The 112,443-nt window shown below is 64.1% G+C and carries 113 protein-coding genes and 1 tRNA gene; 56 read left to right on the forward strand and 58 right to left on the reverse strand.

Annotated elements, in window-relative coordinates:
- Positions 1–308: 308 nt before the first annotated feature.
- Genes BMY84_RS20195 through BMY84_RS20205 form a run of 3 tightly spaced genes read right to left on the reverse strand, consistent with a single transcriptional unit; the run spans position 309 to position 3,479 of the window.
- Positions 309–944, reverse strand: a complete 636-nt coding sequence (locus tag BMY84_RS20195) for a hypothetical protein (RefSeq protein WP_143075107.1) — start codon at positions 942–944, stop codon at positions 309–311.
- Entirely contained in the window at positions 919–2,100 is a 1,182-nt protein-coding gene (locus BMY84_RS20200) for a helix-turn-helix domain-containing protein (RefSeq protein WP_093086091.1), read from the reverse strand. Before BMY84_RS20200 ends, BMY84_RS20195 begins: the two co-directional genes overlap by 26 nt.
- Entirely contained in the window at positions 2,088–3,479 is a 1,392-nt protein-coding gene (locus BMY84_RS20205; RefSeq protein WP_093086093.1) for a 7-cyano-7-deazaguanine synthase, read from the reverse strand. Before BMY84_RS20205 ends, BMY84_RS20200 begins: the two co-directional genes overlap by 13 nt.
- Positions 3,480–3,586: 107 nt before the next feature.
- Between BMY84_RS20205 and BMY84_RS29370 the strand changes: the two genes are divergently transcribed.
- Positions 3,587–3,790: a hypothetical protein gene (locus tag BMY84_RS29370; RefSeq protein ID WP_143075108.1), complete on the forward strand. Its 204-nt coding sequence runs from the start codon at positions 3,587–3,589 to the stop codon at positions 3,788–3,790.
- Positions 3,791–4,546: 756 nt separating this feature from the next.
- Here the strand turns inward: BMY84_RS29370 and BMY84_RS20215 are convergent.
- Positions 4,547–5,506, reverse strand: coding sequence for a 2-hydroxyacid dehydrogenase (locus BMY84_RS20215; protein ID WP_093086096.1), 960 nt, complete (start codon positions 5,504–5,506; stop codon positions 4,547–4,549).
- A gap of 66 nt (positions 5,507–5,572) precedes the next feature.
- On the opposite strand from BMY84_RS20215, the gene BMY84_RS20220 reads away from it, so the two are divergent.
- Positions 5,573–6,709: a homoserine O-acetyltransferase MetX gene (locus BMY84_RS20220; RefSeq protein ID WP_093086097.1), complete on the forward strand. Its 1,137-nt coding sequence runs from the start codon at positions 5,573–5,575 to the stop codon at positions 6,707–6,709.
- Positions 6,706–7,299: a methionine biosynthesis protein MetW gene (metW, locus tag BMY84_RS20225; RefSeq protein ID WP_093016978.1), complete on the forward strand. Its 594-nt coding sequence runs from the start codon at positions 6,706–6,708 to the stop codon at positions 7,297–7,299. The genes BMY84_RS20220 and metW overlap by 4 nt, the downstream gene beginning before the upstream one ends.
- Before the next feature lie 97 nt (positions 7,300–7,396).
- Here metW and BMY84_RS20230 read toward each other — a convergent pair whose 3' ends face one another.
- From BMY84_RS20230 to BMY84_RS20255, 6 genes are all read right to left on the reverse strand, one after another.
- On the reverse strand, positions 7,397–8,794 hold the full coding sequence (locus BMY84_RS20230) for a UdgX family uracil-DNA binding protein (RefSeq protein ID WP_093086099.1): 1,398 nt from the start codon (positions 8,792–8,794) through the stop codon (positions 7,397–7,399).
- A gap of 168 nt (positions 8,795–8,962) precedes the next feature.
- Positions 8,963–9,433, reverse strand: a complete 471-nt coding sequence (locus BMY84_RS20235) for a hemerythrin domain-containing protein (protein WP_093086100.1) — start codon at positions 9,431–9,433, stop codon at positions 8,963–8,965.
- Between the two features lie 74 nt (positions 9,434–9,507).
- On the reverse strand, positions 9,508–9,858 hold the full coding sequence (locus tag BMY84_RS20240) for a hypothetical protein (RefSeq protein ID WP_093086102.1): 351 nt from the start codon (positions 9,856–9,858) through the stop codon (positions 9,508–9,510).
- A gap of 73 nt (positions 9,859–9,931) precedes the next feature.
- Positions 9,932–11,176: a putative DNA modification/repair radical SAM protein gene (locus BMY84_RS20245; protein ID WP_093086103.1), complete on the reverse strand. Its 1,245-nt coding sequence runs from the start codon at positions 11,174–11,176 to the stop codon at positions 9,932–9,934.
- A gap of 79 nt (positions 11,177–11,255) precedes the next feature.
- Positions 11,256–11,654: a hypothetical protein gene (locus BMY84_RS20250; protein WP_093086105.1), complete on the reverse strand. Its 399-nt coding sequence runs from the start codon at positions 11,652–11,654 to the stop codon at positions 11,256–11,258.
- A gap of 92 nt (positions 11,655–11,746) precedes the next feature.
- Positions 11,747–13,612 (reverse strand): CHASE3 domain-containing protein, encoded by a 1,866-nt coding sequence (locus tag BMY84_RS20255; RefSeq protein WP_093086107.1) that lies wholly within the window; start codon positions 13,610–13,612, stop codon positions 11,747–11,749.
- Between the two features lie 212 nt (positions 13,613–13,824).
- Between BMY84_RS20255 and BMY84_RS20260 the strand changes: the two genes are divergently transcribed.
- Both BMY84_RS20260 and BMY84_RS20265 read left to right on the forward strand, forming a co-directional pair.
- Complete coding sequence (locus BMY84_RS20260; protein WP_093086108.1) at positions 13,825–14,964, forward strand: FAD-dependent oxidoreductase; 1,140 nt, start codon at positions 13,825–13,827, stop codon at positions 14,962–14,964.
- A 48-nt stretch (positions 14,965–15,012) separates the two neighbouring features.
- Positions 15,013–18,588 (forward strand): hydantoinase B/oxoprolinase family protein, encoded by a 3,576-nt coding sequence (locus tag BMY84_RS20265; RefSeq protein WP_093086110.1) that lies wholly within the window; start codon positions 15,013–15,015, stop codon positions 18,586–18,588.
- 127 nt (positions 18,589–18,715) lie between these two features.
- Here the strand turns inward: BMY84_RS20265 and BMY84_RS20270 are convergent, their stop codons facing one another.
- Positions 18,716–19,474 (reverse strand): class II aldolase/adducin family protein, encoded by a 759-nt coding sequence (locus tag BMY84_RS20270; protein WP_093086111.1) that lies wholly within the window; start codon positions 19,472–19,474, stop codon positions 18,716–18,718.
- Between the two features lie 226 nt (positions 19,475–19,700).
- Here BMY84_RS20270 and rpsU point away from each other — a divergent pair, with 226 nt between their 5' ends.
- Positions 19,701–19,907: a 30S ribosomal protein S21 gene (gene rpsU, locus BMY84_RS20275; RefSeq protein ID WP_056686590.1), complete on the forward strand. Its 207-nt coding sequence runs from the start codon at positions 19,701–19,703 to the stop codon at positions 19,905–19,907.
- A gap of 69 nt (positions 19,908–19,976) precedes the next feature.
- Positions 19,977–20,537 (forward strand): FKBP-type peptidyl-prolyl cis-trans isomerase, encoded by a 561-nt coding sequence (locus BMY84_RS20280; RefSeq protein WP_093086112.1) that lies wholly within the window; start codon positions 19,977–19,979, stop codon positions 20,535–20,537.
- An 80-nt stretch (positions 20,538–20,617) separates the two neighbouring features.
- Here BMY84_RS20280 and BMY84_RS20285 read toward each other — a convergent pair whose 3' ends face one another.
- The 7 genes from BMY84_RS20285 to pyrE form a co-directional block, all read right to left on the reverse strand.
- Positions 20,618–20,956 carry a hypothetical protein gene (locus BMY84_RS20285; protein ID WP_093086114.1) on the reverse strand — a complete coding sequence of 113 codons (339 nt, stop codon included), beginning with the start codon at positions 20,954–20,956 and terminating at the stop codon, positions 20,618–20,620.
- Positions 20,957–21,269: 313 nt separating this feature from the next.
- On the reverse strand, positions 21,270–22,349 hold the full coding sequence (locus tag BMY84_RS20290; protein ID WP_093086116.1) for an AI-2E family transporter: 1,080 nt from the start codon (positions 22,347–22,349) through the stop codon (positions 21,270–21,272).
- A 21-nt stretch (positions 22,350–22,370) separates the two neighbouring features.
- Complete coding sequence (gene lepB, locus BMY84_RS20295) at positions 22,371–23,252, reverse strand: signal peptidase I (protein WP_093086283.1); 882 nt, start codon at positions 23,250–23,252, stop codon at positions 22,371–22,373.
- Positions 23,253–23,299: 47 nt separating this feature from the next.
- The gene (gene acpS / locus BMY84_RS20300; protein WP_093086118.1) at positions 23,300–23,701 is read right to left on the reverse strand and encodes a holo-ACP synthase; all 402 of its coding nucleotides are present in this window, start codon (positions 23,699–23,701) and stop codon (positions 23,300–23,302) included.
- On the reverse strand, positions 23,698–23,961 hold the full coding sequence (locus BMY84_RS20305; protein ID WP_093086119.1) for a hypothetical protein: 264 nt from the start codon (positions 23,959–23,961) through the stop codon (positions 23,698–23,700). Before BMY84_RS20305 ends, acpS begins: the two co-directional genes overlap by 4 nt.
- A complete protein-coding gene (locus tag BMY84_RS20310; protein WP_093086121.1) occupies positions 23,958–24,686 on the reverse strand; it encodes a pyridoxine 5'-phosphate synthase in 729 nt (242 codons plus the stop codon). The genes BMY84_RS20305 and BMY84_RS20310 overlap by 4 nt, the downstream gene beginning before the upstream one ends.
- Positions 24,687–24,688: 2 nt before the next feature.
- Complete coding sequence (pyrE, locus tag BMY84_RS20315) at positions 24,689–25,270, reverse strand: orotate phosphoribosyltransferase (protein ID WP_093086123.1); 582 nt, start codon at positions 25,268–25,270, stop codon at positions 24,689–24,691.
- Positions 25,271–25,558: 288 nt separating this feature from the next.
- Between pyrE and coxB the strand changes: the two genes are divergently transcribed.
- From coxB to BMY84_RS20360, 10 genes are all read left to right on the forward strand, one after another.
- A complete protein-coding gene (gene coxB, locus BMY84_RS20320; protein ID WP_093086124.1) occupies positions 25,559–26,566 on the forward strand; it encodes a cytochrome c oxidase subunit II in 1,008 nt (335 codons plus the stop codon).
- A gap of 17 nt (positions 26,567–26,583) precedes the next feature.
- Complete coding sequence (gene ctaD, locus BMY84_RS20325; protein WP_093086126.1) at positions 26,584–28,251, forward strand: cytochrome c oxidase subunit I; 1,668 nt, start codon at positions 26,584–26,586, stop codon at positions 28,249–28,251.
- A 129-nt stretch (positions 28,252–28,380) separates the two neighbouring features.
- Positions 28,381–29,301: a heme o synthase gene (locus BMY84_RS20330; protein WP_093086127.1), complete on the forward strand. Its 921-nt coding sequence runs from the start codon at positions 28,381–28,383 to the stop codon at positions 29,299–29,301.
- Positions 29,298–29,435 carry a hypothetical protein gene (locus BMY84_RS29875; RefSeq protein WP_177185027.1) on the forward strand — a complete coding sequence of 46 codons (138 nt, stop codon included), beginning with the start codon at positions 29,298–29,300 and terminating at the stop codon, positions 29,433–29,435. Before BMY84_RS20330 ends, BMY84_RS29875 begins: the two co-directional genes overlap by 4 nt.
- On the forward strand, positions 29,435–30,010 hold the full coding sequence (locus BMY84_RS20335) for a cytochrome c oxidase assembly protein (RefSeq protein ID WP_093086129.1): 576 nt from the start codon (positions 29,435–29,437) through the stop codon (positions 30,008–30,010). The genes BMY84_RS29875 and BMY84_RS20335 overlap by 1 nt, the downstream gene beginning before the upstream one ends.
- Positions 30,011–30,045: 35 nt before the next feature.
- Positions 30,046–30,876, forward strand: coding sequence for a cytochrome c oxidase subunit 3 (locus tag BMY84_RS20340; RefSeq protein ID WP_093086130.1), 831 nt, complete (start codon positions 30,046–30,048; stop codon positions 30,874–30,876).
- Positions 30,877–31,067: 191 nt separating this feature from the next.
- A complete protein-coding gene (locus BMY84_RS20345; RefSeq protein WP_093086132.1) occupies positions 31,068–31,715 on the forward strand; it encodes an SURF1 family protein in 648 nt (215 codons plus the stop codon).
- Positions 31,716–31,759: 44 nt separating this feature from the next.
- Entirely contained in the window at positions 31,760–33,160 is a 1,401-nt protein-coding gene (thrC, locus tag BMY84_RS20350; protein WP_093086133.1) for a threonine synthase, read from the forward strand.
- Positions 33,161–33,165: 5 nt separating this feature from the next.
- The gene (locus BMY84_RS20355) at positions 33,166–34,035 is read left to right on the forward strand and encodes a class I SAM-dependent methyltransferase (protein WP_093086135.1); all 870 of its coding nucleotides are present in this window, start codon (positions 33,166–33,168) and stop codon (positions 34,033–34,035) included.
- 188 nt (positions 34,036–34,223) lie between these two features.
- A complete protein-coding gene (locus BMY84_RS20360; RefSeq protein WP_177204102.1) occupies positions 34,224–36,101 on the forward strand; it encodes a diguanylate cyclase in 1,878 nt (625 codons plus the stop codon).
- Here BMY84_RS20360 and BMY84_RS20365 read toward each other — a convergent pair.
- From BMY84_RS20365 to rnd, 3 genes are all read right to left on the reverse strand, one after another.
- A complete protein-coding gene (locus tag BMY84_RS20365) occupies positions 36,083–36,466 on the reverse strand; it encodes a nuclear transport factor 2 family protein (protein ID WP_093086136.1) in 384 nt (127 codons plus the stop codon). The two genes, BMY84_RS20360 and BMY84_RS20365, sit on opposite strands and share 19 nt — an antisense overlap.
- Positions 36,467–36,565: 99 nt before the next feature.
- On the reverse strand, positions 36,566–36,868 hold the full coding sequence (locus BMY84_RS20370; protein WP_177204103.1) for an I78 family peptidase inhibitor: 303 nt from the start codon (positions 36,866–36,868) through the stop codon (positions 36,566–36,568).
- Between the two features lie 11 nt (positions 36,869–36,879).
- Entirely contained in the window at positions 36,880–38,046 is a 1,167-nt protein-coding gene (gene rnd / locus BMY84_RS20375) for a ribonuclease D (protein WP_093086287.1), read from the reverse strand.
- Positions 38,047–38,174: 128 nt separating this feature from the next.
- Between rnd and aspS the strand changes: the two genes are divergently transcribed.
- From aspS to BMY84_RS20405, 6 genes are all read left to right on the forward strand, one after another.
- Positions 38,175–39,971, forward strand: coding sequence for an aspartate--tRNA ligase (gene aspS, locus BMY84_RS20380; RefSeq protein WP_093086138.1), 1,797 nt, complete (start codon positions 38,175–38,177; stop codon positions 39,969–39,971).
- A gap of 115 nt (positions 39,972–40,086) precedes the next feature.
- Positions 40,087–40,461, forward strand: a complete 375-nt coding sequence (locus BMY84_RS20385) for a hypothetical protein (protein WP_093086139.1) — start codon at positions 40,087–40,089, stop codon at positions 40,459–40,461.
- On the forward strand, positions 40,458–40,841 hold the full coding sequence (locus BMY84_RS20390; protein ID WP_093086141.1) for a type II toxin-antitoxin system VapC family toxin: 384 nt from the start codon (positions 40,458–40,460) through the stop codon (positions 40,839–40,841). The genes BMY84_RS20385 and BMY84_RS20390 overlap by 4 nt, the downstream gene beginning before the upstream one ends.
- A 1-nt stretch (position 40,842) precedes the next feature.
- A complete protein-coding gene (locus BMY84_RS20395; RefSeq protein ID WP_093086142.1) occupies positions 40,843–41,625 on the forward strand; it encodes a polyphosphate kinase 2 family protein in 783 nt (260 codons plus the stop codon).
- 72 nt (positions 41,626–41,697) lie between these two features.
- The gene (locus BMY84_RS20400) at positions 41,698–43,017 is read left to right on the forward strand and encodes a methyl-accepting chemotaxis protein (RefSeq protein ID WP_093086144.1); all 1,320 of its coding nucleotides are present in this window, start codon (positions 41,698–41,700) and stop codon (positions 43,015–43,017) included.
- A 77-nt stretch (positions 43,018–43,094) separates the two neighbouring features.
- The gene (locus tag BMY84_RS20405) at positions 43,095–43,280 is read left to right on the forward strand and encodes a hypothetical protein (RefSeq protein ID WP_093018497.1); all 186 of its coding nucleotides are present in this window, start codon (positions 43,095–43,097) and stop codon (positions 43,278–43,280) included.
- Between the two features lie 2 nt (positions 43,281–43,282).
- Here the strand turns inward: BMY84_RS20405 and bla are convergent, their stop codons facing one another.
- Entirely contained in the window at positions 43,283–44,125 is an 843-nt protein-coding gene (gene bla, locus BMY84_RS20410; RefSeq protein WP_256215331.1) for a subclass B3 metallo-beta-lactamase, read from the reverse strand.
- Positions 44,126–44,274: 149 nt separating this feature from the next.
- On the opposite strand from bla, the gene BMY84_RS20415 reads away from it, so the two are divergent.
- Complete coding sequence (locus BMY84_RS20415) at positions 44,275–45,147, forward strand: LysR family transcriptional regulator (protein ID WP_093086147.1); 873 nt, start codon at positions 44,275–44,277, stop codon at positions 45,145–45,147.
- Here the strand turns inward: BMY84_RS20415 and greB are convergent.
- Both greB and BMY84_RS20425 read right to left on the reverse strand, forming a co-directional pair.
- Positions 45,135–45,620 carry a transcription elongation factor GreB gene (gene greB, locus BMY84_RS20420; protein ID WP_093086148.1) on the reverse strand — a complete coding sequence of 162 codons (486 nt, stop codon included), beginning with the start codon at positions 45,618–45,620 and terminating at the stop codon, positions 45,135–45,137. The two genes, BMY84_RS20415 and greB, sit on opposite strands and share 13 nt — an antisense overlap.
- 230 nt (positions 45,621–45,850) lie before the next feature.
- A complete protein-coding gene (locus BMY84_RS20425; RefSeq protein ID WP_093086150.1) occupies positions 45,851–47,938 on the reverse strand; it encodes a lytic transglycosylase domain-containing protein in 2,088 nt (695 codons plus the stop codon).
- 99 nt (positions 47,939–48,037) lie between these two features.
- Here BMY84_RS20425 and dapA point away from each other — a divergent pair, with 99 nt between their 5' ends.
- The 7 genes from dapA to BMY84_RS20460 all read left to right on the forward strand — a co-directional run bounded on the left by dapA (position 48,038) and on the right by BMY84_RS20460 (position 55,711).
- Positions 48,038–48,916, forward strand: a complete 879-nt coding sequence (gene dapA, locus BMY84_RS20430; RefSeq protein WP_093086289.1) for a 4-hydroxy-tetrahydrodipicolinate synthase — start codon at positions 48,038–48,040, stop codon at positions 48,914–48,916.
- 115 nt (positions 48,917–49,031) lie between these two features.
- Positions 49,032–49,514 carry an SsrA-binding protein SmpB gene (gene smpB / locus BMY84_RS20435; protein ID WP_093018507.1) on the forward strand — a complete coding sequence of 161 codons (483 nt, stop codon included), beginning with the start codon at positions 49,032–49,034 and terminating at the stop codon, positions 49,512–49,514.
- Positions 49,515–49,518: 4 nt separating this feature from the next.
- Positions 49,519–50,124, forward strand: coding sequence for a DUF2062 domain-containing protein (locus tag BMY84_RS20440; protein WP_093086151.1), 606 nt, complete (start codon positions 49,519–49,521; stop codon positions 50,122–50,124).
- A 30-nt stretch (positions 50,125–50,154) separates the two neighbouring features.
- Positions 50,155–52,572, forward strand: a complete 2,418-nt coding sequence (locus BMY84_RS20445; protein WP_177204104.1) for a hybrid sensor histidine kinase/response regulator — start codon at positions 50,155–50,157, stop codon at positions 52,570–52,572.
- A gap of 86 nt (positions 52,573–52,658) precedes the next feature.
- Positions 52,659–53,015 carry a response regulator gene (locus BMY84_RS20450; protein ID WP_093018511.1) on the forward strand — a complete coding sequence of 119 codons (357 nt, stop codon included), beginning with the start codon at positions 52,659–52,661 and terminating at the stop codon, positions 53,013–53,015.
- Between the two features lie 235 nt (positions 53,016–53,250).
- Positions 53,251–54,324, forward strand: a complete 1,074-nt coding sequence (recA, locus tag BMY84_RS20455) for a recombinase RecA (protein ID WP_093086153.1) — start codon at positions 53,251–53,253, stop codon at positions 54,322–54,324.
- A 607-nt stretch (positions 54,325–54,931) separates the two neighbouring features.
- Complete coding sequence (locus BMY84_RS20460; protein WP_093086154.1) at positions 54,932–55,711, forward strand: transglutaminase-like domain-containing protein; 780 nt, start codon at positions 54,932–54,934, stop codon at positions 55,709–55,711.
- Here BMY84_RS20460 and BMY84_RS20465 read toward each other — a convergent pair.
- From BMY84_RS20465 to BMY84_RS20475, 3 genes are all read right to left on the reverse strand, one after another.
- Positions 55,706–56,701 (reverse strand): SMP-30/gluconolactonase/LRE family protein, encoded by a 996-nt coding sequence (locus BMY84_RS20465; RefSeq protein ID WP_093086156.1) that lies wholly within the window; start codon positions 56,699–56,701, stop codon positions 55,706–55,708. The genes BMY84_RS20460 and BMY84_RS20465 overlap by 6 nt on opposite strands.
- A complete protein-coding gene (locus BMY84_RS20470; protein WP_093086157.1) occupies positions 56,698–57,795 on the reverse strand; it encodes a Gfo/Idh/MocA family protein in 1,098 nt (365 codons plus the stop codon). The genes BMY84_RS20465 and BMY84_RS20470 overlap by 4 nt, the downstream gene beginning before the upstream one ends.
- Positions 57,796–57,944: 149 nt before the next feature.
- On the reverse strand, positions 57,945–58,226 hold the full coding sequence (locus BMY84_RS20475) for a helix-turn-helix domain-containing protein (RefSeq protein WP_093086159.1): 282 nt from the start codon (positions 58,224–58,226) through the stop codon (positions 57,945–57,947).
- Positions 58,227–58,520: 294 nt separating this feature from the next.
- On the opposite strand from BMY84_RS20475, the gene BMY84_RS20480 reads away from it, so the two are divergent.
- The 5 genes from BMY84_RS20480 (at position 58,521) to BMY84_RS29375 (ending at position 62,097) form a co-directional block, all read left to right on the forward strand.
- Complete coding sequence (locus BMY84_RS20480) at positions 58,521–59,867, forward strand: GntT/GntP/DsdX family permease (RefSeq protein WP_093086160.1); 1,347 nt, start codon at positions 58,521–58,523, stop codon at positions 59,865–59,867.
- 42 nt (positions 59,868–59,909) lie between these two features.
- Entirely contained in the window at positions 59,910–60,587 is a 678-nt protein-coding gene (locus BMY84_RS20485) for a FadR/GntR family transcriptional regulator (RefSeq protein WP_093086162.1), read from the forward strand.
- A 407-nt stretch (positions 60,588–60,994) separates the two neighbouring features.
- Positions 60,995–61,189 carry a hypothetical protein gene (locus BMY84_RS20490; protein WP_093086163.1) on the forward strand — a complete coding sequence of 65 codons (195 nt, stop codon included), beginning with the start codon at positions 60,995–60,997 and terminating at the stop codon, positions 61,187–61,189.
- A 7-nt stretch (positions 61,190–61,196) separates the two neighbouring features.
- Positions 61,197–61,547: a transposase gene (locus BMY84_RS20495; RefSeq protein WP_093086165.1), complete on the forward strand. Its 351-nt coding sequence runs from the start codon at positions 61,197–61,199 to the stop codon at positions 61,545–61,547.
- 226 nt (positions 61,548–61,773) lie between these two features.
- Entirely contained in the window at positions 61,774–62,097 is a 324-nt protein-coding gene (locus BMY84_RS29375; RefSeq protein WP_143075109.1) for a hypothetical protein, read from the forward strand.
- Positions 62,098–62,252: 155 nt separating this feature from the next.
- Here the strand turns inward: BMY84_RS29375 and BMY84_RS20500 are convergent, their stop codons facing one another.
- The 13 genes from BMY84_RS20500 to araD1 form a co-directional block, all read right to left on the reverse strand.
- Positions 62,253–62,786 carry a cytochrome C gene (locus BMY84_RS20500; RefSeq protein WP_093086166.1) on the reverse strand — a complete coding sequence of 178 codons (534 nt, stop codon included), beginning with the start codon at positions 62,784–62,786 and terminating at the stop codon, positions 62,253–62,255.
- 155 nt (positions 62,787–62,941) lie between these two features.
- Positions 62,942–63,487 carry a methylamine dehydrogenase light chain gene (locus BMY84_RS20505; RefSeq protein ID WP_093019154.1) on the reverse strand — a complete coding sequence of 182 codons (546 nt, stop codon included), beginning with the start codon at positions 63,485–63,487 and terminating at the stop codon, positions 62,942–62,944.
- Between the two features lie 23 nt (positions 63,488–63,510).
- Entirely contained in the window at positions 63,511–64,113 is a 603-nt protein-coding gene (locus tag BMY84_RS20510; protein WP_093086168.1) for a methylamine utilization protein MauD, read from the reverse strand.
- Between the two features lies 1 nt (position 64,114).
- Entirely contained in the window at positions 64,115–64,657 is a 543-nt protein-coding gene (locus BMY84_RS20515; protein ID WP_256215339.1) for a MauE/DoxX family redox-associated membrane protein, read from the reverse strand.
- Between the two features lie 2 nt (positions 64,658–64,659).
- Entirely contained in the window at positions 64,660–65,835 is a 1,176-nt protein-coding gene (locus BMY84_RS20520) for an amine dehydrogenase large subunit (RefSeq protein ID WP_093086169.1), read from the reverse strand.
- A 267-nt stretch (positions 65,836–66,102) separates the two neighbouring features.
- The gene (locus BMY84_RS20525) at positions 66,103–66,774 is read right to left on the reverse strand and encodes a TetR/AcrR family transcriptional regulator (RefSeq protein WP_093086171.1); all 672 of its coding nucleotides are present in this window, start codon (positions 66,772–66,774) and stop codon (positions 66,103–66,105) included.
- Positions 66,775–66,862: 88 nt separating this feature from the next.
- Positions 66,863–68,905 carry an MGH1-like glycoside hydrolase domain-containing protein gene (locus tag BMY84_RS20530; RefSeq protein ID WP_093086172.1) on the reverse strand — a complete coding sequence of 681 codons (2,043 nt, stop codon included), beginning with the start codon at positions 68,903–68,905 and terminating at the stop codon, positions 66,863–66,865.
- 115 nt (positions 68,906–69,020) lie between these two features.
- Positions 69,021–71,921, reverse strand: coding sequence for a TonB-dependent receptor (locus BMY84_RS20535; protein WP_093086174.1), 2,901 nt, complete (start codon positions 71,919–71,921; stop codon positions 69,021–69,023).
- Between the two features lie 250 nt (positions 71,922–72,171).
- Positions 72,172–73,599 (reverse strand): glycoside hydrolase family 43 protein, encoded by a 1,428-nt coding sequence (locus tag BMY84_RS20540; RefSeq protein ID WP_093086293.1) that lies wholly within the window; start codon positions 73,597–73,599, stop codon positions 72,172–72,174.
- A gap of 47 nt (positions 73,600–73,646) precedes the next feature.
- Entirely contained in the window at positions 73,647–74,678 is a 1,032-nt protein-coding gene (locus BMY84_RS20545) for an arabinan endo-1,5-alpha-L-arabinosidase (RefSeq protein WP_093086175.1), read from the reverse strand.
- Positions 74,679–74,754: 76 nt separating this feature from the next.
- Complete coding sequence (locus BMY84_RS20550; protein WP_093086177.1) at positions 74,755–76,323, reverse strand: alpha-N-arabinofuranosidase; 1,569 nt, start codon at positions 76,321–76,323, stop codon at positions 74,755–74,757.
- A 47-nt stretch (positions 76,324–76,370) separates the two neighbouring features.
- Positions 76,371–77,297, reverse strand: coding sequence for a Gfo/Idh/MocA family protein (locus BMY84_RS20555; RefSeq protein ID WP_093086178.1), 927 nt, complete (start codon positions 77,295–77,297; stop codon positions 76,371–76,373).
- 5 nt (positions 77,298–77,302) lie between these two features.
- The gene (araD1, locus tag BMY84_RS20560) at positions 77,303–78,295 is read right to left on the reverse strand and encodes an AraD1 family protein (RefSeq protein ID WP_093086180.1); all 993 of its coding nucleotides are present in this window, start codon (positions 78,293–78,295) and stop codon (positions 77,303–77,305) included.
- A gap of 205 nt (positions 78,296–78,500) precedes the next feature.
- On the opposite strand from araD1, the gene BMY84_RS20565 reads away from it, so the two are divergent.
- Together BMY84_RS20565 and BMY84_RS20570 are read left to right on the forward strand one after the other, a co-directional pair.
- Positions 78,501–79,265, forward strand: a complete 765-nt coding sequence (locus BMY84_RS20565) for a FadR/GntR family transcriptional regulator (RefSeq protein ID WP_177204105.1) — start codon at positions 78,501–78,503, stop codon at positions 79,263–79,265.
- Between the two features lie 137 nt (positions 79,266–79,402).
- Positions 79,403–79,822: a hypothetical protein gene (locus tag BMY84_RS20570; protein WP_143075110.1), complete on the forward strand. Its 420-nt coding sequence runs from the start codon at positions 79,403–79,405 to the stop codon at positions 79,820–79,822.
- 68 nt (positions 79,823–79,890) lie between these two features.
- Here the strand turns inward: BMY84_RS20570 and BMY84_RS20575 are convergent, their stop codons facing one another.
- Both BMY84_RS20575 and BMY84_RS20580 read right to left on the reverse strand, forming a co-directional pair.
- Complete coding sequence (locus BMY84_RS20575; RefSeq protein WP_256215333.1) at positions 79,891–80,259, reverse strand: gamma-glutamylcyclotransferase family protein; 369 nt, start codon at positions 80,257–80,259, stop codon at positions 79,891–79,893.
- Positions 80,260–80,370: 111 nt separating this feature from the next.
- Positions 80,371–81,678 (reverse strand): sugar MFS transporter, encoded by a 1,308-nt coding sequence (locus tag BMY84_RS20580; protein WP_093086184.1) that lies wholly within the window; start codon positions 81,676–81,678, stop codon positions 80,371–80,373.
- A gap of 125 nt (positions 81,679–81,803) precedes the next feature.
- On the opposite strand from BMY84_RS20580, the gene BMY84_RS20585 reads away from it, so the two are divergent.
- Positions 81,804–82,949: an aldose epimerase family protein gene (locus tag BMY84_RS20585; protein ID WP_093086186.1), complete on the forward strand. Its 1,146-nt coding sequence runs from the start codon at positions 81,804–81,806 to the stop codon at positions 82,947–82,949.
- On the forward strand, positions 82,949–83,806 hold the full coding sequence (locus BMY84_RS20590) for an SMP-30/gluconolactonase/LRE family protein (RefSeq protein WP_093086187.1): 858 nt from the start codon (positions 82,949–82,951) through the stop codon (positions 83,804–83,806). The genes BMY84_RS20585 and BMY84_RS20590 overlap by 1 nt, the downstream gene beginning before the upstream one ends.
- A 235-nt stretch (positions 83,807–84,041) precedes the next feature.
- Here BMY84_RS20590 and BMY84_RS20595 read toward each other — a convergent pair whose 3' ends face one another.
- Positions 84,042–84,965, reverse strand: a complete 924-nt coding sequence (locus BMY84_RS20595; RefSeq protein ID WP_093086296.1) for an ROK family protein — start codon at positions 84,963–84,965, stop codon at positions 84,042–84,044.
- Between the two features lie 139 nt (positions 84,966–85,104).
- Between BMY84_RS20595 and BMY84_RS20600 the strand changes: the two genes are divergently transcribed.
- The gene (locus tag BMY84_RS20600) at positions 85,105–85,380 is read left to right on the forward strand and encodes a hypothetical protein (RefSeq protein WP_218146995.1); all 276 of its coding nucleotides are present in this window, start codon (positions 85,105–85,107) and stop codon (positions 85,378–85,380) included.
- Positions 85,381–85,389: 9 nt separating this feature from the next.
- Here the strand turns inward: BMY84_RS20600 and BMY84_RS29880 are convergent, their stop codons facing one another.
- The 3 genes from BMY84_RS29880 to BMY84_RS20610 form a co-directional block, all read right to left on the reverse strand.
- The gene (locus BMY84_RS29880; RefSeq protein WP_177185130.1) at positions 85,390–85,542 is read right to left on the reverse strand and encodes a hypothetical protein; all 153 of its coding nucleotides are present in this window, start codon (positions 85,540–85,542) and stop codon (positions 85,390–85,392) included.
- Positions 85,543–85,560: 18 nt separating this feature from the next.
- Entirely contained in the window at positions 85,561–86,277 is a 717-nt protein-coding gene (locus BMY84_RS20605) for a hypothetical protein (protein WP_093086298.1), read from the reverse strand.
- 130 nt (positions 86,278–86,407) lie between these two features.
- Positions 86,408–87,619, reverse strand: coding sequence for a toxic anion resistance protein (locus tag BMY84_RS20610; protein WP_093086191.1), 1,212 nt, complete (start codon positions 87,617–87,619; stop codon positions 86,408–86,410).
- A 153-nt stretch (positions 87,620–87,772) separates the two neighbouring features.
- On the opposite strand from BMY84_RS20610, the gene BMY84_RS20615 reads away from it, so the two are divergent.
- Together BMY84_RS20615 and BMY84_RS20620 are read left to right on the forward strand one after the other, a co-directional pair.
- On the forward strand, positions 87,773–88,093 hold the full coding sequence (locus BMY84_RS20615) for a DUF485 domain-containing protein (RefSeq protein WP_093086192.1): 321 nt from the start codon (positions 87,773–87,775) through the stop codon (positions 88,091–88,093).
- The gene (locus BMY84_RS20620; RefSeq protein ID WP_093086194.1) at positions 88,090–89,781 is read left to right on the forward strand and encodes a cation acetate symporter; all 1,692 of its coding nucleotides are present in this window, start codon (positions 88,090–88,092) and stop codon (positions 89,779–89,781) included. Before BMY84_RS20615 ends, BMY84_RS20620 begins: the two co-directional genes overlap by 4 nt.
- 32 nt (positions 89,782–89,813) lie before the next feature.
- Here the strand turns inward: BMY84_RS20620 and BMY84_RS20625 are convergent, their stop codons facing one another.
- On the reverse strand, positions 89,814–91,364 hold the full coding sequence (locus tag BMY84_RS20625) for a S10 family peptidase (RefSeq protein WP_093086195.1): 1,551 nt from the start codon (positions 91,362–91,364) through the stop codon (positions 89,814–89,816).
- A 291-nt stretch (positions 91,365–91,655) separates the two neighbouring features.
- On the reverse strand, positions 91,656–92,891 hold the full coding sequence (locus tag BMY84_RS20630; RefSeq protein WP_093086197.1) for an aminotransferase class V-fold PLP-dependent enzyme: 1,236 nt from the start codon (positions 92,889–92,891) through the stop codon (positions 91,656–91,658).
- 161 nt (positions 92,892–93,052) lie between these two features.
- Between BMY84_RS20630 and typA the strand changes: the two genes are divergently transcribed.
- The 7 genes from typA to BMY84_RS20660 all read left to right on the forward strand — a co-directional run bounded on the left by typA (position 93,053) and on the right by BMY84_RS20660 (position 98,747).
- Positions 93,053–94,870, forward strand: a complete 1,818-nt coding sequence (typA, locus tag BMY84_RS20635) for a translational GTPase TypA (RefSeq protein ID WP_093020869.1) — start codon at positions 93,053–93,055, stop codon at positions 94,868–94,870.
- A gap of 143 nt (positions 94,871–95,013) precedes the next feature.
- Entirely contained in the window at positions 95,014–95,184 is a 171-nt protein-coding gene (locus BMY84_RS29885; RefSeq protein ID WP_177204106.1) for a hypothetical protein, read from the forward strand.
- Positions 95,185–95,291: 107 nt separating this feature from the next.
- Positions 95,292–96,629, forward strand: coding sequence for an LLM class flavin-dependent oxidoreductase (locus tag BMY84_RS20640; RefSeq protein WP_093086198.1), 1,338 nt, complete (start codon positions 95,292–95,294; stop codon positions 96,627–96,629).
- Between the two features lie 276 nt (positions 96,630–96,905).
- Positions 96,906–97,397: a helix-turn-helix domain-containing protein gene (locus BMY84_RS20645; RefSeq protein ID WP_093086200.1), complete on the forward strand. Its 492-nt coding sequence runs from the start codon at positions 96,906–96,908 to the stop codon at positions 97,395–97,397.
- Between the two features lie 67 nt (positions 97,398–97,464).
- The gene (locus BMY84_RS20650; protein ID WP_093086201.1) at positions 97,465–97,812 is read left to right on the forward strand and encodes a hypothetical protein; all 348 of its coding nucleotides are present in this window, start codon (positions 97,465–97,467) and stop codon (positions 97,810–97,812) included.
- 64 nt (positions 97,813–97,876) lie between these two features.
- Entirely contained in the window at positions 97,877–98,296 is a 420-nt protein-coding gene (locus tag BMY84_RS20655; RefSeq protein ID WP_093086203.1) for a hypothetical protein, read from the forward strand.
- Entirely contained in the window at positions 98,274–98,747 is a 474-nt protein-coding gene (locus tag BMY84_RS20660; protein WP_093086204.1) for a MarR family transcriptional regulator, read from the forward strand. The genes BMY84_RS20655 and BMY84_RS20660 overlap by 23 nt, the downstream gene beginning before the upstream one ends.
- A gap of 4 nt (positions 98,748–98,751) precedes the next feature.
- Here the strand turns inward: BMY84_RS20660 and BMY84_RS20665 are convergent, their stop codons facing one another.
- Genes BMY84_RS20665 through BMY84_RS20675 form a run of 3 tightly spaced genes read right to left on the reverse strand, consistent with a single transcriptional unit; the run spans position 98,752 to position 101,749 of the window.
- On the reverse strand, positions 98,752–100,074 hold the full coding sequence (locus BMY84_RS20665) for an ATP-binding protein (protein WP_256215334.1): 1,323 nt from the start codon (positions 100,072–100,074) through the stop codon (positions 98,752–98,754).
- Positions 100,071–100,838 (reverse strand): response regulator, encoded by a 768-nt coding sequence (locus BMY84_RS20670; RefSeq protein ID WP_256215335.1) that lies wholly within the window; start codon positions 100,836–100,838, stop codon positions 100,071–100,073. The genes BMY84_RS20665 and BMY84_RS20670 overlap by 4 nt, the downstream gene beginning before the upstream one ends.
- A gap of 14 nt (positions 100,839–100,852) precedes the next feature.
- On the reverse strand, positions 100,853–101,749 hold the full coding sequence (locus tag BMY84_RS20675; protein ID WP_093086206.1) for an intradiol ring-cleavage dioxygenase: 897 nt from the start codon (positions 101,747–101,749) through the stop codon (positions 100,853–100,855).
- A gap of 181 nt (positions 101,750–101,930) precedes the next feature.
- On the opposite strand from BMY84_RS20675, the gene BMY84_RS20680 reads away from it, so the two are divergent.
- From BMY84_RS20680 to BMY84_RS20695, 4 genes are all read left to right on the forward strand, one after another.
- Complete coding sequence (locus BMY84_RS20680; protein ID WP_093086207.1) at positions 101,931–103,244, forward strand: NupC/NupG family nucleoside CNT transporter; 1,314 nt, start codon at positions 101,931–101,933, stop codon at positions 103,242–103,244.
- A gap of 83 nt (positions 103,245–103,327) precedes the next feature.
- On the forward strand, positions 103,328–104,443 hold the full coding sequence (locus tag BMY84_RS20685) for a DUF1176 domain-containing protein (RefSeq protein ID WP_093086209.1): 1,116 nt from the start codon (positions 103,328–103,330) through the stop codon (positions 104,441–104,443).
- Positions 104,444–104,708: 265 nt separating this feature from the next.
- Positions 104,709–105,416 (forward strand): HAD family hydrolase, encoded by a 708-nt coding sequence (locus tag BMY84_RS20690; protein WP_093086210.1) that lies wholly within the window; start codon positions 104,709–104,711, stop codon positions 105,414–105,416.
- Positions 105,417–105,610: 194 nt separating this feature from the next.
- The gene (locus BMY84_RS20695; RefSeq protein WP_093086212.1) at positions 105,611–106,051 is read left to right on the forward strand and encodes a hypothetical protein; all 441 of its coding nucleotides are present in this window, start codon (positions 105,611–105,613) and stop codon (positions 106,049–106,051) included.
- A 28-nt stretch (positions 106,052–106,079) separates the two neighbouring features.
- On the opposite strand, the gene egtD is transcribed toward BMY84_RS20695, so the two are convergent.
- The 6 genes from egtD to gluQRS all read right to left on the reverse strand — a co-directional run bounded on the left by egtD (position 106,080) and on the right by gluQRS (position 111,280).
- Positions 106,080–107,039, reverse strand: coding sequence for an L-histidine N(alpha)-methyltransferase (egtD, locus tag BMY84_RS20700; protein ID WP_093086213.1), 960 nt, complete (start codon positions 107,037–107,039; stop codon positions 106,080–106,082).
- Positions 107,040–107,044: 5 nt separating this feature from the next.
- On the reverse strand, positions 107,045–108,313 hold the full coding sequence (gene egtB / locus BMY84_RS20705; protein WP_093086215.1) for an ergothioneine biosynthesis protein EgtB: 1,269 nt from the start codon (positions 108,311–108,313) through the stop codon (positions 107,045–107,047).
- 84 nt (positions 108,314–108,397) lie between these two features.
- Complete coding sequence (locus BMY84_RS20710) at positions 108,398–109,252, reverse strand: GGDEF domain-containing protein (RefSeq protein ID WP_093086216.1); 855 nt, start codon at positions 109,250–109,252, stop codon at positions 108,398–108,400.
- A gap of 143 nt (positions 109,253–109,395) precedes the next feature.
- The gene (locus tag BMY84_RS20715) at positions 109,396–109,965 is read right to left on the reverse strand and encodes a cob(I)yrinic acid a,c-diamide adenosyltransferase (protein WP_093086218.1); all 570 of its coding nucleotides are present in this window, start codon (positions 109,963–109,965) and stop codon (positions 109,396–109,398) included.
- 129 nt (positions 109,966–110,094) lie between these two features.
- Positions 110,095–110,331, reverse strand: a complete 237-nt coding sequence (locus tag BMY84_RS20720; protein WP_093086219.1) for a twin transmembrane helix small protein — start codon at positions 110,329–110,331, stop codon at positions 110,095–110,097.
- 10 nt (positions 110,332–110,341) lie between these two features.
- Positions 110,342–111,280 (reverse strand): tRNA glutamyl-Q(34) synthetase GluQRS, encoded by a 939-nt coding sequence (gene gluQRS / locus BMY84_RS20725; protein WP_093086221.1) that lies wholly within the window; start codon positions 111,278–111,280, stop codon positions 110,342–110,344.
- A gap of 95 nt (positions 111,281–111,375) precedes the next feature.
- Between gluQRS and BMY84_RS20730 the strand changes: the two genes are divergently transcribed.
- Positions 111,376–111,942 (forward strand): HNH endonuclease, encoded by a 567-nt coding sequence (locus BMY84_RS20730; protein ID WP_093086222.1) that lies wholly within the window; start codon positions 111,376–111,378, stop codon positions 111,940–111,942.
- Entirely contained in the window at positions 111,939–112,226 is a 288-nt protein-coding gene (locus BMY84_RS20735; protein ID WP_256215336.1) for a hypothetical protein, read from the forward strand. The genes BMY84_RS20730 and BMY84_RS20735 overlap by 4 nt, the downstream gene beginning before the upstream one ends.
- A gap of 64 nt (positions 112,227–112,290) precedes the next feature.
- Here the strand turns inward: BMY84_RS20735 and BMY84_RS20740 are convergent.
- A tRNA-Ser gene (locus BMY84_RS20740) sits at positions 112,291–112,381 on the reverse strand.
- Positions 112,382–112,443: the final 62 nt, after the last annotated feature.

Below are 112,443 nucleotides of genomic sequence, written 5' to 3' on the forward strand. Positions count from 1 at the left end.
CCGTCCTTAGTATCGGTGCAAACACCGGCGCTTGCACCAGTGCCATGTCAAAATATCAGCCGATCACCGCAAGGCGGCCCTCACCGGAGCAATACATTTCAGCGTCACTTGTCCTGTAGATGCCCGCATATGGGAATGGGAACGCAGGGTGAACATTTCAAGATGCCGAGCCGCTTTGGGGCACCGCAAACTGGTGGAAATCGATCAGTGCTGGTCTGCGGCGGCTAGCCACATCGACGGCGCGGGAAAGGGCCAAGAACGACGAGAAGGACCATGAAAGCACGCTGACAGGTAGGCGGCTGCTAACCCTAGCCGATCATCGTCTCCGAGCCGCTCGGCCTTCGCCAATTGGCGGGCAAGCTCAGGCAGATTTCCCTTCGTTCTGGTCCCAACAATCGACTTACCTCTGGCAAATGCTGATCAGGCACTCTCATGCGCGCGAGCGAGAGCGCGTTGAAAAGCGCGTCGGCCACCTCATCCTCGCCTAACGCCATCCGCACCGGCGCCGACAGCAACAGGTCGGCAGTGCTCATCACTTTGAGTGTCGGATAACTAAGTTCGCAAAGGTTGGTCGCCTTTCTCTCGTCGATCAGCGCCACTGAGTGCGATCCCATAGCGAAGGCTATCGTCGCCGCTTCACCATCGTCCAGCGTCTGGCTTACGGGCCCAGCGACGAGGCTGAGGAAGACCTCCTCCTCCGCCGGGCCTAACGCGACCTCGTTGACCAGCCCCATCTCGATGAGTTCGGCAACGACCGATGCCGTCCGCCGCCCTTTTGCTCGTCCGGCATCGAGTTCACCCCGCGCCGTCGCCGTGATGAGGTGTGGTGCCGGTGATGCTCGGAGGATTTTCTCCGCGCGTCCGGTCGCGACGAGATTGACCCAAATGCTGGCGTCGCCGACCAGCGATGCGGCATCGTCAAGCCAGGAGCCAAGGGGACTCATCGCCGACCGCTCCTTCCGCATCGAACTCATCGATCATCTCTCGAGCCTCGACCCGATCGATGTGCAGAAGGCGCGCGAGTTGGCCCTCGCTGAGCAGGCCTCGCCGCCATGCTTCGCTCGCCAGTAAGCTCATGCGCATCGAGACCGGACGCGCCGCGTCACTTTTGACAGCGTCGGCCGGAAGCGCCTCACCCAAAACCTCGCGAGCTTGCTCGTCGGTGATGCCACCATGATCCGCGAACCAATCCCAGGTTCCTGCCTTGGTGAGACCAAGTTCCTCGAGACGTCGGACCATAGCCTCGCGGGAAACGCCGAACGCATGTGCAAGGATGATGATGTGCCGCCGGGTCAGTCGTGCCGCGCCGGCAGTAATATCCTGAAAGCGGGCCGCCACCGCTCTTGCGGGCGTCAGGAGGCAACGGGCGAAGGCGTTCGCATAGCGTTCCTCCCGTGTTGCTTCAGGCGAGTCACTGTAGAGCGCGTCGGGCGCTCGACGGGTCGAAATGAAATGCCCAGTCTCGTGCGCTGCGGTCTGAGCTCGCCGATCGCGCGGATGCGCGGCATTGAGAAGAATGCAGGCACCTGCTTCCTCGTCGAACGCATAGAGGCCCGATACCCGGGCTGGCAGCTGTCGAACGAAGAGCCTCGCGCCAAGTTGGACCTCCAACAGGCTCATCATGTCATGGATAGGGGCCATCCCAAGACCAAGCCATTGCCGGAGTTCGGCCGCGTCCTGCTCGGCCTGGGCTACGACATTCCCCGGCAGCAAGGGCCGCTCAGGCGGGTCATTGCGGGCCCGCTTGATGCCCAGCAGATTTTCAAGCTCCAGTTCCGCTTGCACTAAGCTGTTGAGCAACGCGACCGCATCCTCGACATCCTTGTCGACTTCGCCTGCCCGGCGAAAGCGCGGACGCAGATCCACCTTCACGCCGTCCTGGCGCAGAAGGACATTCAGCGACACACGGTATAGCGCTGCGAGCGTTTGCAGTTCGTCGATCCGCGCGCGACGCTGGCCTTGTTCAATCGCCACCAAGGTGGTGCGCGCCACATTGAGCGCCTGCGCTGCCGCCGCCTGAGTGAGCTTGGCGTTCTCCCGCGCCTCGCGCAGAAGCTCCCCGAGCGCCTCGGGGGTAAGGCTGCCGGTCACTGCGGCCATGGCGACACCCGAGCAAGCTGTGAGACAAACGAATTTGGACCCAGGTTGGACTGGAAGCGGAGCCATTCCTCGCGATGTCGGGTCAAGAGGTCATGCATCTTTCGCTCCGCATCCACAGGTTCGATCGACAAAGCCTGAGCGGTCTCTCGGGCGACGCGGTCGACAGTGCGGCGGTGGATCTCGGATCCTGCCAACGCGGCAAGATGATCCAGGTGAAGCACGCCGGCGATAGCATGCTCCTCGAGCGCTTTCGTCATGAGGGTAAAGCCGTGCACTGTTCCGGAGGCTATGTCCGGCGCCGAGAGATTCTCCCAGATATAGTTGGATGCGGGTTCGTCGACGCCGGCTGCGTGCATGCTAAGGCGACGAAGCATGCACGCTGCGCAAATTCCGCACTGTCGTCGTTGATGGGCAAAGCTTACCTGTCGCGAATTCTGCCAACAGGAGCGGGTGCTCGACCAATTCGGTGGCGATGGCAACGCGCTTGCGGCTTTCACGGTCTCGCCTTTGGTCGACCAGATTCTCGGATACTCGTACCGAATCTGCTTGCCGGTCAGGGCCATGAGGAGAGCTTCCACACGCCGGGTGAAGGCCGGGTGGACACGGTAATCCGGGTAAGCCTGTCCCAGTGTTGCGAGAATCGGGCCGAGGGCGCCTTGGCCACTCTCGGTAACGACGATGCGTTTCACATTTGCGAGGCAGGCCGCAACGCCGGTGATCACAGCGAATTTGAAGCCGCGTGATCGAGCAGTGGATTCGACCCGCTGCCGCGCCTCCAGCTTGACCTGATAAGGCACTGACATGAAGCGCCGTTCCCTGGGGTCGCGAGACCGACTGTCCGCGCCCTTGGTGCCAAGCCGTACCCGGACGAGACCTCCGTCTTCTTCGAAATCGACCAGCGAAGCGACGGCGCGCGAATCGATGCCGTCACTGTACGGCATGATGATTCGATCCCGTACGTCGAAGCCCAAGGTCCCCTGACCGACCTGAGCAATCTCCCGCTCGCGCTGACTGAACGAAACCGCCCATGCATCGCCAGTAAGAAAAGTCAGCGCTTCTTCCAGAGCAAGGGCGACGGCCTCGTTTTCCCATCGGGACAGATCATGCACGGCAACCCGCAGATCGAAGGACCGCGCCCATCCCCATCGCGGGCGGCGGACGCTGAGATCGCAATATTCCACGGCACCTGCGATCACCATCAGATCGACAAGCTCGGGGTGCCAACCGGTGTAGAAATAGGTCTCAAGGCCCGCTGTTGAGAGGTTAATCGCGGTTCCGAGAAGGGCGCGCGCAGCACCATCGCGAACGTCGCCACCGGGTTCGACAGCATCGACGAGGATCGGATCCTCACGACGCGCATGATAAGTCCGGGCGGTCATAGCGGTACTCCTGCATCAAGATCGCGCGATGAGACACGGTCTCTGCGGGGCAGGGGGTTGCCGGTTTTCAGAAGCGCTCGGGTAAGCCCCGTAAAATCGATCTGGCCATGCGCGGTCTCAACTCTGCCGCGGACGAATTGAGCGCTCCGAAGGCTATCGTCACGCCGGACATGTTCCTCAACCTGGCGGTAATTGCAGAGCACGCGGTCGGCGAGAGCGTCATGGGCGGCCTGCTCGACGGCCGATGGCCCAGTCTGGCCTGCGCGAACAGCGTCCATTGCGGCGCGCACGAAAGTGGACTCCATGGGTGAACTGCAGCTCCGCTGAAGAGCACCGAGGTCGGCTACAGTTTGATCAGAGAATAGGGACTGTTGTCCGGAGGCTTCGACGATCGCTCGAACCTGACTGACGAAAAGGGGCCGCACTTCGCTTCGCCAGTCGGCATGCGACGCTCGGGTGACGCTATCGACCACCTCTTCGGGCGAATAGGCCTCCTTGTATGCGCATTTGGCCGCATGCCGCCAACGCGGCTTCATAGGCAGTGACTTGTATGGACCGTCGCTCATGAGACGCCTCCCGCACTCCATCTGATGCCGAGTTCTGACATTGTCAACACGTTATGGAAAGAAAGCTGACATCTGTGGAGTTGGCTAGGCAGTTTGGCTTTGCTGGGTCGCTGGTGCAGAGAAGGCCCTGACGGTACTGTTCGAGTCAGGGTGACGGTATCAAGGAGAAGCTCGGCGCAAGACAACTCGCTTTAACAGTCGGACTTCGCCCGAGGCGGCCTAGCGATAGGCAGCGATAGATGCTAATCCCCGCTCGGCTAATTTTATAACGTAAATTCAGTGGCTTATGGATGTGACGGTATTACTGACGGTATCGCAGAGTCTGAAAATTTATTTTCTGTGGCAACTCAACATGTTACCACGCTTCCGAACAATCGAGTGGGAGTGAGGCTGGTCGCGCCAGCGATAATGCCGAACCGTGCCTCTGCTGTCAGCGGAGCAAGCTGATCCATTTGCGCGCCTGTGTTCAGGGCAGGCGCGCATAGATAGTCCGGGGGGCCGTCACACCACAGGCGTCAGCAGCGGCTCGCCCGCGAAATGCGCATCCAGATTGGCGAGGACCAGATCGGCCATCGCCTTGCGGGTATGGACGGTGGCGCTGCCCTGATGGGGTTGCAGCACGACATGGTCCATCGTTAGCAGCGCCTGCGGCACATGCGGTTCGTTCACGAACACGTCCAGACCCGCGCCGGCGATACGCCGTTCCGCCAGCGCCGCGACCAGCGCATCCTCGTCGATCACCCGGCCCCGGCTGATATTGACGATCACGCCGTCCGGCCCCAGCGCGTCGAGCATGGCCGCATCGACCAGCTTCGCAGCCTCCGGCCCGCCCGATGTCGCGACGATGATGACATCGCTCTGCCGGGCGAAGTCCAGTCCGTCGGCAACATAGCGGTAGGGCGCATCTGCCGCCTCCCGCCGGTTGTGATAGATTATCTCTCCCGCCACCGGTTCCAGCCGTTTGGCGATGGCGCGGCCGATCCGCCCCAGCCCCAATATGCCGATGCGCGATCCCGTGACCCGGCCGGACAGAGCGGGCTTCACGCCCCGCGTCCAGTCGCCCGCGCGCACCATCCGGTCGTTGGCGGCGATATTGCGCACCGTGGCATAGAGCAGGCCGACGGCAAGGTCGGCGACATCGTCTGTCAGTACGTCGGGCGTGTTGGTGACGCGGATGCCCTTCGCGCGGGCATGGTCGACATCGACCTTGTCATAGCCGACCGAAAACAGGCCGATCATCTCCAGCTGCGGCAGCGCGTCCATGATCGTAGCGGGCGCGCCGACCGACCCGAAGCTGACGAGCGCGCGGGCGCTGCGCACATCGGCGGGCAGGGTGGACAGGTCGGCGTCGGCCGCCACGGCATGCACGGTGAAGCGGCGTTCCAGTTCCTGCGTCAGATAGGGGTTAAGCGGGCCATAGGCGACGATCGGGGGGAGTGGGTTTTCGGTCATCCGGCCCATCTAGGGATTGCGCCGCCACTGTGCCAGATTGACAGCGCCCCGTCCCGGTCCTAGCCCCGCTCGACTATGGCCAGCGTCCCCATCAGCGAAGACAACCGCTTCGGCCTGCGTCGGCAGGCCCGCCTTGCCGGTCCCCTGCGTCTGTCGAGCGGCGCGCAGCTTGGTCCGGTCGACATCGCCTATGAAACCTATGGGCAGATGAATGCGGACAAATCCAACGTCATCCTGATCTGCCATGCGCTGACCGGCGACCAATATGTGGCGTCGGACCATCCCGTTACCGGCAAGCCCGGCTGGTGGTGGCGGCTGGTGGGCGAAGGCAAGCCGGTCGATCCCGCGCGCCATTTCATCGTCTGCTCCAACGTCATCGGCAGTTGCATGGGGTCGTCCGGCCCGGCCAGCCTTGATCCCGCGACGGGCGATCCGCATGCGATGCGCTTCCCGGTGCTGACCATTGCCGACATGGTGCGGGCGCAGGCGCTGCTGCTTGATCATCTGGGCGTCGATCGCCTGTCGGCCGTCATCGGTGGATCGATGGGCGGGATGCAGGCGCTGACCTGGCCCACCCTGTTCCCTGATCGTGTCGAAAGCTGCGTCGTCATCGCATCGACCGCCCGCCACAGCGCGCAGAATATCGCCTTCCACGAAGTCGGGCGGCAGGCGATCATGGCCGATCCCAACTGGCGCGGCGGCGACTATTATGCCGATGGGCAGGCGCCGATGGCGGGGCTGGCCGTGGCGCGCATGGCGGCGCATATCACCTATCTGTCCGAAGCGGGTCTGACCGAGAAATTCGGGCGGCGACTTCAGGGGCGTGACGCCAAGACTTTCGGCTTCGACGCGGATTTCCAGGTGGAGAGCTATCTGCGCCATCAGGGGCTGAGCTTCGTAGAGCGGTTCGACGCCAACTCCTATCTCTACATCACCCGCGCGATGGACTATTATGACATTGCGGAGGATCATGGCGGATCGCTGGCCAAGGCGTTCACCGCCACCAGCGCACGCTTCTGTCTGGTCAGCTTCGACACTGACTGGCTTTATCCCACGGCGGAATCGCGGATCATCGTCCATGCGCTCAACGCATCGGGCGCGCAGGCCAGCTTCGTGGAACTCTCCAGCCCCTTCGGCCATGACGCCTTCCTGCTCGAATGCCCGGAATTGAACCGGGTGGTCGACGGATTTCTGCGGGGTGGACGGGCATGAGCGAGACTTTGCGCCCCGACCTCGCCCTGATCGCGCGGACCGTGCGGCAGGGCGCGCGCGTATTGGATGTCGGCTGCGGCGACGGTGCGCTGATGGCGGCGATGCGCGACAGCAGTCAGGTGGATGCGCGCGGGCTGGAGCTTGATGGCTCCAACGTCGCGGCGGCGGTGGGGCGTGGCCTGTCGGTAGTACAGGGCGACGCCGACACTGATCTTACTTATTATCCCGACGCCAGCTTCGACTATGCGATCTTGAGCCAGACGCTCCAGACGACCCGTCGCCCCGACAAGGTGGTCGAGGAGTTGCTGCGCATCGGGCGGCAGGCCTTCGTCTCCTTCCCCAATTTCGCCCATTGGCGCGGGCGGCTGTCGCTGATGTGGGGCGGACGGATGCCGGTGACGCGGCTGTTGCCCGACACCTGGTATGACACGCTGAACATCCATCATGTGACGGTGGACGATTTCCGTGCGCTGGTGAAGGAACGGGGCTGGACGATCGATGGCCAGTGGTTCCTGAAGGGCGACAAGGAAACCACCCATGCGAACGCCAATCTGTTCGCCGAACATGCGGTGTTCCTGCTGCGGAAGTAACGGGCCTGCATAATAGAGAATCATCATTGCGAGCGCAGCGAAGCAATCCATCGGCGCGCCAGTGGATTGCTTCGCTGCGCTCGCAATGACGAAAATGTCAGGCCAGCGCGGTCAGTCGCTTGCCCACCATTTGCAACTCCGCCACGAAGCGCGCCTGCTCCTCTGCCCGCCGGGCCGCGTCGGGCAAGCGCAGCAAATAGCTGGGATGCACCGTGACCCATCCTTCCGCGCCGTCCGCCAGCGGGATCGGCATGCCGCGCGTCGCTCCGATCGTCACCGCCTTGCCCAGCATCGCCCGCGCCGCACTGGCGCCCAGCGCGACGATCAGGCGCGGGCGGACAAGCGCGATCTCCTGGCTTAGCCACCAGCGGCAAGCCTCTATCTCGCCCGCATCGGGTGACTGGTGCAGTCGGCGCTTGCCCTGTCGTTCGAATTTGAAATGCTTGACCGCATTGGTGACATAGGCGCGCGACCGGTCGACCCCGGCCTGCGCCAGCGCCGCGTCGAACAATTGCCCGGCCGGGCCGACAAAGGGGCGCCCGGCCAGATCCTCCTGATCGCCCGGCTGTTCGCCGATGAAGAGGATCGGCGCGTCGAGCGGGCCTTCGCCGAATACGGTCTGCGTCGCTGGCCCATGCAGCGGGCAGCGGGTGCAGCCCATGGCGCCTTCGCGCAGGGCCGCCCATGCGGTGGCAATGTCATCCGGCCGCCGGGGCGCGACCGAGGTCGTGGCGATCATCGCCGCTTCGCGCGCCTGTGCCCCGGCGATCAGATCGGGGATCAGCGCCGCTTCGGGCAGGTTGCGCCAATATTTTTTCGGCATTTCGGACAGCATCGCCCCGGTCTTCAGCCGCGCCGGGTTGAAGATGGCGGCATAATAGCCCTTCCACAGCGCCTCGACCGGATCGCCATCGGGCGCGTCGGATCGCTGCGCGCCCGGCCCTTCGTTCAGCGTTGCGCCATCCCAGTGGATGCTGAGGTCGGGCGTCAGGATCGACCAGCGCATCGAAGCGAAGCGACGCAGGAAGAAGCCCGCATTGGCCCGGACGATATGATGCTCCGGTTCGAACCAGGCCACGAAGCGCGTGTCATCGCCCTCCGCCACCTCGCGGAAGCGCACAAAGGCGCGCATCTTGTGGATATCGCGCCGCACCGCCTTGGCCAGCGCATCGATCCGGCGCAGCAGCGGATCGGCCCGGTCCTCCATCAGGCCGGGCTGATCGCGCAGCCGCCACAGCAGCGCATAGAGCAAGGCAAAGCGTTCAGGATCGCGATGCAGGATCGTTGTCTGCGCCAGATCGACAAAGGCGCGCGGCACGGAGAAGGCGGCCCGCTCCGGTTCGGGCGGCAAGGGATCATGGCCGAACAGGTCGGCCGGCGCATCGCCGACCTGCCAGACCACGTCCGCCGGATCGACGCCCACGACCGCCAGCCGCCGCGCCGCCGCGCGCCAGCCGTCGAAATCGTCCGGCGCGCTCAGTGCGATACAATACATATTATGGCATGCCGTTCGTCCTGAGTAGCCCCTTCGACTGCCTGCCAAGGCAGGCGCTCAGGACAGGCATTGAGCTTGTCGAAATGGCGTATCGAAGGATCGGTGCTTCGATATGAGGCTTCGACAAGCTCAGCCTCTACTCAGCACGAACGGAAAAAGAATAGCATTTCACTCCGCCGCCTGCGCCCGCTCCAGTTCGGCCGGCTTGCGCTTGGCGAACAGCTTGCCCAGCTTCTCTTCTTCCGCCGCGCTCAGATCCTTCGCGGCGTCCGGGAACATCTCTTCCTCTTCCTCCTCGATATGGTGGAGGTAGCGCTTCTTCATCTTGTCGAACTCGCGGCGCCAGGCTTCGCCGTTGAACTTCAATTCGCTCAACTCTTCCAGATAATCGTCGATTTCCTTGTGCTCCGACACACTGTGCTGCGCATCCTCGCGCAGGTCGGGGCGGGACAGCATGGTGGCGTAGAGCGTCTCTTCCTCGGCGGCGGCATGGGCGCTCACCTCCACCTTGAACTGCTCGAACAGCTTTTCCAGCCGCGCCTCGTCCTTCTCCCGATCCGCTTCCGCCATCTTGGCGAAGAGCTGGCGGTGGGCGTCGTGATCCTGCTTCAGACGGTCGAAAATCGTTGCATTGGCCATGGGGGAACCTCCTCGTTCGAGGAAGGACAACGTGGCAAAATGGAATTGGGTCCGGCGCGCGCGCCGAAGTCAGTTCAGCCGAACAGGAAGCGGTAGATGATCGCCACCGGCACCCACAGCAGCGCGCCGACCAGGCTGGCGCCCCATAGCTGCACCACATCACGGCGGAAGCGCAGGGCCATGCCGCTGTCCGACAGGCCGCCCTGTTCCAGCATGTGCCAGCGACGTTCCAGCCCGCGCGCGGCCACGGCATAGCCGCCGATCGCGATGATGATGCCCAGATGCAGGACCAGCGATCCGCCCATCTTGGCGACGATGCCGATCTGGAGCAGGCAGAAGACGACGAGCGCGGCGGCAAGATGGCTGCTGATCCGCTTGGCAAAGCTCTTGCGCGGTTGCGTCCTGCTGCCCAGTGCCGTCGCCAAAACCCGAACTCCCTATGTGACCCGTAAGCCACGATTTCACGATCGCTCCCATGGATCAACCCAAAAATGGCGCTTATGCGAAGAGATCGAGCTGTTTTGCCGGCGGCGCCAGCCGCGCGCGCAAATCCGCCCGGTCGGTCAGCACCAGCGGGCGCCAGTCGGCCGCGATCAGGAACGGGCGCAATTTGCGGATCGAGGTGGTCAGTCGCGCGACATCCTCCAGCCGCAACCGGCGCTGGCGACGGCTCATCAGGATGCGGTCGACCGCCTTCACCCCCAGTCCCGGCACCCGCAACAGCGCCTCGCGCGGGGCACGATTCACGTCCACCGGAAAGATCGCCCGATGGTTGAGCGCCCAGGCCAGCTTGGGGTCGATATCCAGCGGCAGGCATCCGGTCGCCTGATCGGTCGCCGCCGCAATCTCCCCCGCTTCATAGCCATAGAAGCGCATCATCCAGTCCGACTGATAAAGCCGGTGCTCGCGCATCAGCGGCGGGCGCTTCAGCGGCAGCACCGCGCTGGGCGAAGGGATGGGGGAAAAGGCGCTATAATAGACGCGGCGCAGCCGGTGCCGGTCATAGAGGCTGCTGGCCCGCGCGATGATCGCCCGGTCGTCGGCCGCGTCCGCACCCACGATCATTTGCGTCGACTGGCCGGCCGGGGCGAAGCGCGGCGCGCTCTTATATTTGCGCCTTGCGTCCTGCCCGTCCTCCATCTCGGTGCGCAGATGCCGCATCGCCCCCTCGATCCGGCCGCCATCCTTCTCGGGCGCCAGCCGCTTGAGGCCGCTTTCGGTCGGTAGTTCGACATTGATCGACAGCCGGTCGGCATGCAGCCCTGCCAGCCGCAGCAGTTCCGGGTCGGCATCGGGAATGGTCTTGAGGTGGATATAGCCGCGAAAATCATGGTCCTGCCGCAGCGACCGGGCGACCTCGACCATTTGTTCCATCGTATAATCGGACGAGCGGATGATGCCGGAGGAGAGGAACAGCCCCTCGATATAATTGCGCCGATAGAAATTGAGCGTGAGGTCGACCACCTCCTGCGCGGTGAAGCGCGCGCGGCGCACGTCGCTCGACCGGCGGTTGATGCAATAATGGCAGTCGAAGATGCAGCTGTTGGTCAGCAAAATCTTGAGTAGCGATATGCAGCGGCCATCGGGCGCATAGGCATGGCAAATCCCCATCCCCTCGGTCGACCCGATCCCCTTGCCCCCGCGACTGTCCCGCTTCGCCGTGCCCGACGACGCGCAGGACGCATCATATTTGGCCGCGTCTGCCAGGATTTCGAGTTTCTGCCGGATGGAAAGCTGCACCATATGTTCCTGATATGTTCAGGATGGCAGCTTGTCCATGATCTGGATCAGGACTGCACCAAGGGGCAGGGGTGGGAGGCGATCATTTCGATACGCGGACGCTTTGCAATTTCTCGACAAACACTGTCCGCGTGGAATCACCGAGATAGCGTTTTTGGCGAGGAAACAGGCTGACACGCCCGATCAGTTGAACGGTGAACGTCCCCCAGGGTGGCTCTGCCTTTCGCCAGCCAGAGGCTTGCCTTGCTCTCACATCTAATTGTTTACATTCATTATCGGCACATTTAACAGAAGCGCCGTCTTCGCCCCGGAGAAGGTTTCCTGACGCATCCCGGCATTGCTCAAATCGGCTATTCTCGAAATTCGTAAACCATGTGCAGGTCATCGTGCGACGCTTGCCGAAAACCTCGTCATCAACCGTGACCTCGTCGGTCCCGACGGGCGTCGCTGATGCCAGCGCAAAAATAACGAATTGCCACATTTGCTCTTCATATCGCCCATTATCTGGCCTGCAATCACCCGATCATGATGGCGAGAAAGGCAGTTGGAAATGCCGGCTCACCGAGGCTCCCTTTACGCCACCCCATCCCCGTCCAGCACCTGCCGCACCTTGATCGCCAGCTGGTCGAAGGTGAAAGGCTTGGCGAGGAAGGCGACGCCGGGGTCCAGCATGCCGTTATGGACGATTGCGTTGCGGGTATAGCCGGTGGTGTACAGCACTTTCAGCCCCGGCCGCTCCGCGCTCGCCCGGTCCGCCAGAATGCGGCCGTTGATGCCGGGCATCACGATGTCGGTGAACAGCATGTCGATGCGCGGCTGGATCGTCAGCATCTCCAGCGCCTGCTCGCCGTCGGACGCCTGCACCACGGTATAGCCCAGCTCGCGCAATGAATCGACCGACATGTGGCGCACCCGGTCCTCATCCTCGACCACCAGGATGATTTCCTCGCCCTGTGCGCGGGGCAGGCTGTCGGCGGCGGGCGCGGCATAGCCCTGCGCGGCGTCCGGTCCATAATGGCGCGGCAGGTAGATTTTGATGATCGTGCCTTCGCCCGGCTCGGAATAGATTTTCACATGGCCGCGCGATTGCTTGACGAAGCCGAACACCTGGCTGAGGCCCAGCCCCGTCCCCTTGCCCACGCCCTTGGTGGTGAAGAAGGGATCGAAGGCGCGCTCCACCACGTCCGGCGGCATGCCGGTGCCGGTGTCGGCGACCGACACCAATATATATTGGCCCGGCGTCACTTCGTCATGATTGGCGGCATAGGCGTCGTCCAGATGCGCGTTCGCCGTCTCGATCGTCAGCCGCCCGCCGCCCGGCATGGCGTCGCGCGCATTGACGCACAGGTTCAGGATTGCGCTTTCCAGCTGGTTGGGGTCGATGCTGGCGCGCCACAGGCCGCCGGCCAGCACGGATTCCACGCGCATATCCTCGCCTATGGTCCGGCGCAGCAGTTCGGACATGCCACCGACCAGCTTGTTGACGTCGGTCGGCTGCGGATCGAGTGGCTGTTGACGCGAAAAGGCGAGCAGACGGGACGTCAGTTGCGCGGCGCGCTGCGCGCCTTCGGTCGCATTGTCGATGCCCTTCATCACGCGGGGATCGCCATCCTCGCCCAGCCGCCGCCGCGCCATGTCGAGCGATCCGATGACGATCGCCAGCATATTGTTGAAATCATGCGCGATGCCGCCGGTCAGCTGGCCGATGGATTCCATCTTTTGCACCTGGCGCAACTGGGCCTGCGCGGCCTCGCGCTCCTCGACTTCGCCGATCAGCCTGGCATGGGCAGCGCTCAGCGCCTCGCGGCTTTCCACCGCCTCGCTCATCCGCCGCTGGGCATTGCGCAGCGCCATCAGCCCCAGGATGATGACCAGCGCGGCGCTCAGCGCCAGCCCGGCCGTGACCATGATGCTCATCCGGTTCGCCGCGATGGACCGGTCGCGTAGCAACTGTTCCTCGCGCGTCTTCATATGGGCGACATGGGCGCGGATGCGCGCGGTCATGGCCAGACCGGGGAGGAAGGCCTGTTCGGGCAGCGAGCGGCCTTCACGGCGACGCTCGATCGCGGCCTGGAGCATGTCGACCCGTTGCTCGATCATCGCACCCAGTGCGTCGACCGCTTTCATCTGGTCGGCATTGTCATGCACTTCGCTGCGCAGGCTGCCCCATTCATCGCGCCAATGCGTCCGGAAATCCTGATAGGGTTCCAGGAAATCCTCACGCTTGGTCAGGATGAAGCCGCGCTGGCTGCTTTCCGCCGCCAGCGCCCGCGCCAGCAGCATCGACAACCGGTTTTCGACCCGCAACGTATGGTTGACCCAGGCGATTTCCGCCTGCTGCCCCCGATAAAGCCAGAAGGTGCCGCTCACCGCCGTCACGACGACGATCAGGGCCAGCAGCAGGATGACGATGGATCGTTCGGGGCGCAGGGCAGGCATGGCGTACCTCATGTTGCATTCACCATCACAGGGCAAGCTCTGCTGCGCTGTGCCGGTGCGCATTTGTCCTTTGCCTTCTGGCGGTTGGACGGCGCAGCTTCGTTGGGCTTTGGAATCTGTTTGGAAATGCGCCTCCGGTGCGGCAACAAAAATGCGCTCTTTCGCGCATTTTTCAAACAGACCCTTAAAACGGATCACAGGGAGGGCGGAACATGGACAGAAGGGCATTTCTGGGCACGGCGCTGGGCGGCGCGGGCATGGTCGGGCTGGCATCGGCGGCCCGCGGCGCCTTCGATCCGCTGGCCGGGCTGGAGCCGGTGCGCGCTACGCCCGACCGCATTTTCCGCACCACCGTCTGCCTGCGTCCCTTCCGCGCCGCCGGCCCCCGGATCGAGGTGGAGCAGGTCGGCCGCAAGCGTGTGATCCATAATTATGGCCATGGCGGCAGCGGCTGGTCCTTGAGCTGGGGGTCGGCGGAGCGGGCCGTCGCGCTGGCGCTGGCCGATGGCGTGCGCGACGTCGCGGTGATCGGCGCGGGCGCGCTCGGCCTCACCGCCGCGCTCACCGCCCAGCGCGCGGGCGCGAAAGTCACCATCTATACCAAAGAGCAATTCCCCTTCGTCCGCTCCGCCCGCGCCACCGGCACCTGGTCGCCCGACAGCCGCGTGGCGATGGAGGGCGCGGTCGACGCCGGCTTCGCCGACCGGTGGGAGGGGATGGCCCGCACCTCCTTCACCTATTTCCAGTCTATGCTCGGCATGGCCGGCGATCCGGTCGAATGGACCGATCGCTACATGCTGTCCGACACCGCCGATGCTCAGCGTCATCCGCCCTCGATCAGCGGAAAGCCCGGCTTCCTGCGCCTCGAATCCCGTCTGGCCGACATCACGCCGCGCAGCGTCGACCTGCCCCCCGGCAGTCATCCCTTCCGCCCGGCCTTCGCCCGGCGCAGTTCTTCGCTGACCTTCAACGTCGCCGACCTGATGCGCCATCTGACCAGCGATTTCCTGCTCGCGGGCGGCCATATCCTCCCAATGGAATTTCATGCCCCCGGCGACGTCACCCGGCTGAAGCAATCCTCGATCATCCATTGCACCGGCTATGGCGCCCGCACCCTGTGGCGCGACGAAAGTATCGTGCCGGTGCGCGGCCAGATCGCCTGGCTGATCCCGCAGCCCGGCGTCACCTATGGCGTCTATTATCAGGGCCTGTCGATGCTGGCCCGGCGCGACGGCATCGTCGTGCAGCCGACGGGGCAGGACGAATGGTTCGGATATGGCGACGCCAATGAGGAAGCCGATCGTGCATCCGCCGAAGCCGCAGTCCGGCAACTCGCAACCTTCTGGGCATAAGCCAAAGCGCCTTGCTATCCGGTGGGCGTGCCGCCATCACGCCTGCCCATGACATGGCAATTCTGGATCGACCGCGGCGGCACCTTTACCGATGTGGTGGCGCGCGCACCCGACGGCACCCTCCGCACCGCCAAATTGCTGTCGAGCGACCCCGAACGCTATGCAGATGCGGCGGTGGAGGCGGTGCGGCGGCTGAGCGGGGCGGGTGACGGGCCGATTCCGCCCTGTTCGCTGCGCATCGGCACCACCATCGCCACCAATGCGTTGCTGGAGCGCAAGGGCGAGTCCGTCCTGCTGGCGATCACCCGCGGCTTTCGCGATGCGATCCGCATCGGCACGCAGGAACGGCCGGATCTGTTCGCCCGCGCCATCCATCTGCCCGATCCGCTCCACGCCGATGTGATCGAGATCGAAGAGCGGCTGATGGCCGATGGCACGATCCGCACCGCACTGGACGAGGATAAAGCCCGCGCCGCACTACAATCCGCCTATGATCAGGGCCTGCGCGCCGTCGCGATCGTGCTGATGCACGGCTATCTCTATCCCGCCCATGAACAGCGGCTGGCGCAGATCGCCGCAGACATCGGCTTCACCCAGATCAGCGCCAGCCATGATGTCGCCCCGCTGATCAAGCTGGTCGGGCGCGGCGATACCACGCTGGCCGACGCCTATCTCTCCCCCGTGCTGCGCGCCTATGTCGACGGCCTGCACGATGCGCTGGGGCAGGGCGCCGACATGCTGTTCATGCAGTCGAGTGGCGGCCTGACCGATGGCGGGCTGTTCCGGGGCAAGGATGCCGTCCTCTCCGGCCCGGCCGGTGGCATTGTCGGCCTGGCTCGCACGGCGCAGCAGGCCGGCTTCACCGAAGTCATCGGCTTCGACATGGGCGGCACTTCGACCGACGTGTCGCACTATGCCGGCGCCTATGAGCGCGACAATGAAGCCAAGGTCGCGGGCGTGCGCCTGCGCGCGCCGATGATGCGCATTCACACGATCGCGGCGGGCGGCGGCTCCATCTGCTCCTTTGTTGATGGCCGCTTCCGCGTCGGCCCGGAATCGGCCGGCGCGGTGCCCGGCCCCGCCTGCTACCGGCGCGGCGGGCCGCTCACCATCACCGACTGCAATGTCATGCTGGGCAAGATTCAGCCCGATGTCTTCCCCAGCCTGTTCGGCCCCAATGGTGACCAGCCGCTCGACCGCGCCGCCGTGGAATCCCGCTTTGCGGATATCTGCGCGCAGGTGAAGGACGAAACCGGTCGCGACCTGACCGCGCGCGCAGCAGCGCAGGGCTTCATCGCCGTCGCCGTCGCCAGCATGGCCAATGCCATCAAGCGCATCTCGGTCGCGCGCGGCCATGATGTGGCGCGCTATACGCTGGCCAGCTTCGGCGGGGCAGGGGGGCAACATGCCTGTCTGGTTGCTGACGCGCTGGGCATGGACCGGGTGATGATCCACCCGCTGGGCGGCGTGTTGTCCGCCTATGGCATGGGTCTGGCCGATCGCCGCGCCGTGCGCGAACGCACCCTGGCCCTGCCGCTGGACGAAGCGAGCGCGCTGGCCAACGCCATTGCCACGCTCGCCGCCGATGCCCGCGCCGACCTGCCACAGGCCGATCGCATCGAAACCTTGCTGCGCTTGCGCTATGACGGCACGGACAGCCTGTTCGACGTACCGCTGGGCGATGCGGATGCCATGCGCGCCGATTTCCTGGCTCAGCATCGCGCCCGCTTCGGCTTCGAAGGGCAGGGGCGCATCCTCATCGACATGGCCCGCGTCGAAGCGATCGCCTCCACGGCCGAGGATATGGGCAATATCGTCGCCATAGCCGAACAGGCCGCCCCGCCACTGGCGCAGGTCGACTATGCCGGGACGCAAGCGCCGGTCCATGATCGTGCCGGCCTGTCCCTCGACAGCGTCATCGATGGCCCTGCGCTCATCATCGATCCCGTCTCCACCACGGCGGTCGAACCGGGCTGGCGCGCGCGGCTCGACCCGATCGGCAATCTCCTCCTCACCCGCCACACGCCCCGGCCGAAACCGCAAAGCGACGACGCCACCGCCGTCGATCCGGTCCGGCTGGAGGTGATGGGCGGCCTGTTCATGGCCATTGCCGAGGAGATGGGCGCCGCGCTCCAGCATAGCGCTTCCTCCGTCAATATCCGCGAACGCCTCGATTTCTCCTGCGCACTGTTCGACGTGCAGGGCAATCTAGTCGCCAATGCGCCGCATATGCCGGTACATCTGGGCAGCATGGGCGAAAGCATCCGCGCCATATTGCGCCGCCGTGGCCCCGGCGCGGACGGTACGCCGATCGACGGGCGCGGCATGCTGCCCGGCGACGTCTATGCCCTGAACGCCCCCTATGATGGCGGCACGCATCTGCCCGACGTCACCGTGGTCATGCCGGTCTTCGTCGATGGCGACACGCCCCGCTTCTATGTCGCTGCGCGCGGCCATCATGCCGATATCGGCGGCATCACCCCCGGCTCCATGCCGCCCGGCAGCCAGTCGGTGGAGGAGGAAGGCATTCTTCTCGATAACCTCCTCGTCGTGGATCAGGGCGATTTCCGCGAAGCGGCGATCCGCACCCTGCTGGCGTCCGGCCCGTTCCCCGCGCGCAATATTGACCAGAATATCGCCGATCTCTCCGCCCAGATCGCCGCCTGTGCGAAGGGCGCCAGCGAACTGCGCCGCATCAGTGATAATTACGGTATCGAAACGATATCCGCCTATATGGGCCATGTGCAGGATCAGGCCGAAGCTGCCGTCCGCCGCCTGATCGGTAAGCTGGACGATGGTCGTTTCAGCTATGCGATGGATAATGGCGCAACTGTCCATGTCGCCGTCTCGATCGACCGGGAAGCGCGCGCCGCGACCATCGACTTCGCGGGCACGTCGGCGCAACTGCCCGGCAATTTCAACGCTCCCGCCTCGATCGTGCGCGCCGCCGTCCTCTATGTCGTGCGCACCCTGATCGATGAGGCGGTGCCGATGAATGACGGGTGCCTCAAGCCCATCGACATCATCGTCCCCGAAGGCTCGATGCTGCGCCCCCGCCATCCCGCCGCCGTCGTCGCGGGCAATGTCGAAACCAGCCAGGTCGTCACCGACGCCCTGTTCGGCGCTCTGGGCGTCATGGCCGGGGCGCAGGGGACGATGAACAATTTCACCTTCGGCAATGCCCGCCACCAATATTATGAGACGATCGCGGGCGGATCGGGCGCCGGTCCCGATTATGACGGTGCCGATGTGGTCCAGACGCACATGACCAACAGCCGCCTGACAGATCCCGAAATCCTCGAAACCCGGTTCCCCGTGCTGCTGGAGGAATTTGCGATTCGCCCCGGTTCAGGCGGGCAGGGCGCGCATCATGGCGGCAATGGCGGCCTGCGCCGGATTCGCTTCCTGGAGGATATGACCGCCGGCATCCTCTCCAACCGCCGCACCGTGCCGCCCTTTGGCCTGGCGGGCGGCCATCCCGGCGATGTCGGCCGCAACCGGGTGGAACGTGCCGACGGCACGATCGAACCGCTCGGCCCCACTGCCACCGCCCAATTGCAGGCCGGCGACGCCTTCATCATCGAAACGCCGGGCGGCGGGGGATTTGGCCGGACAAAATTATAACCGTTCGTCCTGAGTAGCCATTGAGCGAAGTCGAAATGGCGTATCGAAGGACATATGCTTCGATACGGGCCTTCGACAAGCTCAGTCCCTACTCAGCACGAACGGTTACATGGTGGCCCGCCGCGCCCTAATCCCGCCAGCTTGGATCGACCCTGTCAATCACCCGCAGCATCGCCTGAAAATCCGGCACGCCCGGCCCGACCGGCAATTGCACCCCGGCCAGATCGCGCTGATGCACCGCGATCACTTCGGGAGGGATATCCACCGGCGTCCCCGCCGCCCCTGCCGCCACCTGAATCTCGCAGGCCCGCTGGAGCAGCCATTGCTTCAGAAAGGCCTCGGGCAGGGTAGGGGCCATCACCAGCGTTCCGTGGTTGCGCAATATCATCGCCCGCTGGTCCCCCAGATGGGCGATCAGCCGTTCGCCCTCGTCGGCCCGAATCGTGACGCCCTCAAAATCATGATAGGCGATTCGCCCGATGAAGGCGGCGGCATAGAAGCTGATCGGCCGCAGCCCTTCGGCACAAGCGCTCACCGCCATGCCCGCCGTCGTATGGGTATGGATGATGCAATGGGCATCAGGCAGGTGCCGGTGGAACACGCTATGCTGCGTAAAACCGGCGCGATTGACCGGATAGGGGCTGCCGTCCAGCACCTGCCCATCGATATCGATCTTCACCAGATTGGATGCGCGCACCTCCCCATAGCTCAGGCCAAAGGGATTGATCAGGAAGGCGCTATCCTCACCGGGAACGCGCAGGGTGATGTGGTTGTAGATCAGTTCCGACCAGCCCATATGGTCGAAAATCCGGTAACAGGCGGCCAGTTGCTGGCGCGCTTCCCATTCGGCGGGCGACACATCGGGGCCTTTTATGGCGGTGGCCATGGCGATCCTCCTCCTGTTTTTATGCCGCCACTATCCGCTGATCCGCCCGGAATGTCGAGATATGGTCCTTTTGGGTTGAATTCCCATGCCCCTGCTGGTAGGGCGCCGCCCACATGGCGTGGGGTGACCCGCGACGACTCACTGGCTTTGCTATTCGGTCGGCCCGTCGGGATGGACAGACAAGTCCCGGCGAACCGCCCGTTTTCGATTGGAGATTGACGGACTTATGCAGATCATCGTTCGCGACAATAATGTCGACCAGGCTCTTCGCGCGCTCAAGAAGAAGCTGCAGCGTGAAGGCGTTTATCGCGAAATGAAGCTGCGTCGTCACTACGAAAAGCCGTCGGAAAAGCGCGCCCGTGAAAAGGCTGCCGCTGTCCGTCGCGCCCGCAAGATGGAACGCAAGCGCGCAGAGCGCGACGGCGCGAAGTAAGCGCCGTCCGGGGCGCACCCGCGCCCCGTTTTCCAGCTTGTCCTGCCCTTAATTGCGAGCTTAACGCCCATGTCCACCACGGCTGTTCCCCTTCGCCCTATTGCCAAGGGGTCGCTGACGCGGCTCTGGATCGGCGTTGCCGCCGTCGCTCTGGCGGCGGGTGGTCTTGCCTGGGCGGGGCAGCAGGGCGTGGACGCTTCGCCGGCCGCTTTCCTGAGCCAGAATGCCCATGCGGACGGTGTCGTGACCACCGAATCGGGCCTTCAGTTCAAGGTTCTTTCGGAAGGTACGGGCGCCAGCCCGACTCCGGCCGATGTGGCGCTGGTTGGCTATAAGGGCGCTCTGCTAGACGGCACCGTGTTCGACGAGAATCCGCAGGCCGCCATGCCGATCGACGGCGTGGTGCCGGGCTTCTCCGAAGGCCTGCAAAAGATGAAGAAGGGCGGCAAGTACCGCCTCTGGATTCCGCCGCAGCTTGGCTATGGCGATCAGGCCGCCGGCCCGATCCCGGCCGGTTCTGTGCTGGTGTTCGACGTCACGCTGCATGACTATAAGTCGAAGGCGGAACTGATGCAGATCCAGCAGCAGATGCAGCAGCAAGGTGCCATGCCGCCACAGGGTGGCCACTAAGCCGCGCAGCTAAATCAGATCAGCCAGCCAGTCTGATCAGGAGAAGGGGCCGTTTCCGGCCCCTTTTTCTTTGCCTGTTTTCAGGCATGTCCCTGACAGACCGAATCATCTACCGCCGGGCTGGCGCCAAAGGCCAAAGCATCGGCGCTGCCGACCCGCTCTTCGCCCGCAAACAGCTTGTCGAGCCGCGCCTTGATGTCGCGCCGATATTCGGCATTGGCGACCGATCGCGGCGCCGACACTTCGATATCGCAGGCGATGGCATTCTTGATCCGCTCGATCGCCGCTTCGTCCAGCACGCCCGCGCGCCGCAATTCCAGGCACATTTGCAACATGCCCACTGCCGTCGCCTGCGCCCGCATACCCACATTGGTCAGGTCAAAATGCAGCTTCTTCTGCTTGTCGAGGTGAATCGTCATCCTTCGCGTCCTTCTTGTCATCCTCTGCCTGTATAAAGAAGCGCAGAAGTGGCCGGAATGATCCAGCGCAAAAGCGGATAACTGTCCTACGCGCGCGCATTGGCCTAGACGCAGGGTATGCGCACAACGGGTTGTTGGTCATAAAATATCGCGAACGGGACAGGAAATTTCACGATTCACGGGAAATATGCGAAGTTAAGCGTCGTCAGGTGAAGCGAGGCCGCACACCACCTCCGTTCGGTTCGAGCGTGTCGAGAACCGTTGCGCGAGACGTCTCGACAGGCTCGAAGAGAACGGGTTTGACGAACAGACCCTAAGCGATTGTCTCCGAACCGCCCTTCGCCCGTCCCTTCAGCGCCTTGGACCGCTCTTCCAGATAGACCTTGATCATCGCCACGATCGGATCGGCCAGGAACAGGCCCATCAGGCCGAACAGCGCGCCGAACAATATCTGCGCCGCCAGCACCAGCGCCGGGGCCAGATCGGTGGCGCGCTTGGCCACCATCGGTACGATCAGATAGCCGTCGATCACCTGCACCGCCATATAGACGCCAAAGGCATAGAGGCCCGTGTCGGTCCCGCCGGAAAAGCCGACCAGGATGATCAGCGCCCCCGATATGATCGATCCGATATTGGGCAGGAAGGCGAACAGGCCCGTGAGGATGCCCAGAAGCCCCGCCATCGGTACGCCGCCGGCCCACAGCAACAGCCATGTGCCCACGCCCTCCACCGCCATGCCGATCAGCCGGCCGAACATCAGCCGGCGCAGCGTCCAGCCCATCTTGTCGGCGATGGCATAGAAATGGGCGCGCTTGTCCATCGGCAGCATCCAGGCGACGCCGCGTTCATACAGCTTCGGTTCGATCGCGATGAAGATCGCCAGTACCAGCATCATGACGCCGCTCGTCACGGCGCCGACGGCCGTGCCGACCGCCGCCGTCACCCGGCCCATGCTGCTCATCGCCTGACTGGCCAGACTCTTGAGGTCGTCGGGCGTGGTGCTGATGCCCAGTTGCTGCATCCACCCGCCGATCCGCGCGACCTGTGATTCCACGATGGTCCGCATTGCCTGCGCCTGCGCCGCCAGGCTCGATCCGGTCAGGTAGAAAGTATAGGCCATGAAGGCGACCGCGCCCAGCAGCACGATGGTCAGCCGCCACCCGCGCGAGATCGGCAGCACCCGGCCCAGCAGCCGGGCCCCGCCATCCATCATCGTCGCCAGTACCAGCGCGCCCATGATCAGCATCAGCGGCTGCGCCAGCAGCACGACGAGGGCAATGGCGACGGCCAGCGCGCACCACACGCCCGCGCGCTGCAACTCATGGCTGACTAAAGGACTGCGAACTTCGCTGGGGCCGGGTTCCTCGACATGCTGCCTGTTCGTGTCGCTCAAAAGCCGGTGCCCCTTCGTCGGTTATTTCGCTGCTGGAACGCTCTCCGGCCGCAGGCTGTTCCCCGCCCGCCCGCTACGGAAGGCATGAATCCAGGTCAGCGGATTCCAGGTCGAATCGCCATCCAGGCTGAAGGTGATGAATTCCGCCCGGCCGCCGATCGCCTCGAACGGCACCGGTCCGCCCAGGCCATTTTCCTCCAGCGGCGCGCGGCTGTCCGCGCTGTTGTCGCGATTGTCACCCATCAGGAAGAGATGATTTTGCGGCACCCGCACCGGCCCATACCAGTCGAGCGCGCTCGGCCCCATGTCGATCGTGACATAGGTCTTGCCATTGGGCAGGATTTCCTGCCGCACCGGCAGTTCGCAATATTCCTTGCCATCCTTGCCCGTTACCAGCGCGCCGGGGAATTGCAGCGGCGGGCAGGGGGCATTGCCGTCCACCGGGATGCGCAGGGGCTTGAGCGCCTTCTGCGGCACCGCCACGCCGTTCAGGATCACCTGACCGCCGCGCACCTCGATAATGTCGCCGGGCAGGCCGATCACCCGTTTGATATAATCCTCGCGCCGGTTCTGTGGGGACACGATCACGATGTCGCCACGCTCAGGCAGGTGGCCCAAAATGCGCCCCTTCATGAAGGGCAGGGGGTGGAAGCTGGGCGAGACATAGGACCAGCCATAGGGGAATTTGCTCACCACCAGACGGTCGCCGGTCAGCAGCACTGGCATCATCGATTCGGACGGGATGTAGAAGGGCTTGGCGACGAAGCTGTGGAACGCCAGCACCGCCAGGATCAACAGGGTGATGCTCTTCACCTCCTGCAACCAGTTGACCGGGGCCTTCGTCTCCGCCGGGGGCGGGGCGCCCTGAATGGTCTGGTCTTCTGGCAGGTCGATGGCCGTCACGGGCGGGCTTTCCTTGGGGGCGTCGGGATCGGTGATCGGGTTGGTCATTACAGGGGAAGGGCTTCGATGATGACGAAGGCCTGCGCCCATGGATGATCGTCGGTGAGCGTCAGATGAATGACGGGTTTATGACCCGCCGGCACCATCGATTCCAGCCGCTTGAGCGCCCCCCCGGTCAGCGCCAGCGTGGGCGCGCCCGATGGCGCATTGACGACGCCGATATCCTTCATGAACACGCCTGCCTTGAAGCCGGTGCCCACCGCCTTGGAAAAGGCCTCCTTGGCGGCAAAGCGCTTGGCCAGCGTGCCCGCCTTGGTGAAGGGGCGTCGCTCGGCCTTGGCCTGCTCCACTGGCGTAAAGACGCGCTGCACAAAACGTTCGCCAAAGCGATCGAGCGAATTCTGGATACGCTCGATATTGCATAGGTCGGAACCGAGACCGATGATCATGCGAAAATCCAAACGGCGCAGATATCAACGATGCCTAGGGTTATTAACACGACATTCGCTTGCCCAACCAATGCGCTGCGCTTTCGTTCTTGGGCAAATGCCAGCCCTGCCGTCTGCCAGATCGCTGGCAATAAAAAGGTGCCTGACATGGCCATAATGAAGCCGACCACTACACCGATAGCTAAATAAGCCAGGACAGCCCAATGAACCGAAAACAGTATCCAAAACAGCATCGGTTGAGCGGTCCGGGCGAGGCTCACCGCGCCAGATCCATCTGCCGCCGCATCTCCCGGATGCTCGCTTCCAGCCCGCCGAAGATCGCCTCACCGATCAGGAAATGGCCGATATTGAGTTCGGCGATCTGCGGGATGGCGGCGATCGGCGCGACATTGTCGAAGGTCAGGCCATGGCCGGCATGCGGCTCGATGCCATTTTTGGCCGCCAGCGCGGCGGCGTCGGCGATGCGGCGCAGTTCGACCGCGCGGGCCTCGCCGGTCAGGTGCGCATAGGCGCCGGTATGAAATTCCACCACCGGCGCGCCCAGCCGAATCGCCGCGTCGATCTGCGCGGCGTCGGCCTCGATGAACAGGCTGACGCGAATGCCGCTTTCGTTCAGCGCCGCCACGATCGGTTGCAGCGTCGCAAACTGTCCGGCGGCGTCCAGCCCGCCTTCGGTGGTGCGCTCCTCGCGCTTTTCCGGCACGATGCAGGCGGCGTGCGGCCTGTGGCGCAGGGCGATGTCCAGCATCTCCTGCGTTGCCGCCATCTCCAGATTGAGCGGCACGTCCAGCGCCGCCATCAGCATGGCGATATCGGCGTCACGGATATGACGGCGATCCTCGCGCAGATGCGCGGTGATGCCGTCCGCCCCGGCCTTCACCGCCAGCAGGGCGGCCTTGACCGGGTCGGGATGTTCGCCCCCCCGCGCGTTGCGGATGGTCGCCACATGGTCGATATTCACGCCAAGGCGAAGGGGCATGGTCATCGTTACTGCTTCCGGCTGCCGGGCTTGATCGCGGGGACCGCCGCCAGTTCGGGCGGGACGGCGTCTTCGTCATAGACCGGGAAGTTGATCGATACGAGCGGGTAGAAGGGCACGCCCAGATCGACCTCGCCGGCCGACCGGTCGACCAGCGCCGCTTCGGCGATAACGATGCCGCCTTCCTTCTCGACCGATTCGATCGCCTGACGCGACGACAGGCCGGTGGTCACGACGTCCTCGACCATCAGCACCTTCTGCCCCGGCGTGATGGTGAAGCCGCGACGCAGCTCGAAAAAGCCCTCCGGCCGTTCCAGGAACACCGCGTCCTTGTCCAGCGCGCGGCCGATTTCATGGCCGATGATCAGGCCGCCCATGGCGGGCGACACGACCAGGTCGATTTCCTGGCGCAATTCGCGGGGCAGCTTCTGCACGGTGGCGCGGGCCAGCTTGCCGGCGCGTTCCGCATTCATCAGGACGCGGGCACATTGCAGATAATTGGCGCTGCGGCGGCCCGACGACAGGATGAAATGTCCTTCGAGCAGCGCCCCCGCCGCCCGGAATTCCGCCAATACTTCCTCGTCGTTCATGCCGTCCACTATCCATGTCGGGCGACCCGACGCTACTGCGTCCGGTCCGCCATTCCGTCAGCATGACCGGCCCTTCGGCCTGCCATGATCGCGCCCCTGTGCGCTCTGCCTGCCGAATAGGCGGCCAAGGGAAGCGTTGCAACAGCGAAGAAAATCTGCTCCCTCATGCTTGAGGCAGGGGAAAAGCCTGCTTATAAGCCGCGGAAGAACCGAAACGGGCGAGGACCATAGCGCATAAAGTGCGTCTTCGTTGCAGCGGCGCCAAGGGGTTAGGGGTACGAAGACGCTATGAAAACGGTGAAATCGCTCGTTCTCGCCGGGTTGTTGGCCTTGATGCCCGCACTCGCATTGAATGGATCGGCACTCGCACAGGACAATAGTGTCGCTGCCGCACCCGCAGCGGACAATGCCGCCGCACCGGCCGAATCGGCCTCCAACGCGACCGCACCAACAGCCCAAGCAGCGCCCGCCGCGCCCAAGGTCGCCGCGCCGCCGCGCATGAAGCCGACGGAAGGTATCGGTATGCCGATGCCGGGCGAAATCACCCTGCAAAAACAGTTCAGCCCCACCGGCCACACTGCGCGCTGGCTGCACGACGTGCTGCTGCTGCCGCTGATCACCGTCATTTCCGTCTTCGTGCTGATCCTGATGCTCTATGTGATGTGGCGCTATCGCCGCAGCGCCAATCCGGTGCCGTCCAAGACATCGCACAACACGCTGATCGAAGTGATCTGGACGGTTTTGCCGGTCGTGATCCTGCTGATCGTCGCCGTGCCGTCCATCGGCCTGCTGGCCGACCAGTATAAGCCCGCGCCCAAGGATGCGCTGACCGTCAAGGTGACGGGCTATCAATGGTATTGGGGCTATGAATATCCGGACAATGCGATCCCGGAATATGTGTCCAACCTGCTGCCCGAAGACAAGGCGAAGGCCAATGGCGAGCCCTATCTGCTGGCGCCCGACAATCGTCTGGTGCTGCCGGCCGGTCGCCCGGTCAAGCTGATCATCACCGGCGCCGACGTGATCCACGCCTTCGCCGTGCCTTCGCTGTGGCTCAAGATGGACGCCGTTCCCGGCCGCCTCAATGAAAAGAGCGTCTTCATCGAAAAGCCGGGCGTCTATTACGGCCAATGTTCCGAACTGTGCGGCGCGCGCCACGGCTTCATGCCGATCGCGATCGAGGCGCTGCCGCCCGAACAGTTCGACCAGTGGGTGCTGTCGCAGGGCGGTAGCCTCAAGGGCGCAGCGGAAAAGACGGCACAAGCCGCTCCCGCCGCGACCGAGAAGAAAATCTGATCAGGGGTAGGAACGTCATGACCACCATCACCGCGGATCATCACGGCGATCATGCCCATGATCATCATGATGCCGATCACAAGCCGGCCTTCTTCCAGCGCTGGTTCATGTCCACCAATCACAAGGACATCGGCACCCTCTACCTGATCTTCGCGATCGTCGCCGGTATCATCGGCGGTGGCATTTCGGGCCTGATGCGCGCCGAACTGGCGCATCCGGGCATCCAGTATCTGCACACTTGGGCGATGATGATGGACGGGCCGGAGGCGACTCTGGATCAGGCCTATCATCTGTGGAACGTGCTGATCACCGCCCACGGCCTGATCATGGTCTTCTTCATGGTCATGCCCGCGATGATCGGCGGCTTTGGTAACTGGTTTGTGCCGATCATGATCGGCGCGCCGGACATGGCCTTTCCGCGGATGAACAATGTCAGCTTCTGGCTGCTCATCCCCGCCTTCGCGCTGCTGCTGGGCAGCACCTTCTTCCCCGGCGGCACCGGCAATGGCGCGGGCACCGGCTGGACGGTCTATGCCCCGCTCTCGACCAGCGGATCGGCCGGTCCCGCCGTCGATATGGCGATCCTGTCGCTGCACATTGCGGGCGCTTCGTCGATCCTCGGCGCGATCAACTTCATCACCACCATCCTGAACATGCGTGCGCCGGGCATGACCCTGCACAAGATGCCGCTGTTCGTCTGGTCGGTGCTGGTCACCGCCTTCCTGCTGCTGCTCGCGCTGCCGGTTCTGGCCGCCGCGATCACCATGCTGCTGACCGACCGCAATTTCGGCACCACCTTCTATGATGCCGCCGGCGGTGGCGATCCCGAGCTCTACCAGCATCTCTTCTGGTTCTTCGGCCATCCCGAAGTCTATATCATGATCCTGCCGGGCTTCGGCATCGTCAGCCAGATCATCTCGACCTTCAGCCGCAAGCCGGTGTTCGGCTATCTCGGCATGGCCTATGCCATGGTCGCGATCGGCGTGGTCGGCTTCGTCGTGTGGGCGCACCACATGTTCACCACCGGCATGTCGGTGAATGTGAAGATGTATTTCACCGCCGCGACGATGGTCATCGCCGTCCCCACGGGCATCAAGATCTTCTCGTGGATCGCGACCATCTGGGGTGGGTCGATCAGCTTCAAGACGCCGATGATGTGGGCGCTGGGCTTCATCTTCCTGTTCACCGTGGGCGGCGTCACCGGCGTCGTGCTGGCCAATGGCGGCGTGGACGACGTGCTGCACGACACCTATTATGTCGTCGCCCACTTCCACTATGTCCTCTCGCTGGGCGCGGTGTTCGGCCTGTTCGCGGGCTTCTATTACTGGTTCCCGAAAATGTCGGGGAAGATGTATAACGAGTTCCTCGGCCACCTGCATTTCTGGGTGTTCTTCATCGGCGTGAACCTGCTGTTCTTCCCGATGCATTTCCTGGGCCTGTCGGGCATGCCGCGTCGCTACCCCGATTATCCGGCGGCGTTCGAACATTGGAACTGGGTCGCGACCATGGGCTATATGGTCATGGCCAGCGGCATGGTGATCTTCTTCATCAACCTGATCTGGTCGCTCGCGGCCGGCAGGAAGGCGGAAGCCAATCCCTGGGGTGAAGGTGCCACCACGCTGGAATGGACCCTGTCCAGCCCGCCGCCCTTCCACCAGTTCGAAACGCTGCCCGTCGTCGACTGATAAGGATAGAGCGCCCGGTTCCGGCCGGGCGCACCCGCGCAAAAGCGGGCGGACGGGGGTAGGACCGTCTGTCCATTTGCCGGAATCGGCCCATGCCTGTAAGGGGCGCGGCCGATGCAAGAGGAGTTTATGGCCAGTACGCCGATCATGTCCGGGGTGGAAACGCCCATGATGCCCGCCCATTGGCGCGATTTCGTCGCGCTGACCAAGCCGCGCGTCATGACTTTGGTCGTGTTCACCGGCCTGTGCGGCCTGCTCGCCGCGCCAGGCCATATCCATCCCGTCCTCGCCTTCACCGCCATCCTGTGCATCGCGCTGGGCGCCGGGGCCGCCGCCACGCTCAACCAGTGGTGGGAAGCCGATATCGATGCGAAGATGAAGCGCACCGCCAATCGTCCGCTGCCCGCCGGCCGCATGGACCGGCAGGCGGCGCTCCATTTCGGCGTCGGCCTGTCCTTCTTCTCGGTCATCCTGATGGGGGTCGCGACCAACTGGTTCGCGGCGGGCGTGCTGCTCGTCTCGATCCTCTTCTACGTCTTCATCTACACTATCTGGCTCAAGCCCCGGACGGCGCAGAATATCGTCATCGGCGGCGCGGCCGGCGCCTTCCCGCCGATCATCGGCTGGGCGGCGGTGACGGGCGATGTCGGCGCGCTGCCGGTCGCCTTGTTCATGCTGACCTTCTTCTGGACGCCGCCGCATTTCTGGGCGCTGGCCCTGTTCGTGCGCCCGGACTATGCCGCCGCTGGCATCCCGATGCTGCCGGTGGTCGCCGGTGAACGCGCGACCCGCCGCCAGATCTGGTTCTACACCGCGATCATGGCCGCCGCCGCGCTGGCCCCGGTGCTGCTGCGCCTGACCGGCATCGTCTATGGCAGCGTAGCGCTCGCCGGAACGGCTGTCTTCGTGGCGCTCGCCTTCCAGGTCTATCGCAGCCGGGAAACCGACCCCGCCCGCATGAAGCCGGAACGGCGCCTGTTCAAATATTCGATCCTCTATCTCTTCCTCTTGTTCGGGGCAGTGGTCGTCGACCGCTGGCTGCTGGCATGAAGCCGGAGGATCAGGACCAGATTCGCGCCCGGCAAAAGTCGCGCTCGATCGTCACCGGCCTGTTGCTGGGCTTCCTCGCCATCCTCTTCTTCGCCATCACCCTGGCCAAGATCGGCGCGAGCCACGCGATCTGATGGCCTCGCTCCCGCCTTCGCCCTTTGACCGTGACCGGCGCAATCGCCGGACGCTGGTGGCGACGGCGGTGGTGGGCCTGTCCATGCTGGGCCTCGGCTTCGCGTCGGTCCCGCTCTATCGCATCTTCTGCGAACAGACCGGCTTTGGCGGCACCACCAGCCGCGCCGCCGATGACAAGGCGGCGCGCGCCGTCATCGGCCGCACCATGTCGATTCGCTTCGATTCCAATGTCCAGCCGGGCATGCCGTGGAAATTCTACCCCGAACATCCGACCGATACGGTCACGGTGGGGGCGAAGGACATGGCGATCTTCATCGCGAAGAATATGTCGGATCGCCCCGTCACCGGCACCGCCAGCTTCAACGTCACCCCGACCCAGGCCGGTGGCTATTTCACGAAGATCCAGTGCTTCTGCTTCACCCAGCAGACGCTGCAACCGGGCGAGGAGGTGCGGATGCCCGTCCTCTATTATATCGACCCGAAAATCCTCGATGATCCCGACAACAGGGACACGCAACAGATTACGCTGAGCTATACCTTCTATCCTGTTGAGCAGGGCAAGAAGGCAAGCTAAGGAAAAGAGAAGAACAGGAGCAGGGAAAAGCGGTCATGGCAGGCGCAAAGAATCACGATTATCACATCCTTCCGCCCAGCATCTGGCCGCTGTTCGGCTCCATGTCCGCTCTGGTCATGGCGTTCGGCGCGATCATGTGGATGCATCCCGATGCGATGCCCGCCGGTGGCGGCGCGGTTTTCCTGATCGGCCTTGGCGGCGTGCTGTTCACCTTCTTCAGCTGGTGGGGCAATGTGATTGCCGAAGCCCATGCCGGCGATCATACGCCGGTGGTGCAATTGCACCTGCGCTACGGCATGATCCTGTTCATCGCTTCGGAAGTGATGTTCTTCGTCGGCTGGTTCTGGGCCTTTTTCGACTTCTCCCTCTTCCCCAGCGCGCTCGCACCGATCGAGGGGATGTTCCCGTCCAAGGGGATAGAGGTGATGAATGCGTTTGAGCTGCCCTTGCTCAACACGTTGATCCTGCTCTGCTCGGGCACCACCGTCACCTGGGCGCATCATGCGCTGATCCACGGCGACCGCGATGGCCTGATCAAGGGACTGTGGTGCACCATCATCCTGGGCGCACTGTTCAGCAGCATCCAGGCTTATGAATATGCCCATGCGCCCTTCGCATTCGGCGGCAGCCCCTATAGCTCGGCCTTCTACATGGCGACCGGCTTCCACGGCTTCCACGTTCTGGTCGGCACCATCTTTCTGATCGTCAACCTCGTCCGCGCCTATAAGGGCCACTTCACCCCGCGCCAGCATTTCGGCTTCGAAGCGGCGGCCTGGTACTGGCATTTCGTCGACGTGGTGTGGCTGTTCCTCTTCGTCGCCATCTATGTCTGGGGCGGCTGGGGCGCCCCGGTCCATGGCGGCTGAGGCTCTGGCCCTCGCATGATGTTCGGAGCGGCCGGGGCGAACACTCCGGCCGTTTTCTTTTGGGTTAATGCGTAGCCCTGTTAAGATCGGAAAAGCCGTTCGTGCTGAGTAGGGGCTGAGCGCCTGCCTTGGAAGGCAGTCGAAGGGGCTACTCAGGACGAACGGGAAATTACTGGAACCAAGGACCGGCCATGACCGATCAGCCCGCCAAAGCCCGCATCCCCCTGATCCCGACGATCCTCGTCGCGCTGGCGGTGCTGACCATGATCGGCCTTGGCGTCTGGCAGTTGCAGCGCCGCGCGGAAAAGGCGCAGGCGCTGGCTCTCGCCGCCGCCAATCCCACTCGGCCAGCCGTCGCCTTCCCGAAACTGCCGCCGGTCGACCCGGCGATCCTGTTCCGCCCGTCCTCGGTCCATTGTCTGAACGTCGTCGAATGGCAGGTGGAGGCCGGCCGCGCCGCCGATGGATCGACCGGCTATCGCCATATCGCCCATTGCGCGACCGGGGCGGAGGGGCCGGGCGTGCTGGTGGCGATCGGCGTCGGCCAGAAACCGGATGACAAGCCCGGCTGGACCGGGGGGCAGGTGGAAGGCTGGATCAGTCAGGAGCCGGACCATCGCGCCCTGTTCACCCGCATCGATGGGAAGGCGCCGCCACTCCGCCCTATGCTGATCGCCCGCACCGCGCCCGCCGGCCTCAAACCCGTTGCGCCACCGGTCGCGGACGACCTGCCCAACAATCATCTGGCCTATGCCGTGCAATGGTTCCTGTTCGCCGGAATCGCCATCATCATCTATATTCTGGCCCTGCGCTGGCGGAACGCCCCCAAACCCGCCTAAACGCTTGCTCCGGCGCGCGTGGATCGCTACCGCGCTTTCCCATTATGCAATATCAGAGCACCAGGGGGAGCGCGCCCGCGCTCGGTTTTGAGGATGTGACGCTGGCCGGTCTGGCGTCCGATGGCGGCCTGTATCTGCCGACGAGCTGGCCGGCCTTCACGCCCGACCAGATCAGCGGTCTTGCCGGCCTCTCCTATGTCGAAACCGCCGTCCGGGTGATGAGCCCCTTCGTCGCCGGTTCGCTGACCGAAGAGGAATTGCGCGAACTCTGCACCGCCGCCTATGGCCGCTTCAGCCATCAGGCCGTGACCCCGCTGGTTCAGCTCGATCATCAGCATTGGGTGATGGAACTGTTCCATGGCCCGACGCTGGCGTTCAAGGATGTTGCGCTCCAACTGCTCGGCCAGTTGTTCGAACGTTTCCTCTCGCGCCGTGACGATCATCTGACCATCGTCGGCGCCACCTCCGGCGACACCGGCTCCGCCGCGATCGATGCCGTCGCGGGCCGGGCGAAGATCGACATCTTCATGCTCCATCCCGAAGGCCGCGTGTCCGACGTGCAGCGCCGCCAGATGACCACCGTGCTGGCGCCCAACGTCTATAACATCGCCATCGACGGCAGCTTTGACGATGCGCAGGCGCTGGTGAAGGCGATGTTCAACGACGCCGACTTCAAGAGTCGCTTCAACCTCTCGGCCGTGAACAGCATCAACTGGGCGCGGCTGATGGCGCAGGTCGTCTATTATTTCTACGCCGCCGTGCGCCTTGGCGCGCCGCATCGCGAAGTCGCCTTCTCGGTTCCGACCGGCAATTTCGGCGACGTGTTCGCCGGCTATGTCGCCGCGCAGATGGGCCTGCCGGTCGCGAAGCTGATCGTCGCGACCAACGTCAACGACATCCTGCACCGCGCACTGGCCGAGGGCGACTATAGCCAGGGTCGGGTGGTGGCGACCGCGACCCCCAGCATGGACATTCAGGTCAGCTCCAATTTCGAACGGCTGCTGTTCGCTGCCGGCGGCCGCGATGGTCTGGTGCTCGCCGAACAGATGCGCGGCTTCGAAGCCAGCAAGGCGATGCGCCTCACCAACGCCCAGAGGGAAGGCGCGGCGCGCCTCTTCTCCTCCTCGCGCGTCGATGCCGATGGCATGACCATGGCGATGCGCTGGGCCTATGATGCGGCCGGTCAGATCATCGACCCGCACAGCGCGATCGGTCTGGCCGCTGCCCGCACCGCCGGCGTGGATGCCGCCATCCCCGTCGTCACGCTGGCGACCGCCCATGCCGCCAAATTCCCCGACGCGGTCGAGCGCGCCACCGGCACCCGTCCGCCGCTGCCTTCGCGCGTGGGCGACCTGTTCTCGCGTGAGGAAAGCTATGCCAAGCTGCCCGGCACGTTCGAGGCGGTCACCGCCTATGTCGCCGAACGCGCGACCCCCCGCGGCTAAGCCCTTTGGAACTCAAGACCCTCATCGGCGAACCCTGGTCGGATTACGGCCTGCTTGATTCGGGCGACGGACGAAAGCTGGAGCGCTATGGCCGCTTCCGCTTCATCCGCCCCGAACCGCAGGCGATGTGGAAGCCGGCGACGACCGACTGGAAGGCCGACGGCGAATTCATCCCCGGATCGGACGAGGATGGCGGCGGCCGCTGGTATTATGACAAGCCGGTCCCGGCCGAAGGCTGGCCGCTGCACTGGAAGGAAGTGACCTTCCAGTCGAATTGCACGCCCTTCCGCCATCTGGGTTTCTTCCCCGACATGGCGCCGATCTGGGACGAACTGCGCGCCAGCTATGCCGACAAGCCGGACGCAGAGGTGATGAACCTGTTCGGCTATACCGGCGTCGGCACGCTGGCCCTGTCGGCCGGTGGCGCGCGCATGGTCCATGTCGATGCATCGAAGAAATCGGTGGCGCAGGCCCGTGCAAACGCCGCACTCTCCGGCATGGAAGACAAGCCCGTCCGCTGGATCGTGGAGGACGCCGCCAAGTTCGTCGCCCGCGAAGTGCGCCGCAACCGCCGCTATGACGGCATATTGCTCGATCCGCCCAAATATGGTCGCGGCCCCGATGGTGAAGTCTGGCGCCTGGAGGAGGATCTCCCCGGCCTGATCGCCAATTGCCGCGCGCTGCTGGACGCCGACAGCCGTTTCCTGTTCCTGACCGTCTATGCCGTGCGCATGTCGGCGCTGGCGATCGGCGAATTGCTGCGTCAGGCCTTTGCCGACCTGCCCGGCACGGTCGATGCGGGTGAACTGGCCGTGCGGGAAGAGGCGCGCGGCATCGCGCTGCCCACCGCCATCTGGGCACGCTGGCGCCGCTAGAGCATTTTGAAGTCATCTGGAACAGATGACGGCTCGCAAAATGCGGAAAACAAAAGACTCCTGGAGCATGATGCGGCTCAATCCAAGCGCATCATGCTCCAGGCCTGCGATGCGGCGAGCCGTGCCGCATCTTCCTTTATTCACAGTGACGTGACTGATATTGTTGCGACTCACAATCAGGGTCGCCCATGTTCTCGTCTCTCACCGCCAGGATCGCCACTTTCGGCCTGCTGGTCATGCTGGCCCTGCTGGCGCTTATCTGGATGCTGGTCGATGCGTCGATCCAGACCCGCGACAGCTTCCGCTGGGTCACGCATTCGGCGCAGGTGATCGAGACGATGGACGACGCCTTCGCCGCTTTGCGCGAAGCCGAATCGGGTCAGCGTGGTTTCGTCCTCACCCGTAACGCCAGTTTCGCGGACTCCGTCGATGCCCGTATCAGGGACGCGCATCAGGCTGTCGGCCAGGTCGTTACCCTGACGGCCGACAATCCCGCCCAGAATGCGCGCGCCCGCGAAGTCGGGACGCTGGTCGAACGGCGCATCGCCATGCTGCGCGGCACGATCGATCAGGCCCGACGGGGCGATTTCGATCAGGCGCGGGCCGTGATCGCCAGCGGCGGCGGCCGCGACCTGATGGCCATGGTGTCGCTGCGGGTCGACAGTTTCCTGATCGAGGAACGGGCGCTGCGCACCAGCCGGATCGAGGCTGCGGACCATCGCCTCGCCTGGGTCCGCAAGCTGGCGCTCGTCGGTGGCCCGCTGCTCGCGCTGCTGATCCTCTCCATCTCCCTGCTCTTCATCTGGGGCATCCGCCGACCCGCCGGTCTCATCCGTCAGGCGATGACCGCGCTGGGGCAGGGGGAGCGGGACGTGCGCGTCACCGAACCGATGGGATCGCGCGAGTTTGAAGAGCTGGCGGACGGCTATAACGCCATGGCCGACCAGCTACAGGCCGCCATCGCCGATCAGGGACGCAGCGAGCGGGAACTCAAGGCCGCCCATGCCGAACTGATGAACAACAGCGATACGCTGCGGGAACGGGGTGAGGTGATCGAACTGCTGGGCGGCATGGCGCACCGCATGCAGGCCGCCCGCACGGACGAGGAACTGGCGCAGGTGATCGGCGTGTTCGTGCCGCGCGTGCTGCCCGGCATTCCCGGTGGCCTTTATGCCCATAATAACAGCCGCAATCTGCTGATCCCGATTGCGGGATGGAGCGGCTATGTCCCGCGCGCAGAGGGCTTCGCGCCGGACCAGTGCTGGGCCTTGCGTCGCGGGCAGAGCCATTTCGTCGCCGAGCCGGGCGGCGACATTGTTTGCGCCCATGTCGAGTCCGACACCATCTATCATTGCGAGCCTTTGCTGGCCGGTGGTGAAGTGATCGGCACTCTCTATCTTCAGGGCGTAGTCGGCGAAGAACATCGCTTCCGCCTGACCGTGATGGCGGAAAATATCAGCTCCGCGCTGGTCAACCACCGCCTCCAGCGCGGCCTTCGCGAACAGACGATCCGCGATCCGCTGACCGGCCTGTTCAACCGCCGCTATATGGAGGAGGCGCTGGCGATCGAGATCGCCCGCTCGCGCCGGTCCGGCATCCCGCTCAGTGTGGTCATGTGCGACGTCGATCATTTCAAGCGGTTCAACGATGAATTCGGCCATGATGCCGGGGACAGCGTGCTTCAGTCGGTGGCCAGCGAAATGCGCAGCCGTTTCCGCGATGGCGACATCGTCTGCCGCTATGGTGGGGAAGAATTCACCATCATCGCGCCCGGCACCACCGCGCAGGCGCTGTCGGCGCGGGTCGAACTGCTCCGCAAGAGCATCAGCGAAATCGTGCTGAAACAGGGAGGACGCGCGCTGGGATCGACCAGCATGTCCTTCGGCATCGCGACCTGGGCGGAACCCATGGCGCGAGACGGATCGACCCTGTTGCAGGCCGCCGACGCCGCGCTCTATCGCGCCAAGCGGGGCGGCCGCAATCGCATCATCCTCGACATGCCGGTTGTCGATGACGGCGGTGACAGCGATTCGAAGCCGGCCCCGGCTCAGGCAAGCGTCAGGTAAATTTCCGCCTCGATCACCCAGTCGCCGCCGCTATCGCGCCACTTCGCGCTATAATCGCCCGACGCCTGCACCACGCCATCGACGGCGCCCTGCCAGCGGCCATGTTCCATGGCGATCGGCTCGACGGGCGACACGATGATCCGGTCGGGCGTGCGGGTGTAGATCATCCGCGCCTTCGCCGCGAACTCGCGCTTCCAGGCCATCAACTGCGCTTTTCGCCCGCTGATCACCGCGCTGTCCGTGCCCGTCACCATTACGACGTTCATGGCCAGCAGCGGCCCGATCGCGTTCAGGTCAGCCTCAGCCAAGGCGCGATTGAAGGTCGCACGCGCCATGCGAATGGCCAGATCGGCGGCAGCGGTCATAATCAAAATCCAGGTGCCGTTCGTTTCGAGCGCAGTCGAGAAACGAGAAGGATGCGCTATCCGCTTCTCGACAGGCTCGAAGCGAACGGAGGGGAAGAATTACCCGCACCGCGCGGACGTAACCACCATAGCCTCATCATAGCTGACGGTCAGCCGGTCGGGACGGAAATCCATCGTCATCGCCATGCCCGGTGCGCCCCAGCGCAGCGTCTTGGCGCCCGAAGCCTGGAGCAGTTCCGCGCCCAGTTCCGCGCTCGCCTTCTGCCCGACGAACCGGTCCAGCCCGTCATTGCGGCAAGGCCCCTCGGAGGATGCGGCGGGCGGCGTCTCCGGTCCCTGACCATTGGCCCCCGCACAGGCGGCGAGCGGCAGCGCCATCAACCCCACAAACGCCATCCGCATCTCGCATCTCCTCATTCGGTGCGCGTCATCTTCAACCGGCCATTCTTGACCGCAAAGGCCATGCGGCCCTCGACCAGATCAACCGCGTCCCGGCCAAATTGTTCATAACGCCAGCCCTGCAGGATCGAGAGGCCCTCCCGCACGCCCGCCGCCAGCGCATCGATATCGTCCGTCCGCGCGATCAGCCGCGCCGCGACATTGATGTCGCGCGAGCGAATCTTGAGCAGCAGCTTCAGCAAATCCGCCACCAGCGCGCCGTCCTTGCCCAGACCCGGCCGCTTGGGATCGCGCTCAGGCATCTCGTCCTTGCCCAGCGGCTGATGCTTGGCCAGCGCGTTCATCAGCCGCGCGCCGATATCATTGCTCCGCCATGTCGCGCTCAACCCGCGTACCTTGCCCAGATCCTCCTGCGTGCGCGGCGGATGGCTGGCGATATCGGCCAGCGTCTCATCCTTCACGATGCGCCCGCGGGGCAGATTCTTGTCCTGCGCCTCGATCTCGCGCCATGCCGCCAGCGCCTTCAGCCGACCCAAAACGTCGGACTTCTTGCTGGCGATGCGCACGCGCTGCCATGCCTGCGACGGATCATTTTCATAATGGCTGGGATCGCTGATCCGCTCCATTTCCTGATCCAGCCAGTCGCCGCGCCCGGTCTTGCGCAATTCTTCCAGCATCTTGGGGAAGATCTGGATGAGGTAGGTGACGTCGCCGATCGCATAGTCGATCTGTCGCTTGTCCAGCGGCCGCCGCGCCCAGTCGGTAAAGCGCGCGCCCTTGTCCAGCTGCACGCCCATCCACGCATCGACCAGATTGCCATAACCGATCTGCTCGCCCAGCCCCAGCGCCATGGCCGCAATCTGCGTGTCGAACATCGGATGCGGCGTCTTGCCGGTCAGGTTGTGGACAATCTCGATATCCTGCCCGCCGGCATGGAAGACCTTGAGCACATCCTCATTATTGACCAGCAGGTCCAGCAGCGGCTTCATGTCCAGCCCCTGCGCCTTCGGGTCGATCGCCGCGGCTTCGTGCGGGTCTGCAACCTGCACCAGGCACAGTTCGGGCCAATAGCTATTTTCCCGCATGAATTCGGTATCGACGGCGATGTACGGGGATTTCGCAATGCGGGCGCAGAAATCGGCAAGGGTCTTGCTGTCGGTAATCAGCGGATGAATTTGCATATGGTCTTCGATCTTATTATGGGCTGGCCCGTCGCTCACGGGCTCGTCAATGCTTGACAGGACCGGGCATAGCGACGCTGCAACAGTTTGTCATTTCCGTAAAACGAATCTGAAAGATACAAAACGCCATGCACGCCTATCGCACTCACACCTGCGGCGCCCTGACCCTAGCCGATGTGGGGGGCGAAGTCGGCAATCAGGTCCGCGTATCGGGCTGGGTGCATCGCAAGCGCGATCATGGCGGCGTTCTCTTCGTCGATCTGCGCGATCATTATGGCATCACCCAGATCGTCGCGAAGGCGGACAGCGATCCGCTCCGTGCGCTGGAAAGCCTGCGCCTTGAATCGGTCGTGACTATCGAGGGCGCGGTCGTCGCCCGCGCCGCCGAAGCGATCAACCCCCGCATGGCCACCGGCGAAATCGAAGTCGTAGCCGACGTCGTGACGGTGCTTTCCATCGCCGCCGAACTGCCGCTGCCGGTGGCGGGCGAGCAGGACTATCCCGAAGATATCCGCCTGCGCTATCGCTTCCTCGATCTGCGTCGCGAAACGCTGCACGCCAACATCGTCACCCGCACGAAGATCATCCGCGACATGCGCCGCCGCATGGAAGATGTCGGCTTCACCGAATATTCGACGCCGATCCTGACCGCGTCCTCGCCCGAAGGCGCGCGCGACTTCCTCGTCCCCTCGCGTATCCATGCCGGCAAATTCTACGCCCTGCCGCAGGCGCCCCAGCAATATAAGCAGTTGCTGATGGTTGCCGGCTTCGACCGCTATTTCCAGATCGCGCCCTGCTTCCGCGACGAAGATCCGCGCGCCGATCGTCTGCCGGGCGAATTCTACCAGCTTGACCTCGAAATGAGCTTCGTCACGCAGGAAGATGTCTGGAACACGATGGAGCCGGTCATCGCCCAGGTGTTCGAGGAGTTTGCCGAGGGCAAGCCCGTGACCCCGGCGGGCAGCTTCCCGCGCATCCCGCACGCCGAAGCCATGCTGAAGTATGGCAGCGACAAGCCCGATCTGCGCAACCCGATCTTGATTCAGGATGTGACGGAGCATTTCGTCGGCTCGGGCTTCGGCATCTTCGCTTCGCTGGTCGAAAGCGGCAGCGTGATCCGCGCTATCCCCGCGCCGGGCGCTGGCGCTGGCAGCCGCAAATTCTTCGACGAGATGAACGTATGGGCGCGCGGCGAAGGCTATTCGGGCCTTGGTTATATCAACATCAAGGATGGTGTGCCCGGCGGCCCCATCGCCAAGAATCATGGCGAGGAAGCGACCGCCAAGCTGATCGAAGCGCTGGGCCTTGGCCCCAATGACGGCGTCTTCTTCGCCGCCGGCAAGGAATCGCAGGCGGCCAAGCTCGCCGGCCTCGCCCGTATTCGTGTGGGCGAACAGCTGAACCTGATCGACAAGGATCGGTTCGAACTCTGCTGGATCGTGGACTTCCCCTTCTACGAATATGATGAGGATTCGAAGTCGATCGACTTCGCCCACAATCCCTTCTCCATGCCGCAGGGTGGTCTGGACGCGCTGAACAATCAGGATCCGCTGACGATCAACGCCTATCAATATGACATGGTCTGCAACGGCTTTGAAATCGCATCGGGTTCGATCCGCAACCAGTCGCCCGAACTGATGGTCAAGGCGTTCGAGAAGGTCGGCCTGTCGCAGCAGGATGTGGAGGAGCGCTTCGGTGGCCTCTACCGCGCCTTCCAGTACGGCGCCCCGCCGCATGGCGGCATGGCGGCTGGCGTCGACCGCATCGTGATGCTGTTGTGCGGCGCGCAGAATCTGCGCGAAATCACGCTGTTCCCGATGAACCAGCGCGCCGAAGACCTGCTGATGGGCGCCCCCAGCGCCGCCGAATTCAAGCAGCTGCGCGAACTCCATGTCCGCGTCGTGGAGCCGCAGACGAAGGGCTGATCCGTTCCAACAGCAAATCAAAAAGGGGCGCGGGACCATGGTCCCGCGCCCCTTTTTACATCCGTTTCGGACTGATCCTTTCCACCATCCTGTGAAACTGTGGTACACAGGATGCATGAAGAACGTCACCATCGCCCTGGACGACGACACCCATCGCAAGGCGCGCATTCGCGCTGCCGAACTGGGTACGTCGCTGTCGGCGCTGGTGCGGGATTATCTCAATGGCCTCGCCAACGGCGCCGATCCGCAGGAGGTGTGTGACATGTCCATGCCCTATGCGGCGCCTCCGCCCGACCAGAAACCGGACGGCCCGCCATGGTTGATCGACGGCAAATGGGTCTACACCCGCGACGGCAAGCCGCGCCAGCCGGGTGCCTTGCGGGACATGTGGATCGCTGATGATTTCAACGAAACGCCCCAATGGCTGCTCGATGCTTTTGAGGGCAAGGACAATGACCTGCCCTGGCCAGAGCCGCCGCCCAAGACATGAGACTGCTGCTGGATACCCATGTCCTGATCTGGTGGTTGCGGGACGATCCCAGACTTGGGGCTAAGGCCCGGCGTATCATCGCCGATCCACGGGTACGGGTCATGGCCAGTATCGCGTCGCCATGGGAAATGTCGGTGAAGTGCCGCATCGGCAAACTGACTGAACGTGGCGCCGACATGCTGGAATGGCTGGATGGGCAGGGTGTCGCAACCCTGCCCATTCGCGCTGCCGATCTGCATGCACTGGAAGCTTTGCCACTATTGCATCGCGACCCGTTCGATCATCTCCTCATCGCGCAGGCGCAGGTTGAAGATGCCCGCATCATGACCGATGATGGCCTGATCCTGCGCTATGGCGTCCCCTGTATCGGAGTGTCCTGACATGACCATCGACCTTGCCGACTATGAACAGGGCGCGAAATATAAGGGCGATTATGAGGCGGACCTTGTCGCCCTCCAGCATCGCCTCGCCAAGATACAGGTCGCCCATATCCTCCACGGCCGGCGCAGCGTCATCCTGCTGGAAGGGTGGGACGCGGCGGGGAAGGGCGGCATCATCAAGCGACTGAGCGCCGACTGGGACCCGCGCTACTATCAGGTCCATCCCATATCCGCCCCGACGCAGGAGGAGCGCGACCATCATTTCCTCTGGCGTTTCTGGACCCGTCTGCCCGCCAGCCGCAACATCGCCATCTTCGACCGTAGCTGGTATGGCCGCGTGCTGGTGGAGCGGGTCGAGGGCTTTTGCAGCAAGGCCGACTGGAAGCGCGGCTATGACGAGATCAACGCCTTCGAAGCGCAACTGGCGCAGGCCGGCACGAATTTCGTGAAGCTGTTCGTCCACATCACCCAGAAAGTGCAGGACGAACAGCTCGCCCAGCGGCTCGATACCCCGTGGAAGCGATGGAAGACCGGCGCCGACGATTATCGCAACCGCGCCCGCCGCGACGATTATCTCGACGCCATGCACGCCATGTTCAAAAAGACCGACAGCAAGATCGCGCCCTGGCAGGTGATCGACAATAACAACCGCAAAGCCGGCCGGATCGCCGCGCTGACCTATGTCGCCGATCGGCTGGAAAAGCTGGTGCCCATGGATTTCCCCGAAGCCGACCCCGCCGTGGTCAGTCTGGCGCGGGAGGCATTCGGATATAAAGCGAAGTAAATCAGTTACTTGTCATAAAAGTGTCATGAAATTCTAACGCGGCATTTACCATTCAGGCGTTAGGTCGGCGTCATGTCCCCACGCCGACCCGCCCTGTCCGCTCTGTCCGATCCTCCTTTGGCCGATCCTCCTCTGGCCGATCGCTCGCCCATCGTTCGCCTCGGCCAGCCGCTCAGCGAAGCGGTCGACTGGTTCCAGCACGATTCCGCGCTGCGCCTGCTGCCGGTACTGGATGCGGTCGATCACCCGGTCGGCGCCATCTACGAACGCGACATGCGCCGCATCCTGTTCAACCCCTTTGGCCATGCTCTGCTGCGCAATCCCAGCTTTGGCGGTCGGCTGGACGATCATGTCCGGCCCTGCGCCCATGTCGATCAGGCGACCGACATAGAGGCGCTGGTCGACCTGTTCGCCGGGCAGGGGGCGGGCTGCGAAGGGCTGATCGTCACCACGCAGGGTCGCTATGCCGGGGTGCTGGGCGGCACGTTGCTGCTGCGCCTCACGGCCGAGCGGGATGCGCGCGTGGCGCTGGCGCGGGCCGAACGGGCCGATCGCATCACCCGCCAGAGCGCCGATTTCCGGCAGGATATCGCCAGCATGATCGCCGACATGGCCACCATGGCCGATCGCTTGGCAGGCCTCGCCAGCCAGTCGGCCGAGCGCGCCGCCGGCGACAGTGCGGATTCCGCCGCCATGGCCGTCGCCGCCGCCCAGACCGCCGAACGGCTGGCGCAACTGGCGGCTGGTGGGGTGGATCTCAGCCAGCTTTTCCAGTCGATGGAGGCCGAAGCGCAGGATGCCGGCGCCACCATCGCCGAGGCCGCCGCCCACAGCCGGTCCGGCATGCTGCGCAGCGATGCCCTGCGGGTCGAGGCGGACGGTATCGGCGAAGTCGTCGCCCTGATCGATGATATCGCCCGCGCCACCGCCATGCTCGCCCTCAACGCCGGGATAGAGGCCGCGCGCGCCGGAGAAGCCGGGCAGGGCTTTGCCGTGGTCGCCCGCGAAGTCCAGTCGCTCGCCCAGCAGACACGCGAAGCCGCCGCCGGCATAGCGGGCCGGATCGATCATATCCGCGCCACCATTGCCGACGTCGCATCCGGCCACGCCCATATGGACGCCACCATGACCCGCGCCGATCGCCTGTCCGCCGCCGTTTTCGAAGCGGTCGCCCGGCAAAGCGCCTTCAGCCGCGCCATAGCCGACAGCGTGGCGGAGGCCGGCGCCTCCAGCGCCCATATCCGCGCGGGCGCCCGCCAGATCAGCGACAATGCTCAGGCCAGCGTCCTCGCTGCACGGGGCATGCGCGACGTGGCCGACAGACTCGCGGACGAAGCCCACCGGCTGGAACAGCGCGCCGGCGGCTTCATTGCGGCCATGCACGCCGCCTGAACATTTCGCCGCAACTCTCCTCTGGCGTCCGCGCCGGAAAGCGCTAGCATGGTCGCCCATAAAAAGGAGAGGACGCCATGCTCGTGATGTTCGTCGGCACCGATCGCACCCAGACTGCGGTCAACCCTGCGCAAGTCACTTTCGTCACCCAGGTCAGCGACGGCACCCGCATCCGCTTTGGTGAGGGGCGCAGCGTCACCGTGACCGAACCGATCGCCGCCGTGCTGGAAGGTCTCAATCAGGCCCTCCGCCCGCACGAATAGGTTCACTCCGCCAGCTTCTTCCCCAGCGCCGCGTCCGCCCGCCCGGCGTAGCGGCGGCAGGCATTGGGGTCGATAAAGGGATTGGGCGTGCGCGCCTTCATCAGGCGCGCCACCCGCCCGGCATCGCCATCCAGCGGATGCGATGCGATCAGCATGTCGCACCGCATCGCCTTCACCTTGGCAAAGCTGCCGCGAAAGGCGTCGACAAAGCGCCGATGCGCCGGATCGGCAAAGCGCCAGCCCTCCACCGCGATCGGGTTGAGGCTGGCGGCGAAGACGATCGTCCGGCAATCCTTCCCCTCACAGCTTTGCCAGCTCCAGCTCATGCTGCCCAGCGTATGGCCCGGCGTCGCATGGGCGGTGATGGCCGTGTCGCCCAGCCGGATAACCTCCCCGTCACGCGCCACGCGCAGTTTTGTGACGCCCGGAAAGCGCTCCAGCCAGGCCGCCTGCGGATCGTCCTGATCACCACCGCCCTGACGCAGCACGGTGGTGGCGGGGCCGCTGGCGATCACCGTTGCGCCGCTGTCCCGCGCGAGCGCGGCTATCCCCCCGGCATGGTCGAAATGCGGCTCGGTGCTCAGGATCAGCTTCACCTGTCGGATCGAAAAGCCCAGCGCCCGCATCTTCGCCTCGATATCGCTCACCGCCTGCGGCACCGCGCCGTCGATCAGGATCAGCCCCGCGCTGGTGCGGATCAGCGCGACATTCAGCCCGCCAAAGCCGACCAGATAGGTCCGGCCATGCAAGCGCACCGGCGGCTGCGGCGCCAGCCAGCGCTTGGCATAGTCGGGCGCGATCGGCCGGGTCAGCGGGTCGTCCGCTTTGCCCGCTCCCATCATCATTATCCCAGCCAGACTAATAGCCAGTAGCCCCATCTTTTGCATCTTTTCGCCTCCATTCCCTTATGAAGGCCAGATTGCCGCCCAAGCTGCTCCGCCACAAAGCATCATTTCTCGACAGAGCCATGAGGTCAGCTTATGCTTTCTGGCTCATGGATCGCGCTCAACTGCCTCTCAACGCCCTGCGCGCCTTTGAAGCAGCGGCCCGCCATCTCAACTTCACCAAGGCGGCGATCGAACTCTGCGTCAGTCAGGGCGCGGTCAGCCAGCAGGTCGCGCAACTGGAGGCGCGGCTTGGCGCGCCGCTCTTCCGCCGCCTGCCGCGTGGCCTGATGCTGACGGATGAAGGCCGTGCGCTGTTGCCGGTCATGGGCGACGCGCTCGACCGGATCGGCGCCATGCTCAGCCGGATCGAGGGTGGCCGCCCCCGCGAAATCCTGAACCTGGGGGTCGTCGGCACCTTTGCGGGCGGCTGGCTGCTCGACCGGCTGGACGATTTCGCCCGCGCCTGCCCGCATGTCGATCTGCGCATCATGACCAACAATAATCGCGTCGATCTGGCGGGGGAGGGGCTCGACCTTGCCATCCGCTTCGGCGACGGCGCCTGGCACGGCACCCATGCGGAGCCGATCCTGCGCGCGCCACTCGCCCCGCTCTGCACGCCGGACTTGGCGGCGCGCATGCCCGATCCTGCCGCACTCGCCCGCGAGACCCTGCTGCGCTCCTACCGCGCCGATGAATGGCCTCGCTGGTTCACCGCCGCCGGCGCGCCATGCCCACCCCTGCGCGGGCCGCTGTTCGACAGCTCGATCCTGATGGTGCAGGCGGCGCTGCGTGGCCTTGGCGTCGCGCTCGCACCGCCCGCCTTGTTCGACCATGAACTGCGCACCGGCCAGCTGGTCCGGCCCTTCGCCGCCTCGATCGACCTGGGCGGCTACTGGCTCACCCGCCTCATGTCCCGTCCCGACAGCCCGGCCATGGCGGACTTTCGGGGCTGGCTGCGCCAAACGGTTCAGACCGGATAGACGATGTCCATCACTTCATATTCCTTCTCGCCCGCCGGCAGTCGGACGCGGCGCAGATCGCCCAGCGCCGCGCCGCGCAGCGCGCGCGCCATCGGCGATCCCCAGCCGATCCGCCCGGCATCCACATCCGTTTCGTCATTGCCCACGATCGTCACGGTGCGGTGGTTGTCATCCTCGTCGGCGATGGTGACGGTGGCGCCGAAATAGACCTTGCCCTTGTCGGGCTGCTGCCGGGGGTCAACGACCTTGGCGTCCTTCATCTTCTTCGACAGGCGCTTCAACTGCCCGTCAATCTCGCGCATTCGCTTGCGCCCATAAAGATAGTCGCCATTTTCGCTGCGATCGCCATTGCCCGCCGCCCAGCTCACCACCTCGACAATGGCCGGCCGTTCCACGCCCAGCAACTGGTCATATTCGGCCCGCAGCTTCGCGAACCCTTCGGGGGAGATATAATTGGGATAGGGCGTGGTCATGCCGCTGCCTTATCCTGTGTCGGGGATGTTGCGCAATTTGGTTCGCGCAGAGGCGCAGAGGACGCCGAGCTATAAATATTCGCGCGGAGGCGCGGAGATTTTCTGGAGCGGCCTGCGGCCGAAAGCCTGCCGCGTAACGGCCCTCAAATCTCTCTGCGCCCTCTGCGCCTCTGCGCGCAAAAAATAATTAGGACCAGCCTGCCGACCGACGCCCTCCGCGTGAACCAGAATCACCCCGGCGTCTGCTTCCCCAGATACCGACTCAACACCGCGCTGGTCCCCCGGAACTTCGCCCGCTCCGGGTTCATCGCCTCATAGACGACGGCATTTTCCAGCACCCGCTGCACATAGTTGCGCGTCTCGAAAATCGGGATCTGCTCGATCCAGCGCAGCATGTCCGCGCCGGGCAGACGGGGGTCGCCATTGGCGCGCACCCATTTGTTCACATTGCCCGGCCCGGCATTATAGGCCGCCACCGCCAGTGGATAGCTGCCGCCATAATAGTCCAGCATCCGCTGGAAATAGGCCGATCCCAGCATGATATTATAGCTCGGCTCGTTCAGCGATCCGGGATTATAGCCCATGCCCAGCTTGCCCGCCTGCTCGCGCGCGGTGCCGGGCATCAGCTGCATCAGCCCGCGCGCACCCGCATGCGACACGATCTGCTTGTCGAACTGGCTTTCCTGCCGGGCGATGGCGTGGACCATGGTCCAGTTATATTGCGCTTCGGATGGCACCGGCACGCGCGGGAAGGCGCTCTGGCCATAGCCGGTCAGGCCGCTCGAAACGGCGCGGCGCCCCACCATCACGCCCATGTCGGGGCGGCCGATCTTCTGCGCCAGTTCGGCCGCCAGATAATGGTCGGTATCGCTGTCAGCATTGTTGGCGATGGCGCGGGCGAATTTGCTCTGATCCTCCCAATAGCCCATCTGCCCCAGCGCCGCGACCGCGCGGACCACCGACCGGCTGTCGAAAGCGGCGCGCTCTGCGGCGGAGATCGGCACCGGCCGCTCGACCGTGGCGGGGGCGGGGATCGGCCGACCCAGCCGCTCCAGCGCCAGTTGCCCGTAAAACTGGTCGGGATAGACGCCCGCCTGACTGAAATAGCTGTTCGCGCTGGCTGCATCCCCGGCCTGCAATGCGGCACGGCCGGCCCAATAATAGCCCTTCGACCGGGTCTGGGGCGATTTGGCCGCATCGGCATAGCGGCGGAACATCGTCACAGCGTCGGTCGGGCGATTGAGATTATAGAAGGCGGTGCTGCCCGCCAGCCAGGCCAGACTCGTATAATCGTCGCGCACGCCGATCGGCTGATCGCTCATCTGCACGCCGGGCGCGACCGCATCGTCGATCTTGCTGGCGATGCCATAGGCAAAGCTCCACTGGCTGTCATTCGCGGCGGCCCGCGCCTGATTCAGCAGCACTTCATAGAATTTCTCGGCATTGCTCGGCCGGTAGGTCACGGCATTGCGGTTCGCCAGATATTGCCGCGCCGCGACCCAGTTGCCGCTGTCGCGCAGCCACACCGCCTTGTCGGCGACGAAACCGGCGTCGCTCGCGCCGGTCGCCTCGGCCGCCTGCATCAGCATCGGCGCGTCGGGCGATTTCCGGCGGAAGGCGATCCGCGCCTCGAACGCGGCCCGCCGCGCCGGGCTGACATAGGCGATCATCCGGGTCGCGCCGGTCGTGTCATTGCCCCACAGCAGCGCATCGGCGCGCAGGTCATGATCGGCCGGCGTCAGGCTCGATCCGAACAGTGACAGCAATCGCGCTTCGTCCGCGGGGGACAGCGATCCGCCGATCCAGGCATTGCGCGCGGCCACTCGCGCCTCGTCCATCCGGCCCATCTGCATCAGCGCCACCGCGTTGCGGGCATGGCCGGTCGCCGTGCGCGCCGGGAATCGGGCGAAGAAGGTCGTGACCTGCACCGGATCGAAACTGTCGGGATTGATGCCGGTTTCGGCCAGCCGCCGCATCCGGTCCTCCCCCGGCCAGCCGGGATTGGCGATCATGAAGCTGGCATAGGTGGAAAAGCCGAGGGCATCGCTCGATTGCAGTGCGCGCCACTGGCTGATCGTGCCCGCGATGCTGCCATCCTGCGCCACGCCGATCCGGCTCTGCACCTGTTGCCAGGGGCTGGGATGGGCGTCCTGCCCTGGGAGCTGCTGCACCACCGGCCCCTGCGCCGGATATTCGGGCGGCAGCGGCTGCACGACTTCGGTCTGCGCGCCTGCACCGGCGGTCATGAGCAATAGGGCAATAATCGGCATGCGGATGATGTAACTTTCGACATGGGTTGAGGCGCGCATGCTGGACATTATCCCCATTGCATCCTTATCAGGCCCTGAATGACGCGCTATAGCGCCCCGCTGATTTGATCATGCCCCGGCCGCCCGGAGATTTGAAGGAGTTTAATGATGTTTTCGGGCTCGATTCCGGCTCTGATCACCCCATTTCGCGATGACCGGATCGATGAGACGGCGTTTCGCGCCTTTGTCGACTGGCAGATTGCCGAAGGATCGAGCGCGCTCGTCCCCTGCGGCACCACCGGGGAAAGCGCCACCATGACGGTGGAGGAGCATAATCGGGTTATCGCCATCTGCGTCGATCAGGCCGCCGGGCGCGTCCCCGTGATCGCGGGTTGCGGGTCCAACGACACGCGAATCGCGCTGGAGCATATGTATGCGGCGCAGGCCGCCGGGGCGGACGCCGCGCTGGTGGTCGCGCCTTATTATAACAAGCCGAATCAGGATGGCGTCTACCAGCATTTCGCCTATCTCGCCGAACGCTGCGACCTGCCGATCGTGCTGTACAATGTACCCGGCCGCACCATCACCGATATCGGCGTGCCGGTCATGTATCGTCTGGCGGAAGAATATCAGTCGATCGTCGGGATCAAGGACGCCACCGGGAATCTGGGGCGTGTCACCGCGCAGCGTCTGGCCTGCGGCCCGGACTTCTGCCAGCTTTCGGGCAATGACGAAACGGCGCTGGGCTTCAACGCGATGGGCGGCAGCGGGTGCATCAGCGTCACCGCCAATGTCGCGCCGCGCCTGTGCGCCGATTTTCAGGCGGCGATGGCGGCGCATGATTGGGATGGCGCCTTGGCGCTTCAGGATCGTCTCTATCCCCTGCATGACGCGCTGTTCAGCGATTCTTCACCGGGTCCGGTCAAATATGCGCTGTCGCGGGTTCGCCCCGACATGCCCGGCGCGGTCCGCCTGCCGATCACCTGGCCATCGGAATCGAGCCGTGCCGCGGTCGATCGCGCGCTGGAGATTGCGGGATTGGTTTAAGGCACAGCCGACACCATATCCTGACGGCTCCGGGCACTGGCACGGAATAAAGGAGAGGCGCGCCGCGTATAATGAGCGACCGCGCTCGACACGAATGGAAGACTAGAAAAGACCGATGGCCCGTCCCCGCCCTGCCACCTTCGACAAGAAGAAGATCGTCGCCGAGAACCGGCGCGCGCGTTTCGATTATTTTATCGAGGACGTGTTCGAAGCCGGCATCGCCCTGCAAGGGACCGAGGTGAAGGCGCTGCGCGGGGGCGAAGGCAATATCGCCGAAAGCTATGCCGAGGTGAAGGGCAATCAGGTGTGGCTGGTGAACAGCAACATCCCCGAATATAGCCATGGCAACCGCGAAAATCACACGCCCAAGCGCCCGCGCAAGCTGCTGCTGCATGAGCGCGAGATCCAGAAGATGCACGGCGCGGTCGAGCGCAAGGGCATGACGCTGGTGCCGCTGATGGTCTATTTCAACAGCCAGGGCCGGGCCAAGGTCGAACTGGCGCTGGCCAAGGGCAAGCAGAATCACGACAAGCGCGACAGCATCAAGGAACGCGACTGGAAGCGCGACCAGCAGCGCATCATGCGGGACAAGGGCTGATCCGATGAGCAATCGGCAGCAGGGGCGTCTGGCCCGCTGGTGGCATGCCAATGCGCCCACCCGCGAATCGCTGGAACAGAGCAAGGTGTTGGCCCCGGTCGCGCATCGCGTGCTGGAACCCTCACTCTGGCGCTTCACCCGCCGGTCGGTGCCGCGCGGCGTGGCGCTGGGCCTGTTCGTGGGCATCTTCTTCCTGATACCCGGCGTGCAGATTGCCGGGGCGGCGCTCTTCGCTTTGCCGTTCCGCGCCAATATCCCGGTCGCCGCCGCGATGACCTTCCTGTCCAATCCCGCCACCACGCCGCTGATCCTGATGGCATCGGTATGGCTGGGCAACTGGATATTGGGCCGCAGCGCCGACGCCACCGGCTTCATGGCGCTGGTAGACGGTCACGCCACGGTCCGCGAATGGACCACTTGGCTGCTATCCGAAGCGGCGCCCGCCATGCTGCTCGGCCTGTTCCTCATTTCGCTCGCCAGCGCGGTGATCGGCTATTTCCTGTCCGACTGGTTCTGGCGCCATCGCATGGGCCGCAAATGGCAGGCGCGCAAATTGAGGATTGGCAAGGTCCATCAAAGCAGCGCATTGGAGGAAACCGCCCGCGTCTGACGCTGGCTGTTCGACGTGCGCATCAGGGGTATGGGTTTGAAAAGAGGTGAAGAGGCCTGGCTGATTCAGCCGCGCTCGCGCATTGCGTTGCCGCTGCTGGTTCTCGCCGCTTTGGCCTCCGCCGCTTTGGTCCTCTATGCGGCGGGAAGCTGGGCGCTGGCCGCCGGTTTCGGCGCGACAATCCTGACCGCCGCCGCGCTGCTCACCTGGTATCAGCATCTCTATCCGCCGCAGATTTCCGACCGCGAAGCCACGCCCGACTGGACCGTCGCCCGCGCCGCTGCCGATGCGTCCAGCATGGCGATCGCCGTTACCGACCGCACCGGCCGTCTGGTCTGCGCCAGCGACCTGTTCGGCGAATGGTTCCCCGGCTATCCCACGCCGCCCGCCGTCACCGCGGACGAAGCGCTGGCCGCCAGCCTCTCCACCGCCGCCCGCGCCGCCTGGCGCGATGGCGAGGCCCGCTATGAAGGCATGGTGCAGGGCGGCCTGCGCCTTGACGTCGACATCACCCGCACCGGCCGGACGGAGGATTATCTCCTCTGGCGCTTCACCCCCGTTCGCCAGCCCAGCGCGCTGGATGACGTGCATCGCTTCCTGACCGGGGAAGCTGGCCGGCAGCTTGGCGAGGCAGGCATCATGGCGGTGATGATCGGCGGGGAAGGGCGCATCCGCGCCGCCAATGGCGCCTTCCTGCTGCGCGCAGCGGGTCGCATCGACGCCAATATCACCGGCCGCGATTTCGCCGCCCATATGCGCGTGGATGACAAGGCGCGTCTGTTCCTGGCGCGGGAAGAGCAGGGCGGCCTGCCGCTGCGCCTGCTGCAAGTGCCCCTGAAGCGCGCCGCCCAGCCCAACGGGTCGCAGGCATCGGCGCAGGACGGCCCGATGCTGCTATTGCTGATCGATGAACCGGCGGGCGGCGGCGGCACTTCCGCACTGTCCTATATCGAAACCCTGCTCTCGCTGCTGCCCTTCGGCCTTGCCATGGCGGATCGCGACGGCCGCGTTCTCTTCGTCAACAATGCCTTTGCGCGCGTCGCCGGCCTCAAGGATGGCGAAAAACCCAGCTATCCCGGCGACCTTGTCGTGCGCGAAGATCAGGCGGCGGTGGCCGATGCGGTGCGCCGCTTTGCCGTCGGCCCGCAAATGTCCGGCGACATCGCCGTGCGGATGCGCGACACGCCCGACGATCCGGTCGCGCTCAGCCTGGCGGGCGTGCGCGGTCTTGGCGAAGCGGCCGTGCTCCTCAGCCTCAAGGATAATAGCGAGGAGAGCAAGCTCAAGCGGCAGGTCGCGCAGGCCACCAAGATGCAGGCGATCGGCCAGCTTGCCGGCGGCGTCGCGCATGATTTCAACAATATCCTGACCGCCATCATCGGCCATTGCGACCTGATGCTGATGCGCCATACGCCGGGCGACAGCGATTATGACGATATTCAGCAGGTCAAATCGAACAGCAACCGCGCCGCCGGCCTGACCCGCCAGTTGCTCGCCTTCTCCCGGCAACAGACGTTGCGCCCGCAAATCCTGCAACTGCCAGATATCGTTGCCGACGTCTCGACGCTCCTGAAACGCCTGCTGGGCGAAAATGTGAAGCTGGATGTCACCCATGGCCGCAATCTGGGCGCGGTGCGCGCCGACCCCGGCCAGATGGAGCAGGTGATCGTCAACCTCGCGGTCAATGCACGCGACGCCATGCCCGAAGGCGGCACCGTCAATATCCAGACCTATGCCGTGCCCGCCGCCCGCGTCCGCGAAATGCGCCAGCAGATATTGCCCGCCGGCGATTACAGCGCGCTGCGCGTGTCCGACACCGGCCTTGGCATCCCGCCCGATATTCTCGCCAAAATCTTCGAACCCTTCTTCACCACGAAGGAACTGGGCAAGGGTACCGGCCTGGGCCTCTCGACCGTCTATGGCATCGTCAAGCAGTCGGGCGGTTATATCTTCGCCGAATCCGAACTGGGACGCGGCGCCAGCTTCGTCATCTATCTCCCCGTCTATGCCGGGGCCGACGCCGAACAGCCGGTGGAGGTGAAGCCCGCCGCGCCGCGCACCGAAACCTGGGGCACCGGCACGGTGCTGCTGGTGGAGGATGAGGATATGGTCCGCGCCGTCGCCGAACGCGCGCTCACGCGACAGGGCTATAAGGTGCTGACCGCCAATGACGGCGAACAGGGGCTGGAAGTGCTGAACGGCGGCGAGCAGATCGACCTGCTGATTTCCGACGTGGTGATGCCGAACATGGACGGCCCCGCCATGGTCGCCCACGCCCGCCGCACCCATCCCGACCTGCCGGTCCTCTTCATGTCGGGCTATGCCGAGGAACAGCTGCGCAAGTCGATCGACATCGCCAATGTCGCCTTCCTGCCCAAGCCCTTCTCGGTCAACCAGCTTGCCGAAGCGGCGCGCGACGCGCTGCTGGCCCGGCCTGCGGCGGAGTGATCTTGCGTCAGATCAATCGGAACAGGCTAGGCAAGCGCGCGCCTATCGGATAGCGATTCGTTGTTACGAATAAAGGAAAACAGCGCATGTCGGACGCGAAGAGCATTTTGATTGTCGAGGATGAGGCGATGATCGGGATGATGCTCGAAGATTATCTCGATGCGCTCGGTTACCGGCTGCACGCTATCGCCGCCACGGTCGATGAAGCCTGCGATCAGGCGCGCGCCGGCGGTTTCGATGCGGCGCTGGTCGACTGCAATTTGCAGGGCGAAAAAAGCTGGCCCGTGGCCGACATATTGGCACAGGCCGACATTCCCTTCATCTTCGCCACTGGCGGCATGGCGGATGATCTGCCGTCCGACCATGCCGGGCGGCCAACCCTTGCCAAGCCCTTCACCATCGGCGCGGTCGAACGCGCGCTGGGCAAGGTGCTGGGCGGTTAAACTATCGTCCGACCAATTTCGTCATTGCGAGCGCAGCGAAGCAATCCATGGCACGACATTGGATGGCTTCGCCGCGCTCGCAATGAGGGATTTCATCGGCTAGAGAGGCTGTCGAAGCTGGGAACCGCAGGCGAATAGGAAATTTCCGTTCCCCTCTTGTTCTTGTAGAACAAACAGGATACATCATCGTCCAGACGCACGATATCATGCGTTTCCCTTGACAGAGGACTGGCCGATGACTGCACTGCTCTCACTCATCGATTCCAAGAAGACGGGAAACATGGACAGACAGAAAGCATTGGACGCGGCGCTCGCGCAGATCGACCGCGCCTTCGGCAAGGGCAGCGCCATGAAGCTGGGCAGCCGGGAAAAGCTGGAGATCGAGGCGATCTCTACCGGCTCGCTCGGCCTCGACATCGCGCTGGGCATCGGCGGCCTGCCCAAGGGGCGGATCATCGAAATCTATGGCCCGGAAAGCTCGGGCAAGACCACGCTGGCGCTCCACGCCATCGCCGAAGCGCAAAAGGGCGGCGGCACGGCGGCCTTCGTCGACGCCGAACATGCGCTTGACCCTGGTTATGCCAAGAAGCTGGGCGTCAACATCGACGAACTGATCGTGTCGCAGCCGGACACCGGCGAGCAGGCGCTGGAAATCGTCGACACGCTGGTCCGCTCCAACGCGATCGACATACTCGTGGTCGATTCGGTCGCCGCGCTGGTGCCGCGCGCTGAAATCGAGGGGGAGATGGGCGACAGCCATGTCGGTCTTCAGGCCCGCCTCATGTCCCAGGCCCTGCGCAAGTTGACCGGCTCGATCTCGCGTTCCAAGTGCATGGTGATCTTCATCAACCAGGTGCGCATGAAGATCGGCGTGATGTACGGCAATCCGGAAACCACGACCGGCGGCAACGCGCTCAAATTCTACGCTTCGGTCCGGCTCGACATCCGGCGCACCGGCCAGATCAAGGATCGCGACGATATCGTCGGCAATGCGACCCGGGTGAAGGTGGTCAAGAACAAGGTCGCGCCGCCCTTCAAGCAGGTCGAATTCGACATCATGTATGGCGAAGGCATTTCCAAGATCGGTGAGATGCTGGACCTGGGCGTCAAGGCCGGGCTGGTCGAAAAGTCGGGCGCCTGGTTCTCCTACGACTCGGTCCGCATCGGCCAGGGTCGCGAAAATGCCAAAACCTTTCTCAAGGAACATCCCGAACTGGCGGACAAGCTGGAAAAGGCGATCCGCGGTAAGACCGAACAGGTCGCCGAAGGGATGATGACCGGACCCGATGCGGAGGATGATAGCGAATAAGCACGGGATCGGCGCCCGGCCGGATCAGCCGGACGCCACCCTTGCAGGCTCGCCCGCCTTGCGCATCACGCACCGAAAAGGCCCGCCGCGCTTCCTGCGCGACGGGCCTTTTACCGTTCCGGCCAAACGGCGGTGGGTGAGGGCAGGGGCTTTCCGATAGGATCAAGGCAGCGCAAGAAAAGAACAGGATTCGCGGGAAACATGCGAAGTTAAGGCCTACTGGATACCACGCCTCACCTTCCATCTGCATCACATCCGTTCGGTTCGAGCCTGTCGAGAACCCTTACGCTGACTTCCCGGCAGCGCCAGAAAAGCCATCAAATCCAGCTAAATTGGATCGAGATCACCCCTCAAACCGTTCGCTCTGAGCCTGTCCTGCGCGCCTGCCTTGGCAGGCAGTCGAAGGGGGTCGTTCTTCTTGAAGGCTAGAACGAGGCTTCGACAGCCTCTCCTGAGCGAAGTCGAAAGGCCGAACGGAACCATACTCCAAGTGCTCCGCTTAACCCGCATCATATGCAATCCGCTTGCTAACCCCTTGCGCCGCCACGATGCTGCACCACGCAGGCCGACTCGGTCCTGCCCCCTCTGACATCCGGACCCCATCGCCATGCGCGTCGCGATCGAAGCGATCCTCGACTATGATTTTGCCGAGCAGACCGACGTGCTGCTCGCGGTGGAGGCGGCCGCGCTCCCCGATCAATTGGTGATCGAACAGTCGCACATCATCAACAATGCCGGGCCGCTCACCAACAAGGTCGGCGGCAGCGGCGTCGGTCGCCGCACCTGGACCCGCACCGGCGTCGGCCGCATGGTCAGCACCTATCGCGCCACGCTCGACGTCGAACGCCCGATTGTCGACATCGCCAGCCTCCACAAAAGCCCGCTCGCCAGCCTGCCCGAAGATGTGCTGCCCTTCATCTGGCCCAGCCGCTATTGTGAGGCGGACCGTTTCGTCAGCTTCGTCTGCGGCCATTTCCCTGATCTGGAAGGGGGCGCGCTGGTGCATGCGCTGGTCGAATGGGTGCACGCCAATCTCGTCTATGTTCCGGGCAGTTCGAACGTCACCACCACTGCCGCCGACACCTTCGTCGCGCAGCAGGGGGTGTGCCGCGACTATGCCCATCTCACCGCCGCGCTGATCCGCTCGCGCGACATTCCCGCCCGACTCGTCTCGGTCTATGCGCTCGATCTCGATCCGCCCGATTTTCATGCCGTGGTGGAGGTCTGGCTCGACGGCGCCTGGCACATCGTTGACGCAACCGGCCTCGCGCCGGTGGAAACCATGGTCCGCATCGCGGTCGGCCGCGACGCCACTGACATCGCCTTCATGACCGCCTTCGGCAATGCCGTCATGAACGCCCAGTCGATCACGGTAACCCGACTATAGCGGCTGCAAGCCGATCACCGCCAGCCTGTCGGCGGATGTCAGGAACAGTCGCCCGCCGACTGCATCGATCGCACAATTCGCGATCGCCTTGCCCGTGCGGATCATCCCCAGCAACTGCCCGTCCGGCGCGCAGACATGCACGCCGCCCGGCCCGGTCGCGAACAGATTGCCCCGCGCATCCACCTTGATCCCGTCGGGCAGGCCCGGCAGCCCGCGCGCCAGTTCCGTCCGCATGTCGCGGAACAGCCGCCGCCCCGTCGGCAGGCCATCATCATCCAGCGCATAAGCCAGCACCTCCGGCTGCTTCTCGTCCGACAGTGCCAGATAAAGCGTGCGCCCGTCCGGCGACAGGGCAACACCATTGGGCCGCCGATGATCGTCATCCAGCAACGTGACAGTCCCATCGGGCGCCAGCCGGTACAGCCCGCACCGGTCCAGTTCGCGCAGCGGCGACGCATCGCCCTCCGCCAGCCCATAGGTCGGATCGGTGAAATAGATCGCACCGGACGCCGCGATGCACAGATCATTGGGGCTGTTGAACCGCTTCCCCTCAAACCGGTCGGCCAATATGCGGCGCTCCCCGCTGGCAAGGTCGATCCGCACGATGGCCCGCGTCCCGCTGTCCGCCGCGATCAGCGCGCCGTCCGCATCGATCGCCAGCCCGTTCAGCCCGGCTTCCCTGATCCCGGCCGGAACCGGCGTCTGCAACCCCGACGGCGACAGGAAAGGCTTCGCCCCATCCCCCGCGCGCCAGCGATACAATATGTTGGAGGGCGGATCGTTGAAGAGCAGGCAATCCTGCCGCGCCGCCCAGACCGGCCCTTCGGCCCAGCGAAAGCCGCTCGCCAGAAATTCAACCTGGGCTGAAGGGTCAATGATCCGGTCCAGCCTCGGATCGATCCGCACCACGCCCGCCGCATCCGCCGCCCGCGCAACAGCCGCGATCGGCAAGCAGCCAAGCCCCGCCAGCACCGTTCGCCGCCCGATCATGCGCCCAGCCGCACGCTGCGGCCTTCCGCGGCCGACCGATAGATCGCCTCGATCACCCGCAGATCGGCCAGCCCTTCCTCGCCCGGCACGATCGGCGTCGTCCCGCGCTGGATGCATTCGGCCAGATGATCGAGTTGCCCCGCAAACTGGTTCTTGGCCGGCACGGGCAAAGTGCGCGGCGCGGTCACGCCATCCTTGCGGATCGTCATGCTCTGTCCGCTATAGGGCGTCGCCGGTTCCATATCGATCCACCCCTGCGTGCCGATCACGCGATAGCCATTATGCCCCGAACTATAGCTGGAAATGCAGTTGGCGATGATCCCCGACGGAAAGCGCAGCATGAAATTGATCCGGTCCTCCACCGTGGCAAAGCGCGGATCGCTGCGGTCGGTACTCTCCACCGCGCTCACCTCCACCGGTTCCTCCCCGGTCAGGTATCGCGCGGCGTTCAGGCTATAGATGCCGATATCCATCAGCGACCCGCCGCCCGACAAAGGCTTATCCAGCCGCCACTGATTGGGCTGCGCCGAAAAGCCATGCTCGGCCGTGATCAGCCGCGTCGGTCCGACATGCCCGCCCCGTGCCAACTCTATCGCCAGCCGGTTATAGGGCTCGAACCGTGATCGATATCCGATCATCAGCTTCTTGCCCGCTTTAGTGCAGGCGGCGATCATCGCCTCGCATTCCACCGCGGACACTGCCATCGGCTTTTCGCACATCACATGCTTGCCCGCCTGTGCGGCGCGGATCACATATTCCGCATGCAGGCTGTTGGGCAGCACGACATAGACGGCGTCGATATCGGGATTGTCGCGGATACGGTCGAAATCGGCATAGCTGTAGCGGTGCGTCGCCGGGATGCCATATTGATCGCCATATTGGGCCAGCTTGGCCGGCGTCCCGCTGACCAAAGCGACCAGTTTCGCCTGATCGCACCCCGCGAAATTGGGCATGATCTGCCGCGTCGCATAGGAACCAAGTCCCACGATCGCATAGCCGACCTTCCGCGATGCCGCGAAGGCAGGGCCAGCCATGCCCGCCAGCGCCAGGCCCGCGCCGATACCGCCCATCATTTCCCGTCTGGACCGGTCCATCATGCTCTCCAACGGCTAGAGCGAGCTGACTTTGGCCGCCCCGCGCCGTCATTGCGAGCGCAGCGAAGCAATCCATGAGCGCGCCGGTGGATTGCTTCGCTGCGCTCGCAATGACGAATCAACAGGAGGTCATGTCGCTCGAGAAAATGTCAGTCGGCGGCGTGGCCCAGCGTCGGGCGCATCCAGCCAAAATGCCCGGCGGCAATCGCCACCTGGGTCCGGTTGCGGACATTCAGCTTGCGCATCAGCGCGGTCATATGAACCTTCACCGTCGCCTCCGCCATGCCCAGTTCATAGGCGATCTGCTTGTTGAGCAGGCCCGAATGCACGCAGCGCATGACCTTGATCTGGGTCGGCGTAAGGTGCGGGGGTTCCGGGGCGTAGCGATCCTGACGATCGGGTAAATGGTGCAAATCCGTCGCGATATGCATCGATCCTCTCCCTTTTCGATCTGCCGGAGACAGCCCCATATTGGCCGGACTGTCCTGAGATTCGTTAGCGCTAACGATAGTGGAATCAGTCAGACAGGTTCAAGAGGAAATTCGCGTAAATCGGGATTTATTCTAGTTTAACCCGAAATTCCGCGTATAAGCTGTCCAACAGATTTTCGGGATTCGTCTGTCGGATCATCGATCGAACAAAGTCAGGGAGAGGGTGGGGATGGCGTTACCATTTCGTCGATCGGCAGCATGCGGACCGGTTCTGATCCGTCAGGAGGCGCGCCGATGACGCCTGCCGACTATCGCCTGCTGATCGCTGCCGTCATCGGCATTGCCCTCTCCATCGCCCTCATCATTCGCGGCCGACTCCATCCCTTCGTCGGCCTGCTCTGTGGCGCCTTCACCGTCGGCCTGATCGCCGGCCTGCCGATGGAGGACACGGCCAAGGCGGTGGAAAAGGGCGCTGGCGCCATCCTCGGCGGCACCGGCCTGGTGGTGGCGCTGGGCCTTGGCCTGGGCGCCATGCTGCAATTGTCGGACGGGGCCGGTGGCCTTGCCCGCTCCGCGCTGCGCATCTCCGGCGTGAAGGGCGCCCCCTGGGCCAGCCTGTTCACCGCCATCGTCATCGGCCTGCCGCTCTTCTTCGAAACCGGCCTTGTCCTGCTGCTGCCGATCGTCGCGTCCGCCGCCGCCGCGCTGCCCGCCGGGCAGAATGGCGACACCGCCAAGCTGCGCCTGATGCTGCCCGCGCTGGCGGGCCTGTCGGTCGTCCACGCGCTGGTGCCGCCGCATCCCGGCCCCTTGCTCGCGGTCAATGCGCTCGGCGCCAATCTCGGTCTCACTCTCGTCTATGGCCTGATCGTCGGCATCCCCACGGCGATCATCGCCGGCCCCGTGCTCGCCCGCTTCACCGCGCCCGGCGTCAAGCTCAACCCGCCTCTGCTCGACCCTGTGAAGGTGGACGTTGCCACCCCCTCGGTCGGCCGGGCGCTCGCGGCCGTGCTGCTGCCGGTGGTGCTGATCGCCGCGGGGCAGGCAGTGGCCCTGCTGCCGCCCGCCGTCGCGCCGCATTTCCACTGGCTTAGCTGGGTCAGCGATCCGGTCGTCGCGCTGCTGATCGCGGTGCTGGTGGCGCTGCCTTTGCTGTTCGGCCGCCGCATCACCGATGCGAAGATCCAGAACGCCATCTGGTCCGAAGCGATGGTGCCGGCCGGCGGCATCATCCTGGCGATCGGCGCGGGTGGCGCGCTCAAGCAGGTGCTGGTGACGGCGGGCCTCTCCGACCTGCTGGTCCGCTTTGCCGCTGGCGGCGCGATCTCGCCGATCCTGCTCGCCTGGGGCGTGTCGGTCTGCATCCGCCTTGCCACCGGATCGGCCACCGTCGCCACCATCACCACCGCCGGCGTGATGCAGGGGCTGGTCGCGGCATCGGGCGTGGAGCCGGAATGGATGGTGCTGGCGATCGGCGCGGGATCGCTCTTCTTCTCCCACGTCAACGATCCCGGCTTCTGGCTGGTGAAATCCTATCTCGGCACCGACATGCCGGGCACATTCAAGACATGGTCTATCATGGAAACCGTGGTCGCGGTCGTGGGCCTGCTGCTGGTGCTTGTCGCCAGCAGCATCTTCTGACTAGGAGACGGCGATGCAGGAAGTTGATCCACAGGTGCGCCGATGAGCCAGGCCCGGCTGTCCGACCATGCCTATGCCGGTATTGTCGAGATCATCAATGTGCAGGATCTGGAAGTCGGCGCCCGCCTGCCGTCGGAGGCGGCGCTGGCGGAGCGGTTCGGCGTGTCCCGCGCGATCGTGCGCGAAGCGCTGGTCCGCCTCGCTTCGGACGGCATTACCGAAGCACGCCGGGGCGCCGGCTCCTTCGTGAAAAGCCGCCCGTCCCAGCGCCTCGCCGCCTTCATGCCGGCGACCGAATTGCCCGCGACGCTGGGCAGCTATGAAGTCCGCTTCGTGCTGGAAGCCGAAGCCGCGCGCCTCGCGGCCACCCGCCGCACCGCGCTGGAAATGGCGCATGTCGAGGAAGGGATGGAGATGCTGCGCACCGCCCTCCTGTCGAGCGAACCCGCCCATGCCGAGGATATGGAACTGCATCGCCGCATTGCCGAAGCGACCGGCAACCCGGCCTTCCTGATCGCCTTCGACGCGCTCCACGCCGATGTCGACAAGATCATGCGCGCCGGCGTCGACATCAGCCGCTCCCGCCCGCCCGAGGTTATCGCGACCATGCTGCGCGAACATGAACAGATCGTCGCCGCCATCCGCGCGCAAGACTCCGAAGGCGCCGCGCTCGCGATGCGCTGGCATTTGTGGGAAGGGCGGCGGCGGCTGATGCCTTGAGGGGGATAGGTAGTTTGGGTGATTGGCAGACGTTGCGGCTTTTGTTGCCCCTTTTATCTATGCCTGAGGTCATGGGTATGGCCTGATGCCATGAGATCGGATGGCCGCCCAATCCCATGGTTTGATGGTGCGATTGAAGGCGCGTCAGTGGGGATCGCCTGTGATGCGCGGTGAGATCCTTACGTTGGCGTCTTTTGCCTGTCGGGAAAGTAACGCCAATGCTTTGCTAATCTGAACGATGGCAAGGGGATCTGACGTCGCTGATCGGCGCTGCTTCTGGACCATAAAGTCGTTTGTTGCATGGAGTAGCCGTGCGGTCAGTGCTTCCAGAGCATCGAACGTGAAATAGGAATCTGGGGATTCGCAGAGGGGCGAGAATGAGATCCACCTTTATCGGAAGGTGGATCATGGGGAAATCCTATTCAGCCGATCTCGGGGAGCAAATTGTCGATCGCATTGCATCTGGGCAATCGCGTTTGGTCAGCATCGCGTCATTTTGGGATAAGTCCCAGCTGCGCTGTGAAGCTGGCTATCGACTGATCTTCATCGACGAGACGGCAACCACGACGAAGATGACAAAGCTGCGGGGACGGGCGCCGTGACCAGCGCCTGAAGGCGCGAGCGCCCTTTGGCCACTGGAAAACCCAGACATTTGTCGCTGCCCTGCGTTGTGACGGACTGACTGCGCCATGGGTCATGGACTGCCCCATGAACCGCACGACCTTCGAAACCCACTTCGAAATTCAACTCGCCCTGACCCTCAGGCCTGCTGATGTCGTTATCCTCGACAATCTCTCCAGCCACAAAAGGGGAAAATCAAAGGCCATATTCAACGCCAGATGCGCATGGTCCCTCTCTACACCAACCTATAGCCTCGACCTAAACCCGATCAAAATGGCCTTCGCTAAACTCAAGGCCCGTCTGCGCCGCACCCGCGCCAGAACCATCGACGCACTATGACGGGCCATCGGAAATATCTGTGACCTCTATACCCAGAAGAATGCTGGAACTTCATCAAAGCTGCTCGATATGCGTCCGGTTAAAGGCTCTATGCTATAGACTGGCCTGTTGCGACTGGGCGGCGGCGTGGGCGTGCGTTTGCGAGCATCGGTGAACCAGGCCAGCACCGGCTCTCCATGCGGTCGGTCTTTTCCTGGCCCCCGATCGCCTGCGTGAAGGCGCGGGCGTGTCGCGGATTGCCGATGGCGCGCGCGATGCGCTGCGCCCAGAGCCGGAGGAGGGCAGCTTTTTTGCATCCCTCGCTCGCTTCCAGCGGGTCATCGCCGTCATGTTTTCGCGCGAAATCTGCAAGATCAGCTATGTCATCGGCCGCATTGGCACAGCATGTTGCACGATTGGGTACACTCCACGCATCCAGCCATGCCCTCGAACTATCTACTCCGATCGCGATGTGCATCACTTTGTCTGTGCGATTGGCAACCATCCTACTGTTCGGTCGCAGTGTAACAAGCAGGCCGGTCCCAAACGCCTGACGGTCGAACGAACTTGAAAGGCAATGGGCTTCGACACTGTGGCCATGGGATCGGGCGGCCACTCGATCCCATGGTGCCAGGCCATATTCATGACCTCAGGCATAGATACAAGGAACAACAAAACTGGGACGTCCGCCAATCACCCAAGTCAGAATTGCTGTTCTCGTCCCCCTTACCCCTTCTGCCCCGGATAGAGCAGGCGGAGGGAGGCGGGAGCCTTGCAGACGCGGATGGCGGCTTCGACCTGGCGGGCGCGTTCGGCGCTCAGCGTGGTGGTGGAGAGGGCGTGCTGGCGTTCGCGCGCGACTTCGTCGGCGGTGAAGGGGGCGGCGCCCGGCGGCGCGCTGGCGCCGCCCAGGCCGAAGACGACATAGTTCATCATGTCGGCCAGTTGCTGATTATCCTTGATCCGGCTGTTGGCGACATTGGGCAGGCGGATGAGATAGGCGCGGGCCTGTGGCGTGCAGAGGAACCAGCCGACCCGGCCGCGCAGTTCGGGCAACTGGGCCGGCGCGGTGCTGCCGTTCACGCCATGGCAGCCCGCGCATTGTTCGACATAGTCGGCGCGGGCCATGTCTGGGTCGGTGATCACGGCGGGCAGCAGGCCCATCGGCGGCAGCGCGGCGCGCAGGCCCACGGTGGCGCCGAGCAGGAGCAGGGCGGAGCCAAGGAGCGGGCGGAACAGGCGGGAAACCGGGGCCGACATTTGTCTTATCTACTCACACCATCCGTTCGTTTCGAGCCCCGTGACGGCTTGCTTGCAGCAAGCGCTCGGGACAGGTGAAGGTCGAGAAGCGAAGGCACAAGCTGCGCGAGCGCTTCTCGACTTCGCTCGAAGCGAACGGGAAAATACGGTAAGTGTCAGCTCGCGGCGCCCACCAGCACGGCGGTCGAGCAATGATATTCCATGCTGGTCGTGCCGAAGCACCAGATCACGTCATTGTTGAGCTGGGGCATGTAGAGCTGGGTTTCGCGGTCGGTATTGTCGCAACCGCACTGGCCGCAGGCGGGTTTGCCGCAGCAGTCGCGATAGGCGATCAGATAGGCCTTGCCATCGTCCGGGTTGATGCAGGTGCCGACCCAGCTGACCGGGGACGGCTCCGCGCCCGGCGGGCAGCTATGGATGCCGCCGCCGCAGCAGGTGCACAGCGCCCCGTCGATCGCGCAATAGCGCCAATAGTCGCACTTGGTTTCGTCCTTGGTCTGGGCGGTGCGGGCGAAATTGGTCTTCGCTTCGGGCGATCGGTCGGGCTTGGCCGCCTCGGCGCGGCTGACCGGCAGCAGCGGGAAGGCGGGTGCGGCGACCAGCGCGGCCCCCAGTCGCGTCAGCATCGATCGGCGCGAGGAGCCGCCGGCGAATTTGCGCAGTAGCTTTTCCCCCAGCGCATCGGCATTGAACTTTTTCATCGGTCTTGCCCCCACTTGCTATTTTATGCCGCCTGCGCCTTCAGGCTGCCGATATAATCCTGCACCGTGTTGATGCCCATTTCATGCGCGATGATCAGGCTTTCCAGATGCTCGCGGCTGTTGACCAGCCCTTTGGACAGGATCGCGCCTTCGCCATCCAGCAGCACCGCGAAGGGCAGCTTGGCGACGCCATAGGCCTGACCGACTTCGGGGCCGTTGACGAAGGCATAGCCTTCCAGCCCATGCTGCGCGATCATCGCGCGCTGGGCGGCGACATCATCGTCACCAACGAAGGTCAGGGCGACGCGCTCTGCATGCGCGAAGCTGGTCGCCATCGGGATCACCGCCTTGCACAGCGGGCATTGGGCGGAGACGAACAGCAGCAGGCGCAGCTTCACGCCATGGGCATGGCCGCCGATCGTCACCGGCTTGCCGTTGAGGTCGAGCGTGGCGATCGGGCCAGTGGCGCTGCCCACGGTCGGGCCGCCAGCGGTGGCGAGCGCGCCGGCCGGGGCGACGCGGATGTGCAGCACGCCGACCTGCCGCGCCAGCGCCAGCAGCGCGACGATCAGGCCGATGATGACGATCCAGGAGACGATCTGCGAAAGGATGAGCGAGGTCAGCATATTATCTCCGATGGAGGGGAGAAGCGGTCAGTGCGGACAGCGACTGGAACAGCAGGCAGAGCAGCGCGATGGCGATGCCGCCGGCCAGCGCTGTAGCCATATCCATCGCGGTGAAGGATGGCGCGAAGGCGAGGCGCAGGCCGAGCAAAGCGGCGAGGGCGATATTGCGGGCAACCAGCGACCAGCCGATCGGGTGGCGCAGCGCGCCATGACCGCAACCGCAATCGATATGGCCGCGTCCGCGCCGGATATTGACCGCCATCGCGCCGGCAAAGACCAGCAGCAGCGCCATGGCGACGACGACCGCCAGCGGGTGCAGCCCGATCAGCAGCGCGGCGCCGGTCGCGACCTCCACCAGCGGCAGCGCCGTGGCGGCCGGGCCGACCAGCGATGCGGGCAGCAGGCGATAATTGGCGATCACGCCGGGCAGCAGCGCGCGATGCCGCCACTGGGCGACGCCGGCTGTCAGGAACAGCAGGCCGATGGCGATCGCGGCGGTCAGGCCGAACAGGGCCAGCATCTGCGTCAGCCCCGGAATGGCCATGCTCAATAGACCTCCGGCACGGTGATGGTGCTGCCGCCGGCCTTTTCGATCTTGTGCTTTTCCTCGCCGGTAGCGACGTCCAGCACCAGTGCCTCGCCCTTTTCGCCGTTCATGTAGAGCAGCGGTTTTTCGGTCTGCGACACTTCGATATTGTTCATCGGGTCTTTCAGCGTGAAGCGCTTCACCACCTTCTGCGCGGCGACATCGACCTGCCACACTTCGGTCCCGGATTCCTTGTGCGACCAATATTCGCCCTTGTGCATCAGGACGAACAGGGTGCCGGTCGCGCGATGCAGCGCCATCGGCTGGCGCCCGCCGGGATACCAGTTGACGTCCAGCGGCTTGGAATCACCGACGCGGACACCGGCAGCCGTCTGGATCGAGAAGGGCGCGGACACGGTGGGCGCGGCGCTGATCTGGGCGGTGTAGATCTGGCCGGTATAGGTCAGGAAAGTGCTGGTCTTCTTCTTCCGGTCATAGGCGAAATTGTCGAAGATCGGATCGTTGGTCGCGTCGAAGAAGGGCGCGGTGTGAGTGATGTCCCCCTTCGTCCCCTTGATGGCGACGGTGGCGATCGATCCGTCCGAACACAGGGCGGAGAAGCCGACGCCGGGATTGGGCATCAGGCTGGCGCAGCCGGGCAGTTCGATCGCGGCGGTGAATTTCTTTTTCGCGAGGTCGACGATGTTCACGCCCGACGTCGGGCTGAAATCATAGACATAGGCGGTCTTGCCATCGTCGCTGACGATGAAATTATTCTTGCGCGATCCGATCAGGATGCGGCCGGGCAGGGCGATTTCGGTGACTAGGTTCAGCGTCTTGCTGTCATAGACGGTCACCATGTCCTGCCGGGTGCCGCGATCTCCCTTCGACCAGATGGTTTCGGCGACATAATAATATTGGCCGGCCGGATCGATCGCCATGTCGGCGAGGCGCCGGGTTTCGACCATGCCCTTCATCTTGCCGCTTTCGCCGTCGAAGATGCTGGTGCCCGGCATGTCCCACCCGCCGTCGACATAGAACCATGTCGGCTTGGGGGGATCGATGGTCATGACATCGGATTCTTCCGGCTCCACCGACGCCTTGGTATCGGCAAGGTCGGCATGGGCGATGGCGGCGCTGCCCAGCAGGAGGGCAGAAAGGGCGGTGGCGAAAATCCTGCGACTGGTGGTCGACATGCTGGCTGATCCCCCTTGATGCCTGCTGCGTCGATGACAAGGTTTGACACTTGTCCAGATTCGGTCAAGGGGGTGAAACGGTCCGGCAATAAATAAATGTTGCGGCGCGATAGATGGTTAGGTGGGGTGGGCAAGCGCAACGTTGCAAATGCCCACCCCGCTGCGACTAAACTCGCTGCGCTCATTAAGTCTCGCAGCCCCTCCCGCTTGCGGGAGGGGCAATTGAAAACCACCCAACAAATCTGCCGTTTGACGGCGCCACGCCGCCTAAGCGGGTTCGAGTTCCCGCACAGGAGCGAGGGCGGCGATGTCGCTGGAAGTCGCGGTGCGGGCCAGCAGGATGAGAGACTGCACCGCGAGCGCGGTGAAGGCCGGCATCCGGTCGGCCCAGGGCTTGCCATGGCCCAGGAATGGCGTGGCGCCCTCCATCGTCGCGCTGATGAACAGGGCGACGGTGCGGACATCATCGTCGGATAAATCGGGATTGATGGCGGTGACATATTCGCCGATCACGCCATGCACGCGCTCGTAAAAGGCCTGCACCCGGTCGGCGACGAATTCATCATGGTTGGCCAGCGCCCACAGCTCGGTGAAGAGATGGGTGGTGCGTTTCGAACTGATATCGTCGAGGCACAGGATGATGACCAGCTTCAGCCGTTCTTCAGCGGTCAGGCCCGGCTTGCGCACGAGGTCGTCCAGCATCTTGCCATAGCTGTCGACCAGCTCGTCCAGCAGCACCTGGATCAGCATTTCCTTGCGCGGGAAATGATAGCTGACATTGCCCACCTTCATGTCGCAACGCGCGGCGATGCGGCGGATCGTGAAGGCGGCAGCCCCCTCGTCAATCAGCACGTCCAGTGCCGCCTTCAATATGGCGTCGACCGTTTCGGTGCCGCGGGCATAGATGCCGGGGCGGGAAGGGGCGAGGTGCTGCGTCATTGCCTTGACAGGCGGTGTAACATTCCTTGCCCGTGCTGGCCAGCAAAGATGGACCGGGGATGGAGGCTTCTTCCCGGTCCTTCGTTGTCTATCCTTCAAATAATTTGATTTCTGCCAGGCGTATGGCCTTTCCGGCGGGTTGGGTGAAGAGCAGGCGGAGCTTGCTGACCGGGCGTTTCGTCCAGTGGATGTCGGTCACGCCATTGGCGACCGGGCTGCCCTTGGGGCTGGCGATGTCGCGCCAGTCGCCATCGACCCAGGCTTGCAGGCGATAATCCTGCGGCACCGCGAACCCCTTGCCATCGGCGAAGAAGGCGAGTTCGGCGCGGGCGAGATTGACCGGCTTGCCGAGGTCAATCGCATACCATTGTTGCGATGCGGCTTTGGTGGGGGCGGAGGACCAGCCATTGGGCAATTCGGGGAAGAACCAGACGCGGCCGTCGATCGCGTCATGGACATTTTCGGCGTCCGTGTTGCTGGAGGCGGAGCCCATGGGGAATTGGCCGCGCACCAGCTGAACAGCGCGGTTGATCGGGCGGGCGATCGGGAGCGTGGCGGCGCGCGTGACCGGCACCTCGACCCGGCCCAGCGTGTCGCGGCGGGCGACTTCGCGGCCATCCACCTCGATCGACAGGCCCTTGCCGCGCTTGTAGTGGCTACCATCGGCGTCCCATGTCACGGCGACCTTGTGGCCATGATAGGGAATGTCCTGCGCGCGGAACCAGGCGAGGGCCTGCGGATCGCGAGCGTCGGGCAGAAGCGGGTTCACTTCCAGCACATCGTCGGCGCGGGGGCGGATGCCGACCAGTCCGGTCAGGATCAGGTCATTGAAGCCGGAATGGAAATAATGGTGGCTGCGGTCGAGGCCGACGATCGGCTTGCCGGTTTCGGGATGATAATCCTCCTCGATATCCAGCCGCCGGTCCTTGCCGCTGCCCTGATAGTGGAGCGCGGCATATTGGCGCAGCAGGCGCATATAGGCGCTGCGGGTGACGGGGCCATCGGCCTTATAATGATCGAGCAGATTGGCCATGGCGTGCAGCACCTGCGTCGTCTGATAGGGCCAGATCGGGCCGTTCCACTGGCATTCGGGCGCGTCGCCAAGATAGCGGTACTGGCGCATATAATATTCGTAATTCGCCTCGACCGTGCGCATGCCGGCCTTGCCAGCAAGCGAGGCGGGATCGAGCAGATGTGCCCAGGCGGCTGCATATTTGGCGTCGTCAGGGACGAGATCGAACATCCACGGCAGATAACCGACCAGCTCGCGATTGCGGATCGGGTCCCAATATTTGACGAAGTCATTCTGCCGCGACTGGTGGCGGTCGATGAAATGGCTGAGCCTGTCGCTCCATAGATCGGTCAGGACGCGCTTTTGCAGGGAGTCGGCGCGGGCGGCATAGTTGGCGGCCATCGCCTTGTTCCCGGCCATTTCCGCCATCTTGGAGAGGGCGCGGGCGTTGGCGAACATATAGCTGTTGACCGAGGGGCGGAAAGCGTCGCCGCCCCGGAACCCGTCCTTGCCGCCTGAAGCGTCGATCGAGGAGACGGTATATTCGGTCGCGTCGAGCAAAGGCTCCACGAAATAGAGGCCCTTGTCGAAGTCATATTTATCGTCCCACAGGCGATAGATATGGTTCATGACCGGCAGGTGCTTCACCGCGTCGGCGCGATCGCCATCGACCAGATAGCGGCCCCATACGCTGTCGGCCATATGATCGGTGAAATGCCGGTCATTGCCGCCGCTGCCATACATGAAATTGATATAATCGTCGGCGAAGCGGCGATCGTTGAGCCAGCGCCCTTCGCCGATATGGAAGCCGCTGGCGTCGTTCAGGCTGGCATAGGGATGGCGTTGCCAGTCGACATCGTCGAAAAATTCGGTGGTGATATAGCCTTCCGCGCCCAGATCACGCTGGTGGCCGCGATAGACCTGCCAGCGATAATAATAGACGGCGTCGATGGTCGGGTCGGCGGATTCGAAGAAGGGGATGCGGTCGCGATACCAGGGCGCGTCATTGCCGAAGCGCTGCGTGGCGATGGCGGCGGTGTCCATCGCAGGGGGTGGGGAGGCAGCGCCGATGCCCATCAGGGCGGCTCCCGCCAGCAGGATCATCTTCATCGCGCGCATCTGTCATCCCTCCTTTGGCAGAAACAAAATGGCGGCCGTAACGGGACTGGAGAGCATCCCGATACGGCCGCCATGTTATGGAGCGCAGCGAGGAGACGCCGCGCCCCATGGGCACTCAGTCAAACTTGAAACGGACGCCAACAGCAAAGGTCCGGTCGATCAGCAGCGTGCTGGAGTTGAACTCGGTCGGATTGCCGACATCGCCAAACTTGTAATAATTTTGCTGCTTCGCCTTGGTGATGTTCACCGCGTCGAAGGTGATGCCGATATCTTCGTTCACATTCAGGGTCAGCTGGAAGTCCAGGCTCTTTTCCGGTGCGCGCCAGAAGCCGATCGGGTTGGCGAAGGAACGGCCTTCATTGCTCTGGAGGAAGCCCTTGCGCCAGATGTAGGACAGGCGGGCACCGATCGGACCCTTATCATAGGCCAACGTGGCGTTGTAGGACAGCTTCGACACGCCGAAGAAGGCCGACTTGGTGGTGCCGGTCATTTCACCTTCGCTGTTCACAACCGGGATCGTCTGTTCGGAATCCAGGATCGTCGCGCTGCCGGTGAAGCCCAGGCCGTCCAGGAAGGCGGGCAGGTAGGTCGGGAAGTAGGTCAGGCCCAGTTCCAGCCCCTTCAGCGTGCCGTTGGAGGCATTTTCCGGACGGGTGATGTTGAAATATTCGGTATAGGTTTCGTTGCGCGGCAGATAATTGTCCGGGACGAACTCACGCGCGGTCAGCGGCACGACCAGGCCGTTGATCTTCCGCTGGAAGAGCGTCGCATAGATGGCGCTGTTGCGTTCGAAATACCATTCGATTGCAAGGTCCAAATTCTTCGAGTGGGTTGCCCGCAAATTGGCATTGCCGGCCGAGCCCGTGCCGAAGCCGATGCGCGACAGATCGCCCGTCAGCGACAGGTTGGGATTGAGATCGCCAAAGGCCGGACGGCGCAGCGTTTCGCCATAGTTGAAGCGGATGCGCAGATTGTCGGTGATGTTGTAGCGCGCCGTGAAGGACGGCAGGAATTTTTGCGACCCGGTGGACACGGTGGTCCGGGCGAAATCATTGCCGCGATCGAAATAATCATAGAGGGTGTCGATCGCCACGAACCGCACGCCGCCCTGCACTTGAAGCGGACGGCCGAAGATTTCGGCTTCCCCATCGGCGACGATATAGGCGGCCAGATTGGTTTCGTTGATGCCGAAGACATGACCGAAGGTCATTTCATCCGACAGGAGCAGGCCGCCATTCGGATAGGCTGCGCGATACAGGGCGCGGATCGCATCCTTGTTCATGCTGCGCGGATCGGCCAGCACCCAGCTGGTCGGAATATCGGCGCGACCGTCGAAGAAGCCGCTGTTGGTGAAGGGGGTGCCTTCGCCCAGTGCGTCGAGCGTGATGCCCAGACCGCCAGCGCCCTGATCGCGGATATAGCTGTCAGCATTGCGATTATCATAGCGGAAGCCCGCCTTGATGCGGCGCAGGAAGCCTTCGTCCCAGCTATATTCGCCGTCCAGCATCAGGGTCAGCGCGTTGCCGGTATTCTTGGTGCCGCTGTCGAACAGGTTGCCGACGGTCCAGGCCGATGCGTCGGTCAGGACACCCTGATTGCCAAAGCTGTAAGAGGGCAGGCCGCCGCCAGCGTTGAAATCGATATCCAGGTCGAGCGGACCGCGATCCGTACGGATGGCGAAGAAGGAGGTTTCGTTCTTGCTGTCCTGATAGGCGACATCGGCGGTGATCTTGCCGCGTTCGCCCACGTCCCACTTGGCGTTCAACGCATAGACATAGCTGTCGGTCTTGTTGGTCGCCATGTCGCCGCTGTTGAAGCCGGCGACTGCGCCCAGTTGCCGCGACTTGATGATGTTCGTACCTTCATACAGTTCGAAGCTGTTGGCGACATCGGCGGGCAGATTGCCCCACCAGTCGGCGAAGCTGAAATGCAGGCTATTGAAGGTTTCGCCGCGGAAGCCGGTGTAGAAGACTTCGGCGGTGTAGACCGAACTGTCATTGGGCGCCCACTGGAGCGCGGCGTTGATCGAGGGACGCTCCCGCTTGCCATAGAGGTCCGACGCGATGACGGCGTCACGCGACAGATAGTAGGGGACTTCCACGCCGTTGATATTTAGGGTGGAGCCAGCCGCCGTGGAGAGGCCGGCGTCGAGGCCGGGCGTCCAGAGATTGCCCTGCGGGTTGGCGGCTGTCACGGCACGGCAGTCCTGCGTGAACAGGCGCTCCAGAGCACCCCAGGGGGCTGGGTTGCCGCCGCACGAGCCGGGCGTGATGGGCGGGCGGGCACCGTTCGCAGTCAGGAACGGCACCATCGCGCCGGCCTGGAGATTCTGGTTGCGATACTGGGCCTTGGTGTAGCTGCCGTTGATCAGGAAGCCGATGTCGCCGATGCCGGTTTCCCAGCGGTCGCTGACGAGCAGGGCGACGTTGGGATTGAACTTGTCGGCCAGCTCCGAATAGATGCCGCGCGCCAGACCGGAGATGGTGAAGCCGTCAAAATCGAGCGGACGGCGGGTCTGCACGTCGATCTGGCCGGCGAGGCCACTTTCCAGCTGGTCGGCCGAGCGGGTCTTGTACACGTCGACCTGCTTGACGAGGTTCGCCGAGATATCCTGCAACGCGAAGGACGTGCCGGCGGCCGTGAAGATATTGCGGCCGTTGAGCGTGGTCAGCGGGTCGGTCAGGCCGCGGATCGAGATGGTGGCCGCTTCGCCACCGGCGCGGTCGGTGACCTGAATGCCGGTCACGCGCTGGAGCGCTTCGACGACATTATTGTCGGGCAGCTTGCCGACGTCTTCCGACACGATCGAATCGACGATCTGGGTGGATTGCTTGCGGACGTTGAGCGCACCGACGATGGAGGCGCGGACGCCGGTGACGACTATGTCGGCGGCTTCGTCATCGCTCTGGGCGACCTGCGGTGCGGCAGCGGCAGGCGTTTCCTGCGCATGGGCGGCGCCTGCGAGCATCAATGCGAAAATGGAAGCGGAACCGAGCGCGATTGGCTTGATGGCCATTATACTATCCTCCCCTGAGCTGGCGCCATACGCCATGCATGAATTACTCGGACTAATTATTGCTCCGACAAATGAAGCGCAAGAGGGAATTTTTGCGCGGGGCATATGAAATATGTCGAAATGTGATATTAATGCCGCATCCAGAAATCGCGGCCTTTTTCCACCCGTCTCCGCTACATTGGCAAAGAAAAACGAGCGCCTCGCTGGTGGCGGGGCGCTCGTTTGCCATTGAATAGTCAGACTTAAGTTGTCAGTCGAGATGCCACCATGCGCTGGGGTCACGGCTCGCCACCAGCGTCAGCTGGCCTGCGGCATTGCCGATCGCCTTGCCCGGCACGGCGATCGACACGAAGCGCGCGGCGTGCAGCGTCTTTTCGTCGAAGCGCACGAACTGGCTGCGGAGGGCGAAATCCGCGCTCTTGCTGTCAGGTTGCAGACTCAGCGATCCGTCCTTGCCGGCGACCAGATAATGATCGGGCATCAGGATGGGGGATAGCATCACGCTGCGCGCGCCGGCGCGGCCGGGCGTCTGGCGGAACTGGGTCTGCGCCAGCGACGGATTGCCCAGCATCAACTGCGTACCGTCATGGGCCATCAACTGCGCCGGGTTGGTGGACGAAATGAAGCGTTCCGGCAGCGGGCCATTGCCGACCGGCACGCCGAAATCGGGGGTGCCGTCGGCCGTGTAATAGAGGCGCTGGACGCGGGTGTGGCGATCCGGGTTGAACAGCGGGTCGCCCTGGATCGCCTCATAGTCACGGCCATGATAGACGAGGATGTCGCGGCCCTGTTCGTCCACGGTGAAGCTGTTGTGGCCGGGGCCATAGACGCTGGTCGCTTTGTTGGTGACGAAGACCGGCTGCGGCGACTTGGTCCAGCTCTTGGCGTCCAGCAGGTCGGCATTTTCGTCCGCCGTCAGCAGGCCAAGACAATAGCGCGCATCGGTGGCGCTGGCCGAATAGGTCATGAACAGGCGGCCGTTGCGATGCAGGACGGCGGGGGCTTCGGCCACCTTGTAGCCGCGTATTTCCCAGTCGAGCGTGGGGACGGTGAGGCGGGTCGCTTCGGTCGCCAGCTTCAGCGGGGATTCCAGCTTGGCGATATAGAGATTGCTGTTGGTGTCGATGCCCGGCTCCTTCTGGGCCCAGGCGAAATAGCGGACGCCCTTGTGCACGAAGCTGGTCGAATCGAGGTTGAAACTGTCCCAGGGCGCTTGAAATTCGCCCAGCACGCTCCATTTTCCGGTCATCGGATCGGCGCCGTCGCAGGCCACGGCATAGGTGCGGATGCGGAACACATCGTCCCCGCCGCCGCTGGGGCCGGCGGCGAAATACATATACCATTTGCCGTCGATCTGGTGGAGTTCGGGCGCCCAGATGAAGCCGGAACGCGGGCCGCTCGCCTCATGCCGCCACAGCACGGCTTCCTTGGCGGTGGCAAGGCCCGCGATCGTCTTCGACCGGCGCAGGACCAGGCGATCATATTCGGGGACGGAGCCGGTCAGATAATAATAGCCGTCATCATGACGGAAAACCTGCGCATCGGCGCGCTGCTTGACCAGCGGGTTGCCGGGCACCGGCGCGGCCGCCTCGGCCGAAGCGGTACGGGCGATCGCCGGCGCGGCCGAAAGCGCGGCGGCGCTGCCGATGAAGCCACGGCGGGACAGGGTGAAGGGCATCAGAGTCTCTCCGAAATGCGGCATGGAAATATAATCAGACAATTAGGTCAATAATCGGCCTGGGGCCAGCCGTCAGCCCCCCAGCGTACCGGCGCGATGCGCAGGGTGGGGGCGCCGTTCGCCTGTTTGTCATAGGCATGGTAGACGACATAGTCTTTGCCATCCTTATCGTGGAGCCAGCCGGCATGGCCGGGGCCACGGAAGCGCTGCTGTTCCTGAAGATCGGCGCGCAGGAAGATGGTGCCGCCGCCTTCCATCAGCGGGCTGCCATCCTTGCCCAGATAGGGGCCGGTGATCGCTTTCGACCGGCCCATGACGGTGTAATAGGTGCTGTTCACGCCCTTGCAGCAATAATCATAGCTGACCATCAGCCAGTAATAGCCGCCATGGTCGACGATGAAGGGCGCCTCGACCGGGGCCGGGCCACCGGCCGGGGCAGGGCGGCGGGCGATGGAGAAGGGCCTGGCCTGCGGATCTTTGGGCTTGCCGGTCTTCGGGTCCAGTTCGAACAGCTTGATGCCGGTCCAGAAACTGCCCAGCGTCAGCCAGTGGCGGCCATCCCGGTCGATGATGAAATTGGGGTCGATGGCGTTATAGTCGTCGTCCTTCGTGGACAGGATGACGAGGCCTTCGTCGCGCCAGCCATAATTTTTCGCCTTGGGGTCCAGCGTCGGGCTGGTGGCGAGGCCGATGGCGGAGCGGTTGGAGCCGAAGGTCGAGACGGAATAATAGAGGCGATAGCGGCCGTTCACATAGCTGATGTCGGGCGCCCACATGCCGTCGCTGCCGGGGATCGCCTGCTTCGCCCAGTCGGGCAGGGCGGTGAAGATCGGATCGCCCGCCGTCCAGTGAATGAGGTCGGGCGAGCTGCGCGTTTCGATCAGCCGCTTGCCATGGCCGGTGCTGAACACATGATAGGTGTCGCCTTCGCGGGCGATGACCGGATCATGGGTGGGGACGAGATCGCCGGTCAACTGGCTGTTGAGCGTCGTTCCGGCAGGCTGTGCCGCCGATTGCGCGCAGGCGGGGCCGGTCAGGAGGGCGAGGCCCAGCAATGTCACAAGCGTCTGCCGCTTCATGCGGGCCTCTCCATTCATCATCGCATCAAGGGGATGGAGCGGGCGGTAATTCCACCCACCGCCCGCTCCAAACAGGTTATTGCAGTTCCAGCACGACCACCGACTTGGCCGGCAGCGTGACGGTCAGCGTGCCGCCGCTGACCTGCGCGCCGGTGAAGGCGACAGGCTTGACGGTTTCGGGCGCGTCGAAGCTGTTGAGCGAATTGATCGCCGGCGCGGTCAGGATGCGGCCGGTGACGGTCGCGGCGTTCAGACCGTCCAGCTTCACCGTGACGGTGTTCGACTGGTTCGGGTCCAGGTTCGACAGGCCGACATGGACCTTGCCATCCTTGCCCTTCACGGCCGAACCGCTGACGGCCGGCATATTGAACTGATCCTTGGCATACCAGGGCGACTGGATGTCGATCGGCAGCACCGTCGCATCCTGCCAGGGCTTGTACATTTCGAAGACATGATAGGTGGGCGTCAGCACCATCTTCTTGCCGTCGGTCAGGATCATCGCCTGAAGCACATTCACCATCTGCGCGATCGCGGTCATGCGGACGCGGTCGGCATGTTTGGCGAAGATGTCGAGATGGATGGAGGCGACCAGTGCGTCGCGCAACGTATTCTGCTGGCGAAGGAAGCCCGGATGCGTGCCCGGGTCCTGCGCATACCAGGTGCCCCATTCGTCGACCGCCAGGAACACGCGCTTGGCCGGATCATATTTGTCCATGATCGCGCTATGCTTGGTGATCAGCTCGTCCATATGGACCGCGCCGGACAGGATATTGGCCCAGCCAGACTCATCGAAGTTGGACGGATCGCCGATCGGCGGGAACTGGCTGTTGAGCAGCGTATAATAATGGAGCGAAACGCCATCGAGCTGCGGACCCGCAACGCGCATCATGGTTTCGGTCCAGTTATAATCGTCAACATTCGCACCGGCCGCGATCTTCATGATCTTGGTGCCGCGCGGCGCCTTGACGAAGGTGGCGTAGCGACGGGTTTCGTCCGCCGCGAATTCCGGGCGCATATTGCCGCCACAACCCCACAGCTCGTTACCGACGCCGAAATAGGGGACGGCCCAGGGTTCCTTATGGCCGTTCTTGGCGCGCAGGTCCGCCAGCGTGCCCGCGGGCGAGGTCATATATTCGACCCATTCCGCCATTTCCTGCGGCGTGCCGTTGCCGACATTGCCCGCGATATAGGCTTCCGCGCCGACCTGCCGCAGCAGTTCGAAAAATTCGTGGGTGCCAACGCTGTTGGGTTCGGTCACGCCGCCCCAATGGGTGTTGATCTTGACCGGGCGGTTCTTCTGCGGGCCGATGCCTTCACGCCAATGATATTCGTCGGCGAAGCAGCCGCCGGGCCAGCGGATGACCGGCACGGACAGATTCTTGAGCGCGGCGATCACATCGTTGCGGAAGCCGTTGGTGTTGGGGATCGACTTGTCGTTGCCGACATAGAGGCCGCCATAAATGCCATTGCCCAGATGCTCGGCAAACTGGGTGAAGACGCGCTTGTCATAGACCGCGCCGGGCTTGTCGGCGTGGATGGTGGCGCTGGTCGGCTTGCCGTCCGTATCGGCCTGAGCCGGCTGCCAGGCCAGAGCGCTGGCGCAGAGCAGCAACGCAGTGGCGGTGCGGCGCAAGGTTTTTGTCATGTCCGTCCTCTCCCTGTGGATAAAATTGTGAATGAATATTGGATAAGTCAGTCGTGAAAGGCGTCCGTCGTCTCTCGCGTGCCGCGCAGGAAAGCGTCGGCGACCAGCCGCAGCGGGCTGGTGTCGACATCCGACCGGCCGCCCCGGATCAGCGTGGCGAAACGGGCATAGAGGCCGGCATATTCCACATCCTCGCCATGTTCCGTGCCGCTGGGCAGGGTCAGCACCGCGCCGCCATGCGACAGTTTGAGCGTGCCGGCGTCGGTTTCGACGACGATGTCCCAGCTTTGCGGGCCGGTCTGGCGCCAGTCGAGGTCCATGTGGATCGGCGCGCCCGCCGTGTCGCGGAAGGCGATGTCGGCGGCGATCGGCGCTGCGCGGTTTTCCGGCAGCACCAATGTCGCATCCTTCAGGAAGAAGGGGCGTGGCAGGATATGGGTGACGATCGACAGGGCGTTGATGCCCGGATCGAACACGCCAAGCCCGCCGGGCTGCCAGATCCATGCCTGACCCGGATGCCAGACTCGAACATCCTCGCGCCAGATGATCGACACTTTCTCGATCCGCCGTTCGGCCAGCCAGGCGCGCGCAGGGGCGACCCCGGCGGCGAAGCGGCTGTGCCAGGCGGCGAACAGGCTGACGCCGACCTTGTCGGCCTGCGCCTTCAGGGCCTCCACCTCTGCCAAAGTCGCGCCGGGCGGCTTTTCGAGGAAGAGGTGGACGCCCTTCTTCAGCGCCTGCGTCGCCAGATCATAGCGGACCTGCGGCGGGGTGCAGAGCGCGATCGCATCCACCGCCGGTCCTTCGGCGAGCAGCGCGTCCAGACTGGCATGGTGCGGCACGCCGTCCAGACCCCCGTCATGCGGGCTGACGGTCGCCGCCAGGCTGAAGGCGCTGTTGCCCCGGATCGCCGGCACATGCTGATCGCGTGCGATCTTGCCTATGCCGACGATCGCGATACGGATCGGGTCCATGGAAATCAGAGCGCCTGAACGGTGACCTGAACGGGGGCGGCGCGCTTGAGCGGATTGCGCACCGGCAGGGTGAAGGGGGCGGCGATGATTTCGAACACGTCGCCTTCCTGCGGGACGATGCCGTCGCTGAACGACAGGGTCGCGGTGCCGAAGAAGTGGACATGCACGTCGCCCGCGCGGCGGAACAGATCATATTTGAAATGATGATGTTCCAGATTGGCGAAGCTGTGCGACATATTGCCTTCGCCCGACAGGAACGGCTTTTCCCAGATCACTTCGCCGTCGCGCAGGATGCGGCTGGCGCCTTCGATATGCTCCGGCGGCGTGCCGACCAGCAGTTCCGGGCCGAGCGCAGCCTGACGCAGTTTCGAATGGGCGAGCCACAGATAGTTATGGCGCTCGGTCACATGGTCGCTGAACTCGTTGGCGAGTGCGAGGCCGAGGCGATAGGGGGTGCCGTCTTCGCCGATCAGATAGATGCCGGCCAGCTCCGGTTCCTCGCCGCCATCCTTGGCGAAGGCGGGCATGACGAGCGGATCGGTCGGGCCGACCAGCTGCGAGCCATCGCCCTTGTAGAACCATTCGGGCTGCTGGCCGGTTTCGCCAGCGGCGGGCTTGCCGCCTTCCAGACCTTCCAGGAACATGCGCATCGAATCGGTCAGCTTTTCAGCGGCGGCGGCTTCGCGGTGCATCTTGTCGCGACCCTCGGCGGAGCCAAGATGGGTGAGGCCGGTGCCGGTGAGTTGGACATGGGCGCCATCTTCATGATCGATCGGCGCGAGCAGGCGGTTCGCCTCAAATTCGGCGGCGATGTCGACGGCATCGCCCTTGCCGGCGGCGTCTACGGCCGCGGACAGGCTGATCTTCTGCGCGATCGCGTGCAGCGCCAGAGCGCGGATGGTGGTGAAGCCCGGCACGAAATGAGCGGCATCGCCCTGCGCGGCGATGACGGCCCGTTCGCCAGAGTCCGAACGATGCTGCAACAGGCGCAATGTCATGAAAATCTCTCCTCCCGCACGCCCGGCCGGGCGTCGTACACGTCAAAAGCCGCTTCCCCGCGCACCAAAAGAGCCGTTCCGGGTGGAGCGGCGCGGCGACGGTGAATCTTCTAATTACTCCGACATATTACAGGATGGTGGTAATGGCAATGCTTCTATTGTAGCGACGGATATGCCTTATTGGGGTGAGGCGAGAGGAGCGGTGATGGGAAAGGAAAATCCGTCTTTGCAGGATGGTGAGACGGACAAGGAAGGCAGCGCCAAGGCGGTTCGAGGTCCGGGGCGACGGCTGCACGGCGCGATCGCGCACAAGCTGGGCATGGCGATCTTGTCGGGGCAATATCAGCCGGGCGACACGCTGTCGGGCGAAGTCGCCTTTGCCGAGGAACTGGAAGTGTCGCGCAGCGCCTATCGGGAGGCGATACAGGTGCTGACCGCCAAGGGGCTGGTGGAAAGCCGGCCCAAGGCGGGGACGCGGGTGCTGCCGCGCAATCGCTGGAACCTGCTGGACCCGGAAGTGCTGGCCTGGGCCTTTGCCGGGGAGCCGGACGTGCAGTTCGTGCGCGACCTGTTCGAGCTGCGCGCGATCGTGGAACCGGCGGCCGCGCGGCTGGCGGCGCAGCGGCGCGACAAGGACGACCTCAAGATCATGAAGGATGCGCTGGCCGCGATGCGCCGCCATACGCTGGCGACCGAGGCGGGGCGCGCGGCGGACCGCGATTTCCACAATGCGATCCTGAACGCGACCCGAAACGACGCGCTGCTGGTGCTGACCGCCAGCATCGGCGCGGCGGTCAACTGGACGACGCAATATAAGCAGCGCGCCCGCGCCCTGCCGCGCAATCCGATCCCCGACCATGTCCGCGTCTATGATGCGATCGCGGCGGGCGATCCGGTCGCGGCGGCCGAAGCGATGGGCGTGCTGGTCGATCTGGCGCTGGAGGATACGGCCAGCGCGATGGGGGGATAGGGGTCAGCAGCGGTTTCTGGCTGGCGTGGCGTGCATCTGTTCCTCGTAAATATGTCATGTGTCTTCGGCGCAAAAGGACCAAAGTAAGATACGCTGGCCTATTTTCTCGGTGCCCAATTGTGGACATCGGAAAGATCATGTCTATCTCTGCTATGGGCTTCAGTTATTGCATATCGCTTCAGGTGCGTCATCCGGATGCTGATCCAGACGATATTATTCACGAGATAGGTCTCCCAGTGCGGCGAAGCTCGAAGATGGGCGAGCCACGCTCTACGCTGCGTGGCGCACCGTTGCCGGGGCACTACGATATGACCTTTTGTGTCTTTGATCTTGGTGTTGGTGCCGATGGTGAGTTGGCTGATCACCTTCGCAGTCGGATTGCTACGCTTATTCCCAAGCGGGAGTTCTTGCATGAACTGCGGGCCACCGGAGGCTCACTCAACTTGTTCATCACATGGACAGTAGGAGAACGGGGTGAGGTGTTTGATTGCACCCTACTCTCCGATTTGGTCAGCTTGGGCATTGATCTAGGGATCGAGCCTATTAGCGCTGATTGAGTGACCGCAAATTGGCTTTGCCTTTCGCAAGGCAATAGTACCTTGGCCCCAAATCCGCCATCGGGGCGCTATGCGGGTGATGGCGCATCCCTGTCGCCGTAGATGAAAGCCGTCAGCCCTGACCGCAGCTTCACTTCGCGGCGGACATAGTCGACCTCATAGGCGTCGGCGCTGGCGATGTCCTGTGGGGTCAGGCGGAAGAGCAGGCCTTCGACCGCATCGGCGGGATCGTCGCTTGGCTCGACCATGGGGTGCCAGCGCGTGCCGCTCTTGGCGATGACATCGGGATCGGTGATTTCGATCATACGCTGACGAAAGCCGGGGATCGCATCCGGCGTGCCGTCGACCGGGCGGCCGAACAGGGCGATCTGCACTTCGCGCTGGCGCAGCGTGCCATAGGAAAAGAGCAGGATGTCGGCCATGGCGGAGTCTTTCATGCGCTGGGATGCTGGCGCGATAGGCCGACGGGCGGGAGGCGCAAAGCAAAAAGGGCCGGAGCGGCATATCCGCTCCGGCCCTTTTCTGTCTTGGGCTATACCTTCCGCCCCTTATCCCGCGATCTGCTGATCGGGCAGGGCGTGGGTCGTCTTCGATCCCCACAGGGCGTAGAAGAGGACATAGAGTTCGCAGGCGGCGGTCAGCAGGAAGCTGGTCTGAAGGCCATAATGGTCCGCCAGATAGCCCTGCACCACCACCAGCGCGCCACCGGCGATCGCCATGATCAGCAGGCCGGAGCCTTCTTCGGTCAGGGGGCCAAGCCCCTTGATGCCGAGGGTGAAGATGGTCGGGAACATGATCGAATGGAACAGGCCGACCAGGATCAGCGACCACATGGCGACGGGGCCGGTGGTGAAGACGGTGACCATCATCACGATGAAGGCGCCGATGGAGAAGGCGGCGAGGACGTGGCCCGCGTCGAACTTCTGCATGATTGCCGAACCCGCGAAGCGACCGACCATCATCCCGCCCCACAGGAAGGTCAGGTAATTGCCGGCCTGCTCATGCGTCAGATTGGCGATGGTTGGCTGGCTGACGAAGTTGATGAACAGGTTGGCGACGCCGATTTCCGCGATCAGATAGATGAAGATCGCGGGGATGCCGAACACCAGATTACGGTGGTTCCAGAGCGAATATTTCTTGCGCTCTTCCTTGTTGTGGCGCTGCGTCGCGTTGCCCATGGCCGGCAGCGGGAAGCGGGCGATGACGATGGCCAGCACTGCCAGAACGACCGCGACGATAACATAGGGCAGAACGACTGACTGGGCGTCGGCCAGACGTTCGGCCTGCGTCAGGACGACTTCGCCCTGCGCCGTGCCGCCCTTCGACCGGCCCAGGATCAGATAGGCGCCGAACATCGGAGCCAGCATGGTGCCCGCCGAGTTCATCGCCTGCACCAGGTTGAGGCGCGAGGAGGCGGTTTCAGGCTTGCCGACGACCGCGACATAGGGGTTTGCGGCGACCTGAAGCAGGGTGATGCCGCTGGCGATCACGAACAGCATGACCAGGGTCACGCCATAGGAGGGGATCGACGCCGCGACTGTCATGCCCAGCGCGCCGGCTGCCATGATGAGCAGGCCTGTGACCATCGACTTTTGATAGCCGACCCGTTCGATCAGCTTGGCCGAAGGGATGGACGCCACGAAATAGGCGATGAACCAGACCGATTCGATCAGGGTCGTCTGGGTGTAGCTGAGGTCGAACACGCTGCGCAGATGGGGCAGCAGCGTATTGTTGATGACGGTGATGAAGCCCCACATGAAGAAGAGGCTGGCAAGTAGCGCGAGGGCAGGGCCGTAGCGTGTGCCGGGGTTATGCGTTGCGACGGGCGCAGCGCCTGACGAGATCGGTCCTGCCATTCATCCTTCTCCAGTGCAGTTCCAGTAGCATGCGACCCGATCAAGGGTTGCGCCTGCTTATTTTGTCGGAGTATATCCCCCGTAACCGCCCGTCAATGGGCGCGCGTTTTTACGGGAGGAAGTCCATGCGAAAGGTCGTCGATTTTAAAACAGCGTTGTCATGCGCCATGCTCCTGTCCTTGGCAAGCGGCACCGCCTTTGCGGCCGACGCCAGCCGTGCGCCGGCCGGCACCGCCAATGGCGCGGCGATCGAAACAATCACGCTCAGCAACGGCGCGGGCGTGTCGGCGAAGATCCTGACCTATGGCGCGACGCTCCAGTCGCTGGTCGGCCCCGGCAAGGACGGCAAGAGCGCCGACGTGCTGCTGGGCTATGACGACCTGAAGGATTATGTCGAGCATCCCAACTTCTTCGGCGTGACCGTGGGTCGCTATGCCAATCGGATCGCGGGCGGCAAGTTCAGCCTCGACGGGAACAGCTATCAGCTTCCCCTGAACGACAAGGTCAATTCGCTGCACGGCGGCGGCAAGGGCTTCGACAAGCAGGTGTGGAAGGTCGTGTCGCTCAAGAGCGGCCCCAAGGCCAGCGTCGTGCTGGGCCTGACCAGCCCGGACGGCGAGTCGGGCTATCCGGGCAAGCTGGACGTGACCGTCACCTATACGCTGGATGAAAGCGGCAATCTGGGCATCGTCTTCGACGCGAAGACCGACAAGCCGACCATCGTCAACATGACCAACCATGCGATTTTCGATCTGGGCGGTGAGGGGTCGCCCGATGGCGCGATGGGCCATTTGCTGACGATCCCGGCCAAGGCCTATACCCCGGTCGACGCCAACCTGATCCCCACCGGTGAACTGAAGCCGGTCGAAGGCGGCGTGTTCGATTTCCGCACGCCCCGCCGCATCGCCGACGGGCTGCGCGATGGTCGTGATCCGCAGATCATCGCCGGGCGCGGCTACGATCATAATTTCGCGCTCGACAAGGGGCTGACCAAGACGCCGGAACTGGCCGCGCGGCTGGAAGATCCGGTGTCGGGCCGGGTGCTGGAAGTGCTGACGACCGAACCGGGCGTGCAATTCTATACCGGCAATTTCCTGGACGGCACCTTCATCGGCAAGCAGAGCCATGTGTACCGCATGGGCGACGGCATTGCGCTGGAGCCGCAGAAATTCCCGGATTCGCCCAATCAGCCGAGCTTCCTGTCGGCCCGCGTCGATCCCGGCAAACCCTATCATCACGAGATGATCTATCGCCTGTCGGTGGCGCGCTGATGGCGGAGTGGCGGCTGATCGAGCGTGACGTCGCGGACACGCTGGGGGAAGGGACGCTCTGGTCGGCGCGCGGCAACGCCGTCTACTGGGTCGATATCCTGGCCCCGGCACTCAACCGGCTGTCTCTGGATAGCTGCGCGATCGAGCGTTTCGCCATGCCCGAGCCGCTGGGCTGGGTAGCGGAGCGCACGGTCGGCGGCTTCATCGGCGGCTTCCAGAGCGGCTTTGCCGAAATCAGCCTCGATCCGCTGACCATCACGTCGTTCGGCAATCCGGAACCGCATTTCCCCGGCAACCGGATGAATGATGGCAAGGCGGATGCGCAGGGGCATATCTGGTGCGGCACGATGGATATGAGCGAAGAGCATGATCGCGGCGCGCTCTATCGTCTGGCGCCCGATCGGAACTGGACCGTGGTGGACAGCGACTATCGCGTGCCTAACGGCCCTTGCTTCTCGCCCTGCGGCCAGTGGCTCTACCATAGCGATACCGCCAGGAAGCAGATGTACCGCTTCCGCCGCACGGAGGAAGGCGCGACCGAGCGCGAGCCGTTCATCCAGTTCGGCGAGGAGGATGGCTATCCCGACGGCATGACCGTGGATGCAGAAGGCCATATCTGGGTCGCCCATTGGGGTGGCAGCCGGATCAGCCGCTTCACGCCCGAGGGTAAGCTGGACCGCGCCATCGCCATGCCTGCGCGGCAGGTGACTAACATTACTTTCGCGGGGCCGAATCTGGACCGCATGTTCGTGAGCAGCGCGACGATCGGACTGGACGATCCGACGCCTTATGATGGCGGCTTTTTCGAGGTGGAAAGCGGCGTGCGCGGCTTGCCGACGCATCTTTACGCGGGCTGATCTTCCTGTGGTGATGTCAGGGGCGCGGTTGCTACAGGGCGACCGCGCCCTTTCTTTTGTCCGGCGCATAAATGCTGTTGCACTGGACGCGCGAATCTTCTAGATCGCCGGGACAACGTTGTCATACCTCTCCAAGTAAGGCGACGTTGCGATCCCGGACGGCCCACTGGCGAACTGCACGCGTCATGGTCGTCCGGGACATTTTTTGCCCGCCATGACGGGTCTTTCCCATTTTTCAGCCGGTTTCCAGTGCGTCGAGCGCCAGCGCTATCGCGCCCAGCGGCCCTGCCTGATCGCCCAGCGCAGGCGTGCGGACGATCGTGGCGACGCTGTCGGCGGTGACGAAGGGGAGATAGCCGCCCAATTGCGTCACTAGCTTCCCGCGCACCCGGTCGAGCAGGTCGGCGCGCCCCATGCCCACGCCGCCACCGATCAGCACCTGTCGTGCGGCCGTGGTCAGCAGGATCGTGCCGACAAGCTGGGCGATATCATGCGCAACATTGTCCCAGCGGGGATCATCGGGGCTGATCCGGTCGCCGCTCGTGCCGAATCGCTTCGCCAGAGCGGGGCCGCTCACCAGCCCTTCGATACAATCGCCATGAAAGGGGCAGGCACCGGGGAAATCATCGCCGGGCGCGCGGCGGGTCAGGATATGGCCCAGTTCCGGGTGCATCGCGCCATGCAGCGCGCGGCCATGCAGAGCGAAACCGCCGCCAAGGCCCGTGCCGATCGTGAGGTAGCAGAGGGCATCGGAGGTGGTGCCAGCCTCCATCCCCGCGCCCCAGCGCAGTTCGGCCAGCGCCGCGCCATTGACGTCGGTATCGATCGCGGCCGGGCAGGGGAGCGCTCCGGCCAGCGCGCCATAAATGTCCGCGCCGGTCCAGCCCGGCTTGGGCGTGGGCAGCATATGGCCGAAATCCGTCGCGGCCCGATCAAGTCTTAGCGGGCCGAAGGAGGCGATGCCCAGCGCCGCGAAGGATGCCTTTGCGTGCCATTGGGTCAGCAGGCGGGCGGCCTGACCCAGCGTTTCCGCTGGGCTGGTGGTGGGGATCATTTCGCGATCTACGATGTGCCGTCCGCGCGCGCGCAGCACGACGACTTTGGTGCCGCCCAGTTCGACGCCGGCCAGAAGCGGGGCGTTTGCGTCAGTGGGGTGCATGTCGCTGTGATCGGGTTGGGCCATGGTCTGGCCGTCATAGGCAAGGGGGAACGGCCATGCCAGCCTCTTGGCCGACAAGATGGTTGCGGGAAGGCCCGGGATGCGTCAGACTTGTCCCCACATGCGCAAGACCGATCCTATGAGCCTCGCCCTCGATTGCTGGAGCCTCGGCATCGAATCCTGTTCCGTCATCGGAATGCGCCTGCCCCGATTGATGACCGGCGACCCCGCCGCCATGCTGGAGGCGCAGCGCATGGTCAGTGAAAAGGTCGAGGCGGCCGCCAGCCTGCAATGGAAGCTGATGACCGGTACGCTGGGGACGACGGCGCCCGGCGTATTGGGCGCGTCGGTGGCGCATTATCGCAAGGTGGTGCGCAGCAATCGTCGGCGTCTGGGCGGCAAGGCCGCGCGATAGAAGGCCGGGCTATTTCCGGCGCCAGCGCCGAACCAGCGAAAAGCCCAGAAATCCGCCCCCCACGACCGCCGCGATCGCGCCGCCGGCCGATGCCAGCGCCCAGGCGCCGGCCGCCAGCAGGCCCGTCAGAAAATCGACGATGATGAGGGTGAGGTGGATCATAGTAGGAACAAGACGGAGCTACTGCCCCAGTTCCTTGGCTTCCTGATATTTTAATTCCAGAAAACGGTTCTGAGTCGCCAGCTTGTCGAGGTCGCCGCTGGCCAGAGTTTCGGTCATCCGGGCGATTTCGGCGTCGATGACGTTCAGCCCCTCCACCAGTTGCTTTTCCGGCACGCGACCATTGCGCGCCTCGCGCCGGAGCGCTTGCGGGATCGACTGATAGCCGGTGACGAGTTCGGGCAGATGATCCGACAGCAGCTTGCGGATTTCCTGCGCGGCCGGTTCCTGTTCGGTGAGCCGCTCCAGTTGCGGCGCCAGCGTTTCCAGCCGTACCCCGATGCTGTCGATCAGGGTGACGGCGGGGGCGGGCAGCGCCTTGCGCTGATTTTCCAGCCAGATTTCGGTCTTCAACGGCAGGGCGGCGATATCGGTCTGGGCCAGCGCCTCGGTCTTCACCCCGCTTTGCGTGGGGATCAGCGCGATCAGCAGCAGGGCGGCGATCATCACGCCCAGCACGATCATCACGCCGGTCGTGCCCAGCGGCAGGATGAAGCCCGCCACCGCGCTGCCCAGCAGGATCGCCAGCACCGCCCAGAAGGCATATTTGACCTTGCGCATCAGGCCCGCATTGCGCCGCTGCCGGGCGCGCGTCGACAGGCTGCGCCCGCGATCGCTGTGGCGGCGGAGAGTAGGTTCTATCCGGTCGCGAATGTAGCGATCGACATCGCTGGTCATGATCCCAATCCCCAAGTCCGTTCGGGCTGAGCGAAGTCGAAGCCTCCGCCTGAGCGGAGACGAAGGCACCTCGCTACGCTCGGCGACGCCCTTCGACTTCGCTCAGGGCGAACGGATGGTGACATTTTGCTCACCCCTCGATCGCGCTCAGCAGGGGATTGTCCGCACGCACTTCCTTGGCGGCCTGGGCCTGTCCTTCGGCGCGGGCGATATAGCCCTTCGATTTTTCGACCTCGCCCGACAGTGTGTTCACCGTCGTCTTCATATTCTCCAGCGCTTTCAGCTTGAAGGTGTCGATGCTGTCCATCGTATCGTAGATATTCTGGAAGGCGCGCTGGAGCGTTTCGACCGGGATGGTGCTGGACGCGGCCTGTTCGTGGATCTGCGCGGTCTGGCTTTTCAGCAATTCGCCGGTGCGGTCGATCATGTTGGCGGTCGTGGTGTTGAGCGCGCTGATCTGCTCCAGCACCAGCCGCTGGCCGGCCAGCGCCTGCGCCACCGTTACCGCCGTGCGCAACGCTGCGACGGTCGTCGTGCTGGCGCGGTCCACGCCCTTGACCAACTCGACATTGTTCTTCTTGACCAGATCGAGCGCCAGATAGCCCTGAACCGTCACCGCCATCTGGGTCAGCAGATCCTGCGTGCGTTGGCGGATGTAGAAGAGGGCGCTTTCGCGGATCGCCTTCGCCTTGGCCGGATCGGACGAATCCAGTTCCAGCGCCTTGTCTTCCAGCCGGGCGTCCATCGTCTTGCTGATATGGATCATCTGTTCCAGACGGCCCATGGTCTGCCACATATTCTGGCGTTCCACGTCGATCGCGGCATTATCCTTGATCAGCACGTCCTTGCCGCTGGCCAGCGACCCCAGGATCGAATTGATATGGCCCTGCGCGCTCTTATAGCCGTCGAAATAATCGCGCATCTTGTTGCCGAACGGGATGATGCCGAACAGCTTCTTGGGCGCCAGCAAATTGCCGCGCTTGCCCGGATCAAGATCCTCTACCGTGCGGCGCAGTTCGGCGAGGTCCGCGCCCACCTTCGTATCGCTGTCCATCGCGCGGACAGGGCGGTCGAGGAAGCGGTTGGAGTGGCCGGCGGCCTCCGATATTTCCTTACGCCCCATATTGGTCAACTGGTCGACCCGCGCGCCGAATTCGGGCGAATTGGCGTCCTGCGCGACCAGATCGGCGACGAAGGCGTCGACCTTCTCATCCAGCTTGGACCGCTTTTCACTGTCGATGGGAACGAGGCCGGACGCCTTTTCGGGCGCGACCACGGGCACCGGATCGGGCGGCGTAAGGTTCAGCGTGTCAGCGGTAGCGGTCGGCGCGGTCGAAGCCATGTCATCTCCCAGAAGCCAGTGTCGGCCCTCCACTGTCATATGCGTATAGAACAGTCGGGCCGCAAGTCTGTGTCGTCGTTATAAGGGGGGACGTCATGCCATTGCAATCGCTCCCCGCCCGGTTAGCATGGGGCAAAAGGCAAAGGAGAGCGGATGGCCCGGACGGATGAGGAAGCGCTGGTCGCGGCGGTGGCGGCCGATCCGCGCTATCAGGCGCTGGTGGCGCGGCGCGCGCGGCTGGGCTGGTGGCTGTCGGCGATAATCTTTGGCGCGTTCGTCACCTATCTGCTGCTGATCGCGTTCGACAAAGCGTTGCTGGGCGCGCCGATCGGGGCGGGGGTGACGTCGATCGGCATTCCCATCGGGCTGGGCCTGATCCTGCTCGCGATTGCGCTGACCGGCCTTTATGTCGCCCATGCCAATCGCCATCATGACGCGCAGATGGCGCAAATTCTGAAGGATCATGGCGCATGAGGGCGCTGGTCGGGCTGATCGCCCTGTTCCCGCTCCCCGCCTTCGCCGCCGCGCTGGAGGGAGAGGCGCAGCGCCAGCCGATCAACTGGGTGGCGATCGGCATGTTCGTCGCCTTTGTTGGCCTGACGCTGTGGATTACCAAGGCGGCGGCCGCGCGCACCCGTACCGCGTCGGATTTCTATACTGCCGGCGGCGGGATCAGCGGGTTCCAGAATGGCCTGGCCATGGCGGGCGATTATATGTCCGCCGCCTCCTTCCTCGGCATATCGGCGCAGATCTTCAATGACGGCTATGATGGCCTCATCTACTCCACCGGCTTTCTGGTGGGCTGGCCGATCCTGCTGTTCCTGATGGCGGAGCGGCTGCGCAATCTGGGGCGCTTCACCTTCGCCGATGTCGCCTCCTACCGCTTTGCCCAGCCGCCGGTGCGCAGCTTTGCGGCGGTGTCCACGCTGCTGGTCGTCAGCTTCTACCTGATCGCGCAGATGGTGGGGGCAGGGCAGCTGATCAAATTATTGTTCGGTCTGCCCTATGCGCTGGCGGTGGTGATCGTGGGTGGGCTGATGATGCTCTACGTCCTGTTCGGCGGCATGCGGGCGACGACCTGGGTACAGATCATCAAGGCGGTGCTGCTGCTGGGGGGCGCAAGCTTCATGGCGCTGATGGTGCTGGCGCAATTCGGCTTCTCGCTGGAGACGCTTTTTGCCCGTGCCGTCGAGGTGAAGACGCAAGCGGCGCTGGCCGATGGCGCGAATGCGGGCGAAGCGGCGGAGCGCGGCCGCTCCATCATGGCGCCGGGCAATTTCATCAAAGACCCGGTGTCGGCCATCTCCTTCGGCCTCGCCCTGATGCTGGGGACGGCAGGCCTGCCGCATATCCTGATGCGCTTCTTCACCGTTCCGGACGCGAAGGAAGCGCGCAAGTCGGTGCTGTGGGCGACCGGCTGGATCGGCTATTTCTATATCCTGACCTTCATCATCGGCTTCGGCGCGATCATATTGGTGGGGACGGATGCGGGCTATCTGGACGGGCAGGGGGCGTTGCGCGGCGGCGGCAATATGGCGGCGATTCACCTCGCCCATGCGATCGGCGGCAATGCGTTTCTGGGCTTTATTTCGGCTGTGGCCTTCGCGACGATCCTGGCGGTGGTGGCGGGGCTGACGCTCTCGGCGGCCTCGGCGGTCAGCCATGATCTTTATGCGACAGTGTTCAAGCAGGGACAGGCCAGTTCGGCGGACGAATTGCGCGTGTCGCGGCTGACGACGCTGGCGCTCGGCGCGCTGGCGGTGCTGCTGGGGCTGGTGTTCGAAAAGCAGAATGTCGCCTTCATGGTCAGCCTGGCCTTCGCGCTGGCGGCGTCGGGCAATTTCCCGGTGCTGATCCTGTCGCTGCTGTGGAGCGGCTGCACCACGCGCGGCGCGGCCTGGGGCGGGACGATCGGGCTGCTGACGGCGTTCGTGCTGACCCTGCTGTCGCCGGCGGTGTGGACCACCACTTTCGGGCTAGGGGCGGCGCCTTTCCCCTATAGTTCGGCAGCGATCTTCTCTGTCCCTGCCGGTTTCATCGCCATCTGGCTGATCTCGCGGTTGGATCGCTCCCCCCGCGCGGCGGTGGACAAGGCTGGCTATCCGGCGCAGCGGGTGCGGGCGGAAACCGGCATCGGGGCGTTTGCAGCGAGCGATCATTAAAAAAGGGCGGTGTCACTACCGCCCTTTTTATATCAGCGCGCACCCTCGGCGTAGTAGCGCTCCATGTCGAGGCGCATCTGGTGCAGCGCTTCCGGGTTCAGATAGACCATGTGGCCCGCCGGATAATATTTGAACTGGAGGTTCTGGCGCAGTGCCGGTTCCAGCATCATGTGCTTGAGGTCACGCTCGGTCGAGAAGAAGGGCGTCGCCATATCGTACCAGCCGTTGAGCGACAGCACGCGCATATGCGGGTTGGTGCGCATCGCGGCGCTGAGGTCGGCGGTCACGTCCGCGACGTTCTGCTTGCCGCCTTCCGGGGGCGAATGGCTCCAGTCCCATTTGAAGTCGCCACCTTCGCGCGCGCTCAGGCGATAGTCGAGGTCGGTCTTGTAGCCGATCTTGTTGGTCAGCTGGTCCAGGAAGCTGCCGACATAGAGGCCGGTGATGCCGGTGCTGGACGGGTCAAATTCCGGTTCCTCGCCCGCCGCGTCGGCATCGATGCCCTTGTAGCGGCTGTCGAAACGACCGATCGTCTCATGTCCGTCGCGCAGCAATTCCTTGCGGAAGCGGGACAGGTTGACGCGCAGATTGGCGCGCTTGAGATAATCGACCGACAGGCCGGTGAAGCGGCTCAATTGCTGGGCGATCTGGTCCGTTTCTTCCGCGCTGAGGTCGGACCCCTTGAGCAGCGCCGTGGCATAGGGGCCGTTGGCGAAGACGCGGGCTTCCTCGACAAAGGCTTCCAGGCTGGCGGGGCGGCCGCCGGGCACGCGGTTATGATACCAGGCGGTCGCGGCATAGCTGGGCAGATAGCCGACATGGATCGCATCGAAGCCCGACTGGCGGATGCCGTAATTCATGATCGACGACAGCAGCACCACGCCGTTCAGCGTCAGCCCGCGATCCTCCAGTTGATAGGCGAGCGCGCCCGACCGGGTCGTGCCATAGCTTTCGCCGAAAATATATTTGGGCGACGCCCAGCGGCCATTCTTGGTCGTGTAACGGATGATCGCCTTGGCAAAGGCGTCCACATCGCCATCGACGCTGTAGAAGTCGGACGGCTTGGCATCGCCCAGGATGCGCGAATAGCCCGACCCGATCGTGTCGAGATACACCATGTCGGTGCTGCCGATCAGACTGTCATTATTGGGGCCGACATCGAAGGGGGCGGGCTTCACCGCTTCGGGATTGGTGGTGCGCACATGTTCGGGCGCGAAGCTGCCCATGCGCAGCCAGAGCGACGACGAACCGGGGCCGCCATTATAAAGGAAGGTGACGGGGCGGTTCTTACCCTCTGCCGTATAGGCGGTGTAGAACATGCTGGCGACCGGCTTGCCCTGGGCATCGCGGATGGTGAGCGTGCCGGCGGTTTGGGTGTAGGGGATCGCCTTGCCATCGACATGGGCGGTGCCCTTGCTGCTCTGCGTCACTTCCTCGACCGGGGCGCTGGCCCAGTTGGCGGCGACCTCACCGGCGATCTTGTCGGCATGCTGCTTGGCGGCGTCGGGCGCGTCCTTCTGCGCGAGGGCCGGGGCGGCGAGGGCAATGAGGGAGGCGAAGGAAAGGGTGGCGGCAAACCGCATGGGGGGAAGGCTCCTTGCAGGGATATGGTATATTATTGACGACGGGGCGCACCATAGGAAGGCCAGCCCGTGGGGCAAGGAGATATTGCGCTTTTGTAAAGCAAGGGGCCGACTTGGACGGGAAGCGGAAGGTCGCCTTCCCCCCACCTCCGTTCGTCCTGAGTAGCCGCTGAGCTTGTCGAAGCGGCGTATCGAAGGATCAAAGCGTCTCGCATATCCTTCGATACGGGCCTTCGACTTCGCTCAGTCCCTACTCAGGACGAACGGAGTTCTGGTATGTTCGCTCCTGGCCTAGACCGCCCGCAGCCCCTCGATCACCGCTGCCACATCGTCATCGCTATTATAGACATGCGGCGAAAAGCGGATCGCGCCCGCGCCGCCGATCTTCGATGCAGCGGTGGCGATTTTTGCCTGCCATAGTTTCGCGCGCAGCGCCGCCACATCGCGGCCGGGGAAGGCGACGGTAATGACCGGGCCGGTAATGGCGTCCACCCCGCTGCCGAAGGGCTTGGCCCCCGGCACGGCGGACAGCGCCTGCCGCATCGAGGCTGCCCGCTGCCGTGCCGCCTGTTCGATCGCCGCCTGGCCCACGCCGTCCAGCACATCCAGCGTCGCGGCAAAGGCCATCAGGCGCGGATCGTCGCGCTGACCCAAAATCTCATACTTTTGCGCGGTGTTCAGGTTCGCTTCGTCGGTCAGCCAATAGCCATGGCTCATCATGATCGGCTGGAGTTCCGCCTGCCGTTCCTGCTTCACATAGAGCATGCCGCCCTCCAGCGGCCCCATCAGCCATTTATGCGTGCTGCCCGAATAGCTGTCCACGCCCAGCGCCGCGAGATCCAGTTGCATCCAGCCGAAGGTCTGCGCGCCATCGGCATGCAACCAGATATTCTTCGCCTTTGCCAGCTTGGCGATTTCCGCCACCGGATAGATGATGCCGGTGATATTGCTCATGTGGGAGAGGAAGATCGCCTTCGTATTCGGCGTCACGGCGGCGGCGATGCTGTCGAACAATTCCTGCGGCGATTTGGCATCGACCGGGACCGGCACGACATGCAGGTCCAGCCCCTCGCGCTCCGCCCGCAATTTCCAGCTATCCCACGTCGAGGGATGATTATGGTCGGTCAGGATGATGCGGTCCCCGGCCTTGAGCGCCAGCCCCCGTACGGCGACGGTGTTCGCCTCACTGCTGTTGCGGACCAGCGCGATTTCCTGCGCCGTGACGTTCAGTCGCTTGGCGATTCGGGCGCGCAGCGCATCGGCCGCCTTGGGATAGAGGGCGCGGCGCTCGACCGACGGGTCCATCTGGAAGGCGCGGGTTTCGCTTTCATGCACGGCCGCCACGCTGCGGAAGGTCGGCGCGATATTGGCGGCGTTGAAATAGCGGATCGCCGGGTCGAGCAGCATGGCGTCGCGCAGCGCGGGCTTGCCGGCCGCGCTCAGCATGCCGGGCGTCAGCGCCAGGGGGGCGGCGATGGCCGCGGCCTGCATCAGGGTGCGGCGGCTGATGAGCGGGCTGTCGGTCATGGGCGTCTCCTTCGGGAATAGAAGGATGGACGGATCGGGCAGGGCGATCCGCCATATGACCGCCGCCCTTGCCGCAACGCATCATTTCCTGTAGGGGCGCGCCCGATAGTCCTGGACAGGCGTGGTGCCGGCCGGGAGAACCCGAATCCCGAAGGCACAATATGTCCCTGCGTAATATCGCGATCATCGCGCACGTCGACCATGGCAAGACCACCCTCGTCGACCAGCTTTTCCGCCAGTCCGGCACCTTCCGCGACAACCAGCGCGTCGAAGAACGCGCCATGGACAGCAACGACCTGGAAAAGGAGCGCGGCATCACCATTCTGGCGAAGCCCACCTCGGTCGAATGGAACGGCACCCGCATCAACATCGTCGACACGCCCGGCCACGCCGACTTCGGCGGCGAAGTGGAGCGCATCCTCTCGATGGTCGACGGCGTGATCCTGCTGGTCGATTCGTCGGAAGGCGCGATGCCGCAGACCAAGTTCGTGACCGGCAAGGCGCTGGCGCTGGGCCTTAAGCCCATCGTCGTCGTCAACAAGGTCGACCGTCCCGACGAGCGCATCCAGGAAGTGCTGGACGAAGTGTTCGACCTGTTCGTGACGCTGGAAGCGAATGACGAACAGCTCGACTTCCCTGTCCTCTACGCGTCGGGCCGCAACGGCTATGCCAGCGAAGATCCGCAGCGCCGCGAAGGCACGCTGGAGCCGCTGTTCCAGAAGATTGTGGACCATGTGCCCGCGCCGTCGCTGGATCAGGACGCGCCGTTCAGCTTCCTCGTCACGCTGCTCGACCGCGACAACTTCCTGGGTCGTATCCTGACCGGCCGTGTCCAGTCGGGCACGGTGAAGGTCAACCAGCCGATCCACGCGCTGGACATGGACGGCAATGTCATCGAAACCGGCCGTGCGTCGAAGATCATGTCGTTCCAGGGTCTGGACCGCGTGCCCGTCGATGAAGCCAAGGCGGGCGACATCATTTCGCTGGCCGGCCTCGCCGTCGCGACCGTGGCCAACACCATTTGCGACACCGCCGTCAGCGAACCGATCCAGGCCCAGCCGATCGATCCGCCGACTCTGTCGATGCGCTTTGCCGTGAACGATTCGCCGATGGCGGGCCGCGAAGGCAGCAAGGTGACGAGCCGCATGATCCGCGATCGTCTGGCCCGCGAAGCCGAATCGAACGTCGCCATCAAGGTGACCGAATCGGAAGACAAGGACAGCTTCGAAGTCGCCGGTCGTGGCGAACTCCAGCTGGGCGTTCTGATCGAAACCATGCGCCGCGAAGGCTTTGAACTCGGTATCTCGCGTCCGCGCGTGCTGTTCGGCGAAGACGAAAATGGCGCCAAGACCGAGCCTTATGAAACCGTCGTCATCGACGTGGACGATGAATTCTCCGGCACGGTCGTCGACAAGATGAACATCCGCAAGGCGGAAATGACCGACATGCGTCCCTCGGGCGGCGGCAAGACCCGTATCACCTTCTCCGCGCCCTCGCGCGGCCTGATCGGCTATCATGGCGAATTCCTGTCCGACACGCGCGGCACCGGCATCATGAACCGCCTGTTCGAGAAATACGGTCCGCATAAGGGCAAGATCGAAGGCCGCAAAAACGGCGTGCTGATCTCCAACGGTGCCGGCGAAGCCAATGCCTATGCGCTGGGTCCGCTGGAAGAACGCGGCATCCTGTTCGTGGGCGTGGGCGAGGCCCTCTATGAAGGCATGATCGTCGGCGAGAACGCCAAGCCGGAAGACCTTGAAGTCAACCCGATGAAGTCGAAGGCGCTGACCAACTTCCGCGCCAGCGGCAAGGACGACACCGTTCGCCTGACCCCGCCGAAGAAGGCGACGCTGGAACAGGCCATCGCTTATATCGACGATGATGAAATGGTCGAAGTGACGCCCAAGACCATCCGTCTGCGCAAGCGCTACCTGGACCCGAACGAGCGCAAGCGCATGAGCCGTTCGAAGGCCGCCTGATCTATCAGGGTGGCCTCAACAAAGGCCGCCTGATGTTTCAGGGTGGCCTCTTAAAGGCCGCCTGATTTTAGGGTAGACCAGTATCGAAAGGGCCGGTGTCGCGAGGCACCGGCCCTTTTCCGTTAGAAAGAAGTGAGATCATCATGGCTGACCTCTATTTGAAGGCGCTGACCGCCGAACGCCGCTCGCTCTGGGCCGAATGCCGATTGAAGGGGCTGCCCAAGGATACGCCGCAGCGCCTGCGGATCGTGGAAATCGACGCGCTGCTGGCCGCGCACAAGGCGAAGCAGGAAGGCCCGAAGGCCAAATCCTGATGCGGGTGCTTTTGCTCAACTCATAACGGGTCGAGCATAACGCATTGGAGCCGGGCACGGTGATGCGCCTAGCTTTCGATCCATCACCGGATCGAAAGGCAAGGATCATGACAGAGCAGCGGCATATCAAACTCGGCTTCATCCTGCATGGCGTCGGGCGGACCTGGAATGACTGGCGCCATCCCGATCGCGATGGCGGCGCCAGCACCAGCCTGGCCCAATATCAGCGGCAGGCGGCGACGGCGGAACGCGGCAAGTTCGATTTCCTGTTCGTGGCCGACAGCCTGTCGATCAACGAAAAATCCAGCCCGCATTATCTCAACCGGTTCGAGCCGATCACCATCCTGTCAGCGCTGGCGGCGACCACATCACGCATCGGTCTGGTCGCGACCCTGACCGTCAGCTATTCCGAACCCTTCAATGTCGCGCGTCAGTTCGCCTCGCTCGATCATCTGAGTGGTGGGCGGGCTGGCTGGAATGTCGTCACCAGCTGGCTGGGCGACACCGCGGCCAATTTCAGCAAGACCGAACATCCGGCCCATGCCGTGCGCTATCGCATCGCGGCGGAATATCTGGATGTCGTGCAGGGGCTATGGGATAGCTGGGAAGCGGGCGCCCATGTCGCCGACAAGGAAACGGGGCAATTCGTCGATCCCGATCGGCTCCATCGCCTCGACCATAAGGGCGAGCATTTTCAGGTGCGCGGGCCGCTCAATATCAAGCGCACGCCGCAGGGCCAGCCGGTCATCTTCCAGGCCGGCGCATCGGACGACGGCCGCAGCTTCGCCGCGCGTCGGGCGGAAGTGATCTTCACCCACGCCCCGACGCAGGAGGAGGGGCAGGCCTATTATGCCGATGTGAAGGCGCGGGCGAAGGGCTTTGGCCGGGACGCGGACAGGTTGTTCATCCTGCCCGGCATCGCCCCGATCATCGGCGATACGGACGAGGAGGCGGAGGCGCGCTATCGGGAACTCGCCGCGCTGGAATCGATCGACACCGGCCTTGGCTATCTGTCGCGCACCTTCAACGACCATGGTTTCCGCCAATATGACCTCGACGCACCTTTCCCCGATGTCGAGCATATCGGCCTCAACAGTCAGCAGAGCGGCACGCTGCGCATTTTGGCCGAGGTGCGGGCCGAAAACCTGACCCTGCGCCAGATAGCCGAGCGGCTGGCTACCCCGCGCGGCGCCTTTGTCGGATCGCCCGAGACGGTCGCCAACCGGTTGCAGGACTGGTTCGAAAGTGGGGCGGCCGACGGCTTCGTCCTGTTCGAACCGCTGCCGGGGCAACTCGAACAATTTGTCGACAAGGTGATCCCGATCCTTCAGGCGCGCGGCCTGTTTCGCACGGATTATGAAGGCACGACCTTCCGCGCGCATCTGGGCCTGCCGGAGCCGGACAATCGCTACACCGCCGCGCGGGCGGCGAAGAGCGCCGCCTGACCGCAGCGTCTCCGGCGAGATGATGCAAAAATAATCCGGACCGCTCCGCTCCGCGGATAATCTCGGGTCAAAGGCCGATGCCGCAAAGGCGTCGGCCTTTTTCGCATGCCCTCTTCATTGCGCGTCCATGCCCTGTCGTGCCACTTTAGGGTTCGCACGAACCGAATCGCAACCTTGATTTGACACTTAAAGTCTAGTGACTGGGCGTTGGGCAGCTGGGCCTCCCCGGCGTCGATGGTGCGTTCATCGGCGGGGGCACACAGGAGGAATGACGAAGTGGTGGAAACCCTTCCAGCGTTAAGCGAGGGGGAAAAGCAGTGCCTGCGGCTGGTGGCGCAGGGCTTCAGTTCCAAGGAAATCGCGCGGCAGCTCCATGTGTCGGAGCATACGGTCGATCAGCGCGTCCGCACCAGTCTGCGCAAATTTGGCGTGCCCAACCGCAAGGAAGCCGCGCGCCTGTTCGTTTCGGTTGAACAACGTCCGCCCCAAATCGACACATATCAGCCTTTGATATATCAGCCGGAGCCGCTTGCTTCCGATCCCGAACCTGCGTCATCCCTTGATCAGCCGGACAGGTCGGATGAGCAGACGGAGCCAAAGACGCTCCTGCGGCGCATCCTCGCCTTCGGGCCGCCGCTAGGGGGATCAACCAATGAACTGAGTATCGATGGCCGCATATTGGCGATGATCCGGGCCGCGGTTCTGACCGGGGTAGGTGTCGTCACTCTGCTGCTGCTGATAGCCGGAGCTTTCCGGGTTCTGGCCTGATCCTACCGAAATCGCCATGCTTGCAAACGCACCGTCCGGGAAGGGCGTCGTGCGAAGGAGATGACTTGTGCTCAACCTCGACCCCGCCAAGACCCAGGCCGTCGCCGATCAGACCCGCCAGACCTTCGCCGCGCTGGACAATGCGCTGGTCGATGCCGCACAGCTCACCACCGCCTTCATCACCGCGTCGCAGGGCGCCGGCCTGACCGCCAGCGAAAGCCAGCGCATCCTGAAGCAAATTCATGACAGCGCGACCAAGATCATCGAAGGTCGCAGCGACATGGTCCGCGCCACCGCGCTGCTGACCCGCTGCATCGAACGCAGCCAGCACGAAGTGACCGCCTTCGGTTGCCCGATCGGTCTGGAAGCCCCCGAACAGGAAGGCGCACCGCGCTACCTGACCCTGGTCGCCTGACCGGGACATGGCCGTCAGCATCCGGTAGGACGCTTGATTTCTCCCCCTCAAGTCGGTGAACCGGATGTTGGCGGTTTTCTTCTGGATATTGATGCTGATGACCTGCGCCTTCGCGATCTGCTTTGGCGGACGCGAAGGGCGGATGCTGGTGGTGATCATCGTGGCGGCGGCGCTGCTGTCCATCCCGGCGCAACTGGCCGGATCATGGCACGCCACGCAGCTATGGCTGATGATGGTCGACGTCGGCACGCTGGGCGCGCTGGTGTGGCTGATGCTGCAAAGTCCGCGCTACTGGCCGATCTGGGCTGCGGCCTGCCAGTTGATGACGGTACTGACCCATGTCGTCACGCTGCTGCTGCACAGTTTTTCCGACCGCATATATGCAGGCCTGAATACGGTCTGGGTCATTCCCCTGATGCTGTTTGCGATCATCGGCATCGAACTGGACCGGAAGGCGTCGCATGACCGCGCATATACCGCCTGACCGAAGCGTGCCGAGCCAGGAGGCCGTCGACCTGGTGGTCGCCCTGCAACGCTGCCTCACCAATTTCCATGCGAATAAGGAAGAGCCGGCCATATTGGACGGCGAGGGCGGGGAGCAGCAGGACGCGCTGGCCCGCTATATCGAGGCGCGCCGGGTACGGTCGACGCTGTTCGGCCAGAATCTCTTTTCCGATCCGGCCTGGGACATCTTGCTGATGCTCTATCAGGCGGAGCTGGAAGGGCGGTCCCTGACGCTGGAGCAGTTGAGCGAGACGCTGCGTCTGTCGCTCAGCACCGTCGTCGGGCAGGTGGGCGTGATGGAGCGGCGCGGCCTGCTGGTCGAACACCGCAGTTCGCCCAACAGCCGCCGCCGCACCGCGCAGCGTCCTTCCCCTCTGGCGATGGATGCGATGGCGTCCTGGTTCTCGCTCGCCTTTTCCGGCGACGACTGACGGGTCAGCGTTCCAGCGGCAGGGTGATGCTCGCCCGCAATCCGCCCTCGGCGCGATTGGCGAAGGCGAGCGTGCCGCCATGGCGCTCGGCGATGGTGCGGGCGATCGACAGGCCCAGCCCCACGCCGCCGGTTTCCCGGTTGCGCGATGCTTCCCCACGATAAAAGGGTTCGCACAGGCGTTCGATCGTCGTTTCGGGGACGCCGGGGCCGTCATCCTCGACCGTCACGGTAGCATGCCGGCTGGTGACAGCGATGGCGATCCGTGCGGAGCCGCCATAGCGCACCGCATTTTCCACCAGATTGCCGATGCAGCGGCGCAGCGCGCCGGCGTCGCCACGGATGACCGCGCGGGCACTTAGCGTCACCGCCACATCCTGCCCCATATCGGCCAGATCGTCGGCCAGCGTCTCGACGATGGCGGACAGGTCCATCCGCACCCGCTCCGCATTGTCCGTTCCCTCGCGCATGAAGTCGAGCAGGGTGGTGACCATCGCCCGCATCTCCTCCACATCGGCCTGCGCCCTGGTGCGGGTGCTGTCGGGCAATTCTTCCAGGCGGAAGGACAGGCGGGTCATCGGCGTGCGCAGATCGTGTGCGATCGCCACCAGCATGGCGGTGCGCTCGTTCAGATAATCGGCGATGCGGGTGCGCATATGATTATAGGCGACGCCAACTGCGCGTACTTCGGGCGGCCCTTTGAGCGGCAGCGGCTCGGCGCGTTCGGGCCGTTCGGTGGCGGCGCCCTCGGCCAGACGGCGGATCGGCTGGGTGATGCGCCGCGCCACCCAGTAAGCGGGCAGCAGCAGCAGGATGAAGATCCCCGCCATCAGGGTCAGCGTGATGGCGTACCAACTGCTGTTGGCGCCTTGCCGCGCCTGCACCACCTGCCAGCCGTCGGCAGTGCGCCGCGCCAGTATGAAGGCGCCGTGCAGCATCATCCGGCCGGGGCCGGGTTGCGGCGCAAAGGCCATGTCGGGTTCCGGCATGCCCATGGGCGGGCGTTCGCGCATCAGGTGGATGTCGGTGGCCGGGGCGGCGAGCAACAGGGCGATCTGCTTCGCGCTGCGCTGATCCTGAACCAGGTTGGTTTCGGTCAGCGGTATCCGGTCGGACTGGTAGCGGGTGACGGTCCAGCTGCCCGCAGGCGCATTTGCCCCCTGCAACAGGGCGGCGGCTTCGCCCAGCATCATCGGCCGGGCATGGGGCGGCGGTCCGCGAAATGTCACCAGCATCATCGCGCCCAGTGCCAGCAACAGCGTGGCCGCCACCAGCGCGACGATGCGTGTCAGGATCGACGGGTTGAATCGATCGAGGCGCGATGTCACGCCGGGCGGACCTCGGCGGTGAACATATAGCCTTCGTTGCGGATCGTGCGGACCAGCTCGTCGCCGCCATCCTTGGCACCGCGCTCCAGCTTGCGCCGCAAACGGCTCACCTGCACGTCGATCGCCCGGTCGTAACTTTCGCTTTCATTGCCGGCCGAATAGTCGAGCAACTGATCGCGGCTCAGCACCCGGCGCGGATGTTCGATGAAGGCGCGCAGCAGGCGGAACTCGCCGTCGGTCAGGGTGACGACGACATTGTCGGGATCGGTCAGCAGGCGGGCGCCCATGTCGATCTGCCAGCCGGCAAAGCGCAGCTTCCTGCCCGAAGCCTCGGGCGCTTCCTCCGTCTGTCGCCGGTGTCGGCGCAGCACGGTGCGGACGCGCGCGAGCAGTTCGCGCGGGTTGCACGGCTTGGGCAGATAATCCTCCGCCCCCATTTCCAGCCCGACGATGCGGTCGATATCGCTGCCGATGGCCGACAGCATGATCACCGGCAGGCCGCCGCGCGCCGCCAGCCGGCGCAGGATCGACAGGCCATCCTCGCCTGGCATCATCACGTCGAGGACGGCGATGTCGAAATCCTGCGTGGCGAGGGTGCGGTCCATCGCCGCGCCATCCGCCACCGCCGTCACGGCAAAGCCATGCTGTTCCAGAAAGTCGGACAGCAAGGCGCGAATGTCCGCGTCGTCGTCGACCACCAATATGCGTGAACCGTCCATATGGGGCGTCAGCATATCGGCTGAAAACGCTTCCTGCAAAGTCATCCGCGCCTTTCCCGTCAGATTGCCAGACCGACCGTCACCGTGCCGGTATAGCCGTTGGTGATATCGCCGGTCATGGTGGGGGTCATGGCTGCGACCTGCGCCGACGTATTGTCGCCGAACACATTGTCGCTGCTGGTCGTTATTTTTGCGTAATTGGTCTTGCTGCTGGAATAGGCGCTGGTGGCATAGACCGTGTTGCAGGCATCCGTCGGCATCGCGAATTGCGACGTCAGTACGCGGTTGGCGTAGCTGGTGGCGCGGGTCAGGCTGGGATAGACCTCGAAATGGATGTGCGGATAGCGCCCGTCATAGCAGCCGGGGAAGATGCTGGTGAAAGTCACCTGCCCATTGGCGTCGGTTTCCGCCACGCCGCGCAGATAATTTTCGCCCGGAACGGTGTAGAGTGAATAGAGGCCGTCCAGCGTGCAATGCCAGATATAGACGGCATAGCCTTCCAGTGCGGCGCAACCGCTGTTCACATCGACGACGGTGATGGTCAGCGTCATGGCGACGCCGTCGGCCGTGCCGCTGGACGAACCGAAGCTGGACCGGATGTCGGTACGAACGATACCCGTGTCATCCAGCACATTGACCACGCTGCCATTGCTGCTGTTGGAACCGTCGGCCGGATAGGGGCCGTTGGTTTCCTCCGGATCGGCGATGCAGGTGTCGGTCGATGTCGGGGTGGGGGTAGGTGTCGGTGTAGGCGTGGGAGTAGGCGTTGGCGTTGCGGTCGAATCGCTCGACGAACTGGAGCCGCCACCGCCGCAGGCGCCGACTAGCGCCGCGCCGCTTGCGGAAAAGAGCAGGCGCAACGTCCGTCGGCGGCCGATATTTTCCTTAGCCAGTGCACGCATCCGTTCCAGATCGTGCATCAACCCATGATCATGGGGTTCGCTACCCTGCGTCATCCCGTTTCCCTCGTCTTGTCTGTTTGCAGACCCTCAGAAAAGGGGATTAGTCTGGCCATATCTCCGGCCGATTACCCAATGTAGCCGCTTTGTAGCATGGCCGGCTTGCAGCAAAGCGCTGGCCTCCGCGCGTCGGGGCCCATATAGTCACCGGGTTTGTCCTTTTCCGCGAAAGCGCTACATGCATCTTCTCATCGGCCTTGCCGGCATATTGCTCATCCTCGCCATTGCTTTCGCTCTGTCTTCCGACCGTCGCGCCATCAAGCCGCGGGTCGTGGGCGCGGCCTTCCTGTTGCAGGCGGGGATCGCGCTGCTGGTGCTCTATGTGCCCGCGGGCCGGGCGATCATCGCCGGCATGTCGCATGGCGTGGCCAACTTGCTGGGCTATGCACAGGCCGGTACGGACTTCATCTTCGGCCCGCTGGCCAAGCCGGAAATCGGCGGCGCCAGCTTCGCCATCGCCGCGCTGCCGGTGATCATCTTCTTCGCCAGCCTGGTGTCGATCCTCTATTATCTGGGGATCATGCAGTTCATCGTCCGCTGGGTCGGCGGCGCGATCGAGAAGGTGACGGGCGTGTCCAAGGTGGAAAGCCTGTGCGCCGCCGCCAATATCTTCGTGGGGCAGAGCGAAAGCCCGCTCGTCATTCGTCCCTATCTGGCCGGCCTCAACGGGCCGCAGCTCTTCACCGTGATGACCAGCGGCATGGCCGGCGTGGCGGGCACCATCCTGGCGGCCTACGCTTCCATGGGGATCAAGATCGACTATCTGCTCGCGGCCAGCTTCATGGCCGCGCCCGGCGGGCTTTTGATGGCCAAGATCATGATGCCGGACCAGCCGGAATGCGAACCGGAACTGCCGCTGGAAGAGGATATCCACCTGCCCGAAACGCGCCGCAGCGCGGCCGTGTCGCAGGCGCTGAATGCGGAAACCACGCCGGGCGAACCCATGCCGGTCGCCACCCATGATGAGGAGCGCCCCGCCAATATCATCATGGCCGCCGCACAGGGCGCGCAGACCGGCGTGAAGCTGGCCGTGGCGGTCGGCGCGATGGTGCTGGCCTTCGTGGCGCTCGTCGCGCTGGCGAACGGCATATTGGGCGGCATCGGGGCCTGGTTCGGCTATCCCGACCTCAGCTTCCAGATGCTGCTGGGCTATGTCTTCTCGCCGGTCATGTATCTGCTGAACATCCCCTGGAACGAAGCGCAGGTGGCCGGCGGCCTGTTCGGCACGAAGGTCGTGCTCAATGAATTCGTCGCCTATATCAATCTGGGTCAGGTGCAGGGCACATTGTCGCCCGCGACCATCGCCATCATCACCTTCGCGCTGTGCGGCTTCGCCAATTTCAGCTCGATTGCGATCCAGATGGCGGTGACGGGCAATCTGGCCCCCAATCAGCGGCCGATGATCGCGAAGCTGGGGCTGAAGGCGCTGGTGGCCGGCAGCCTCGCCAATCTGATGAGCGCGGCGCTGGCGGGATTGATGCTCAGCCTGTGATCGGCCAGTGATCAGTTGGTGATCGGGACGAAGGCGTAACGGAAACGCTATCGCCCCTCCTGCAAATCGGTTATGGTTAACCGATGGGGGCAAATAGATTTTTCCTGGTCGCGCTGGCGGCCCTGAACTGGTCGGGCATGGGCATCGCGCAGGCGCCCGCGCCCGGAGCGTCGAACAAAGCGCAGGCGCCTGCGCTCGGAGCGCAGGCCAGCGTGTCCGCGCCGAAGCCGGGTACGCTGGAAACCTACAAGGACTGGACCATCGGCTGCGACAATCGCAACCGGTGCGAAGCGGTGTCGTTGCTGCCCGATGGCGGTGAATGGCCGGACAATCCGGTGATGGTCGGCATCGTGCGCGACGCCGGGCCGGATGGCGCCGCCGAAGTATGGGTCAGCCGCGATGCCAAGGGCAGCGGCGAGGTCAGCTTCCATATCGACGGGCGCAAGGTCGCCAGTGCCCAGAGCCGGGACGGCGACGCCACATTGCGCGGGCCGCAGGCGGCGGCGCTGGCCATCGCCATGGCACGCGGCGGCACGCTGGAGGTGCGATCGGGCAACCGTGTGCTGGGTCGGCCGTCGCTGGCCGGATCGGGCGCGGCCCTGCGCTATATGGACGCGCGGCAGGGGCGGGCCGGGACCAGCACCGCGCTGGTCGCGACCGGCGTGATGGGGCCGATCGCGGTGCGTGCCGCGCCGGTCGCGCCATCGATCCGCCGGGCGATCATCTCCGCCGGCGCCGTGCCTGCGAATCTGTGGCGCGAGGAACTGACCGCGCTCGGCAAGTTCACCGGATGCACGGAGGAAATACGCGACACCAGCCAGACGCCCGACCTGCATCGCCTGTCGAAGACCGAGACGCTGATCCTCGTCCCCTGCGGATCGGGCGCCTATAATTTCACGTCGGTTCCGGTGATCGCTACCGGCATTGCCGGTCGCCGCACCTTCCGCCTCGCCAGCTTCGACTATAAGCCCGGCTGGAGCGAGGAAGAGGCCAAGCCGATGCTGGTCAATGTCGGCTGGACGCCGGAAAAGTCGGAACTGTCCAGCTTCGCCAAGGGGCGCGGCATCGGCGATTGTGGCGGCAGCGAAACCTATGTCTGGGACGGCACCCGCTTCCGCCTGACCGCCGCGACCAGCATGGGCGAATGTCGCGGCGCATGGCATTGGATCACGACATGGTCGGCCGGGGTGGTGGAGTAGGGCGGACGATTTCACCCCTCTTTCCGTTCGTGCTGAGTAGGGGCTGAGCTTGTCGAAGACCCGCATCGAAGCACCGATCCTTCGATACGCCATTTCGACTTCGCTCAATGCCTGTCCTGAGCGTCCAAAGCAGTCACGTGCCTGCTTTGGACCTTGGCAGGCAGTCGAAGGGGCTACTCAGGACGAACGGGGTAGAGGCACTCCACGCAATCGCGCTACCGTGCTTTGCAATGGAATTTGCATCTTTAGCCCTCATATTGTGACCATGGCCAACCCTCTCCGCCAATCCGCCCCTGCCCCCCGCACCTCCACTCTGCCGGACCCGATCCGCGCGGTGATCTTCGACATGGACGGCACCCTGCTCGAAACGGAGGCGGTGCATCGGGACGCCTTCGCCCGGACCGGGCAGGCGCTCGGCTGGCCGCTGTCGGAAGAGTTGCTGCTATCGATGGTCGGCATCCATCGTGACGAGAATGAGCGGATGCTGGCCGCCCATCTGGGACCGGACTTTCCGCTGGCGCGCTTCTATGCCGACAGTGACGCCCTGTTCGAAGCGGCGGTGGATGCGGGCATTCCGCTGCGTCCCGGCGCGGAACTGATTCTGGAGCATCTGGCGCAGAGCGACATTCCCATGGCGATCGCGACCTCGACCGCCGCGCCCTTCGCCCAGCAGCGCCTGGAACGGATGGGGCTGCTCCCTTATTTCGACGTGGTCGTCACCCGCAGCGATGTGGAGCATCCCAAGCCGCATCCGCAGCCCTATCTGCTGGCGGCGCAGCGTCTGGGCGTCGAGCCGGCTTATGTCGTCGCGGTGGAGGACAGCCATGCCGGCGTCCGTTCGGCCGTCGCGGCGGGCATGGCGACGGTGATGGTGCCCGACCTGCTGCCCCCCACCGAAGAACTGGTCCTCGCCTGCGCACAGGTGCTGCCGAGCCTGACCGACCTGCGCGATCTGCTGCTGGCTACTGGGTAAGCGACTCTCCACACCGTCATCCCCGCGCAGGCGGGGATCCATCTCCCACCTTTTTCCCTCGCTGATGGGTGGGGAGGTGGGTTCCCGCTTTCGCGGGAATGACGAAAAGGGGTGGCTTCCTGACAGACAACTTTTCAACCGCCGATGCGTAAAGCGGCCATTGCCACAGACATCAGATTGTGGATGTTTGCGCCATGGCTGCTGAATTATGGATCAACGAAGACACGGGCGAGATGCGCATCGGCGATCTCGCGCTATTGCAGCCCTATCAGACGAAAGGCTCGATAGAGCCACAGGTAGCTGATTTGCTCGAAGGCTCGCGAGATTATGGCAATGGCTATGAGTGGCTTTATCTCGGCGGCCTGACGTTCGGCGGGCTATCTGCTCGGCTCGCACTATGTTTCCATAACGGTAGCCTTGAACAAGCATCATGGAATGTTCAGTTGCCTGATGCACCGGCGGAAGGTGGTTGGCCGACGCGCGAAGCCATCGATTGCGAGTTGTCGTTCGTTCGCGACACATTGGTTCGAGACATGAATATCCATGCGGGGCAGATGCCTTGGGGTGAAGTGTGGAGCAGCTTCGACGCCAAAGGCTTTATGGCAGCTAACGGGCTTCGCTACGCCCACAGGTAGACACCGTCATTGGTCGCAATCAGTCCCCTCAACCCGCCTCCGCCAGCACCAGCGCGAACAGCCCTTCCGCGTCGGTCCATTCCTGTGTCGGCTCCCAACCGCCCGCGCGCAGCAGCAGGCGTTCGTCGCGGGTGCCATATTTGTGGCTGCTTTCGGTGTGGATCGTCTCACCGGCGGCCATGCGGAAACATTGGCCCGCGACGTGGAAATGCAGCGGCCGCATCGCTTCCAGATGCATTTCGATCCGCGCTTTCTCGTCATTCCAGATAGCGCGATGGGCGAAGCCGTCGATCGGCAGGTCGCCTTCCAGTTCGCGGTTGATCCGGGTGAGGAGGTTGAGGTTGAAGGCCGCCGTCACCCCCTGCGCATCGTCATAGGCGGCGACCAGCCGGTCCCTGTCCTTGATCCGGTCCATGCCGATCAGCAGCATGGCGCCCGGCCCCAGCAGGCGCCGCATCGCGCGCAGCAGGTCGACAGCCGCGTCCGGCTCCATATTGCCGATGGTGGAGCCGGGGAAGAAGCCCAGCCGGGGCATGGCCGCGATCGCATCGGGCAGATGCAGCGGCCCGTTGAAGTCGCCGACCAGCGGCAGCACCGGCAGGTCGGGAAAGGCCTGCGCGAGGGCCGCGCTGCTGGCGTGCAGGAAATCGCGGCTGATATCGATCGGCACATAGGCTGCGGGGGCAATCGCGCGCAGCAAATGCGGCGTCTTGCGCGCGCTGCCCGCGCCAAACTCCACCACCGCGCGTCCGGCACCGACCGCCGCGCCAACGTCGCCGCCATGGCGCTGGAGCAGCAATGTTTCGGTCCGCGTGGGATAATATTCGGGCAGGCCGGTAATATCTTCGAACAATTCCGATCCCCGCTGGTCGTAGAACCAGATGGGCGGCGTCGCCTTGGGGCTGCGCGACAGGCCATCGATAATGTCGCGGCGAAAGGCCGGATCAATGGCGCGCGAAAGGGATGGGCTGTCGTCGGTCAGCAGCATGGGGCTTAGAGATCCTTTGCCAGCCGCAGTCCGGTGAACTGCCAGCGTTGGTGGGGGTAGAAGAAATTGCGATAGCTGGCCCGCACATGGCCACGCGGGGTGGCGGCGCTGCCGCCTTTCAGCACGAACTGGCCGGACATGAACTTGCCATTATATTCGCCGACCGCGCCCGCCGCCGCGCGAAAGCCGGGATGCGGGCGATAGGCGCTGCCGGTCCATTCCCACACATCGCCGAACATCTGCGTCAACCCGGCGCCCGGTTCCGCGGGCAAGGGCCGGGGGCAGCCTGCGCCATCCAGCAAACGACCATGGACCGGCGCGACATTCTGCGCCGCGCTTTCCCATTCCGCCTCCGTGGGCAGGCGTGCGCCCGCCCAACTGGCATAGGCGTCCGCCTCATAGAGGCTGATATGGGTGACGGGCGCGGCGGGGTTGACCGGCTGGCGGCCATCCAGCCCGAATCGGCTCCAGCCCGCTTCCCCCTGTTTCCAGTAGAGCGGACTGTCGATCGCCTCCGCCTGTACCCAGGCCCAGCCGTCCGACAGCCAATGGGCGGGATCGCGATAGCCGCCATCCTCGATGAAGGCGATCCATTCGCCATTGGTTATGGGGCGATGCGCCAGCGCATGGGGATGCAGCACCGTCTTGTGCCGTGGCCCCTCGCAATCGAAGGCGAAGCCGCTGCGGCCATCATCGCCTATCTCGACCAGTCCCTGCCGCCCCTCGATCCAGTGGAGCGGCCCTGGCAGGTCGACCGGCGCGGCGCTGGGCGCGTTGAACAGGGCTGGTTCCAGCGGGTTGCGCGAAAACAGGTGCAGCAAATCGGTCAGCAGCAATTCCTGATGCTGCTGCTCATGCTGAAGCCCCAGCGTCACCAGCGCCCGCGCATCCTGCGGCAACATGCCGAGCGCGCCGATCAGCGCCGCGTCGACATGGGCGCGATAGGCCCGGATTTCACTCAGCGTCGGGCGGGTGAGCATCCCGCGTTGCGGCCGGGCGTGGCGCGGCCCTTCCGCCTCATAATAGCTGTTGAACAGGAAGGCGTAGCGCGGGTCGAACGGGCGATAGCCCGCCACATGATCGCGCAGGACGAATGTTTCGAAGAACCAGCTTGTATGGGCCAGATGCCATTTGGCGGGCGATGCGTCGGGCATCGACTGGACGGTCGCATCGGCATCGGACAGGGGGGCGGTCAGCGCTTCACTGAGCGCCCGAACGGCGCGGTAGCGTTCCTCCAGATCATCCTGATGGGCGTCCATCCAGCTTCTGGCCATGCCTGCCCTTTCCCGATACGGTTGCGCCGCTCTCTTGCCTGAACAAGCGCATGAAGCGGGATGGGGTTCCGGCCCGCTGTCGGATCACACCTCCTGAAAGAGCGGCGCGGCGCGGCAGATGCGGTCGCGGCCGGATTGTTTGGCGTCATACAGGGCTTCGTCGGCGCGGGCGAAAGTCTCCTCCAGATCGCCGCCATGCCAGCGACAGATGCCGGCGGAAAAGCTGATCGGGCGGCCATGCACGTCACCGATCGGATGGCTGCGCATTCGGCTGGCGATGCGGGCCAACGACCAGCTTGCCTCATCCTCGATACAATCCTGGAAGAAGATAGCGAATTCCTCGCCACCCCAGCGTGCGACCAGATCGACCCGGCGCATCAGCGCGGACAGGCGGGTGGCGAAGGCGGCGAGCACCCGGTCGCCTTCCTCATGACCCTTCAGGTCGTTGACCCGCTTGAAATAGTCGATGTCGATGATCGCGATGCAGCCGCGCCGCCGTTCGGGCGGCAGGGCGTCCAGTCCGGCCAGGAAGCCGCGGCGATTGGCGATGCCGGTCAGCGGGTCTTCATGCGCGGCCTGATGCAGATCCTCCATGCGGTCGCGGGTGGCGCTGGCGACGCGCTGGACCCCGGCATAGAGCGTCTGGATCACATCGCCCACTTCGGGCAGGGCGACGCCGTCTTCCTTCGCTTCATGCAGGGCATCGGCCAGCGCATGGATCGGATTGAGCAACGCGCCGATGCCGAACAGGGCGATGGCGGTGCCGACCACGGTGGCCAGCGTCAGCAGCACAAACTCTGCCAGCGCGATGCGGCCGGTCGAAAGCCCCCAGACCAGATAGCCCAATAGCGGCATATGGGTGGCGACGAAGCAGAGGGTGAAGAGGCGCAAGCGCAGAGATCGTGGAAAAATAAAAGACGTGGCCAGATAGAATTGCACGGCATCCCCCGTTTATTGTGCGACTGCACAGGGCATGTCCGGGGACGGGTCTAAACACATGCTGAAGGAACAGGGTTAACGCGCCGCTACCGGACAAAGCGTGTGGCGGGCGAGTCGAGCCGTGTTGTCACTGTGTGGCCGCCTTAACGCGACGCGCCGGGCACCCATTTGACGTCGGCAGCGCCATTATCGTTGAGTCGCCGCGCCAGCACGAACAGCAGATCGGACAGGCGATTGAGATAGGCGAGCGCATGGGGGTTGATCGCGACCTCGGCGGCAGCGGCGGTAGCGCTGCGTTCGGCCCGGCGGGTGATCGCACGGGCCAGATGGACGGCGGCGGCGGCCGACGATCCGCCCGGCAGGATGAAACTGTCCAGCGGGGCGAGATCGGCATTCACCCTGTCGATTTCCTGTTCCAGCCGATCGACCTGCCCCGCGATGATGCGCAGCGCCCAGGGTTCGTCCGCGCCCTGCGGGATCGGCGTGGCGAGGTCCGCGCCCAGATCGAACAGGTCGTTCTGGATCACCGTCAGCCAGCGACTTTCCGGCCGGGCACCCATGGCGACGATGGCCAGGCCGATCGCGCTGTTCGTCTCATCGACATCGCCCACCGCCTGCATGCGCGGCGCATGTTTGGGCAGACGCGATCCGTCGACCAGTCCGGTGGTGCCGGAGTCGCCGGTGCGGGTGTAGATCTTGTTCAGCTTGACCATCGGCTTGGTCCTTGATGTGGGAGGGGTGGCGGGGCGCGCCTCCTGACACAACATGGCATCCTGTGGCCCGCCCCCTCCGTCAGCCCTTCGGGCTGCCACCTCCCCGCGAGCGGGGAGGATGCTTTTGTGTCAGCCGTGGCCCTTGGCCATCAGCAGGATCGCGACGATGATGACTGCGCCCGCCTGAAACAGGATGCGGTTCATCATCATCCTGTTCTGCTTCAGCCGCGCGGGGCTGGGGCCGCTGCCTTCCGGCGCGTTCAGATCCTCCTTGGTCGTCTGGAGGAAGGCGATGATGCCGCGGACCAGCGCGACCAGCGTCGCGATCATGGCCAGGATCAGGGCGATGACGAGGATCGTAGTCATGAAGGCGATGCTAGGCGCTTGCGAGCGCGATGCCAATGGGAAAGCGCCCGGCCCGCAGGTCCGTCGCCAGCGCGTGCGGATCGACCCCCTGCGCCCGCAGATCGGCCAGCGCGATCGATCCGTCCCGCTTGGCCAGCCGGCGGCCATCCGGCCCCACCAGCAGCGGATGGTGGAGATAGGCGGGGGAGGGCAAATCGAGCAGCGCCTGAAGCAGGCGGTGGATATCGGTCGCGCTGCGCAGATCATCGCCGCGCAGCACATGGGTCACCCCCATCGCGGCATCGTCCAGCGTGCAGGACAGGTGATAGCTGGCCGGCGCATCCTTGCGCGCCAGCACGACATCGCCATGGGCGAGCGGGTGGGCTAAAACCTCCGTTCGTACTGAGCCTGTCGAAGGGAGCGCGCGTGCTTCGACAGGCTCAGTACGAACGGGGGATGGTAAAGCCATCCAGCATAGTTCGCCCGCCATCCCCACCGCCTTCGCCATGTCGATCCGCCAGGCATGCGCTTCCCCCGCCGCGATGCGCTGTGCCCCTTCGCTCGCCGACAGTCCCCGGCACGTCCCCGGATAGAGTGTCCCCTCCGGCCCGTGCGGCGCGGTCAGGCTGGCCTGAATATCGGCACGGGTGCAGAAACAGGGATAGAGCAGGTCCATGGCGCGCAGCTGGTCCAGCGCCGCCTCATAGTGGGCGATCCGCTGCGACTGGAAGATGACCTCGCCGTCCCAGTCCACGCCCAGCCAGCGCAGGTCTTCCATCATCCCCGCGACATGCTCCGGCCGGCTGCGGGTGCCGTCTATATCCTCGATCCGCAGCCGGAAGGCGCCACCCGCCGCGCGGGCCATGTCCAGCGCCAGCAGCGCCGACCAGCCATGGCCGACATGCAGCTTTCCGGTCGGGCTGGGGGCGAAGCGGGTCACCATATGCTGTGGTGCGACAAGATGAGTCATACAGGCTCTTGACGAGGGATATTCGTTAATGCTGTCATGCCCTTGTCACGTTGCTGGACGATCAGCAGCGTCGGCCAAGGGGGAAGAAGGTTTCTATGTACCATCCCGACCTTATACGACATCCGGAAAATTGTCCGGCGCTTGTGTTGAATGCGGATTATACGCCGCTCAGCTATTATCCGTTGAGCCTGTGGCCTTGGCAGACCGCGATCAAGGCGGTGTTTCTGGACCGGGTGGACATCATCTCCAGCTATGAGCGACAGGTTCACAGCCCCAGCCTGGAAATGAAGATCCCCTCGGTGATCGCGCTGAAGCAATATGTGAAGCCGTCCGAACATCCCGCCTTCACCCGGTTCAACCTGTTCCTGCGCGACAAATTTTCCTGCCAATATTGCGGCGTCACCCATGATCTGACCTTCGACCATGTCGTGCCGCGCCGCGCGGGCGGGCGCACGACGTGGGAGAATGTCGCGACCGCCTGTTCGCCCTGCAACCTCAAAAAGGGCGGGCGCACGCCCCGGCAAGCGGGCATGAAGCTGCATGTCCAGCCGATCCGGCCGACCAGCTGGCAATTGCAGGAACATGGCCGTGCCTTCCCGCCCGGCTATCTGCACGAAAGCTGGCGCGACTGGCTCTATTGGGATGTCGAGTTGCTGGCGTGACCGGCGCGCGGGCGCGCGGGCTGGCCTTTGTGTGCCTGCTCCTGTCGCCCGTCGCACTCCACGCGCAGGAGGATCATAGCGGCCTCACCCGCGCCAAATATGTGCGCGGTTGCCTGATGTGCCACAATCGCGCCGCACCCGAAGGCATTTCGCCCGCCATATTGGCTGGCCTATATCCCGAACACGGCCTGACCCCGGCAAAGGCGATGCCAGGCGTCACCTGCTGGCGCCGCTGCACGACCTGCTTCCCGCCGGAGCCGAAAGGGACGCCGTCCGGGCGTTGAGTTGGCGTGGTGTTGCTGGAGAGGGCGCCGATACGGTGCATCACGGGCGCAATCTGTTCCAATGTGGCGGAGCGGCAGGGATTCGAACCCTGGATACGCTTTTGGCGTATACTCACTTTCCAGGCGAGCGCCTTCGACCACTCGGCCACCGCTCCGCATATCGCTGGAGGCGGCTCCCTATCGTGGCGCGTCGCGCTAGGCAAGGGGCATTGGTGCA

It is taken from the genome of Sphingobium sp. AP50, from assembly GCF_900109095.1.
Lineage (GTDB): Bacteria > Pseudomonadota > Alphaproteobacteria > Sphingomonadales > Sphingomonadaceae > Sphingobium.

Coding starts and splice junctions, on each gene's coding strand:
- BMY84_RS20625 (WP_093086195.1), bottom strand. CDS start 91,364: ATGCGGTTTGCCGCCACCCTTTCCTTCGCCTCCCTCATTGCCCTCGCC.
- BMY84_RS29875 (WP_177185027.1), top strand. CDS start 29,298: ATGAAGCCGGAGGATCAGGACCAGATTCGCGCCCGGCAAAAGTCGCGC.
- BMY84_RS20440 (WP_093086151.1), top strand. CDS start 49,519: ATGAGCAATCGGCAGCAGGGGCGTCTGGCCCGCTGGTGGCATGCCAAT.
- BMY84_RS20250 (WP_093086105.1), bottom strand. CDS start 11,654: ATGTGGCAATTCGTTATTTTTGCGCTGGCATCAGCGACGCCCGTCGGG.
- aspS (WP_093086138.1), top strand. CDS start 38,175: ATGCACGCCTATCGCACTCACACCTGCGGCGCCCTGACCCTAGCCGAT.
- BMY84_RS20200 (WP_093086091.1), bottom strand. CDS start 2,100: ATGGCCGCAGTGACCGGCAGCCTTACCCCCGAGGCGCTCGGGGAGCTT.
- egtB (WP_093086215.1), bottom strand. CDS start 108,313: ATGGCCAGAAGCTGGATGGACGCCCATCAGGATGATCTGGAGGAACGC.
- BMY84_RS20620 (WP_093086194.1), top strand. CDS start 88,090: ATGAGGGCGCTGGTCGGGCTGATCGCCCTGTTCCCGCTCCCCGCCTTC.
- BMY84_RS20400 (WP_093086144.1), top strand. CDS start 41,698: ATGTCCCCACGCCGACCCGCCCTGTCCGCTCTGTCCGATCCTCCTTTG.
- BMY84_RS20520 (WP_093086169.1), bottom strand. CDS start 65,835: ATGTCGACCACCAGTCGCAGGATTTTCGCCACCGCCCTTTCTGCCCTC.
- BMY84_RS20570 (WP_143075110.1), top strand. CDS start 79,403: ATGTCTATCTCTGCTATGGGCTTCAGTTATTGCATATCGCTTCAGGTG.
- BMY84_RS20630 (WP_093086197.1), bottom strand. CDS start 92,891: ATGACCGACAGCCCGCTCATCAGCCGCCGCACCCTGATGCAGGCCGCG.
- BMY84_RS29370 (WP_143075108.1), top strand. CDS start 3,587: ATGCGCGGTCTCAACTCTGCCGCGGACGAATTGAGCGCTCCGAAGGCT.
- BMY84_RS20585 (WP_093086186.1), top strand. CDS start 81,804: ATGCGAAAGGTCGTCGATTTTAAAACAGCGTTGTCATGCGCCATGCTC.
- BMY84_RS20640 (WP_093086198.1), top strand. CDS start 95,292: ATGACAGAGCAGCGGCATATCAAACTCGGCTTCATCCTGCATGGCGTC.
- BMY84_RS20540 (WP_093086293.1), bottom strand. CDS start 73,599: ATGCCCTTCACCCTGTCCCGCCGTGGCTTCATCGGCAGCGCCGCCGCG.
- BMY84_RS20220 (WP_093086097.1), top strand. CDS start 5,573: ATGGCCAGCGTCCCCATCAGCGAAGACAACCGCTTCGGCCTGCGTCGG.
- BMY84_RS29880 (WP_177185130.1), bottom strand. CDS start 85,542: ATGATCCACCTCACCCTCATCATCGTCGATTTTCTGACGGGCCTGCTG.
- BMY84_RS20265 (WP_093086110.1), top strand. CDS start 15,013: ATGACATGGCAATTCTGGATCGACCGCGGCGGCACCTTTACCGATGTG.
- BMY84_RS29885 (WP_177204106.1), top strand. CDS start 95,014: ATGGCTGACCTCTATTTGAAGGCGCTGACCGCCGAACGCCGCTCGCTC.
- greB (WP_093086148.1), bottom strand. CDS start 45,620: ATGACCACGCCCTATCCCAATTATATCTCCCCCGAAGGGTTCGCGAAG.
- BMY84_RS20465 (WP_093086156.1), bottom strand. CDS start 56,701: ATGATCGGGCGGCGAACGGTGCTGGCGGGGCTTGGCTGCTTGCCGATC.
- ctaD (WP_093086126.1), top strand. CDS start 26,584: ATGACCACCATCACCGCGGATCATCACGGCGATCATGCCCATGATCAT.
- BMY84_RS20500 (WP_093086166.1), bottom strand. CDS start 62,786: ATGTCGGCCCCGGTTTCCCGCCTGTTCCGCCCGCTCCTTGGCTCCGCC.
- rpsU (WP_056686590.1), top strand. CDS start 19,701: ATGCAGATCATCGTTCGCGACAATAATGTCGACCAGGCTCTTCGCGCG.
- BMY84_RS20530 (WP_093086172.1), bottom strand. CDS start 68,905: ATGCGCGCGATGAAGATGATCCTGCTGGCGGGAGCCGCCCTGATGGGC.
- BMY84_RS20555 (WP_093086178.1), bottom strand. CDS start 77,297: ATGGACCCGATCCGTATCGCGATCGTCGGCATAGGCAAGATCGCACGC.
- BMY84_RS20460 (WP_093086154.1), top strand. CDS start 54,932: ATGCGCGTCGCGATCGAAGCGATCCTCGACTATGATTTTGCCGAGCAG.
- BMY84_RS20475 (WP_093086159.1), bottom strand. CDS start 58,226: ATGCATATCGCGACGGATTTGCACCATTTACCCGATCGTCAGGATCGC.
- typA (WP_093020869.1), top strand. CDS start 93,053: ATGTCCCTGCGTAATATCGCGATCATCGCGCACGTCGACCATGGCAAG.
- smpB (WP_093018507.1), top strand. CDS start 49,032: ATGGCCCGTCCCCGCCCTGCCACCTTCGACAAGAAGAAGATCGTCGCC.
- metW (WP_093016978.1), top strand. CDS start 6,706: ATGAGCGAGACTTTGCGCCCCGACCTCGCCCTGATCGCGCGGACCGTG.
- coxB (WP_093086124.1), top strand. CDS start 25,559: ATGAAAACGGTGAAATCGCTCGTTCTCGCCGGGTTGTTGGCCTTGATG.
- BMY84_RS20425 (WP_093086150.1), bottom strand. CDS start 47,938: ATGTCCAGCATGCGCGCCTCAACCCATGTCGAAAGTTACATCATCCGC.
- BMY84_RS20280 (WP_093086112.1), top strand. CDS start 19,977: ATGTCCACCACGGCTGTTCCCCTTCGCCCTATTGCCAAGGGGTCGCTG.
- BMY84_RS20515 (WP_256215339.1), bottom strand. CDS start 64,657: ATGGCCATTCCGGGGCTGACGCAGATGCTGGCCCTGTTCGGCCTGACC.
- BMY84_RS20415 (WP_093086147.1), top strand. CDS start 44,275: ATGGATCGCGCTCAACTGCCTCTCAACGCCCTGCGCGCCTTTGAAGCA.
- BMY84_RS20405 (WP_093018497.1), top strand. CDS start 43,095: ATGCTCGTGATGTTCGTCGGCACCGATCGCACCCAGACTGCGGTCAAC.
- pyrE (WP_093086123.1), bottom strand. CDS start 25,270: ATGAACGACGAGGAAGTATTGGCGGAATTCCGGGCGGCGGGGGCGCTG.
- BMY84_RS20205 (WP_093086093.1), bottom strand. CDS start 3,479: ATGACCGCCCGGACTTATCATGCGCGTCGTGAGGATCCGATCCTCGTC.
- BMY84_RS20270 (WP_093086111.1), bottom strand. CDS start 19,474: ATGGCCACCGCCATAAAAGGCCCCGATGTGTCGCCCGCCGAATGGGAA.
- BMY84_RS20260 (WP_093086108.1), top strand. CDS start 13,825: ATGGACAGAAGGGCATTTCTGGGCACGGCGCTGGGCGGCGCGGGCATG.
- BMY84_RS20215 (WP_093086096.1), bottom strand. CDS start 5,506: ATGGGCCGGATGACCGAAAACCCACTCCCCCCGATCGTCGCCTATGGC.
- BMY84_RS20445 (WP_177204104.1), top strand. CDS start 50,155: ATGGGTTTGAAAAGAGGTGAAGAGGCCTGGCTGATTCAGCCGCGCTCG.
- BMY84_RS20605 (WP_093086298.1), bottom strand. CDS start 86,277: ATGACCAGCGATGTCGATCGCTACATTCGCGACCGGATAGAACCTACT.
- BMY84_RS20595 (WP_093086296.1), bottom strand. CDS start 84,965: ATGCACCCCACTGACGCAAACGCCCCGCTTCTGGCCGGCGTCGAACTG.
- BMY84_RS20245 (WP_093086103.1), bottom strand. CDS start 11,176: ATGGTGCAGCTTTCCATCCGGCAGAAACTCGAAATCCTGGCAGACGCG.
- BMY84_RS20490 (WP_093086163.1), top strand. CDS start 60,995: ATGGGGAAATCCTATTCAGCCGATCTCGGGGAGCAAATTGTCGATCGC.
- dapA (WP_093086289.1), top strand. CDS start 48,038: ATGTTTTCGGGCTCGATTCCGGCTCTGATCACCCCATTTCGCGATGAC.
- BMY84_RS20545 (WP_093086175.1), bottom strand. CDS start 74,678: ATGAAGCGGCAGACGCTTGTGACATTGCTGGGCCTCGCCCTCCTGACC.
- BMY84_RS20565 (WP_177204105.1), top strand. CDS start 78,501: ATGGGAAAGGAAAATCCGTCTTTGCAGGATGGTGAGACGGACAAGGAA.
- BMY84_RS20600 (WP_218146995.1), top strand. CDS start 85,105: ATGAGCCTCGCCCTCGATTGCTGGAGCCTCGGCATCGAATCCTGTTCC.
- BMY84_RS20310 (WP_093086121.1), bottom strand. CDS start 24,686: ATGACCATGCCCCTTCGCCTTGGCGTGAATATCGACCATGTGGCGACC.
- BMY84_RS20485 (WP_093086162.1), top strand. CDS start 59,910: ATGAGCCAGGCCCGGCTGTCCGACCATGCCTATGCCGGTATTGTCGAG.
- BMY84_RS20335 (WP_093086129.1), top strand. CDS start 29,435: ATGGCCTCGCTCCCGCCTTCGCCCTTTGACCGTGACCGGCGCAATCGC.
- rnd (WP_093086287.1), bottom strand. CDS start 38,046: ATGCAAATTCATCCGCTGATTACCGACAGCAAGACCCTTGCCGATTTC.
- BMY84_RS20525 (WP_093086171.1), bottom strand. CDS start 66,774: ATGACGCAGCACCTCGCCCCTTCCCGCCCCGGCATCTATGCCCGCGGC.
- BMY84_RS20390 (WP_093086141.1), top strand. CDS start 40,458: ATGAGACTGCTGCTGGATACCCATGTCCTGATCTGGTGGTTGCGGGAC.
- BMY84_RS20550 (WP_093086177.1), bottom strand. CDS start 76,323: ATGACAAAAACCTTGCGCCGCACCGCCACTGCGTTGCTGCTCTGCGCC.
- BMY84_RS20510 (WP_093086168.1), bottom strand. CDS start 64,113: ATGCTGACCTCGCTCATCCTTTCGCAGATCGTCTCCTGGATCGTCATC.
- BMY84_RS20395 (WP_093086142.1), top strand. CDS start 40,843: ATGACCATCGACCTTGCCGACTATGAACAGGGCGCGAAATATAAGGGC.
- BMY84_RS20730 (WP_093086222.1), top strand. CDS start 111,376: ATGTACCATCCCGACCTTATACGACATCCGGAAAATTGTCCGGCGCTT.
- BMY84_RS20285 (WP_093086114.1), bottom strand. CDS start 20,956: ATGACGATTCACCTCGACAAGCAGAAGAAGCTGCATTTTGACCTGACC.
- BMY84_RS20365 (WP_093086136.1), bottom strand. CDS start 36,466: ATGACCGCTGCCGCCGATCTGGCCATTCGCATGGCGCGTGCGACCTTC.
- BMY84_RS20330 (WP_093086127.1), top strand. CDS start 28,381: ATGGCCAGTACGCCGATCATGTCCGGGGTGGAAACGCCCATGATGCCC.
- BMY84_RS20615 (WP_093086192.1), top strand. CDS start 87,773: ATGGCCCGGACGGATGAGGAAGCGCTGGTCGCGGCGGTGGCGGCCGAT.
- bla (WP_256215331.1), bottom strand. CDS start 44,125: ATGATGATGGGAGCGGGCAAAGCGGACGACCCGCTGACCCGGCCGATC.
- BMY84_RS20535 (WP_093086174.1), bottom strand. CDS start 71,921: ATGGCCATCAAGCCAATCGCGCTCGGTTCCGCTTCCATTTTCGCATTG.
- BMY84_RS20340 (WP_093086130.1), top strand. CDS start 30,046: ATGGCAGGCGCAAAGAATCACGATTATCACATCCTTCCGCCCAGCATC.
- BMY84_RS20480 (WP_093086160.1), top strand. CDS start 58,521: ATGACGCCTGCCGACTATCGCCTGCTGATCGCTGCCGTCATCGGCATT.
- BMY84_RS20670 (WP_256215335.1), bottom strand. CDS start 100,838: ATGACTTTGCAGGAAGCGTTTTCAGCCGATATGCTGACGCCCCATATG.
- araD1 (WP_093086180.1), bottom strand. CDS start 78,295: ATGACATTGCGCCTGTTGCAGCATCGTTCGGACTCTGGCGAACGGGCC.
- BMY84_RS20385 (WP_093086139.1), top strand. CDS start 40,087: ATGAAGAACGTCACCATCGCCCTGGACGACGACACCCATCGCAAGGCG.
- BMY84_RS20575 (WP_256215333.1), bottom strand. CDS start 80,259: ATGAAAGACTCCGCCATGGCCGACATCCTGCTCTTTTCCTATGGCACG.
- BMY84_RS20720 (WP_093086219.1), bottom strand. CDS start 110,331: ATGACTACGATCCTCGTCATCGCCCTGATCCTGGCCATGATCGCGACG.
- BMY84_RS20680 (WP_093086207.1), top strand. CDS start 101,931: ATGCATCTTCTCATCGGCCTTGCCGGCATATTGCTCATCCTCGCCATT.
- BMY84_RS20655 (WP_093086203.1), top strand. CDS start 97,877: ATGTTGGCGGTTTTCTTCTGGATATTGATGCTGATGACCTGCGCCTTC.
- BMY84_RS20345 (WP_093086132.1), top strand. CDS start 31,068: ATGACCGATCAGCCCGCCAAAGCCCGCATCCCCCTGATCCCGACGATC.
- BMY84_RS20235 (WP_093086100.1), bottom strand. CDS start 9,433: ATGGCCAATGCAACGATTTTCGACCGTCTGAAGCAGGATCACGACGCC.
- thrC (WP_093086133.1), top strand. CDS start 31,760: ATGCAATATCAGAGCACCAGGGGGAGCGCGCCCGCGCTCGGTTTTGAG.
- gluQRS (WP_093086221.1), bottom strand. CDS start 111,280: ATGACTCATCTTGTCGCACCACAGCATATGGTGACCCGCTTCGCCCCC.
- BMY84_RS20450 (WP_093018511.1), top strand. CDS start 52,659: ATGTCGGACGCGAAGAGCATTTTGATTGTCGAGGATGAGGCGATGATC.
- BMY84_RS20695 (WP_093086212.1), top strand. CDS start 105,611: ATGGCTGCTGAATTATGGATCAACGAAGACACGGGCGAGATGCGCATC.
- BMY84_RS20255 (WP_093086107.1), bottom strand. CDS start 13,612: ATGCCTGCCCTGCGCCCCGAACGATCCATCGTCATCCTGCTGCTGGCC.
- BMY84_RS20230 (WP_093086099.1), bottom strand. CDS start 8,794: ATGTATTGTATCGCACTGAGCGCGCCGGACGATTTCGACGGCTGGCGC.
- BMY84_RS20360 (WP_177204102.1), top strand. CDS start 34,224: ATGTTCTCGTCTCTCACCGCCAGGATCGCCACTTTCGGCCTGCTGGTC.
- BMY84_RS20715 (WP_093086218.1), bottom strand. CDS start 109,965: ATGGTCAAGCTGAACAAGATCTACACCCGCACCGGCGACTCCGGCACC.
- BMY84_RS20370 (WP_177204103.1), bottom strand. CDS start 36,868: ATGCGGATGGCGTTTGTGGGGTTGATGGCGCTGCCGCTCGCCGCCTGT.
- BMY84_RS20610 (WP_093086191.1), bottom strand. CDS start 87,619: ATGGCTTCGACCGCGCCGACCGCTACCGCTGACACGCTGAACCTTACG.
- BMY84_RS20505 (WP_093019154.1), bottom strand. CDS start 63,487: ATGAAAAAGTTCAATGCCGATGCGCTGGGGGAAAAGCTACTGCGCAAA.
- recA (WP_093086153.1), top strand. CDS start 53,251: ATGACTGCACTGCTCTCACTCATCGATTCCAAGAAGACGGGAAACATG.
- acpS (WP_093086118.1), bottom strand. CDS start 23,701: ATGATCATCGGTCTCGGTTCCGACCTATGCAATATCGAGCGTATCCAG.
- BMY84_RS20590 (WP_093086187.1), top strand. CDS start 82,949: ATGGCGGAGTGGCGGCTGATCGAGCGTGACGTCGCGGACACGCTGGGG.
- egtD (WP_093086213.1), bottom strand. CDS start 107,039: ATGCTGCTGACCGACGACAGCCCATCCCTTTCGCGCGCCATTGATCCG.
- BMY84_RS20470 (WP_093086157.1), bottom strand. CDS start 57,795: ATGGACCGGTCCAGACGGGAAATGATGGGCGGTATCGGCGCGGGCCTG.
- BMY84_RS20580 (WP_093086184.1), bottom strand. CDS start 81,678: ATGGCAGGACCGATCTCGTCAGGCGCTGCGCCCGTCGCAACGCATAAC.
- BMY84_RS20195 (WP_143075107.1), bottom strand. CDS start 944: ATGAGTCCCCTTGGCTCCTGGCTTGACGATGCCGCATCGCTGGTCGGC.
- BMY84_RS20690 (WP_093086210.1), top strand. CDS start 104,709: ATGGCCAACCCTCTCCGCCAATCCGCCCCTGCCCCCCGCACCTCCACT.
- BMY84_RS20675 (WP_093086206.1), bottom strand. CDS start 101,749: ATGACGCAGGGTAGCGAACCCCATGATCATGGGTTGATGCACGATCTG.
- BMY84_RS20660 (WP_093086204.1), top strand. CDS start 98,274: ATGACCGCGCATATACCGCCTGACCGAAGCGTGCCGAGCCAGGAGGCC.
- BMY84_RS20685 (WP_093086209.1), top strand. CDS start 103,328: ATGGGGGCAAATAGATTTTTCCTGGTCGCGCTGGCGGCCCTGAACTGG.